Genomic DNA, 115,343 nt, shown 5'->3' on the forward strand with positions numbered 1-115,343 from the left:
GCAGGACGCCAGCCACGCAGCAACACCTGGCCGAGGAGGTCAAAACACCGGTAGAGCGCCTGTTGCAGCAGAGGCGTGAGGCAGGTCTGCCGCACACCGCCGCCGAAGAAAGTGTGACTGACAGTGAGAAGCAATCGTTGCTGACTCACTTGAAAAGCAGCCACAAGGCGAAAGTGGAAGAACCACGCAAGATTACGCTGCAGCGTAAAACCACCAGCACCCTGCGTGTTGCTGGCAGCAAAAGCATCAGCGTTGAAGTACGCAAGAAGAAAGTCTTCGTACAGCGCAGCCCGGAAGAAATCGAAGCCGAGCGCAAGCGTGAACTGGATGAACGTCGCGCAGTAGAAAATGCTGCACGTCAGAAGGCTGAAGAAGAAGCCAAGCGTCGCGCCGAAGAAGAAGCGCGTCGCCAGCCAGCTGCTGCGCCGACCGCCCCAGCCCAACCTGTTGCAGCGCCAGCTGCGGTGGCCGAGCCTGTGCGCGAAAGCGCGCCGGTCGTGGCAGCCGCTCCGGCACCTGCAGCCGATGCCCGCAAGCGCGACGAACAGCGTCGTCCGGACAAACCACGTGCCGACGATAACAATCGTCGCGGTGGCGGCGATGGCGAGCGCAAAAACGCTCCGCATCGTGCTTCGGTCAAGGAAAAGGCGCCTGCTCCACGCGTTGCCCCACGGACTACCGACGAAGAAAGCGATGGCTTCCGTCGTGGTGGTCGCGGCAAGGCCAAGCTGAAGAAGCGCAACGCCCACGGTTTCCAGAGCCCAACCGGCCCTGTCGTGCGCGAAGTGAAGATCGGCGAGACCATCACTGTGGGCGATCTGGCCCAGCAGATGTCGGTCAAGGCTGCTGAAATCATCAAGTTCATGTTCAAACTGGGTACTCCAGCGACCATCAACCAGGTACTGGATCAGGAAACTGCCCAGCTGGTTGCCGAAGAGCTGGGCCACAAAGTGACCCTGGTCAGCGACACCGCCCTGGAAGATTCCCTGGCCGAGTCCCTGAAGTTTGAAGGCGAGGCTGTTTCCCGTGCGCCGGTCGTGACCGTAATGGGCCACGTTGACCACGGTAAGACGTCCCTGCTCGACTACATCCGTCGTGCCAAGGTAGCTGCTGGCGAAGCCGGTGGTATCACCCAGCACATCGGTGCGTACCACGTTGAAACCGACCGTGGCATGGTGACGTTCCTCGACACCCCTGGTCACGCCGCGTTTACCGCGATGCGTGCCCGTGGTGCCAAGGCGACCGACATCGTGATCCTGGTGGTTGCAGCGGACGACGGCGTAATGCCGCAAACCATCGAAGCTGTTCAGCACGCGCAGGCTGCTGGCGTTCCGCTGGTTGTCGCTGTGAACAAGATCGACAAGCCAGGTGCTGACCTCGATCGCATCCGTAGCGAACTGTCGGTACACGGCGTGACGTCGGAAGAGTGGGGTGGTGACACTCCGTTCGTACCGGTTTCGGCGAAGATGGGTACTGGTGTCGACGAATTGCTCGAAGCGGTACTGCTGCAAGCCGAGGTTCTGGAACTGACTGCAACGCCATCGGCTCCTGGCCGTGGTGTCGTGGTTGAATCCCGCCTTGACAAGGGCCGCGGCCCGGTGGCTACCGTGCTGGTTCAAGACGGTACCCTGCGCCAGGGCGACATGGTCCTGGTCGGTTCGAACTATGGCCGCGTTCGTGCCATGCTCGACGAGAACGGCAAGCCAATCAAGGAAGCCGGTCCGGCCATCCCTGTCGAGATCCTCGGCCTGGACGGTACCCCGGACGCTGGCGACGAGATGAGCGTGGTTGCCGACGAGAAGAAAGCCCGTGAAGTGGCTCTGTTCCGTCAAGGCAAGTTCCGCGAAGTCAAACTGGCTCGCGCTCACGCCGGCAAGCTGGAAAACATCTTCGAAAACATGGGTCAGGAAGAGAAGAAGACGCTCAACATCGTCCTCAAATCCGACGTCCGTGGATCGCTGGAAGCGTTGAACGGTGCCCTGAACGGCCTGGGCAACGACGAAGTGCAAGTGCGCGTGGTCGGTGGCGGTGTCGGTGGTATCACCGAATCCGACGCCAACCTGGCACTGGCTTCCAACGCTGTACTGTTCGGCTTCAACGTGCGTGCCGATGCTGGCGCTCGCAAGATCGTCGAGCAGGAAGGTCTGGATATGCGTTACTACAACGTGATCTACGACATCATCGAAGACGTCAAGAAAGCCCTGACCGGTATGCTCGGCAGCGACGTTCGCGAGAACATCCTGGGTATCGCCGAAGTGCGTGACGTGTTCCGCTCGCCGAAGTTTGGCGCGATCGCCGGTTGCATGGTGATCGAAGGTGTTGTGCACCGTAACCGTCCAATCCGTGTACTGCGTGAAGACATCGTTATCTTCGAAGGCGAGCTGGAATCCCTGCGCCGCTTCAAGGATGACGCTTCCGAAGTACGTGCCGGCATGGAATGCGGTATCGGCGTGAAGAGCTACAACGACGTCAAGGTCGGTGACAAGATCGAAGTCTTCGAGAAGGTCCAGGTTGCTCGCAGCCTCTAACTCGCGCACTTCAAGAGCCGTGATGGCCAGCCGCATGCAATTGCGCGGCGCATCGCCCGGACTCTAAACGCAACGCCCGGTCTGGCTTTTGTCAGGCCGGGCGTTTGCCGCTTTCAGACCTCACGGGTTTCACCGTGGGGCAGTAACAGGTAACAAGACATGGCAAAAGAATACAGCCGTACCCAACGTATCGGCGATCAGATGCAGCGCGAGCTGGCACAACTGATCCGTCGTGAAGTCAAAGATCCACGCGTCGGCCTGGTCACCATTACCGCTGTGGAAGTCAGCCGTGACGTCGGTCACGCCAAGATTTTCATCACCGTGATGGGTCAGGACAGCCACGAAGACATCGCGCAAAGCATCAAGGTGCTCAACTCCGCCGCCGGTTTCCTGCGCATGCAGCTGGCTCGCGAGATGAAGCTGCGCAGCGTTCCGCAGTTACACTTCCACTACGATGAAAGCGTCGTGCGCGGTGCGCATCTGTCGGCCTTGATCGAGCGTGCAGTGGCTGAAGACAACCAGCACTCGGTTGCGGCACAAGCCGAAGACACCAAGGAGTAATCGGTGGCTCAGGTCAAACGTATCCGTCGTAACGTCAGCGGCATCATCCTGCTCGACAAGCCGCTGGGGTTCACCTCCAACGCCGCCTTGCAGAAGGTCCGCTGGTTGCTCAACGCCGAGAAGGCCGGACACACCGGCAGTCTCGATCCGCTGGCCACCGGCGTGTTGCCGCTGTGCTTCGGTGAGGCCACCAAGTTCTCGCAGTACCTGCTCGATTCCGACAAGGGTTACGAAACCCTGGCGCAACTGGGCAAGACCACCACCACGGCGGATGCCGAGGGTGAGGTTTTGCAGGAGCGCCCGGTGACCGTTGGTCGCGCCGATATCGAAGCTGTGTTGCCGCAATTTCGTGGGCAAATCAGTCAGATACCGCCGATGTACTCGGCTCTCAAGCGTGATGGGCAACCTCTGTACAAGCTGGCCCGTGCAGGTGAAGTAGTGGAGCGCGAACCGCGTTCTGTTACTATTACGCGCTTGGAATTGCTGGCCTTCGAAGGGGATACTGCGCGGCTTGCGGTGGATTGCACCAAAGGCACCTATATTCGCACCCTGGTGGAGGATATCGGTGAGCAACTCGGTTGTGGCGCTTACGTTGCAGAACTGCGACGTACCCAGGCCGGGCCTTTCACCCTGGCGCAGACCGTTACCCTCGAAGAACTGGAAGCGGTACATGCCGAAGGCGGTAACGAAGCGGTCGACCGCTTCCTGATGCCATCGGACAGCGGCCTGCTGGATTGGCCACTGTTGCAGTTCTCGGAAGCGAGCGCGTTCTACTGGCTCAATGGCCAGCCAGTGCGCGCCCCGGATGCCCCGAAGTTCGGCATGGTACGGGTACAGGATCACAATGGTCGCTTCATCGGTATCGGTGAAGTGAGCGAAGACGGGCGCATCGCGCCGCGTCGACTGATTCGGTCAGAATGACCGGACGAGTGTGGCTGTCAGCAGGCACGGTCACTACTCATTTTTAGATACAGGGATTTGTCCCTGGCCTGTTGAAACTGTTTTTGAAACAGTTTCCTGATAAAAGGATTGCCACATGGCTCTCGACGTTCAAGAAAAAGCTCAAATCGTAGCTGACTACCAGCAAGCTGTTGGTGACACTGGTTCGCCAGAAGTGCAAGTTGCACTGCTGACCGCCAACATCAACAAACTGCAAGGTCACTTCAAGGCCAACGGTAAAGACCACCACTCCCGTCGTGGTCTGATCCGCATGGTTAACCAGCGTCGTAAGCTGCTGGACTACCTGAAAGGCAAGGACGTGAGCCGTTACAGCGCTCTGATCGCTCGCCTGGGTCTGCGTCGCTAATAAGCGATTGCGCTAGAGGTTGGTTGTTTGTCGTGCATCAGCGGATTTGCGCCGGTGCATGGCAGGCTCCCAGCCTCAAGTTTTATCTGGATATCCGTTTTGCCTGTGTGAGACACCCAGGACAACCTGTCGGGCCGATTCCCGGCGTTGCCCAAGAATTTCGCAAGAACCCAGTTTCCCCAAGAGCCACAAAAGAAGGTAGGACACCGTGAACCCGGTAATCAAAAAATTCCAGTTCGGTCAGTCGACCGTTACCCTCGAGACTGGCCGTATCGCCCGTCAGGCCTCCGGCGCAGTATTGGTCACCGTTGACGACGACGTCAGCGTATTGGTGACCGTCGTTGGTGCCAAGCAAGCCGATCCAGGCAAGGGTTTCTTCCCTCTGTCCGTTCACTACCAGGAAAAAACTTACGCTGCCGGTAAGATCCCTGGCGGTTTCTTCAAGCGCGAAGGCCGTCCTTCCGAAAAAGAAACCCTGACTTCCCGACTGATCGACCGTCCGATCCGTCCGCTGTTCCCTGAAGGCTTCATGAACGAAGTGCAGGTTGTCTGCACCGTCGTGTCCACCAGCAAGAAGACCGATCCGGACATCGCTGCGATGATCGGTACCTCGGCTGCCCTGGCCATCTCCGGCATTCCTTTCGATGGCCCGATCGGCGCTGCCCGCGTTGCCTTCCACGAAAGCACCGGCTACCTGCTGAACCCGACTTACGAACAACTGAAAGCTTCGAGCCTGGACATGGTCGTTGCCGGTACTTCGGAAGCCGTTCTGATGGTTGAATCGGAAGCCAAAGAGCTGACCGAAGACCAGATGCTGGGCGCTGTACTGTTCGCCCACGACGAATTCCAGGCCGTGATCCAGGCCGTCAAGGAGCTGGCTGCCGAAGCTGCCAAGCCAACCTGGACCTGGGCTCCTCAAGCCGAAGCCACTGAACTGCTGGGTGCTATCCGTGCAGAGTTCGGCGAGGCGATCTCCCAGGCCTACACCATCACCATCAAGGCGGACCGTTACGCGCGCCTGGGTGAGCTGAAGGACCAGGTTGTTGCCAAGCTGTCCGGTGAAGAAGGCCAACCTTCCGCTGCTGAAGTCAAAGCGGCTTTCGGCGAAATCGAATACCGTACCGTTCGCGAAAACATCGTGAACGGCAAGCCACGTATCGACGGTCGCGACACTCGCACCGTACGTCCGCTGAACATCGAAGTCGGCGTTCTGCCGAAGACCCACGGTTCGGCACTGTTCACCCGTGGCGAAACCCAGGCTCTGGTAGTCGCGACTCTGGGCACCGCCCGTGACGCGCAGCTGCTGGACACCCTGGAAGGCGAGAAAAAAGACCCGTTCATGCTGCACTACAACTTCCCTCCGTTCTCGGTAGGCGAGTGTGGTCGCATGGGTGGCGCTGGTCGTCGTGAAATCGGTCATGGCCGTCTGGCCCGTCGTTCGGTTCAGGCCATGCTGCCAGCCGCCGACGTGTTCCCGTACACCATCCGCGTTGTTTCGGAAATCACCGAATCCAACGGTTCGAGCTCCATGGCTTCGGTCTGCGGCGCTTCCCTGGCCCTGATGGACGCTGGTGTGCCGATGAAGGCTCCGGTTGCCGGTATCGCCATGGGTCTGGTTAAAGAAGGCGAGAAATTCGCCGTCCTGACCGACATCCTGGGTGATGAAGACCACCTGGGCGACATGGACTTCAAGGTAGCCGGTACCGCCAAAGGTGTTACCGCGCTGCAGATGGACATCAAGATCAAGGGCATCACCGAAGAGATCATGGAAATCGCTCTGGGCCAAGCCCTGGAAGCGCGCCTGAACATCCTCGGCCAGATGAACCAGATCATTGGCCAGTCGCGTACCGAACTGTCGGAAAACGCTCCGACCATGATCGCGATGAAAATCGACACCGACAAAATCCGTGATGTCATCGGTAAAGGCGGCGCGACCATTCGTGCGATCTGTGAAGAGACCAAGGCTTCGATCGACATCGAAGACGACGGCTCGATCAAGATCTTCGGCGAAACCAAGGAAGCTGCAGAAGCTGCACGTCAGCGCGTTCTGGGTATCACCGCTGAAGCCGAAATCGGCAAGATCTACGTGGGTAAAGTTGAGCGCATCGTCGACTTCGGCGCATTCGTCAACATCCTGCCTGGCAAGGACGGCCTGGTTCACATCTCCATGCTGAGCGATGCTCGCGTCGAGAAAGTGACCGACATCCTGAAAGAAGGTCAGGAAGTGGAAGTGTTGGTACTGGACGTGGACAACCGCGGCCGTATCAAGCTGTCCATCAAGGACGTAGCAGCAGCCAAGGCCTCGGGCGTTTAATCACTCCCCGCGCCTGATCGATGCCCCGCCGTGAAAATGGCGGGGCATTTTTTTTGTGTACGCAAACGTCAAAAAATCGCAGGCCGTAATCTTTTGATTTTAACGGTGTTCGAAGTTGCCTGACCCCATGGTCAGTGCTAGGTTTAGCCCACTGCCCGTGTAGCTCAGTCGGTAGAGCAGCGCACTCGTAACGCGAAGGTCGCAGGTTCGATTCCTGTCTCGGGCACCAGCGACACGTTGTTTTCAGATGATCCCGAATGGTTCTGAAGGCCAGAAAAGCCGGGCTTCAAGCGGTTTTTTTGCGTCAGAGAGATCCTTGATGATCCAGATCCATCTTCCATTCCCCAGATCAACGAGAACGCCATGACCGTTAAAGAACTGTCTCAAGAAGCCAGACACGAAGAAGCCCTCAGGAAGTACGTGCTGGACGTGCCCCATTTGTTGGAAGAGATCAAGGACTTGCCACCCGATGATCAGAAGGACCAGATCCAGTGGGCGTTCGAGGATGAAGCGGAAGCCCAGGGTCTGCAGCCGTGGGAGCTGACGCTAAAGTACACCTCGACCCCGGAAGAATACGAGGCCGAGCGCCTGAAGCTGCATAAAGAAGCAGCCGAGGTGTTGGGTGTCGAGTGGGAAGAGTACTGCGAGATGAATAATCTGGTGGTCTGACACACACTTGTAGGAGCCCGGCTTGCCGGCGATAGCGTCCTTCAGATCGCCATCGCCGGCAAGCCGGGCTCCTACAGGTCTGCGTTGTTGGTCAGAGGCTCAAACGCATCGACAGATCGACAGCCTTCACATCCTTGGTCATCGCACCAATCGAAATGTAATCCACCCCGGTTTCGGCAATCGGCAGCAACGTGCTTTCGTTGATCCCGCCGCTGGCCTCCAGCTTTGCCTTGCCGTTGTTCAGGCGTACGGCTTCGCGCATGTCATCCAGGCTCAGTTCGTCCAGCATGATGATGTCCGCACCGGCCGCCAAGGCTTCCTTGAGTTCATCCAGGCTTTCCACTTCGATCTCTACCGGCTTGCCCGGCGCAATCTTGTGGGCGGCGGCGATGGCCTGTGGGATGCCGCCGCTGGCGGCGATATGGTTTTCCTTGATCAGGAAAGCGTCATACAGGCCGATGCGATGGTTGTGGCAACCGCCGCAAGTCACGGCGTACTTCTGCGCCAGGCGCAGCCCCGGCAGGGTCTTGCGGGTGTCGAGCAGTTTCACCTGGGTTTGTGCAACGAAGTCTGCCAGTTGCTGCGCGCGAGTGGCGACGCCGGAGAGCATTTGCAGGAAGTTCAGCGCGCTACGTTCGCCCGTCAGCAGCGAACGGGCCGGCCCTTCGAGGTGGAACAACACCTGGTTGGGCTTGACCCGCTCGCCATCGGCGACCTGCCAATGCACTGCAACCCGCGGGTCCAGCTGGCGAAACACGTTATCCACCCACGCTGTACCACAGATGACGGCAGCGTCGCGGGTGATGATGGTGGCTTTGGCCAGGCGTTCGGCCGGGATGAGCTGTGCGGTGATGTCGCCGCTGCCGATGTCTTCGCGCAACGCGCGGCGCACGTTGGCTTCGATTTCGGCGTTCAAGTCGGCGAGACGTAGATTCGGCATAAGGCACTCCACAAACAAAGTGCCTCGATTATAGGGCCATGGTACTGAGCAACCCAAGGCGTCAGCACAGATCCCAGTGTTCTGAAGCCTGCATTTGGTCGATTGCGTGTGTGATCGACATTCAGGAGTCGCCTCCTTTTCCAGCTAAGTGCGCACCGGGGTGGCGCAAGGACTGCCTTTTACAAGATAATCCGCCTTGGATTTGACGTCATGGCTTTGACGGCTGCTAATTTCAGGAGGCTGGATGCACAACGACGGGAATGCAGTGCCTTTGCGCCTGGTCGCTAGCGACCAGGCGACACAACCGCCACTCGCCCGCTTGCCTGTCATTGTGCTGCAGGTTCGCGACAAGGCTACGCAACAGCTCAGGCAGGGCTTGCAGGTGCTATTCGATAATGCCGACGATACCCTCTTCGAAATGGCCGACCGGGCCCTCGATGATGCCGAGCAGAACCTTTTTTTTGAAGCGATGCGCGACTTGCGCTTGAAGCGCAAAAGTATCGAACGGTTGTTTTTCGAGCAATTGCTCAAGGCGTTCATCAACCTCGGCCAATGCGACCTCGCTTACAGGGTCCTGCCTCGCTCATTGTCCGCCGATGCCAGCGCTGCGCCGCTGGATGACGGGCCCGGGCGCAACCTGGCCGTGCAAGCGATGGTCAACAAGGCGCTCTACCGCGACGGGTTCGCCCTTGACCAACTCACAGCGCGCCTCAGTATGTTGTTGGGCAGGACGCTGATCGAGCAACACAATCCGTTGGGGCCGACGGTGCTCTGCAAGTGCTTCCTTTCAGCCGCGCGCCACGTGGGCGTGGACATCAAGGTCAAGCTGATCATTCTCAAGCTGTTTGATCGCTATGTGCTCAGTGGCGCTGGCCAGCTATACGCCCAGGCGAACCAACTGTTGATCGCCACCGGTGTGCTGCCTGGCCTCGCGCCTGCCCCGACAAGCGACACGATGGATAACCACACCACTGCTGCGCTTGCCATGCCAGAAGGTGCGCAAGCTGATGCGCTCGCCTCTGACGAGCGCCGTCGCAGCAAACTGCTGGAGCAGCGGATTCGTGATGCCGAAGAAGGGCGCGCCCAGACCGCTATGGCCCGCGAGCAAGTCGAGCAGGCGTTGAATCAGGCACTGCTGGGCAAGACATTGCCCCACAGTGTGCTGGCGTTCGTGCACGAGGCTTGGAGCAACGTGTTGTTACTGACCTGCCTCAAGCACGGCCATCTGTCACCGCAGTGGCAGGCTGATGTGCAGACCATGGAGCAATTGATCTGGAGCGTCCAGCGTCATGACCCGCCCGATGCTCGTGAGCATCTGTTGACGATGGTTCCGGGGTTGCTCAAGTCATTGCGCGAGGGGCTGGGCAGTTCGGCGTTCGATCCATTTGCCACGAGCGCGTTTTTCAGCGAGCTGGAACGTTTGCACGTTCAATTGTTTGTTGGAACGAGCCCCTGGCGTCAGTGATCGGCAGATTGCAGCGTCTCAATCGCGTCAAGTGATCGCTCCCGATGGGCTATCGCGGCATACTGGGCGCCAACACAGTCGTCGTTGAAGGAACCTGTATGCAGCTGGACCCCGCGAGCGGTTGGTGCAAAGGCGTGCATTTATGCCCCTCGCCCAACTTCAATGCGCGCCCCGAGGGCGAAATTTCCCTGTTGGTGATCCACAACATCAGCCTGCCGCCAGCGCAGTTCAAGACGGGCAAGGTGCAGGAATTTTTCCAGAACCGCCTGGATGTCACCGAGCATCCCTACTTTGAAGGGATCGCCGACCTGCGGGTGTCTGCGCATTTTCTGATCGAGCGCGACGGCACCGTCACTCAGTTTGTCTCTTGCCTTGAGCGCGCCTGGCATGCGGGCGTTTCGAGTTTTGAAGGGCGGGAAACCTGTAACGATTTTTCCATAGGCATCGAACTCGAAGGCACGGATGATCTGCCATTCGACGATGCGCAATATCGGGCGTTGACGACCCTGACCCGACAGTTGCAATCGGCGTTTGCAGCCATCACCCCGCAACGCATCTGTGGGCACAGCGATATCGCCCCTGGACGCAAGACCGATCCGGGACCCGCGTTCGACTGGACACGCTTTCGCGCAGCCTTGGCACAAGAGGAAGGATAATGAGTTTTCTGGTGCTGCTGTTGGCAGTGTGGATAGAGAAATTTTCGGCCCTGCGCCACCGGGTTCAACACGACGGTGGCTGGGTTCGGGAACTGAACAAGCTTGAACTCAGCCCGCGTCTGGTGAAGCGTCCGTGGCTGGTCCTGGCTGTGCTGGTGTTGTTCCCAGTGGCAGTGCTGGGCTTGCTGCTGGTGGTGCTCGACCCTGTAGCCTACGGTCTATTGGCGCTGCCGGTGCATTTGCTGGTGGTCATCTACAGTCTGGGGCGCGGTGATCTGCTGGGCGCTCTCGGGCCCTTCCGCGATGCCTGGCGTCGTGAAGACCTGCAAGCGGCGGCTCATGTGGCCAAGCGTGATCTGGACATCTGCGCCGACAATGCCGAGCAACTGCTGGAGCGGGTCGAAGGGCATTTGCTGTGGGAGGCCTACCAGAGCTTTTTCGCGATCATTTTCTGGTACTTCCTGCTGGGGCCGGTCGCCGCGCTGAGTTATCGATTGCTGGCCCTGGCCGAAGAGCACGGGCAAAACCCGGCCGTGGTCGTGCGCGCCGCGCAACTGCGGCACGCATTCGACTGGGTGCCGGTGCGTCTATTGGCAGCGAGCTTTGCCCTGGTCGGCAATTTTGTCGCGGTCAGCCGGGTGATGTTGCACGAGCTGTTGAACTGGAACATCAGCGCTGCGCAATTGATCGAAAAGGTCGGACTGGTAGCCGGTGAAATTCCAGCCCCGGTGGTAGGGCCCGAAGGCATCCATAATCTCGATCGTATCTGGGAGTTGCTACTGCGGGCGGCAGTGCTCTGGTATGCGGGTTTTGCATTGTGGACCGTTTTGCCGTAGGAGCCAGCGGTGCGGCGATCCGACCTGCCGGCGAACCAGACGCCGCGGTGTATCTGCCGCACCGTGTCATCGTTCTTCGCGGGCAAGCCTCGCTCCTGCAGGCGAACCAGAGTAAGGGGGGTGGTGTCTGTCATGCCACCCTCCACAGATTGTGCATTCCGTTAACCTTAAGTTACAAAACACTCCCTTGATTTACGCTATACAGAGCTAGCGCCGAATACTGGCTATCTGCTGTCTCGCTGCGCTCGCCAATAAAAATAAGAAATCCAAGGGAGACTTCCAGTGAAGAGCTTGCTCTATCCCGCCGTCGCGCTGATGAACCGCCTGAGCTTCGGCATGAAGTTCAGCCTCATCAGCGTACTGTTCCTGGTGCCGATGCTGGTAACCAACTTCTACCTGGTACGTGATTCCTATCGCGAGTTCCAGGGCACCCGGGTCGAACTGCAGAGCCTGGATCTGCTGGGCAGCAGCCTCGCGTTAAGGCGTGATCTGGAAACCCTGAACAATCTTGTACAGATCAACGTCGCCCTGGGCCAATCCGGCAAGGCGGGGAATGTCGAGACGCAGATTAGTACCCTTGAACAAGGTGTCCTGGCACGCTTGCAGGGGTTGACGGCGATGGCCACCGAACCGGAGCAGATCGTGCTGTTCGAGGCCAAGCGCGATGAAATGATCAACGCGTTCAAGGCTCAGCAAACGGAAAAATCCCTGCAAAGCAAAAGTGCGCTGATCGGCAAACTGCTCGGCAATGCGCAGGTTTTCGGCCAGATCATCGCCAGCCAGGCCGGCCTGAGCCACGACAGCCAGAGTGACATGCGCCAGCTGAGCGAACTCGTCACCAACGTCACCCCGCGCATCACCCAGATGCTTGGCGAAGGCCGCGCATTGGGCGCCTCTTCCCTGGGCCAGGGTTTTCTCAATTCGTCGTCGAGCACGCGTTTCGATGAGTTGCTGGCACAGCTCGACAAGCTCCATGCCGAGTACGGCCTGAAGCTGCAGGACGCAACGGGCTCGAGCAACGCTGCGCGCGAAACCCTGGCTGCCCAGGCTGAAAGCAGCAAGGCCTCGTTGAAAAAGGCCAACGAGCTGTTCGAAGAGCAAGTGGTGATGGCCGACACGCTCGATGCACCGTGGCAGGCCTTTTACGATCAGGTCTCGGCGCTGATGGGCCAGACCTACCAACTCAATGAAGCCACCTTGAAATTTCTCGGCACGCAGTTGCAACAGCGCCTGGAACAGAATCGCACGCACATGATTTTGCAGGCCGTGGCACTGTCGGTGGTATTTGTGCTGATCTTTTACCTGTACGGCGGCTTCTACGCCTCGACCCGCACCACCCTCAAGCGTCTTGGCGAAGTCATGGATAAAGTGGCGGCCGGCGACATGACGGTCACTTTCAACGCCCACAGTCGCGATGAGCTGGGCGAGTTGGGCGAGGTGTTCAACGGCACCGTGAAACAGATCCATGACTTGATCGAGCGTGTCGGCCAGACCGTCGGCGAGGTCGAGCGCCAGGCCGGGCAAGTCGAGAGTGTCTCGGCGCAAAGCAACCAGGCCGTGGCCGGGCAGCGCTCGCAGATCGAGCAGGTCGCCACGGCGATGAACCAGATGTCGGCCACCTCCCTTGAGGTGGCGCGCAGCGCTGCCGCCGCCGTCAGCAGCGCCCACAGCGTCAACGACGAAACGGTGAGCGGTCGTGGGCTGGTGGAGTCGCAGCAGGGCAGCATCGCCGCCCTGGCCAGCGAAATCGATCAATCGGTGCAGGTGATCAACCAGCTGGCCAGCGACAGCCAGTCCATCAGCCGTGTGCTGGAAGTGATCAAGAGCATCGCCGAACAGACCAACTTGCTGGCACTCAATGCCGCCATCGAGGCCGCCAGGGCGGGTGAGCAGGGTCGCGGGTTTGCGGTGGTGGCGGATGAAGTCCGCACGCTGGCCAAGCGCACCCAGCAATCGACCGAAGAGATCGAACAGATGATCGCCAAGCTGCACGGCGGGGTCGGGGCCGCGGTCAAGGCGATGGGCGTCAGTCATGAGATGGCTAACGGAACGGTAGGGCAATCGGAAAAGGTCCAGAAGGCCCTGGATAACATCTTGGGGGCTGTCGGCATGATCGTCGACCAGAACCAGCAGATTGCTGCGGCTGTGGAGCAGCAGACCGCCGTGGCCCACGACATTGACCAGAACATTGTCGAGATCAATCGTGCCGGCGAACGCACGGCCGAAGGTGCGCACCAGACGGAGGATGCCAGTCGCGCGCTGTCGGCGCAGGTGGTGGAGCTCAAGCAGTTGATCAGCGCGTTCCGGGTCTGAAAACTCTGTAGTACCCCTTCCCAATGCCCGCAGGAAAGCTCCTGTTTTCCTGCGGGTTCTTGTTTTTCGCCTTCAATGAAGGATTATCCACGTCACTGACCGCATGGAGGAGGCACGGTTATGGCTGTTGCAACACTTGGTATCCAGGGGCGCTGTGTACATTGCCAGCGCACGCTATTGCTCAAGCCCTGGCAACTCAATGCCATTGCAATCAACGAAGCGTTCACCTGTACCCACTGTCAGAAAGCCCTTCAATTGTGCGACCCGAAACAGATCAGGCGCTTCAAGTCCCTGGACTCGTTGGCCATGTTGAAGGCCAGCCTGCTGATCATGATTTGCAGCACATTACTGGTGGCGTTGGTGTTGGAATGGATTGGAATGCTCAGCGTCGTGGAGCAACTGAATGTTTCGCTGGTGGCGATTTTCGTCTACTTCGTTGCCCTTCGATTCGCTCGCCAGCGTCAACGCATGACGCTGATTCTCGAGGCCGCCAAGGCCCACGTCGACTGATTACCAGTTGAACAATTCACGGGCATTGGCGCTGCTGGCGCTGGCCAGTTGTTCGGGGGCGAGCGACATGATTTGCGCCAGTGCCGTGCAGATCGCCGGCAAGTGCGCCGGGCTGTTGCGCTGGCCGGGGAACATCGCCGGCGCCATGTCCGGCGAGTCGGTTTCCAGCACCACCGATTCCAGCGGCAAGCGGGCGAGCACGCGGTGCATGCGCAGTGCCTGGGGCCAGGTCGCAGCTCCACCGAGGCCTAGTTTGAAACCGAGTTTGATGTATTCGCGCGCTTCTTCCTGGCTGCCCGCGAAGGCGTGGATGATTCCGGCACGTTTCCACTTGAAACGCTTGAGCGTGGCAATCACCGCCGCATGACTACGGCGTACATGGATCAGCGCAGGCAGGTTGAAATCCACCGCCAGTTGCAGCTGCGCGTCGAACAATGCTTGCTGGCGTTCACGGTCCAGAGTCTCGATAAAGTAATCCAGGCCGATCTCGCCCACCGCACACAGCTGGCGATGGCCGGCCAATCGCGTCAGCCAGTCGCCCAGTTCGGTGAGATGTTCGGGGCGATGATCCTCCAGATACACCGGGTGCAAACCGAACGCCGCATGCAGGTCGGGATCGCTTTGCACCAGTTCCCAGACGCGCTGCCAATTGCCCTGGTAAACCCCCAGCACCACCATCTGCCGCACTCCGAGCGCTCGGCTTTGAGTCATCAGCGCCTGACGATCCGCGTCGAAGTCGGGAAAGTCCAGGTGGGTGTGGGTGTCGATCAGGTCCATGGCTTAGTCCTGGCGAATACGTTGTTTGAACGTCCGCGCGATGGCCTGCACACCGGGTTGGTAATCGGATTGCTCGATGGCCGCCAGCGCGAGTGCCAGTGCCTTGTCGGCAATCAATTGGTGTTGCTGTGCCATGGCGTTTACCGGTAGCGGCAGGAAATCCAGCAACTGGGTGTCACCAAATGTGCCGAGTCGCAGCGGGCGAGTTTTCAGTGGGAAGTCGTGGAGTGCATCGAACACACCTTGAAGCAGTACATAGGACGTCGTCACCAGTGCCTCGGGCAAATGCCCGACGCGCTGGATCAGTTCTTCCATCAACTGTTTGCCACACTCACGGCTGAACGAATCAGCGTGTTCGATCAGCACCTCGCCGTCGTACCCGACCAGGGCCTCCTTGAAGCCGGCGGCACGTTCCTGGCTGATGCTCAACTCGGGACGGGCACCGATCAAGGCGATCTGTTTGGGCAACGGATCAAGCAGGCTTTGGGTCAGGTGCAGGCTGGCCTCGCGGTCGTCGCTGATCACCGAGCAGAAATATTCAGGCTCCATGACCCGGTCGATGGCGATGATCGGAATGCCTTTGGCTTGCAGATGGCGGTAGCTGTCGTCACCGGGCGGCAGGCAACTGGCGACGATCAGGGCATCGCAGCGGCGGGCGCGGAACAGTTGCAGCAGTTGCCGTTCACTGTCCGGTGCATCGTCGGAGCTGGCAATCAGCAGCTGGTAACCACGCGCCCGGGCGCCTTGTTCCAGGAGCTTGGCGATCCGCGCGTAACTGGGGTTTTCCAGATCCGGCAGAATGAAGCCCAGGGTCCGGGTGTGGCGACTGCGCAGGCCGGCCGCCTGGGGGTTGGGCGTAAATCCATGTTCTTCGACGACCGCGCGCACGCGCTCAACGGTGGCGCTGCTGATGCGTTGCTGTTCGGCCTTGCCATTGATGACGTAACTGGCGGTGGTGACGGACACACCGGCCAGCTGGGCTATATCACTGAGTTTCAACCCGCTATTCCTTGTTTTTTCGAGCTTGCCTCGACATTTTCACCAATCCTACCCGATTCAGGCAGGCGACCTGGGTCACAACGCATCCGACAAGTTGGGCTTCAACCATGCACCATTATCGAGTAACGTGCCAATCACTATAGATTAAACGATTCAGCAAGCGTATTTTCTACGTTAAAGGCTGCTTTGGCCGGTTCTGCCGAGAAACCACCGAAGATTGTTCAAAGACAAAGGCCTAAGCTGAATCAATCAAAAACAATACCTGGCGCCCCAGGGTGCCAACAGGAGAAAGCATGCTCGAGCTCACCATAGAGCAGATATCCATGGGCCAGTCGGCTGTGGATAAATCCGCCGCGCTGCAACTGCTGGCCAGGCACCTGGTCGACGATGGCCTGGTTGACGAGGGCTACCTCGCCGGCTTGCAGGCACGCGAAGCCCAGGGCTCGACTTTTCTTGGTCAAGGTATTGCCATCCCCCACGGTACGCCTGAAACCCGCGACCAGGTGTTTTCCACGGGCGTGCGCCTGATGCAATTCCCCGATGGCGTGGACTGGGGCGACGGACAGATCGTCTACCTGGCGATCGGGATTGCCGCCAAGTCCGATGAACACCTGCGCCTGCTGCAACTGCTGACCCGCGCCCTCGGCGAGACCGACCTGGGCCAGGCCTTGCGTCGTGCCAGTAGCGCCGAGGCCTTGCTGAAACTGCTGCAAGGCGCGCCGCAAGAACTGGCACTGGATGCGCAGATGATCGGCCTGGGCGTTGCTGCCGAAGATTTCGAAGAGCTGGTCTGGCGCGGCGCGCGTTTGCTGCGTCAGGCCGACTGCGTCAGCAACGGTTTTTCCGCCGTGTTGCAGCAAGTCGAAGCGCTGCCGCTGGGTGATGGCCTGTGGTGGCTGCACAGTGAACAAACGGTCAAGCGCCCGGGTCTGGCGTTCGTCACGCCGGACAAACCGCTGCGATACCTCGGTCAACCCCTGAGTGGCCTGTTTTGCCTGGCCAGCCTGGGCGAGGCCCATCAAGCGTTGCTCGAACGCCTGTGTGCATTGTTGATCGAAGGTCGCGGCCATGAGTTGGGCCGTGCCACCAGTTGCCGCGCGGTGCTTGAAGTGCTCGGCGGTGAATTGCCGGCGGACTGGCCAAGCGCACGCATTGCGCTGGCCAACGCCCACGGCCTGCACGCCCGTCCGGCGAAGATCCTCGCGCAACTGGCGAAGAGTTTCGAAGGCGAGATTCGTATTCGCATCGTCGATGGCCAGGACAGCGCGGTGTCGGTGAAAAGCTTGAGCAAGCTGCTCAGCCTCGGCGCCCGTCGCGGTCAGGTGCTGGAAATCATCGCCGAGCCGAGCATCGCTGCCGATGCCTTGCCCGCCCTGTTGGCCGCCATCGAAGAAGGCCTCGGTGAAGAAGTCGAGCCGTTGCCAGCGGTGAGCCAGCCGCGTGAAGAAATCGTCGAGGTGGCCCAAGTGCTGCTAGCCCCGGCGTCCGGCAGTCTGGTGCAGGCCATCGCCGCCGCCCCGGGAATCGCCATCGGCCCGGCGCATATCCAGGTATTGCAAACCATCGATTACCCGCTGCGCGGAGCGTCCGCCGCCATCGAGCGTGAGCGTCTCAAGGACGCGTTGACGCATGTGCGCCAGGACATCGGTGGCTTGATCGAGCGCAGCAAGGCCAAGGCCATCCGCGAGATTTTCATCACCCACCAGGAAATGCTCGACGACCCGGAATTGACCGATGAGGTCGACACCCGTCTCAAGCAGGGCGAAAGCGCGGAAGCGGCGTGGATGTCCGTGATCGAAGCCGCCGCCAGGCAACAGGAGTCCTTGCAGGACGCCTTGCTCGCCGAGCGCGCCGCCGATTTGCGCGACATCGGCCGTCGAGTGCTGGCGCAACTCAGTGGTGTCGAAACCCCGAATGAACCGGAGCAGCCATACATTCTGGTGATGGACGAAGTCGGCCCGTCCGATGTGGCGCGTCTCGATCCGACCCGTGTCGCCGGCATTCTCACCGCACGCGGTGGCGCCACCGCCCACAGCGCAATTGTTGCGCGGGCCTTGGGGATTCCAGCGCTGGTCGGCGCCGGGGCCGCGGTGTTGCTGCTGGCACCGGGTACGCCGCTGTTGATCGATGGCCAACGCGGTCGTTTGCATGTGGACGCCGACGCGGCGACCTTGCAGCGTGCCACCCAGGAACGCGACACCCGCGAGCAACGCCTCAAGGCCGCCGCCGAACAACGCCATCAGCCGGCGTTGACCACCGACGGTCATGCCGTCGAAGTGTTCGCCAATATCGGTGAAAGTGCCGGCGTCACCAGCGCGGTGGAGCAGGGTGCCGAGGGCATTGGTCTGCTGCGCACCGAGCTGATTTTCATGGCTCACCCACAAGCGCCGGACGAGGCGACCCAGGAAGCCGAATACCGCCGCGTACTCGATGGCCTGGCGGGTCGACCGCTGGTGGTGCGCACCCTCGATGTCGGTGGCGACAAACCGCTGCCGTATTGGCCGATCGCCAAGGAAGAAAACCCGTTCCTCGGGGTGCGCGGCATTCGCCTGACCCTGCAACGGCCGCACATCATGGAAGCTCAGTTGCGCGCTTTGCTGCGTGCGGCCGACAACCGCCCACTGCGGATCATGTTCCCGATGGTCGGCAGCGTCGACGAGTGGCGCCAGGCACGGGACATGACCGAACGCCTACGCCTGGAGATTCCGGTCGCGGACCTGCAATTGGGGATCATGATCGAAGTGCCATCGGCGGCCTTGCTGGCGCCGGTGCTCGCCAGGGAAGTCGACTTTTTCAGCGTCGGCACCAATGACCTGACGCAATACACCCTGGCCATCGACCGTGGGCATCCAACCTTGTCGGCCCAGGCCGATGGCTTGCATCCGGCGGTGCTGCAACTGATCGACATCACCGTGCGCGCAGCCCATGCCCATGGCAAGTGGGTCGGGGTGTGCGGCGAGCTGGCGGCCGACCCGCTGGCGGTGCCGGTGCTGGTCGGCCTGGGTGTGGATGAACTCAGTGTCGGCGGGCGCAGCATTGCCGAGGTCAAGGCGCGGGTTCGCGAACTCAGTCTTACCCAGGCTCAATCCCTTGCCCAACAGGCACTTGCCGTGGGCAGCGCGAATGAAGTGCGCGCACTCGTGGAGGCTTTGTAATGGCCAGGATACTAACCCTGACCCTCAACCCGGCGCTGGACCTCACCGTCCAGCTTGCGCACCTGGAGCCCGGTCAGGTCAACCGCAGCGACACCATGCACACCCACGCCGCCGGCAAAGGCGTGAACGTGGCGCAGGTGCTGGCGGACCTCGGGCATCAATTGACCGTCAGCGGTTTTCTCGGTGAAGACAATCTGCAAGCGTTCGAAACCCTGTTCGCCAAGCGCGGTTTTGTCGATGCGTTTATTCGTGTTCCTGGCGAGACGCGCAGCAACATCAAACTGGCGGAAAGCGATGGGCGCATCACCGACCTCAATGGTCCGGGACCGCTGGTCAGTGCGGCGGCGCAGCAGGCATTGCTCGAGCGTCTTGATCGGATTGCGCCGGGGCATGACGCGGTCGTGGTTGCTGGCAGCCTGCCACAGGGCATCAGTGCGCAGTGGTTGCAGGCATTGATCCTGCGCTTGAAGAGTCTTGGCCTGAGGGTCGCTCTCGATACCAGTGGCGAGGCGTTGGCGGCGGCGCTCAAGGCGGGTCCGTGGCTGATCAAGCCCAACACCGAAGAGCTGGCTGACGTGCTCGATGGCGAGGTGGTTTCCATCACGGCCCAGGCCGAAGCGGCGAGCCGCCTGCACGCGCAAGGCATCGAGCATGTGGTGATTTCCCACGGTGCCGAGGGTGTGAACTGGTTCAGCGTCGGCTCGGCGTTGCATGCTACGCCGCCGAAAGTCAGCGTCGCCAGTACGGTAGGCGCGGGCGACTCATTGCTGGCCGGCATGCTCCACGGGTTGCTCAGCGCCGATACGCCTGAACAAACCTTGCGCACCGCCACGGCGATTGCCGCGATGGCGGTCACCCAGATCGGTTTCGGTATCAGCGATGCGGCGCAATTGGCGCAGCTCGAACAGGGTGTGCGCGTGCGCCCCCTGACAGAACAATAAGAGGGTTGGTCATGAAGTTAGCCATTGTTACTGCCTGCCCGAATGGCATGGTCACCAGTGTGCTGTGCGCCCGCTTGCTCGATGCAGCGGCCCAGCGTCAGGGCTGGAGCACCAGCGTCGAGATCAGCGATGCGGCGCACCCCGAACGGCAACTGTCGGCAGCCACGATCGAGGCCGCTGAATGGGTGTTGCTGGTGGCCAGCGCGCCTGTGGATATGTCGCGTTTCGTCGGCAAGCGCTTGTTCCAGAGCACCCCGGCCCAGGCGCTGCAGGATGTCGAAGCGGTGTTGCGCCGTGGTGCCGAAGAGGCCCGGGTGTATGTCGCACCTGAAGCTGTGGTCGAGCCGGTTGCCGTCGTTCAAAAAGCGCCACGACTGGTTGCCGTGACGGCCTGTCCGACCGGTGTCGCCCACACCTTCATGGCCGCCGAAGCCTTGCAGCAAGCGGCCAAGCGCTTGGGCTATGACTTGCAGGTGGAAACCCAGGGCTCGGTGGGCGCACGCAATCCGCTGAGCAGCGAGGCGATTGCCGACGCCGATGTGGTGCTGCTGGCGGCGGACATCGAAGTCGCCACCGAGCGCTTTGCCGGCAAGAAAATCTACCGTTGCGGCACCGGCATTGCCCTCAAGCAGGCAGAAGCGACGCTGAACAAAGCGCTGGCGCAGGGCAAGCAGGAAACCGCCTCGACCGGTGCCAAGGGGCCGGCCAAACAAGAGAAGACCGGGGTCTATAAACACCTGTTGACCGGCGTGTCGTTCATGTTGCCGATGGTGGTGGCTGGCGGTCTGATGATCGCCTTGTCGTTCGTGTTCGGCATTAGCGCTTTCAAGGAAGAGGGGACGCTGGCGGCGGCGCTGATGCAGATCGGCGGCGACACCGCATTCAAACTCATGGTGCCGCTGCTGGCAGGCTACATCGCCTATTCGATTGCCGACCGTCCAGGCCTGGCGCCGGGGATGATCGGCGGCCTGCTGGCCAGCACCCTGGGCGCCGGTTTTATCGGCGGGATCATTGCCGGTTTCCTCGCCGGTTACGCCGCCCAGGCGATCAATCGTTATGCGAAGTTGCCGCAGAGTCTCGAGGCGCTGAAACCGATCCTGATCATCCCTTTGCTGGCCAGCCTGTTCACCGGACTGGTGATGATCTACGTGGTCGGCAAGCCGGTGGCGGGCATGCTCTCCGGGCTCACGCATTTCCTCGATAGCATGGGCACCACCAACGCGATTCTGCTCGGCGTGCTGCTGGGCGGCATGATGTGCGTCGACCTTGGCGGGCCGATCAACAAGGCCGCGTATGCGTTTTCGGTCGGGCTGCTGGCGTCCCAGAGTTATGCGCCGATGGCTGCGACCATGGCCGCCGGCATGGTGCCGCCGATCGGCCTGGGCATCGCCACGTTCATCGCCCGGCGCAAGTTCGCCCAGACTGAACGCGAGGCGGGTAAAGCGGCCTTGGTGCTGGGACTGTGTTTCATCTCCGAAGGCGCGATTCCGTTTGCCGCGAAAGACCCGCTGCGGGTGATCCCGGCGAGCATTGCCGGCGGTGCACTGACCGGTGCATTGTCGATGTATTTCGGCTGCAAGTTGATGGCGCCCCATGGCGGGTTGTTCGTGTTGGCGATTCCGAATGCGATCAACCATGCGCTGCTTTATTTGCTGGCGATTGTTGCGGGGAGTTTGTTGACGGCGGTGGTGTATGCGCTGGTCAAGCGGCCGGAGGTGGTGGAGTTGGCGGTGGAGCCGGTCAGCGCCTGACACCACAAGATCCGGCGTTAGGACGTTTATCCATGGTGCTGTTGAAATTTCCTATTCTTTGGTAGGGCCAGGAGGTGAGTCGGTCCAGGGAGAGCACCATGAGCGAATTCGACCTCGGCCGCCGGCGTATCATGCAAGCGCTGGGTGCCGGTTTTTTGATGCCGGCGCTGGCACCGGCGGTGATCGCGTCGGTCAAGGATCGACCGCAACTCACCGACGGCGTGCAGTCCGGCGACCTGCTGGGCGATAAAGCGATCGTCTGGAGCCGCTGTGACCGCCCCGCACGCATGGTGGTGGAATGGGACACCCGCAGCCTGTTTACCAATCCCCGGCGATTCGTTTCGGCTCTGGCCGACGCCCGCACCGACTTTACGGCGCGGGTCGAATTGACCGGGCTACCCGCCGACCAGGCGATTTTCTACCGTGTGCACTTTGAAGACGCCCAGAGCGGCGTCGCCAGCGAGCCGTGGTTCGGCCACCTGCGTAGCGTGCCCCAGACCCGGCGTGATATTCGTTTCGTCTGGAGCGGCGACACGGCCGGTCAAGGCTTCGGGATCAACCCGGACATCGGCGGCATGCGCATTTACGAAGCCATGCGCCTGCGCCTGCCGGACTTCTTTATCCACAGCGGCGACACCATCTACGCCGACGGCCCGATACCCGCGCAACTCGCCACCGAGAGCGGCCGGGTGTGGCGCAACATCACCAGCGAGGCGAAGACCAAAGTCGCCGAAACCCTCGACGACTACCGTGGCAATTATCGCTACAACCTGATGGACGAAAACGTCCGCCGCTTCAACGCCGAAGTCCCGCAGATCTGGCAATGGGATGACCACGAAGTCGTCAACAACTGGTCACCGGGCACAGTGCTGGATGAACGCTACACCGACAAAGATATCCACAGCCTGGTGAATCGTGGGCGCCGGGCATGGCTTGAATATGCGCCGATGCGCTGGCAGACCGCCGAGGCTGGCAAACGGATTTATCGTCAACTCCATTACGGGCCATTGCTCACGGTGTTCGTGCTCGACATGCGCAGTTATCGCGGGGCCAATGACGCCAATCTTGGAGATGCCAAGGCGTTTCTCGGACGTGAACAACTGGACTGGCTGAAGGCTTCGTTGAAAGCGTCCAATGCCCAATGGAAAGTCATCGCCGCCGACATGTCGATTGGCCTTGGCGCACCGGACGGCGAGGTCAGCACTGGCGTGACGCGCTGGGAAGCGGTGGCCAACGGTGACCCCGGACCGGCCCAGGGGCGGGAGCTGGAAATTGCCGAGTTACTGGGTTTTCTGCGGGCGCAGCAGGTACGCAATTTTGTCTGGCTGACGGCGGATGTGCACTACTGCGCGGCGCACCACTATCACCCGGACCGAGCGGCGTTCCAGGACTTTGAACCGTTCTGGGAGTTTGTCGCCGGGCCACTGAATGCGGGGAGCTTCGGCCCGGACACGCTGGACAAGACCTTCGGCCCTGAAGTGGTGTTCGAGAAGGCGCCACCTGCGCAAAACCTGTCGCCGTTTGCCGGATTTCAGTTTTTTGGCGAGGTGAACATCGATGGTCAGAGTGGGGCGTTGAGTGTGGTGTTGCGGGACCTGGATGGGGTGGCGGTGTTTGAGCAGACATTGCAGCCTGTCTAACGACACCGATCCCCTGTAGGAGCTGCCGCAGGCTGCGATCTTTTGATTGATCGTTCCCACGCTCTGCGTGGGAATGCAGCCCGGGACGCTCCGCGCCCCTTCCAGAGCCGAACGCGGAGCGTCCGTTGAGGCATTCCCACGCGGAGCATGGGAACGATTAAACAGGGGGATCAGTAGACGTCGCGTCGGTAGCGGCCTTGTTCGATCAGGCGCTCCACTTCGGTAGCACCGAGCACATCGTTGAGCACTTGATCGACCCCGGACGCCATACCCTGCAAGCTGCCGCAGATGTAGATTACCGCACCGTCCGCCAGCCATTTCTTCAGCTCTTCGGCCGATTCGCGCAAGCGATCTTGCACGTAAATCTTCTCGGCTTGATCGCGCGAGAATGCCAGGTCCAGGCGCTCCAGATCGCCGGCAATCAACCACTCTTGCAGTTCATCGCGACACAGGAAGTCATGCTCACGATTACGCTCGCCGAACAACAACCACTGGCGTTGCTGGCCATCGGCAATCCGCGCCTTGAGCAAACTGCGCAGCCCGGCCAACCCGGTGCCATTACCCAGCAGGATCATCGGCACCGGTTCATTGGGCAGGTGGAAACCGCTGTTGCGCCGCACGCGCAGGCTGATGCTGGCGCCCACGGGTGCGTGTTCGGTGAGCCAGCCGGAGCCGACCCCCAGGCTGCCATCGGGGTGCAGTTCCTGGCGTACGATCAATTCCAGGATGCCGTCGGCGGCTATCGAGGCGATGGAGTATTCGCGCATGGCCAGCGGCACAAGGGCATCCACCAATGCCTGCGCATGCAGGCCGACCAAATGGCTGCGGTTCGCGGGCAGCTGCCGGGCGGCGAGGGCTTGCTCCAGCGGTTGCGACAAACCATCGTGGGTAATCGTCGCGCGACCGTCGATCCCCAGTCCTTCAAGGAAATGCTCGATGGCCCAAGGGCAATTGCGCGGCAGCACCTCCACCAGGTCACCGGCCAGCCAGCTGCTGGTGGTGGGGGCGGCGAGGCCAAGCAGGTAGACCGGGGAACCGCTGCTGTCCGGGTTGAGCAGCTCACGACGGGTCAGGGTCCAGTTGTCGTAACGCGGTGCCTGCCAGGTGTCGGTTGGCGCCTGGCCGGTCAACAGGCCCAGTTGCTGCTGCCAGTGACGCAAGGCATAGGGGTCGCCGCTGTCGACTTCCACCGGCGCGAACAGAGTCTTGCCACCGTGCTCGCCCAGCCACTTGTGCAGGCGCTGGGCGAATCCGCAGAAGTGTTGATACTGCCGGTCGCCGAGTCCCAGCACGGCGTAGTTCAGGCGATCGAGGCTCAACGCCCGGCCCAGCACCTTGCGCTCGAAACCCCGAGCGCTGTCCGGCGCTTCGCCGTCACCGAAGGTGCTGACCACAAACAGCGCGTTGTTCGAAGCATGCAGGTCCTGCTCGCTGACATCCGCCAGCGGCTGCACCTTCACCGGCAGGCCCGCCGCCTGCAACTGACCGGCGGTCTGCCAGGCCAGTTGCTCGGCAAAGCCACTCTGGCTGGCGAAACCGATGAGCCAGGCCGGGGTGTCGCTGCCGGGTTGCGCCAGGCCTTTGCGGGCGTCCTTGATCTGGCGTTTCTTGCGTCGACGATCGAGGTACAGCAGCCAGCCGGTGATGAAGAACAGCGGCATGCTCAGGGCCGTGAGCGTCAGGATGATGCGACCGACGATGCCGAAGTAGCTGCCCACGTGCAGCGCATAGATGCTGGTCAGCAACTGCGCCTTGAGGCTCTTGTCGCTGTAGCGGTCATGCCGCTTGATCACACCGGTCACCGGGTCGAGGGTGATCTGGTTCAGCGCGCGGTCGTGGGGCGAGTTTTTCAACAGGTAAAAAACGGTTGCCGGTTGCCCGGCCACGGGCGGCATGCGGGTGTTGTAGAAACTCAGGTCGGGACCGGCAGCGCTGTAGATGCTGCTCCACATCGCCGAGTAATCGGCCACTGGAGCGGGGCCACTTGGCGCTGGGCCACGTCCGCCACGTACACGTTCGTTCTGCGGCGAATCGGAGAGCAGGCGAGTCAGGCCCTTGTTGTACCACTCGTAGGACCAGGACAAGCCGGTCAGCGCCGCCAGGAGGTAAAACACCAGGCACCAGGTGCCGGCAATCGAGTGCAGGTCCCAATTGAAGCTGCGACCTTTTTTCTTCCAGTCGAGGGTCAGCCAGGCGCGCCAGCTTTTCCACTGGCGAGGCCAGCGCAGGTACAGGCCGGACAAACAGAAGAACACCAGGATCAGGGTGCAGGCCCCCGTGATCTGCCGGCCGGTATCGCCCATGGCGAGGAAGCGGTGCAGTTGCAGCATCAGGCCGAAGAAGCCTTGGCCGGTGGCGTCGCCCAGGAGTTCGCCGGTGTACGGGTCGACGTAGCGCATGGGGCCGCGGCGCTCGCCTGCTGGCGGGGTGAAGAACACTTTTGCGGCAACGTCGCTGTCGATACCGACGGAGAGCATCGCGACTTTCATGTGCGTTGCCGCTTCGATCTTCTCCACCAGGTCGGCGGGTGGCAGCACGCCGGCGACCTGTTTCTGGACCTGCAACACGGAAGGGTTCAGCGCGTACAGGATTTCATCCTGAAACGAGACCGTTGCACCGGTGATGCCCATCAGGGCCAGGACGAGTCCTGCGCTGATGCCAAAAAACCAGTGCAACTGGAACAGGGTTTTCTTCAACACGTCGCTCGCCTTGTTCGTTCAAAAATAGTCATCACGGCGCGCATTATGCCGTGGGTTATCGAGGAACATTCCCTTTACACACAAAAGCCCCGTTCACCTGGATGAACGGGGCCTGGGTTTCACATTTCCATCAGAAGTGGAAGTTGGTGCTCAGCAAGGCAGTCCGGCCCGCCGCCTGGTTGGCGAAGTGGGTGGAGAACGCCTTGTCGTAGTAGGTGACGTCGGTCAGGTTCTGCACGTTCAGCTGCAGGTCGATGTTCTTGGTCAGCTTGTAGGCGGCCATGGCGTCGTAGCGCACATAGTCATTGACCATGGTGGTGTTGGCCACGCTGCCGAATACGTCGTCGACATAGAACGCACCGCCACCGATGGTCAGCTTCGGCGTGACCTGGTAGGTCGTCCACAGGCTGGCGCTGTTTTTCGGGGTGTTAGGCAGTTCGTTGCCGTCGTTGGCCTTGTTGGCCGGTAGCGGACCACCGTCGACCTGCTCGCTGTCCATGTAGGCGTAGCCGGCGAAGACTTGCCACTTGTCGGTGATCTTGCCGGTGGCCGACAGCTCGATGCCCTGAACACGGGTCTTGCCGGCGTTTTCGTACGAGGATGTATCGACCTGGATGCGGGCGTTTTCCTTCTCGGTACGGAAGATATCGGCAGTCAGCGACAAGCGATCGTTGAGCAGGTCCCACTTGGTACCGATTTCGTAGTTCTTGGTGGTTTCCGGTTCCATGTCGCTGCTCAGCAGGTTGCCGTTGCGATCCGGAGTGCCGCCCAGCGGGTTGCCTTCCTGCCCTTCACCAAGGGTGTTGCCCGGTGGTGTGGCGGAAGTCGCGTAGGACGCATAGATGCTGCCGTTTTCCGCCGGCTTGTAGACCACGCCGAACTGGCCGGTGACGAACTCGCTGACATCATCGCCCTTGGAGGTGGTGGTGCCGGCGGCGTTGTAGGTCTTGTAGTCAGTGTCGAAATGGTCGTAGCGCAGGCCCATGTTCACCAGCCACTGCTCGGACAACTCCAGGGTGTCGAACACATACAGTGCGTAGGTGTTGGCCTTGGTGTCGGTGCCAGCGTAGTTGCGGCTGATCGAACCGTTCCATGGATCGTTCGGGTTCGGGTTCGACAGCGAGGTGCAGTTGTAGCCACTTGGCGCGCCGATGATTGCCGGGTTGCAGGTGGTGGTGACTGGGGTGGTACCCGGCGTAGTGTCGGTGTTGACGGTGTACGAGGACTTCTTGCTTTCCTCGCGGCTCAACTCGATACCGGTCGAGAAGCTGTTCTTGAAGCCGGCGATGTAGACATCACCAAACAGGTCGGTCTGGTTGGTCGTCGTATCGGTGTTGCTGACGCGGGTGTTGGCCCGACGCCACACGGTACCGTTGTTGACGTTGCCCTTGCTGTCGTCCGGCTGGGTCAGGATGTAGTCCTGCATGCTGCTGCCGTGGCGCAAGGTGTTCTTGACGGTCAGTGCGTCGTTCAGGTCGTGCTCGATGGCGATGGTCGCGGTGTCGGTACGGCCCTTGCGGAAATCACGATCGGTCAGGCCGTAGAAGTTGCTGCTGTCGCCGCCGGCGTAGGGCTTGTCCGGGTTGGATTTGGTACGGGCAGCCGAGCCACCGGCCGGGATGGTGTAGGGAATACCCGAATCCGGCGTGTCGTTGCTTTCCAGGTGGTAGTAGTCAAGGTTGACGCGGGTGTCGGTGCCCAAGCCGAAGGCCAGCGATGGCGCGACGCCCCAGCGGTCGTAGTCGACGCTTTCGCGGCCGGCGACATTGCTTTCGTGGCTCATCAGGTTCAGACGACCGGCAACGGTGTCGGAGAACTGGTAGTTGCCGTCCATGGTGTAGCGCTGGGTCTGGTCCGAACCCCAGGTAAAGCCACCGTCGAAGGAATCGCCCAGGTGTGCTTTCTTGCTCACCAGGTTGATGCTGCCGCCGGCAGCGCCGCGACCGCCAATGGCCGAATTGGGGCCCTTGCTGACTTCGATCGATTCTACGGCGAAGATCTCGCGGCTCTGCGAACCGGTATCGCGCACGCCGTCCAGGTAGGTATCGCCCTGGGCATCGAAACCGCGGATGAACGGACGGTCGCCCTGGGGGTTGCCGCCTTCACCGGCACCGAAGGTGATGCCCGGCACGGTACGCAGCGCGTCCTGCATGTTCAGGGCGCCGGTGTCCTTGAGGACCTGTTGCGGGATGACGGTGATCGAGCGCGGCGTATCCACCAGTGGCGCGGTGTACTTGGGCGAGGAGGCTTTTTCGACGTTGTAGGAGGTCGCGTCCTGGGTTTCGCCGGTGATCGCGGTAGCGCCCAGGGAAATCGTGTTGCTCGGCGCTTTCTCGTCGGCTTTTTCAGCGGCGAAAACCATGTGGCCCGCAGAGCCGGCAGTGATGGCCACGCCAATTGCAGAAGCGAGCAGACGCGGTGAACTGACCGGTAATTGTGGGTGTTGACGTGACATTTTTATTCCCCTCCCCAAGGATTTGAGGCGGCGGAATATAGGGTAAACACGTATTTGTATCAATTGCGAAAAATTACTATTCGCACTGAATTTACATTCTTTACAATTTAACCTTACGGTTTTTACTGTTTCGTTCGTCTAGCGGGTTTTACACGGGCAATAAGAATCAATACCATTGGCATCCCTTTGCTTTCTGGTGCTTGCCCCATGCTGCTGCACATTCCCGGCTTGTTCGAAAAAGAAGAAGTGCAGCGCATTCGCGAGGCTCTGCAACAGGCCGATTGGGCCGATGGCAAGATCACCGCCGGCTATCAGTCGGCCAAGGTTAAGCACAATCTGCAGTTGCCGGAAGGTCATCCGCTGGCCAAGGAGATCGGTGCGGCCATGCTGGAGCGACTGTGGAAAAACCCGCAGTTCATGTCGGCGGCGTTACCGCACAAGGTGTTTCCTCCGTTGCTGAACTGTTACACGGCCGGCGGCAGTTTCGACTTTCACATCGACAACGCCGTGCGTCAGCCCAAGGGCAGCATCGAACGGGTGCGCACCGACCTCTCGGCCACGCTGTTCTTCAGCGAGCCCGAGGACTACGACGGCGGCGAGCTGGAAATCCAGGACACTTTCGGTACGCAACGGGTGAAATTACCGGCTGGCGACATGGTGCTGTACCCCGGTACCAGCCTGCACAAGGTCAACGCCGTCACCCGCGGTACGCGCTACGCCTCGTTTTTCTGGACCCAGAGCCTGGTGCGCGAAGACAGCCAGCGTGCGCTGTTGTTCGAAATGGACGGGGCGATCCGGCAGTTGACCCAGGACGTGCCCGATCACCCATCGCTGATTCGCCTGACCGGTACCTATCACAACCTGTTGCGCCGCTGGGTCGAGGTATGAGTTTTCAATTGCGCCGCGAGGAAGTGCTCGACGGTGAACGCCTCAAGGCCATGCTCGATGAAAGCCCGGCGCGTGCGGCACAGGCGATTCTGATGGCGGCCCGTGAAGGGGTTGTCGATGCCCAGGCGTTGCTCGGGCAGATCCTGCTGGACGGGCGAGGGATCGCCCAGGATCAACCGTTGGCGCTGCGCTGGTTCGACATCGCCGCCCGACAAGGGCATCTGATGGCGCGCAACATGTTGGGGCGGTGTCATGAGCATGGTTGGGGGTGTGTGGCCGATGCAGCGGCGGCTGCTCGGCATTATCGAATCGCCGTGCAAGCGGGGCTGGATTGGGCGATGTACAACTACGCCAATCTGCTGGCAACCGGGCGTGGGGTGACCGAGGATCAATCGTCGGCGTTGAACCTGTATCGCCGCGCTGCCGAGCTTGGCCACGCGAAATCGATGAACCTGCTGGGGCGCTATCTGGAAGAGGGGCGTGTTTGCCCGGCAGATCCCCAAGCGGCTCGGGACTGGTATCGGCGCTCGGCAGAGGGAGGGGATTTTCGTGGGCAGTTCAGTTTTGCGGCGGTATTGGCCGCAGAGGGGAGTATCGATACTGCATTGGGCTGGCTACGCAAGGCATTGGCCAATGGCAATCTGAACTTTCTTCGGGCGGCGAGCCAGGCGCTCATGGGCGCAACCGAGCCCCGGATTCGCGCAATGGCCGACGACTACGCCAAACGTTGCGCCGAACTGTAGGCACACCTGAAGACAGATCGTTCCCACGCTCTGCGTGGGAATGCCTCTTCGGACGCTCCGCGTTCGGCTTCTGATGGGACGCGGAGCGTCCCGGGCTGCATTCCCACGCAGAGCGTGGGAACGATTAGGCACAAAAAAGCCCATGACTCGTCATGGGCTTTTTGATTACCGCGTACAGCGTTTACACGTAGAAAGATTTCAACGGCGGGAAGCCATTGAACTCGACCGCGCTGTAGCTGGTGGTGTACGCACCAGTCGACAGCCAGTACAGGCGATCACCGATGGCCAGGTTCAGTGGCAGGCCGTACTTGTAGTTTTCGTACATGATGTCGGCGCTGTCGCAGGTTGGGCCGGCGATCACGACTTCTTCCATCTCGCCTTTCTTTTCGGTCCAGATCGGGAACTTGATGGCTTCGTCCATGGTTTCGATCAGGCCGGAGAACTTGCCCACGTCCGTATACACCCAACGCTCGACGGCGGTACGGGATTTACGGGCGACCAACACGACTTCACTGACCAGGATGCCGGCGTTGGCGATCAGCGAACGGCCCGGCTCCAGGATGATTTCCGGCAGGTCGTCACCGAAGTCTTCCTTGAGGAAACGGATGATTTCTTCAGCGTAGGTTTCCAGGCTGTTGGTGCGGGTGATGTAGTTGGCCGGGAAGCCACCGCCCATGTTGATCAGCTTCAACACGATGCCGTCTTCTTCCTTCAGGCGTTCGAAGATCACCTTGACCTTGGCGATCGCGGCGTCCCAGACGCTGATGTCGCGCTGCTGCGAGCCTACGTGGAAGGAGATGCCGTATGGCACCAGGCCCAGGTCACGGGCGAGGATCAGCAAGTCCATGGCCATGTCGGTCTGGCAGCCGAACTTGCGCGACAGAGGCCAGTCGGCGGTGGTTGAACCTTCGGTCAGGATGCGCACGTAGACTTTCGCGCCCGGTGCGGCCTTGGCAATGTTGCGCAGGTCGGCTTCGGAGTCAGTGGCATACAGGCGCACGCCCTTCTCGTAGAAGTAGCGGATGTCCTTGGATTTCTTGATGGTGTTGCCGTAGCTGATCTGATCGGCGCTGACGCCGCGGCTCAGCACTTTGTCCAGCTCGTAGATCGAGGCGATGTCGAAGCTCGAGCCTTTCTCTTTGAGCAGGTCGATGATTTCCACGGCCGGGTTGGCCTTGACGGCGTAGTAGACCTTGGCGAATTCGAAACCGGCGCGCAGGTCATCATAGGCCTGGCTGATCATCGCGGTGTCGATCACCACGAACGGGGTTTCTTGCTTGTCGGCGAACGCCTTCATTTTCTGAAAGGTATCGCGCGCGAAATAGTCTTCGACCTGGATCGACATGCTGGGAACTCCTACTGGCAAACTGAAATTATCAATGGGTGCAAATGAACGTCCTCCGTATCCCCACTTTGGTTCGCCTACTTCCCAAGGCATGTCGCCGAAAGCAAAAAGGCCATGGGAAGCGCTGCTTTCCCTTGGCCTTGCTGTCTCGTCGTCAGTACTTGAGCCGGATGGATCGTTTCCAGCATGGACGTTCGGCGCGAACTTTAGGGCGTGAGGGGCTTGAGATCAACAAAAAATGTCGCGTTTTTGCACGCATCCGTCGTGCGGTCCCTTACAACTACTGATGTAACCGACCTGTGTGACGGTGTGATGTTCCCCTGAATGATCGTTCCCACGCTCCGCCGGGAATGCATCAAGAGACGCTCCGCGTCTCAAAGGGCGGACGCAGAGGGTCCTGGGAGGCATTCCCACGCGGAGCGTGGGAACGATCAGTGAGGAGGGATCAGGCCAGCGCAGATTCTGCTGGCGAAACGATGCTGGTCCTGCCCCCACGGGACTTGCCGGAACTCAGATACTCGGCAATCGACTCCTGCGTCACTTCCCCAAGGAACACCCGCTCGGCATCCATCACCGGCAGCCACGAGCGATTGAACTCGTACATCCGCGACAACAGGATGCGCAAATGCTCGTCATACGCCGCCGTGGCGTTGAACTCGCGCAAGTATTGCCCGCAAGTGCCGGCCTGACGGTGCAGGTCGCGACGGCGCACATAACCCAGGGCCTTGTTCTCGGCGCAGGTGACCACCACGTATCGCCGGTCATGCTCATCCATCAATTCCAGCGCTTCGACCACCGGCGTTTGCGGGCTGACCGATGGCGCGTTGTCCGCGGCGTCTTCGGCCTTGACCAGCAGCAGGCGCTTGAGGGTGCTGTCCTGGCCGACGAAGTTGCTGACGAAGTCGTCCGCCGGGTGGGCCAGCAGGGTATCCGGGTGGTCGATCTGCAGCAGTTTGCCGGCGCGGAAAATCGCGATCTTGTCGCCGAGCTTGATGGCTTCGTCGATGTCATGGCTGACCATGATCACGGTCTTGTTCAGCGCCCGCTGCATCTCGAAGAACTCGTTCTGGATCATCTCGCGGTTGATCGGGTCGACCGCGCCGAACGGTTCGTCCATCAGCAACAGCGGTGCATCGGCGGCCAGCGCGCGAATCACGCCGATACGCTGTTGCTGGCCGCCGGACAGTTCCCGAGGGTAGCGATGCAGGTATTGCTTGGGTTCGAGCTTGATCATGCTCATCAACTCGCGGGCGCGATCGTGGCATTTCTGTTTGTCCCAGCCCAGCAGCTTGGGTACCACCACGATGTTCTCTTCAATGGTCATGTTGGGGAACAGGCCGATCTGCTGGATCACATAACCGATGTTACGGCGCAGGGTCACTGCGTCGAGACCGGTGGTGTCCTCGCCATTGATCAGGATCTTGCCCGAGGTCGGTTTGATCAGGCGATTGATCATCTTCAGCGTGGTGCTTTTGCCGCAGCCCGAAGGCCCGAGGAACACGCAAATCTCGCCTTCATTGACGGTCAGGCTTACCGAGTCCACGGCTTTCACATCTTTGCCGTTGCTTTGGAAGGTCTTGCTGAGGTTTTGAAGTTCGATCATTTGAGCAGTCCTTTTGGAGTCAGCGAGCGTTGCAGCCATTGCAGAAGCAGGTCGGCGAAGATGGCCAGCAGGCTGACCAGCAGGGCGCCGACGATCAGCATCGACATGTCGCTGCGGCTGATGGAAGCGAGGATGAGTACACCGAGGCCACCGGCGCCAATGGTGGCGGCAATCGTCATGACACCGATGTTCATGACCACGGCGGTGCGCACGCCGGCGAGGATCACCGGCACGGCGATGGGCAATTCGACCATGTGCAGGCGCTGGCCGAAGGTCATGCCGATACCGCGAGCGGCTTCGCGGATGCCAGGCTCGACATTGGTCAGGGCCAGGTAGGTGTTACGCATGATCGGCAACAGCGAGTAGAGAAAAACCGCGGTGATCGCCGGCATCGGCCCCAGGCCCTGGCCGAATTTCGAGTAGAACGGCAGCAGCAGGCCAAACAGCGCAATCGACGGCACGGTCAGCAGCACCGTGGCGCTGGCTTGCAGGGGGCCGGCGAGACTGGGGAAGCGCGTCATCAGCACCCCCAGCGGCACGCCAACCACAATCGCCAGGGTCACGGCGATGCCGACCAGGGTGATGTGTTGCCCGGTCAGCTGGAGCACCTGCTGCCAGTCGAGATGGGAAAAGGCGTTGAAGAGTTCCATGAGTCTTCCTTCTTCAGTTCAATGGGTGTTGGCGCAGGAAATCCGCGGCAACGGCTGAAGGACTCTGGTGATCGACATCCACCCGCGCGTTGAGCTCGCGCATGGTGTTGTCGTCGAACAGTTCAGCCAGTGGCTTGAGCTGTTCGGCCAGTTGCGGATGCGCATCGAGGTAGGCCTGGCGAACCACGGGCGCTGCGGTGTAGTCGGGGAAGTAATGCCTGTCGTCTTCCAGCAATTTGAGCTTGAAGGCGTTCAAGCGACCGTCGGTGGTGTAGACCAGGCCGGCAAACACCTGGCCGTTGCGCAGGGCGGTGTAGACCAGGCCTGCGTCCATCTGCCGGATGTTCTTGCGGGTCAGGTTCATGTCGTACAGCTGCACCATGCCGTCGAGCCCGTCCGAGCGATTGGCGAACTCGGTGTCGAGCGCTACCAGATTGTTGGTCCCGGCTTCCTGGCGCAGCACTTCGTTCAGCTCGCTGATGGTGTTGATCTGCGGGTACTGGTCGGCGACGTTTTTGGGCAAGGCCAAGGCATAGGTGTTGCTGAATTTCGACGGAGTCAGCCAGACCAGGCCTTTTTTCCCGTCGAGTTCTTTCACTCGGGCGTAGGACTGTTGGCTGTCGAGTTTTTCGCTGACATGGTTGTAGGCCACCAGCGACACGCCGGTGTATTCCCAGAGCATGTCCAATTGCCCGCTTTCGTGGGCGCTGCGGGCCAGATTGCTGCCCAGACCGCCGGTTACTTGTACGTCATAACCCTTGGTGCGCAGGTACTGGGAAGTGATTTCCGCCAGCAGCGTCTGTTCGGTGAACACCCGGGCGCCGATGCGGATCAGCGGTTTATCCGCGGCTTGGGCAAATCCTGCGAACAGCAGGACGCAGCCTAGTAAAAAGCTTGATGTCTTCATGATAATTCCTTTGCCGAGGCTTAAGACGGGCGCAAACCGCGTTCTAGCCAGAGACGGCTGGCGAGTGTCACCAGAGCGTCGAGCAACAAGGCCAGCAGGGCGGTGCAGGCCGCGCCCAGCAGCAGTTGCGGCTGGTTGTTCAGGGCGATGCCAGGGAAAATCAGGCTGCCCAGGCTGTTGGCGCCGATCAGGAACGCCAGGGGTGCCGTGCCGACGTTGATCGCCAATGCCACGCGCACACCGCCGACGATGATCGGCATGGCGTTTGGCAGTTCGACCCGCCACAGCACTTGAGACGGGGTCATGCCGATGCCGACGGCCGCTTCCTTGAGCGAACCCTGGACGTTTTTCAGGCCTTCGTAGGTGTTGCGCACGATCGGCAACAATGAAGCGAGGAAGAGGGCGAAGATCGCGGGGCCGCTGCCGATGCCGAGGACGCCCAGGGCAATGGCCAGTACGGCGAGAGGTGGCACGGTGTTGCCGATGTTGAAGAGCTGCATGAAGCGCTCAGCGCGGCCCACCATGGTCGGGCGGCTGAGGAAGATGCCGGCGGGGATGCCCACAACGAGGGCGGCCAGCATGGAAGCGAGGACGAGAATCAGATGAGCTTGCAGGTAAAACAACAAATCGTCGCGGTAGTGTTCGATCGTGTTGATGCCGATCCAGTGGACCAGCAGGGCCAGAAGGGCGATTACCAGCGCGCCTCCTGTCAGCCCTTTGCCATAGCGAATAGCCACAGGCGGACTCCTTTTTTTTCCGTCGGCGAACGCAATTCCGTGTGGCATGCCATGCCTGGCTGCCGGAAAACGTTCGCGAGAAGCAGCTCGTCAGATGCTGGTAAAACAGCATGCAAACGAACCATGAGCACAGCCTCGTCAGGCTGAATGGCGGGTGTTTCAGGCCCCCGACGAGTGGTCGTTACGGGGGAGTGGACGTCTCCGTGCTTTAAAAGGTTCCCATCTAAGGCAGCATTTGGCCACCCCTGATGTGCTCAACGGTTCGGTTATTGACTCAACTTGGGCTATAATCTGCGCCCTTTTTTGAATCACCTGCCAGGCGATTTCCCATGACCAAACAGGCCGCCGAAGTCGCGAAACGCCGCACTTTCGCCATTATTTCCCACCCCGATGCCGGTAAGACCACCATCACCGAGAAGCTCCTGCTGATGGGCAAGGCGATTGCGGTAGCCGGTACGGTGAAATCTCGTAAATCCGACCGCCATGCCACCTCCGACTGGATGGAAATGGAAAAACAACGGGGTATTTCCATTACCACGTCGGTCATGCAGTTCCCGTATCGCGAGCACATGATCAACCTGCTCGACACCCCGGGCCACGAAGACTTCTCCGAAGACACCTACCGCACCCTGACGGCAGTGGACTCGGCGTTGATGGTCCTCGACGGCGGTAAGGGCGTTGAGCCACGGACCATCGCCCTGATGGACGTCTGCCGTCTGCGCGATACGCCGATCGTCAGCTTCATCAACAAACTCGACCGTGACATCCGCGACCCGATCGAACTGCTCGACGAAATCGAAGCGGTCCTCAAGATCAAGGCCGCGCCGATCACCTGGCCGATCGGGTGCTACCGCGACTTCAAGGGTGTGTACCACCTGGCCGACGACTACATCATCGTCTACACCGCCGGTCACGGCCACGAGCGCACCGAAACCAAGATCATCGAGAAGCTCGATTCCGCTGAAGCCCGTGCCCACCTGGGTGACGAGTACGAGCGTTTCATCGAGCAGCTGGAACTGGTGCAGGGTGCCTGCCACGAGTTCAACCAGCAGGAATTCCTAGACGGCCAGCTGACCCCGGTGTTCTTCGGTACCGCCCTGGGTAACTTCGGTGTTGACCACGTCCTCGACGCCGTCGTTGATTGGGCGCCGCGCCCGCTGGCACGGGTGGCCAACGAGCGCACCGTGGAACCGGTGGAAGAGAAGTTCTCAGGCTTCATCTTCAAGATCCAGGCGAACATGGACCCCAAGCACCGCGACCGTATCGCCTTCATGCGGATCTGCTCCGGCAAGTACGAAAAAGGCATGAAGATGCGCCACGTGCGCACCGGCAAGGACGTGCGGATCGGCGATGCGCTGACCTTCTTCTCCTCCGAGCGTGAGCAACTGGAAGAAGCGTTCGCCGGTGACATCATCGGCCTGCACAACCACGGCACCATCCAGATCGGCGACACCTTCACCGAAGGCGAAGTCCTGGGCTTCACCGGTATCCCGCACTTCGCCCCGGAACTGTTCCGCCGCGTACGCCTGCGTGACCCGTTGAAATCCAAGCAACTGCGCCAGGGCCTGCAACAATTGGCCGAAGAAGGCGCGACCCAGGTGTTCTTCCCCGAGCGCAGCAACGACATCATCCTCGGCGCCGTCGGTGTGCTGCAGTTCGACGTGGTCGCCAGCCGCCTGAAAGAGGAATACAAGGTCGAGTGCTCCTACGAGCCAATCACCGTGTACTCCGCGCGCTGGATCGAATGCAGCGACAAGAAGAAGCTTGAGGAATTCTCCAACAAGGCCGTGGAAAACCTGGCACTGGACGGCGGCGGTCACCTGACCTACCTCGCGCCGACCCGGGTCAACCTGGCACTGATGGAAGAACGCTGGCCGGACGTGAAATTCCGTGCGACGCGTGAGCATCACTAAGCGTTAACTTAATCCAGAAACCCCGACGCGAAAGCTTCGGGGTTTTTTTTGGCCAGCGATGGGCCCTGTGGGAGCGAGCTTGCTCGCGATGACGGTCTGTCATTCAACAGTGATGCTGACAGTTAGTCCGCTATCGCGAGCAAGCTCGCTCCCACAGGGGGCATTGTTGTTAGTGGGTTTGGGTATAACCCTTATTCAAATCCAGTCTCTACATTCATGGCATTTCCGCCCAGTCGTTAGCGTCCTATCTGGAGAATCGGGCTGATCGCAACTAGATTTAATCAGCGCCAAGACAGGCACTCTACGAAAGGATGGATTCGGCTATGAACAGGTTGCTACGCATTGTGTTGCTGTTGAAGGTTTTGGTCATGCTGGCCCTCGGCAGTTCGGCGGTCTGGGCCGAGTGCGAGGATCACGAAAGCCAGGCGTCCAGCGGGCAGGGAACCCATGGTGATCTGATGATCGCCAAGTCCGAATCGGAACCGGGCGACAAGGGGCAGGGCGGTAGTGCGGGTGACGATGACTCGACCACCGATGAGCCGGACTCCGATGACGCCGACGAGGGTGATAGCCAGACGTAAATTGCAGGAAAAATAAACCCCTTTTACCAGCTCAGTGTGCAGGCCTTAGGAAGCGGTAAGGAGATCCTCTGTGGGAGCGAGCCTGCTCGCGAAAGCAGTCCTTCAGTCACCAGCTATTTTGACTGAGAAGACGTCTTCGCGAGCAGGCTCGCTCCCACATTATTTAAGCTGCGCCGTCGAGGAATGGGCAAACTACATGGGGCGGGCGCTCGTTGATAAGTAGGCGTACCGTTTATCTGAACTGTCATTTTTAACAGCTAGGTTTTCATTATCGGGTCTGGTCTATTTGGTTTGTAACGAACCAACAGATGTCCATCACTGACCGAGAAGGCCCTAATCATGGCAGATGAAATTATCACGCAGGATAATGACGAACCTCAGAATCCGTTATGGGATGCCCCGACTATCAAAGCGCCCAAGCCCAATTCAACCGTTTCTCCTGGATTTCAAATTATCGCCGGCGAGTATCTTTCAGCAAAAACTGATTGGCGAATACATATCATGCAAGGCGATAAGCTGGTCAGGGAATTTAAGGCTTTTGGAGTTAGTGTTTATCTTGATGTGCCATATGATGTCATCCCCCAAGGAGAAGCGTTCTACTTTAAAGTTGATTACTATAAATGGCCCTCCTGGAGCAATTGGGCTTATTCGGGCGATTTGTTAATGGCTGAACTCGGCGATCCGACAATTCTAAAACCTGTCGACAATGAAGTTGTAACAATAAAAAATCCAGAGGTGTCAGGGATCGGTGTGGCCGGCGCCAACATTGTCGTGAAAACCGCAGATCATTCAATGGTGGTTTGTCAGACTACCGTGAATTCAGACGGTACCTGGCGCGATACGCTTTCAGAATATGTGTCCTCCTTCCCAGTAGCTATAACTGCAAGGCAAACTTTTCGACAACTAGTCTCCGGTTGGTCGAACATTGTTAATATTAATTACCTCTACTCCGACTTGAAAGCGCCTGTCATTCTAAAGCCGTTGCCGAATGCTTATGTTAAAAGGACTGAAGTAGTAGTGTCTGGTAATAACTGTGCTCCGGGCGCCAAGGTCAATTTATATAAGGCAGGCTCTGGTGTTGATCTTCATGGCACAGGAACGGTGCAGCCAGATGGAACATGGACAATAAACGCTAAACCCGAACTGCTCTTCATTGGGCCGTTCCAGTTAACTGTTCAACAGGTTCTTGACGGCAAGCCTTCCGGGTACTCGGACACTGTGAAAATTATTCTTACCATATAGTTAACCTGGTTCGGCGATGCTGCCGATGACTCCGCTTTTGTCACCGGCATGTCGGTAACAAGGCGATTGCCGCTATTAAATCGCAAACAAAAGAAAACCCCCTCCACCGGACTGATGCGCAGTCCTGAGGAAGGGGGCCTGTATCACTTGTGGGAGCAGGTTCGCTCCCACATTCCGTTACGCCGCGCCGTCGAGAAACTGCTCGGCGTAGTGGCAAGCCACCTGCCGGTTATCGAGAGGGCGCAGGGCTGGCTCTTCGGTTTTGCAGCGCTCGGTCGCATACGGGCAACGCTTGTGGAAAGCGCAGCCCGGTGGCGGGTTCAGCGGGTTGGGCAACTCGCCGACGATCTTGATTTTCGGCTTGTTGGGGTCCGGGTGAATGGTCGGGGTGGCCGACAGGAGCGCCTGGGTGTACGGGTGCAGGGGGCGCTCGTAGATATCGTTCTTCGGACCGATTTCCACCGGGCGGCCGAGGTACATCACCATCACGTCATCGGCGACATGTTGCACCACCGCCAGGTTGTGGGAGATGAACACGTAGGCGGTGTTGAACTCTTGCTGCAGGTCCATGAACAGGTTCAGCACCTGCGCCTGGATCGACACGTCCAGCGCCGAGGTCGGTTCGTCCGCCACCAGCACTTTCGGTTGCAGCATCATCGCGCGAGCCAGGGCGATCCGCTGGCGCTGGCCGCCGGAGAACATGTGCGGATAGCGCTGGTAGTGCTCAGGACGCAAGCCCACCTGCTTCATCATCGCCTGGACTTTCTCGCGACGTTCGGTGGCCGACAGGTTGGTGTTGATCAACAGCGGTTCGGCCAGCTGATCACCGATTTTCTGCCGTGGGTTCAGCGACGCGTACGGGCTCTGGAACACCATCTGCACGTCTTTGCGCAGTTGCTTGCGCTGGGCCTTGTCGGCACCGGCGACTTCCTGGCCGGCGATTTTCAGGGAGCCGGAGGACGGTTCTTCGATCAGGGTCAGGGCACGGGCCAGGGTGGATTTGCCGCAGCCCGACTCACCCACCACGGCGAGGGTCTTGCCGGCTTCCAGTTCGAACGACACACCGTTGAGGGCACGTACGGTGGCATGCCCCTTGAACAGGCCACGGGACACTTCGTAATGACGGGTCAGGTCGCGGGCGGTAAGAACGACGGCCATTACGCCACCTCCTGGTTCAGCGGGTAGAAGCAGCGGGCGAGGCTGTTGCTTTTCGGATCAAGGGCTGGACGCTGCACGCGGCAGTTGTCCTGCACGTATGGGCAGCGCGGCGACAACAGGCAGCCCTGCGGACGGTCGTAGCGACCGGGGACAATGCCCGGCAGGGTCGACAGGCGCGAGGCACCCAGGCTGTGTTCCGGAATCGCCTTGAGCAGCGCTTCGCTGTACGGGTGGGCCGGGATGTCGAACAGTTGCGGCACCTGGCCAACTTCGACCGCCTGGCCGGCGTACATCACGCACACGCGCTGGGCAGTTTCGGCCACCACCGCGAGGTCGTGGGTGATCAGCACCAGGCCCATGTTCTGCTCTTTCTGCAACGCCAGCAGCAGGTCCATGATCTGTGCCTGGATAGTCACGTCGAGTGCTGTGGTCGGTTCGTCGGCGATCAGCAGTTTCGGTTCGCCGGCAATCGCCATGGCGATCGCAACACGCTGGCTCATGCCGCCGGACAGTTGATGCGGGTAGGCGTCCATACGGCTGGCGGCGCCCGGGATTTCCACTTTTTCCAACAGTTCGATGGCGCGTTTACGTGCTTGCTTGCCAGACATTTTCAGGTGCAGGCGCAGCACTTCCTCGATCTGGAAACCAACGGTGTAGCTCGGGTTCAGCGCGGTCATCGGATCCTGGAAGACCATGGACAGGTCTTTACCGACGATCTGCCGACGCTGGCGATTGTTGAGCTTGAGCATGTCCTTGCCGTCAAAGCTGAGCGAGTCGGCGGTGACGATGCCTGGATGTTCGATCAGGCCCATCAGCGCCATCATGGTCACGGATTTACCCGAACCCGACTCGCCAACGATGGCCAGCACTTCGCCCTTGTCGACTTTCAGGTCGAGGCCATCGACCACAGGCGTTGCGTTCTTGTCGCCAAAGCGAACGTTGAGATTCTTGATTTCTAGCAGTGACATTGGAATCTCCTCAGGCGGCGTTCTTGAGTTTCGGGTCCAGCGCATCGCGCAGGCCGTCACCCATCAAGTTGATTGCCAGCACGCTGAGCAAAATGGTCAGGCCAGGCAGGCTGACGACCCACCAGGCGCGTTCGATGTAGTCGCGGGCCGAGGCCAGCATGGTGCCCCACTCGGGGGTTGGCGGTTGTACGCCAAGGCCGAGGAAGCCCAGGGCGGCGGCATCGAGAATCGCAGACGAAAAACTCAAGGTTGCCTGGACGATCAGCGGCGCCATGCAGTTGGGCAGTACGGTCACGAACATCAGGCGTGGCAGGCCGGCACCGGCCAGGCGCGCGGCGGTCACGTAGTCGCGGTTCAGCTCGCCCATGACCGCGGCGCGGGTCAGGCGAACATAGGACGGCAGGGACACCACGGCGATGGCGATCACGGTGTTGATCAGGCCAGGGCCGAGGATGGCGACGATCGCCACGGCCAGCAGCAGGGACGGCAGGGCCAGCATGATGTCCATCAGGCGCATGATGGTCGGGCCGACCGCTTTGGGGAAGAAGCCGGCGAACAGGCCCAGCAGAATCCCCGGGATCAGCGACATCACCACCGATGACAAACCGATCAGCAGCGACAGGCGCGAACCCTGGATCAGGCGCGACAGCAGGTCGCGGCCCAGTTCATCGGTACCCAGCAAGAACTGGATCTGCCCACCTTCCAGCCAGGCTGGCGGGGTCAGCAGGAAGTCGCGGTACTGCTCGCTTGGGTCATGGGGTGCAACCCAGGGGGCGAAGATGGCGCAGAAAATCACCAGCAGCATGAACATCAGGCCGGCAACGGCACCTTTGTTCTTGGAAAACGCTTGCCAGAATTCTTTGTACGGCGATGGGTACAGCAGGCTTTGATCCACGGCGGAGGTGGCGGTGGCTACTGAGGATGTTGGAGTGCTCATGGGTTTTGACCTCAGCGCTGATGACGGATGCGTGGGTTGGCAAAGCCGTAGAGGATGTCCACTACGAAGTTGACCAGAATCACCAGGCAGGCGATTAACAGGATGCCGTTTTGTACGACCGGGTAGTCACGGGCGCCGATGGCTTCGATCAGCCATTTGCCGATGCCCGGCCAGGAGAAGATGGTTTCGGTCAGGACCGCACCGGCCAGCAGGGTGCCGACTTGCAGGCCGACCACGGTCAGCACCGGGATCAGCGCGTTACGCAGGCCGTGCACGAACACCACGCGCGACGGCGACAGGCCCTTGGCCTTGGCGGTACGGATGTAGTCTTCACGCAGCACTTCAAGCATCGACGAACGGGTCATCCGCGCGATCACCGCCAGCGGGATGGTGCCGAGCACGATGGCCGGCAGGATCAGGTGGTGCAGGGCATCGACGAACGCGCCGACGTCATCGGCCAGCAGCGTGTCGATCAGCATGAAGCCGGTGCGCGGCTCGATGTCATAGAGCAGGTCGATCCGCCCGGACACCGGAGTCCAGCCCAGGGAGACCGAGAAGAACATGATCAGGATCAGGCCCCACCAGAAGATCGGCATCGAGTATCCCGCCAGGGAGACACCCATCACCCCATGGTCGAACAGGGACCCTCGCTTGAGTGCCGCGATCACCCCGGCCAGCAGGCCCAGGATACCGGCGAACAACAGGGCGGCCATGGACAGTTCCAGGGTCGCGGGGAATAGGGAGGTGAACTCGTTCCAGACACTTTCACGGGTACGCAGGGATTCCCCGAGATCGCCGTGGGCCAGTTTGCCGATGTAATCCAGGTACTGGGCATACAGGGGTTTGTTCAGACCTAGGCGTTCCATTGCCTGAGCGTGCATTTCCGGGTCGACTCTGCGTTCGCCCATCATGACTTCCACGGGGTCGCCAGGGATCATGCGAATCAATGCGAAAGTCAGCAAGGTGATGCCGAAGAACGTGGGGATCAGTAACCCCAGTCGGCGGGCAATAAAACTAAACATCGTAAGGTGTACCTCATCAGCCGGTTAGGCGTGCCCGGCATGCCTGGGTCAGGAATGCCGGGAGTTTCTTATCTACTTCACCTGGGTGGTGGCGAAGTTATTGGTGGTGAGCGGGCTAATTTGGTAGCCCTCTACGTTGTTACGCATTGCAGTGAACATTCTTGTGTGCGCCAGGCTGATCCATGGCTGGTCCTGGTTAAAGATAACCTGTGCCTGTTCGTACAGTGCTGCACGCTCGGCCGGGTCGGTTTTTTCCCGGGCCTGGTCAAGCAGGGCCTGGAATTTATCATTGCACCAGCGAGCGTAGTTTTCGCCGTTCTTCGCCGCCTCGCAACTGAGCATAGGCGTCAGGAAGTTATCCGGGTCGCCGTTATCACCCGCCCATCCGGCGGAAACCATATCGTGCTCGCCATTTTTCGCGCGTTTGAGCATTTCGCCCCATTCCATCACGCGGATGTCGATCTTGATCCCCACCTTGGCCAGGTCGGCCTGCATCATCTGTGCGCCGAGCATCGGGTTGGGGTTGGTCGCGCCACCGCCGTTGCGGGTGAACAGGGTGAACACGGTACCTTCCGGTACGCCGGCTTCCTTGAGCAGGGCGCGGGCCTTGTCCAGGTCGCGGGGCGGGTTCTTCAGGTCGTGGTTGTAGCCCAGCAGGGTGTCCGGGAACGGGTTGACCGCCGCGGTCGCATTGCCTTTGCCGAACAGCGCGTTGACGGCCGCTTCCTTGTCGAAGGCGATGTCGATGGCTTTACGTACGCGCACGTCACTCAGGTATTTGTGCTGGGTGTTGATGGCGATGTACGCGACGGTCATCGCGTTCAGTTCATCGACCTTCAGCTTGGTGTCTTTCTTGATGCTCGGGATGTCGTCCGGTTTCGGGTACAGCGCGACCTGGCATTCGTTGGCCTTGAGCTTCTGCAGGCGCACGTTGTTGTCGGTGGCGATGGCCAGGATCAGCGAATCAGCCGGCGGCTTGCCACGGAAATAGTCCGGGTTGGCCTTGAAGCGGACCTGAGCGTCCTTGTTGTAACGCTGGAAGACAAACGGACCGGTGCCGATCGGCTTGCTGTTCAGGTCGCCGGTCTTGTTGGCCTTGAGCAGCTGGTCGGCGTATTCGGCAGGGTAGATCGAGGAGAACGCCATGGCGATGTCAGCCAAAAACGGCGCTTCGCGGCGGGTCAGGGTGAACTTGACCGTGTTGTCGTCGACTTTTTCGACGTTTTTCAGCAGTTCCTTGAAGCCCATGCTTTCAAAGTACGGGAAGCCCACGCTCGACAGTTTGTGCCATGGGTGGTTCGGGTCCAGCTGCCGCTGGAAGCTCCAGACCACGTCGTCGGCATTCATGTCGCGGGTAGGCTTGAAGTATTCAGTGGTGTGAAACTTGACGCCTTTGCGCAGGTGGAAGGTGTAGGTCAGGCCGTCCTCACTGATGTCCCAGGATTCGGCCAGTGCCGGAATCACATCAGTGGTCCCGGGCTTGAAGTCCGCCAGGCGATTGAAGATGGTTTCGGCCACCGCGTCGGCTGTGACTGCAGTCGTGTACTGGACCATGTCGAAGCCTTCGGGGCTGGCTTCGGTGCAGACCACCAGCGGCTTGGCCGATACACCCAACGCGACACTCAGCAAGGCGGCCGCGATGGCCGCACGTAGGGGAAGCATTTTCATCAAGAACCCTCTGCAATCGGTTGAAAGACAAAAGCCGAACGACTGATTCGTTGTTGAATCAGCCGTGCGGCCGGTGCATTACAGGATGTTGAACGGAACAGTGGTCACGAGACGGAACTCGTTGATGCTGCCGTCAGCCTGGAATTCGCTGGCGCGGTGAGCGGTATAGGTTGCGCGAACAGTGGTGGCCTTGAACGGGCCGCTCTGTACGGCGTAGGTAGCACCGATACCATATTCGTAATGGTGTTCGCCGTCCTGTTCCTGAATGCCGTCGTAGCCCTTGCCGGCTACACCTTTGTTGCCGGTGTAGTGAGTGCCGTCGATACCCCAGCCGCGCGCCTGGTAGATGTTGAACTTCAGGCCTGGTACGCCGTATTCGGCCATGTTCAGGCCGTAGGCAACCTGGAACGACTTCTCGTTCGGGCCGTTGAAGTCCGACAGCAGGGAGTTGGCCAGGTAGATGCCGTTGGTTTCGTGCAGGTAGTCGAAGTACTCGTTACCGTTCACTTCCTGGTACGAGAAAGTCAGGCTGTGGGCCTGGTGGGTCAGGCCGAACGACAGGGAGTAGGTGTCGTTGTCGATGTCGCCGATCAGCGCTTTGCCTTCTTCCTGGGTTTTGTAGTAGTTCAGGCCGGTGGTCAGGCTCAGTACCTGGCTGTCGCCCAGTACGTGGGTGGCGCCGAAGTAGTACTGGTTCCAGATGTCCTCGGCCTGGGTGGCCCAGAGGCTGGTAGTCAGGCTGGCGAACGGGGTGTAGGTGATACCGCCGGTGTAGACGTGATCGGATTCAACGATGCCGTTGGCGTATTCGGTGCGGAATTTGCGTTGGCTTTGTTCGGTACGCGGCGAGTTGCGATCGAAGGTGGCCAGGTCGAACGCCAGGTTGTTCAGCTCTTCGCTGTGGATTGCCACACCCTGGAAGCTCGAAGGCAGCGCACGGTTACCGATGACGTCGACCATCGGGCTGCTGAAGTTCTGACGACCGGCGGTCAGGGTGGTGTTGGAGATACGCGCCTTGACGTTGGCCAGGCCCAGCTTGCTCCACTGGCCAACGGCGTCGCCGCCTTCTTCGGTCAGGGTACGGTTGTTGCCAGCGCCTGGGCGAGTGCCCGGTGCGCCGCCGTTGTTGGACGCCAGGTCCTTGCGGTCCTGGTCCAGGGCGATGGCGTTGTAGGCCGCCACTTCCGTGCTGAAACCGACATTACCTTCGGTGAAGCCCGAGTTGTACTTGACGATCGTGCCCTGAACCCAGTTGATGCGACGGTCAGTCGGGGTCGATACGCCATCTTTCTTGTAGGAGAAATTGGCGCCACGCTTGAGTTGTTCGTTGGCGTACCAGTTACGGGTCGTGCCGCTGATCGACTGGCCTTCGAGGAAACCGGTGGCTTCGCTCTGGGCGCTTTTTTCATTTACGGTAACCGGGGTGTACGCCTGGCTCTGAGTTTCAGCGTACGCCGTGGCGGTGATACTGCTGATGGCCAAGGCCAGTATCGCGGTGCTGCTCAGTTTCATGGGTGAAGCTCCTTACTTTCTATTATTAATGCCGGCCTTTTTTGGTGGTTCGGCTATTTGTTTTGGAACTCTTTCACGCATAGCAAACGTTTGCTGGAGGCCGGATTGGCGAATTACGGCAATACGCTTGCGTGAGGGCGCAATGCGCCCCCAGCGTTTTCAGCTACACGGTTTTATTTTTCGATGCTGACACCCGAGAAAACGTTGCGACCGAAAGGGCTGACCTTGAACCCTTCGATTTTGGCGCTCAACGGCTGGTTGACCGTTGAGTGGGCGACCGGCGTGATCGGTACCTGCTGCTTGAGGTACTGCTGCGCCTGTTTGTAGAGCAGGGTGCGCTGGTCGCGGTCGGTCACGACCTTGGCCTGCTTGATCAGCTTGTCGTAAGCCGGATCACACCACATGGAGTAGTTGTTGCCACCGATGGCATCGCAGCTGTACAGCGTGCCGAGCCAGTTGTCCGGGTCACCGTTGTCACCGGTCCAGCCGATCAGGCTGATGTCGTGCTCGCCATTCTTGGTGCGCTTGATGTACTCGCCCCATTCGTAGCTGACGATCTTGACCTTGAGGCCGATCTTCGCCCAGTCAGCCTGGAGCATTTCGGCCATCAACTTGGCGTTGGGGTTGTAGGGACGCTGTACGGGCATGGCCCACAGGGTGATTTCGGTGCCTTCCTTCACGCCGGCAGCCTTGAGCAGTTCCTTGGCTTTTTCCGGGTTGTAGGCGGCGTCCTTGATAGTGTCATCGTAGGACCATTGGGTCGGCGGCATGGCGTTGACCGCCAGTTGCCCTGCGCCCTGGTAAACGGCGTTGAGAATGCCTTGCTTGTTCACCGCCATGTCCAGCGCCTGGCGCACTTCGAGCTGGTCGAATGGCTTGTGACGCACGTTATAGGCGATGTAGCCCAGGTTGAAACCGGGCTTTTCGATCAACTGCAGCGCAGGATCGTTCTTCAGCGCGGTCACGTCGGCGGGGCGCGGGTGCAAGGTGATCTGGCACTCATTGGCCTTGAGCTTCTGCACGCGCACCGAGGCGTCGGTGTTGATGGCGAAAATCAGGTTGTCGAGCTTGACCCGGCTCGGGTCCCAGTAGTGCTTGTTGCCGGTGTAACGGATGTTCGAGTCTTTCTGGTAGCTCTTGAACACGAACGGCCCGGTGCCGATGGGCTTCTGGTTGATGTCGCTCGGCTTGCCTTCGGCCAGCAGCTTGTCGGCGTACTCGGCAGAGAGGATCGCGGCGAAGCTCATGGCGATGTTCTGGATGAACGCGGCGTCGACGCTGTTGAGTGTCATGACCACGGTCAGCGGCCCGGTCTTTTCGACCTTGGCGATGTTCTTGTTCAGGCTCATCCCGTTGAAATACGGGAACTCGGTCGGGTAAGCCTTACGAAAGGGTTGTTGCGGGTCGAGCATGCGATTGAACGTGAACAGCACGTCATCGGCGTTGAAGTCGCGAGTCGGTGTGAAGTACTTGGTTGTATGAAACTTCACTCCCGGGCGCAGGTGAAAGGTGTATGTGAGGCCGTCCTCGGAAATATCCCAGCTGGTGGCCAGGCCAGGTACGACATTGGTCGAGCCTTTTTCAAACTCTGCCAGGCGGTTGTACAGCGGTTCGGCAGCGTCGTTATCGGTCGCGGTGGTGTACTGCGCGGTGTCGAAGCCGGCGGGGCTGCCTTCGGAGCAGAACACCAGGCTGTTGGGGGCGGCCTGGCTCATGGACGTGGCGGCCAAGAGGCCAGTGCCCAGCAATGCGGATAAAACCAAGGTATGGCGCATGACGCTCTCTCTTGTTCAGTGTTGTGACAATGAGCCTTCGTCCCGTGCGCAGACGGGGAGGCTTCACTGGTTTCCAGCCATGGCGTGCAGCAAAAAAAAAACCGAGGACCCACGCATTAGCTGGTCAGATCCCGACGGTATGTACCGTGGGTCCGGCAGTAAATACGAAAAGTCCGAAAGACTTGTGGGAAAAGACGACGCGTCCTAGCGCTCTGCTGTAGTTAGCGGGCGATTTGGATGTAGGTAATTTCCTGCTTTCTCGGTAGGCAGAGTAACGGCGACGTCATGAACGTCGCCGTTACCAAACCTTATTTGCTGACGCTGACGCCGTAGAAGGAGTTCAAGCCAAACGGGCTGATCTTGAAGTCCTGCACATTGGCGCGCATGGGTTGGAACACCGTCGAGTGAGCGATAGGTGTCATTGGCGTCTGATCTTTAAGGATGTGTTGCGCCTGTTTGTACAGCTCGGTGCGCTTGCCTTGATCCGAAGTGCGCTTGGCTTGCTTGACGATGTCGTCAAACGGCTTGTAGCACCATTTCGAGAAGTTGTTGCCTTCCAGCGAGTCGCAACCGAACAGCACGTTCAGCCAGTTGTCGGGATCACCATTGTCGCCGCTCCAGCCAATCAGCATCGCCTGGTTCTCGCCGCCTTTGGAGCGCTTGATGTACTCGCCCCACTCGTAGCTCTGGATCTTGACCTTGAGACCGACTTTCGCCCAGTCGGACTGCAGCATTTCGGCCATCAGCTTGGCGTTCGGGTTATACGGACGCTGTACCGGCATGGCCCAGAGAACGATTTCGGTGCCCTCTTTGACGCCGGCTTCCTTGAGCAGCTCCTTGGCTTTCTCAGGGTTGTACGGCGCATCCTTGATGGTGGTGTCGTAGGACCACTGGGTCGGCGGCATGGCGTTGACGGCCAGTTGGCCAGCGCCCTGGTACACCGAGTCGATGATCTGTTGCTTGTTGACCGCCATGTCCAGTGCCTGACGCACTTTCAGTTGGGCCAGCGGGTTTGGCTCGTTGCTGCCCTTGACCTTGTCCATCACGTTGTAGGCGATGTAGCCCAGGTTGAAACCCGCCTGGTCAGGCAGCTTCAGGGTCTTGTCTTCGCGCAGCGCTTTCAGGTCGGCCGGACGAGGGAACAGGGTGACCTGGCACTCGTTCTTCTTCAGCTTCTGGATACGTACCGATGGGTCGGTGGTGATGGCGAAGATCAGGTTGTCGATCTTGACGTCGTCCGGCTTCCAGTAGTCCTTGTTCCCGGTGTAGCGGATGTTGGAGTCTTTCTGGTAGCTCTTGAACACGAACGGACCGGTGCCGACCGGCTTCTGGTTAATGTCGGCGGCCTTGCCTTCTTTCAGCAACTGGGCTGCGTATTCGGCGGACTGGATCGAGGCGAAGCTCATGGCCATGTTCTGGATGAACGCGGCATCAACGTCTTTGAGGCTGAACTTGACGGTTTTGTCGTCGACTTTATCGATCTTGGTGATGTTGGTGTCCATCCCCATGTCGGTGAAGTACGGGAATTCGGTCGGGTACGCTTTGCGGAACGGGTCATCCTTGTTAATCATGCGATTGAAGGTGAACAGAACGTCGTCGGCGTTGAACTCACGAGTCGGCTTGAAATACGGGGTGGTGTGGAACTTGACGCCTTCGCGCAGGTGGAAGGTGTAGGTCAGGCCGTCATCGGAGACGTCCCAGCTGGTCGCCAGCCCAGGAATGACGGCGGTACCGCCGCGCTCGAACTGGGTCAGGCGGTTGAACATGGTTTCGGCAGAGGCGTCGAAGTCGGTTCCGGTGGTGTATTGACCTGGATCGAAACCGGCCGGGCTCCCTTCGGAGCAGAACACCAGGTTAGTCGCAGCTTGAGCGAACGGTGCACTAGCCAACAGGCTGGCGCCGACTAAAAACGGAATGACCGCGTGTTTAAGCATGGTGGCCTCATGATTTGTTGTCATTTTTTGATTTTGAGGACGACCTCGTGAGTCGTGCCTGCGGATACTTATGCAGGGGCCATACCCAATGCAAGATCCAGAGCGACTACAAGCGTTAAACAGTGGCACGAACGTACCTTAATGTCGCATTTGTATAAAAGTTGACGCATTTGACCGTTTGCGCGGCATTTTTGTAGTGCAACTGTTGCACTTTTATGGTGCGTTGAAGCATTGGGTTGCCCGTGAGTGGGGCGGGGTGTTACCTATTTATACCCCGTCCTTGAGGGGTGTGTACGTGGTTAATGGGAGTGGTTATCGTTGCACTGGTATTGGTCGCGGGTTGCGAGTAGTACAAGGTGCAACTTTTCGTTTCGTTTTGTAGGTTGTCTCTGTAGGAGTTGTAGGAGGCTGCGATTTTTTCGGTAGCACTCAAATGTCCCTGAGAGCATAGATCAGGATTAAAAGATCGCCGTCTGCGGCAGTTCTGCGGGAACAAAAAAACGGCGATCATTTTGGTGATCGCCGTTTTTGTTCAGGGGTTATCGAATCAAGGCATCAGCACTTCAATCGATCCATCGGCCGTCATGCTGACCTGGCTGGTGCCGGCTTCCACTTCCGGCGTCACCGCAGCGGCGTCCATGCTGGCGGCTTTCATCATCATCGGCCCGCGCATGTACGGTTGCGGGTAACCGATACTGTTGAAGTTCAGATTGACGATTTTGTAACCCTTGCCGCCCAGGGCATCGGTAGCCAATTGCGCGCGGGCCTTGAAGGCAGTCACGGCCTCTTTGAGCAGGGCGTCTTCGCTGGCCTTGCGGGTTGGCGTGGCGATGGCGAAATCCATGCCGCCCATTTTCAGGTCGGTGAGCAGTTCGCCGGTCAGCTTCGACAGGGCCGCGAAGTCCGGGCTTTCCAGGCGCAGTTCGGCACGCTCACGCCAGCCGGTGATTTTCTGGCCTTTGGCGTCGTAGATCGGGTAGCTGTTGCGACTGCCTTGGCGCAGGCTGATGTCCTTGACCTGTTTGGCCTGGGCCAGTGCCTTGTTCATGGTGGTGCTGACGTCCGCGGCGAGTTTGGCCGGATCGGTATTCTGTTCTTCGGTGTAGAGGGTCACGATCATCAAGTCGCGAGCCACTTCCTGGCTGACTTCGGCGCGCAGGGAAATCTGGTTGTAATGAAGCTCGTCGGCGGCCAGGGCCGGGAGGGCGGCGAGGGTGCCAGCACTCAGGGCAAGGAGGGCGGCGCTGCGGCGGAATATGTGCATGAAGGCTCCTAAGTGGGTGGCGCAGGTTGATGGTCCGGGCCTGCGTGAAACCATCAGACTCTAGCTTTGATGATCCGGTTCGCACAGTTACAACTTCTATACAGATGTATGGCAGATGCCCGCGATGACAATCTGACAGGCGCCGAAAAGTCCCGGGCCATGTGGCCGTTTGCCGCACTTTCGCCTGCCAGCGCCCGCGCTTGGTTATACTCCCGTCGATCCGCCTGGAGCGCTCATCAGGAGAGCTCATGCTCGCCCCCGTTCAAATCACTTCCGCCACGCGCCAGAATCTCTGGCGGTTGACGTTCATCCGCACCTTGGTCCTGGCCGCCCAAGCCGGTTCCGTAGGCCTGGCCTACTGGCTCGAACTGTTGCCGTTGCCCTGGTTCCAGCTGGCCGCGACCCTCGGCTGCTCGATGCTGCTGTGTGCCTTCACGGCCATTCGGCTGCGCACCAGCTGGCCGGTCACCGAGCTTGAATACGCGGTGCAACTGGCCTGCGACCTGTTTATCCACAGTGCATTACTGTATTTCTCGGGGGGGTCGACCAACCCCTTCGTCTCTTACTACCTGGTGCCGCTGACCATCGCGGCAGTGACCTTGCCATGGCGTTACTCGGTGATTCTGTCGGGCATCGCCCTGGCCATGTATACCTTGCTGCTGGCGCGCTTCTACCCGCTGCAAACCTTCCCGATCGCCCGGGAAAACCTGCAGGTGTACGGGATGTGGTTGAGTTTCGCCCTGGCGGCGGCGGTGATCACGTTCTTCGCCGCGCGCATGGCCGAGGAGCTGCGTCGTCAGGAAGAGCTGCGGGCCATTCGCCGGGAAGAAGGCCTGCGCGACCAGCAACTGCTGGCCGTCGCCACCCAGGCGGCGGGCGCCGCCCATGAGCTGGGCACACCGCTGGCAACCATGAGTGTGTTGCTCAAGGAGATGCAGCAGGATCATCCTGACCCGATGCTGCAGGATGACCTGAAGGTGCTGCAGGACCAGGTCAAGCTGTGCAAAGAGACCTTGCAGCAGCTCGTTCGGGCGGCGGAGGCCAATCGCCGGCTGGCGGTGCAGATGCAGGACGTCACCGACTGGCTCGACGAAGCGCTCAATCGCTGGCACCTGATGCGCCCGGAGGCCAGTTATCGCTTCCAGCGCCTCGGCCAGGGCACGGTACCGCGCATGGCGCCACCGCCGGACCTGACCCAGGCGCTGCTCAATTTGCTCAACAACGCGGCGGATGCCTGCCCTGAAGGGCTGCAAGTCACCTTGGACTGGAATGCCGAGGACTTGACCATCAGCATCCGCGACCACGGTGCCGGTGTGCCGCTGGCCATCGCCGAGCAGATCGGCAAGCCATTTTTTACCACCAAGGGCAAAGGTTTCGGCCTGGGCCTGTTTTTGAGCAAGGCCAGCGTGACACGCGCCGGCGGCTCAGTGAAACTCTATAGTCATGAGGAAGGCGGCACGCTCACTGAGCTGCGCCTGCCCCACGGCGCCCGAGGAGACCAACATGAGTGACGAAATCCAAGTCGAAGGCGAAGAACTGCCGCATTTGCTGCTGGTCGACGATGACGCGACCTTTACCCGGGTGATGGCCCGCGCCATGGCCCGTCGCGGCTTTCGCGTCAGCACCGCCGGTTCCGCCGAAGAGGGGCTGACAATCGCCCAGGCCGACCTGCCGGACTATGCCGCGCTGGACCTGAAAATGGATGGCGATTCGGGCCTGGTGTTGCTGCCCAAGTTGCTGGAAATGGACCCGGAAATGCGCGTGGTGATCCTCACCGGTTATTCGAGCATTGCCACCGCCGTGGAGGCGATCAAGCGCGGTGCCTGCAACTACCTGTGCAAGCCGGCCGACGCCGACGACGTGCTGGCCGCGCTGTTGTCCGAACACGCTGACCTCGACAGCCTGGTACCGGAAAACCCGATGTCCGTGGACCGCCTGCAGTGGGAACACATCCAGCGCGTGTTGACCGAGCACGAAGGCAACATCTCCGCCACTGCCCGCGCCCTGGGCATGCACCGCCGCACGCTGCAGCGCAAACTGCAGAAGCGTCCCGTTCGCCGCTGAACCTGCACTGAACGAATGCGGGCCGCTCCTCGCGACAATCCGAACCGATCATCTATGATCGGTTCGTGCGTGTATTTTTTCTTATCGAGCCTTATCCATGAATCAGAACGCTGAATATTCCGCGGTCAACGATGCTGTGCGCGGGCAGTTTTTTCGCAGAGTCTGGGCGATGGTCACGCCTTACTGGCGCAGTGAGGAGAAGGGCAAGGCCTGGACACTGCTGATCGCGGTGATCGCGCTGTCACTGATCAGCGTCGGCATCTCGGTGTGGTTCAACACCTGGTACAAGGATTTCTACAACGCCCTGCAACAGAAGGATGAAGCGGCGTTCTGGCGCCTGATCCTGTACTTCTGCGCCATTGCGGCGGTGGCGATCGTCGGCGCGGTGTACCGGCTCTACCTGACCCAGATGCTGACGATCCGTTGGCGGGCGTGGCTCACCGAAAAGCATTTCTCCCGCTGGCTCGCGGACAAGAACTACTACCAGCTGGAGCAGGGCGGTTACACCGATAACCCGGACCAGCGGATTTCCGAAGACCTCAATAACTTCACCAACGACACCTTGAGCCTGGGTATCGGCCTGCTGCGCAATGTGGTCAGCCTGGTGTCGTTCTCGATCATCCTCTGGGGCGTGTCGGGCAGCATCGAAGTGTTCGGCATCACCGTTCCCGGCTACATGTTCTGGTGCGTGCTGGTGTACGCAGTGGTGGGCAGTTGGCTGACGCATCTGATCGGTCGTCGCCTGATCGGCCTGAACAATCGCCAACAACGCTTCGAAGCCGACCTGCGTTTCTCCATGGTACGGGTTCGCGAGAATGCCGAAAGCATCGCGCTGTACAACGGCGAGCCCAATGAAAACCGCCGCTTGACCCAGCGTTTCTCGATGGTCTGGCACAACTTCTGGGACATCATGAAGGTGTCCAAGCGCCTGACCTTCTTCACCTCCGGTTACGAGCAGGCGGCGGTGATTTTCCCGTTCATGGTGGCGGCACCGCGATACCTGGCCGGCAAGATCGAACTGGGCGAACTGATGCAGATCAGCTCGGCGTTCGGCAATGTCCAGGACAGCTTCAGTTGGTTTATCACCGCGTACCAGAACCTCGCTTCCTGGCGCGCCACCTGTGATCGTCTGCTGAGCTTCCGTCAGGCCATGACCGACAACGAACAGCGCGCACCGGCCATCGACGTGCAGAACCAGGGTGAGGCGTTGAAGGTGCATAACCTTGGCCTGGACCTGGCCGACGGTCGCCACTTGCTGACCAACGCCGACATGACCGTGCAGAAGGGCGAGCGGGTCATGCTCAGTGGACGGTCCGGCAGCGGCAAATCGACTCTGTTGCGGGCGATGGGGCACCTGTGGCCGGCGGGGCATGGCAGCATTCGTCTGCCAGCGGCGCGTTATCTGTTCCTGCCGCAGAAACCGTATTTGCCGATTGGTACCCTGCGTGAAGCGTTGAGTTATCCACAGGCCGGCCATACCTATCCGAACGAGCGCTACGTGCACGTTCTGGAAACCTGCCGTTTGCCGCATCTGGTGGCGCGCCTCGACGAAGCCAATCACTGGCAGCGCATGTTGTCGCCGGGTGAACAGCAGCGCCTGGCCTTTGCCCGTGCACTGCTTTATGCCCCGCAATGGCTGTACATGGACGAAGCGACTTCGGCGATGGATGAAGAAGACGAGGCGTCGCTGTATCAGGCACTGATCGATGAGTTGCCGGACCTGAGTATCGTCAGCGTCGGCCATCGCAGCAGCCTCAAGCGCTTCCATCCGCGGCACATTCGTATCGAGAACGGCCATTTGGTGGACCAGACCGTGACCGCCTGAACGCCACCGCCCGGGGGTTGTGGGTGATCGTACAACCGCGTTGAGCTATGATGCGTTTTCAGCCGATTTTTTCGAGACAGATGTTCACCATGGAAAACCCGAACGACGCACCACGCCTCCCTCGCAAGCGCCGCAGCCTCGCTCAGGAACTGGTGACGGTGCTGTCCGAGCAGATCCGCGACGGTCACCTCAAGCGTGGCGACAAGTTGCCCACCGAGTCGGCGATCATGGATGCCCATGGCGTCAGCCGCACAGTGGTACGCGAGGCGATTTCCCGTTTGCAGGCCGCCGGCCAGGTGGAGACGCGCCACGGTATCGGCACCTTCGTGCTCGACACCCCGAGCCCGAGCGGTTTTCGCATCGACCCGGCTACCGTGGTCACCTTGCGTGACGTGCTGGCCATCCTCGAACTGCGCATCAGCCTTGAAGTGGAGTCCGCCGGCCTGGCCGCGCAACGTCGCAGCCCCGAGCAGTTGGCGCTGATGCGCGCGGCGCTGGATGCCCTCAATGAAAGTGTTTCCCACGCCAGCGATGCCGTGGCCTCGGACTTCCAGTTCCACCTGCAGATTGCCTTGGCCACCGGCAACCGCTACTTCACCGACATCATGACTCACCTGGGCACCAGCATCATCCCGCGCACCCGTCTCAACTCCGCGCGGCTGGCCCATGACGATCAGCAACACTACATGAACCGCCTGAGCCGCGAGCACGAAGAAATCTACGACGCCATCGCCCGCCAGGATTCCGATGCAGCCCGCGCGGCCATGCGTTTGCACCTGACCAACAGCCGTGAGCGGTTGCGTCATGCCCATGAAGAGGCTGAGGCGCAGCGGGGCTAAGTTTTCGGGTCGGGTTATCCATTACCTGTCAGACCGCCTTCGCGAGCAGGCTCGCTCCCACAGTTGATTGTGGCGGTTCACAATATGTGTGGCCGCAGATGAGCCATTGTGGGAGCGAACCTGCTCGCGAAGGGGCCTGTAGTCATTGCACGCATCCTTCAGGCGCTCCGCCGATCGTCGTTGAATCCTCCGACAACGTATCTCTGTCGAACCTTTGATCGCGTAGCCCGGTCTCATCCTCCGATCATGTAAGTCCCAGCAAACACGGGCTATCACTCCTTCTTGTCCAACAATTTTCACCCCTGACGATGAAATGCAGTTGACGGTTGTATTTTAAGTTGTACGATGACCTACAACTTCAGCGCAGGCTGAACGGTTTTCTCACACAACGTCGCTACCCAGGGTGTTCGAATAATGAATCCACAAGAACTGAAGTCCATCCTCTCTTCCGGTCTGCTGTCTTTCCCGGTCACCGATTTCAATGCCCAGGGCGATTTCAACCGCGCTGGCTACATCAAGCGTCTGGAATGGCTGGCCCCGTACGGCGCCTCGGCTTTGTTCGCCGCGGGCGGCACCGGTGAGTTCTTCTCCCTGGCGGCCAGCGAATACTCGGAAATCATCAAGACGGCCGTCGACACTTGCGCCACCAGCGTGCCAATTCTCGCCGGTGTTGGTGGTTCTACCCGCCAGGCCATCGAATACGCACAGGAAGCCGAGCGTCTGGGCGCCAAAGGCCTGTTGCTGCTGCCGCACTACCTGACCGAAGCCAGCCAGGACGGCGTTGCCGCCCACGTTGAAGCCGTGTGCAAATCGGTCAACATCGGCGTGGTGGTCTACAACCGTAACGTCTGCCGCCTGAACGCGCCGCTGCTGGAACGTCTGGCCGAGCGCTGCCCGAACCTGATCGGCTACAAGGATGGCCTGGGTGATATCGAGTTGATGGTGTCGATCCGCCGTCGTCTCGGTGATCGCTTCAGCTACCTGGGTGGCCTGCCAACCGCCGAAGTCTACGCCGCGGCCTACAAGGCCCTGGGCGTGCCGGTCTATTCCTCGGCGGTGTTCAACTTCATCCCGAAAACCGCGATGGATTTCTACCACGCCATCGCCCGCGAAGATCACGCCACCGTCGGCAAGATCATCGACGACTTCTTCCTGCCGTACCTGGACATCCGTAATCGCAAAGCCGGCTACGCGGTGAGCATCGTCAAGGCCGGGGCAAAAATCGCCGGTTATGACGCGGGCCCTGTGCGTGCACCGCTGACCGACCTGACCGGCGAAGAGTACGAAATGCTCGCCGCGCTGATCGACAAGCAGGGTGCGCAATAACAACGATCAAACCGGAGCCGCTGAGCGATCAGCGGCTTTTTGCGTGAGGAGAACGACTCGTGACAAAGCGCTACGACAACTACATCAACGGTGAATGGGTCGCCGGTGCCGATTACTCGGTCAACATCAACCCGTCCGAGCTGAGCGACGCCATTGGCGATTACGCCAAGGCTGACCTGGCTCAGGTCCACGCCGCCATCGACGCCGCCCGTGCCGCATTCCCGGCGTGGTCGGTTTCGGGCATTCAGGCCCGTCACGATTCCCTGGATAAAGTCGGTACCGAGATCCTCGCCCGTCGTGAAGAACTTGGCACCCTGCTGGCCCGGGAAGAGGGCAAGACCCTGCCCGAAGCCATCGGCGAAGTGACCCGCGCCGGCAACATCTTCAAGTTCTTCGCCGGTGAATGCCTGCGCCTGTCCGGCGACTACCTGCCGTCGGTGCGCCCGGGCGTCAATGTTGAAGTCACTCGCGAAGCCCTGGGTGTGGTCGGTCTGATTACCCCATGGAACTTCCCGATCGCGATCCCTGCCTGGAAAATCGCTCCGGCCCTGGCCTACGGTAACTGCGTGGTGCTCAAGCCCGCCGATCTGGTACCGGGCTGCGCCTGGGCACTGGCGGAAATCATCTCCCGCGCTGGCTTCCCGGCCGGTGTGTTCAACCTGGTGATGGGCAGTGGTCGTGTGGTTGGTGATGCACTGGTCAACAGCCCCAAAGTCGACGGCATCAGCTTCACCGGTTCCGTGGGCGTCGGTCGCCAGATCGCTGTCAGTTGCGTGTCGCGCCAGGCCAAGGTGCAGTTGGAAATGGGCGGCAAGAACCCGCAGGTCATTCTCGACGACGCCGACCTCAAGCAAGCGGTCGAGCTGTCGGTGCAGAGCGCGTTCTACTCCACCGGCCAGCGTTGCACGGCATCGAGCCGCTTCATCGTCACCGCCGGCATTCACGACAAGTTCGTCGACGCCATGGCCGAGCGCATGAAGTCGATCAAGGTCGGTCACGCATTGAAGTCCGGCACCGACATCGGTCCGGTGGTCTCGCAAGCTCAGCTTGAACAGGACATGAAGTACATCGATATCGGCCAGTCCGAAGGTGCGCGCCTGGTCAGCGGCGGTGGCCTGGTGACCTGTGACACCGAGGGCTACTTCCTCGCGCCAACCCTGTTTGCCGACAGCGAAGCCTCAATGCGCATCAGCCGCGAAGAGATCTTCGGCCCGGTGGCCAACATCGTGCGCGTGGCCGATTACGAAGCTGCGCTGGCCATGGCCAACGACACCGAGTTCGGTCTGTCGGCGGGCATCGCCACCACTTCGTTGAAGTATGCCAACCACTTCAAGCGCCACTCCCAGGCCGGGATGGTGATGGTCAACCTGCCGACCGCCGGCGTGGATTACCACGTTCCTTTCGGTGGGCGTAAAGGTTCATCCTATGGATCACGTGAGCAAGGTCGCTATGCGCAAGAGTTCTACACGGTCGTGAAGACCAGCTACATCGGCTCCTGATCCACGCAATACCTGTGGGAGCTGGCTTGCCAGCGATGGCATCACCGCGGTGCGACTGAACGACCGAGGTGCCCGCATCGCTGGCAAGCCAGCTCCCACAAAAGACCAAAAAAGATTCACCCGCGCATAAAAATAATCAGTGGGAGTACATCTACATGCAATCGACCAAGAAGCCGACTCACGTCCGCTATTTGATCCTGCTCATGCTGTTTCTGGTGACCACGATCAACTACGCCGACCGCGCCACTATCGCCATCGCCGGTTCCAGCCTGCAAAAAGACCTCGGCATTGACGCGGTTACCCTTGGCTACATCTTCTCTGCATTCGGTTGGGCCTACGTGGCCGGGCAAATTCCCGGTGGCTGGCTGCTGGACCGTTTCGGTTCGAAAAAAATCTATGCACTGAGCATCTTCACCTGGTCGCTGTTCACCGTGTTGCAGGGTTATGTCGGCGAGTTCGGCATGTCCACGGCGGTGGTTGCGCTGTTCATGCTGCGCTTTTTGGTGGGTCTGGCCGAAGCGCCGTCCTTCCCCGGCAATGCACGCATCGTCGCAGCCTGGTTCCCGACCGCTGAACGTGGCACCGCCTCGGCGATCTTCAACTCGGCACAATACTTTGCCACCGTGTTGTTCGCACCGCTGATGGGCTGGATCGTCTACAGCTTCGGCTGGCAGCACGTGTTCATCGTCATGGGCGTGATCGGCATCATCTTCTCGGGCATCTGGCTGAAAGTGATCTACAGCCCGCGCGAACACCCGATGATCAACGACGCCGAGTTCAAGCACATCGCCGATAACGGTGGCATGGTCGACATGGACCAGACCAAGGGCAAAGGTGCAAAAGGCGACGGTCCGAAGTGGGACTACATCCGTCAGTTGCTGACCAACCGCATGATGTTGGGCGTGTACCTCGGCCAATACTGCATCAACGGTATCACCTACTTCTTCCTGACCTGGTTCCCGGTGTACCTGGTTCAAGAGCGCGGCATGACCATCCTCAAGGCCGGTTTCATCGCCTCGTTGCCGGCGATCTGCGGCTTCATCGGTGGCGTGCTCGGCGGGGTGATTTCCGATTACCTGCTGCGCAAGGGCCATTCCCTGACTTTTGCCCGCAAGGCGCCGATCATCGCCGGCCTGCTGGTGTCCAGCAGCATCGTGGCCTGCAACTACGTGGACGTCGAATGGATGGTCGTGGGCTTCATGGCCCTGGCGTTCTTCGGCAAAGGCGTGGGTGCATTGGGTTGGGCGGTGGTGTCCGATACTTCGCCAAAACAGATCGCCGGTCTCAGCGGTGGGCTGTTCAATACCTTCGGCAACCTGGCGTCGATCACCACGCCGATCGTCATCGGTTACATCATCAATTCCACCGGTTCGTTCAAATGGGCATTGGTGTTTGTCGGTTGCAACGCACTGGTCGCGGTGTTCAGCTATCTGGTGATCGTCGGTCCGATCAAGCGTGTGGTGCTCAAGGAGCCGCCGGTAAACGGTCCTGAAGCATCCGGTAAATTGTCTCAAGCGCATTCCTGAGGAGCGGCGTCATGCAGTTGATTGAACATTCCGACTCGCCGCGCTACATCCGCCTGCACGAGCGGGACAACGTGGTGGTCGTGGTCAATGACCAGGGGGTGCCGGCCGGCACCGAGTTTTCCGATGGTCTGGTCACCGTCGACTTCGTGCCACAGAGCCACAAGGTCACCCTGCAAGACATTCCCGCGGGTGGACAGGTGATTCGTTACGGGCAGGTCATCGGCTATGCCCTGCAGCCAATTCCCCGTGGCAGTTGGGTCAAGGAAGATCAACTGCGCATGCCGACCGCGCCGCCGCTGGACAGCTTGCCGCTGTCCACCGAAGTGCCGGCCGCGCAGGCACCGCTGCAAGGCTATACCTTCGAGGGTTATCGCAACGCCGATGGGACGGTCGGTACGCGCAACATTCTAGGGATCACCACCACCGTGCAATGCGTGACGGGTGTGCTGGACCATGCGGTCAAGCGCATCAAGGACGAGCTGCTGCCCAAGTACCCGCACGTCGATGACGTGGTGGCACTGACCCACAGCTACGGCTGTGGCGTGGCGATCACCGCCACCGACGCCTACATCCCGATTCGCACGGTGCGCAACCTGGCGCGCAACCCGAACCTGGGTGGTGAAGCACTGGTGATCAGCCTGGGCTGCGAGAAATTGCAGGCCGGGCAGGTGATGCACGAAGGCGATGCCTCGGTGGATCTGAGTGAGCCGTGGCTGTATCGCCTGCAGGATTCCAGCCACGGTTTTACCGAGATGATCGAGCAGATCATGGAACTGGCTGAAACCCGTTTGAAGAAGCTCGATCAACGCCGTCGGGAAACCGTACCGGCGTCCGAGCTGATCCTGGGCATGCAATGTGGTGGCAGCGATGCATTTTCCGGGATCACCGCCAACCCGGCGCTGGGCTATGCCTCGGACCTGTTGTTGCGTGCGGGGGCGACGGTGATGTTCTCCGAAGTCACCGAAGTGCGCGATGCGATCTACCTGCTGACCTCCCGCGCGCAAACCAAAGAAGTCGCGCAGGAACTGGTGCGGGAAATGGACTGGTACGACCGCTACCTCGCCAAGGGTGAGGCGGATCGCAGCGCCAACACCACGCCGGGCAACAAGAAAGGCGGTTTGTCGAACATCGTCGAGAAGTCCCTGGGTTCGATCGTCAAGTCCGGTAGCAGCGCCATCACCGGCGTGCTCGGCCCTGGCGAGCGGTTCAAGGAAAAAGGCCTGATCTTCTGCGCGACCCCGGCCAGTGACTTTGTCTGCGGCACGCTGCAGTTGGCGGCGGGGATGAACCTGCACGTGTTCACCACCGGCCGCGGAACGCCTTACGGGCTGGCCATGGCGCCGGTGGTGAAGGTGTCGACCCGGACCGAACTGGCGCAGCGCTGGCCGGACCTGATCGACATCGACGCCGGGCGCATCGCTACCGGGCGGGCGTCCATCGAGGAGCTGGGCTGGGAGTTGTTCCACTACTACCTGGATGTGGCCAGCGGCAAGCAGCAGACCTGGGCTGAAAAGCACAAGCTGCATAATGACATCACCTTGTTCAACCCGGCGCCGATTACCTGAGGCTGTGATGATCGTTCCCACGCAGAGCGAGGGAACGATCCGGGTGAAAGTGGCTTATCATTAGCCCCCTAACGACGCCCACCTCAAGGTCCTCCCCGGCATGCTGGCAATTTTCCTCGAAACCCTGAACATCACCGCGCCGGTGTTCGCCATGCTGTTTCTGGGGGTGTTGCTCAAGCGCATCGACTGGATCAACGACAACTTCATCCACACCGCCTCGTCCCTGGTGTTCAACGTCACCATGCCGGCGCTGCTGTTTCTGGGCATCCTGCATGCCGACTTGCACGCCGCGTTGCAACCGGCCCTGCTGATCTACTTCTCCCTGGCGACCCTGGTGTGCTTTGCCATTGCCTGGGGCTGGGCGATCTTGCGGTGTCCGCGCGAAGACCGGGGGATCTACACCCAGGGTGCGTTTCGCGGTAACAACGGCGTGATCGGCCTGGCGCTGGCCGCGAGCATGTACGGCGATTACGGGATCTCCCTCGGGGCGATTCTGGCGGCGCTGGTGATCCTGTTCTACAACACGCTCTCGACCATTGTGCTGGCGGTGTACAGCCCGGTGATCAAGTCCGATCCGTGGAGCATTTGCAAAAGCGTGTTCAGCAACCCGCTGATCATCAGCGTGATTGCGGCGGCGCCCTTTGCTTATTTCAACATCGGCTTGCCGGGATGGCTGGAGACGTCTGGCCAGTACCTGGCGCAAACCACCTTGCCGTTGGCGTTGATCTGCATCGGCGGCACGCTGTCGCTGGCGGCGATGCGAAAAAGTGGCTCGATGGCGCTCAGTTCAAGCCTGGTGAAAATGCTCGGTCTGCCCATTCTGGCGACCCTGGGTGCGTGGCTCTGGGGCTTTCGCGGTGCGGAGTTGGGGATTCTGTTCCTGTACTTCGGCAGCCCGACCGCCGCCGCCAGCTTCGTCATGGCCCGGGCAGCGGATGGCAATCATGAACTGGCGGCGGCGATCATCGTGATCACCACGTTGATGGCGGCGGTGACCACCAACATCGGGATCTTTTTGTTGCAGTGGGGTGGGTGGATCTAGCGCCAGGATTTGCGGTGAGTCGAAGACGGTGGAACTAACATTGGAACTTTCGGATAGTTACTCAGGCTTCTGGTAACTATCGATCACTTCCTGAGCCGCGCGAAACGCATCGATCGCCGCCGGTACCCCGGCGTACACCGCGCAATGCAGCAGCGCTTCACGGATCTCTTCCACGGTGCAGCCGTTGTTCAGCGCGCCGCGCACGTGGCCTTTCAATTCCTGCGGACATTTGAGCGCCGTCAGCGCTGCGAGCGTGATCAGGCTGCGGGTTTTCAACGGCAGGCCTTCGCGATTCCAGACCCCGCCCCAGGCATGTTCGTTGACGAAGTCCTGCAGCGGCTGGGTGAACTCGGTAGCGTTGCCCAGTGCGCGGTCGACGAAGCTGTCGCCCATCACCTGGCGACGTACTTCAACGCCGGTTTTCTTGTTCTCGCTCATGGCAATTCCCTCTTGTGGTGTTGGCGACGCCAGGCGCGCAATGACGTGAACAACAGGAACGCCACTAGCGCTGGCAGGACGAAAAACAGCATCAGGTGTTCAAGCTTGCCCGCCAGCGGCATGCCGGTGGTGAACGACACCACGTGCAGCCCGTAAGCCAGGTACAAGCCCAGGAACAGCAGGCCTTCGGCGCGGGTCACGCGGTAACCGGAATAGAACACCGGCAGGCACAGCGCCGCGACGCCAAGCATCACCGGTAAGTCGAAATCCAGGGCGTTAGGCGATACCGACAGCGGCGCTGGCGCGACCATTGCGGTCAAGCCCAGCACACCCAGGAGGTTGAACAGGTTGCTGCCGATCACGTTGCCCACGGCGATCTCGCGTTCACCACGCAGGGCAGCGATCAGCGAGGTGGCGAGTTCCGGAAGGGACGTGCTGACGGCGACGATGGTCAGGCCGATGATGCGCTCCGACAGACCCAAATCGGTGGCGACCGATACCGCTGCACCCAGCAGTAAATGTCCGGCGTACACCAGCATTGCCAGGCCGGTGACGATCATCAGCAGGCTGCTGATCCATGGAGCTTGCCCTGTGAGATCATGAATCGATACCGGACGCACCGAATGCCGCGATTGGCGTAGCAACAAAGCCAGGTACAGCAGCAGTGCCGTCAGCAATATCACGCCGTCGACACGGGTCAGATCCTTATTCCAGGCCAGTACGAACACCAGCAGGCTGGCACCGATCATCAGGGGAATATCCAGGCGCACCAGTTGCCGTGACACCCGCAGCGGGATGATCAGCGCCGACAATCCGAGCGTGACGAGGATGTTGAAAATGCTGCTGCCGATCACGCTGCCGACGGCAATGTCGGCGTTGTGCGCCAGGGTGGCTTGCAGGCTGACTGCCATCTGCGGGGCGCTGCTGCCGAGGGCGACGATGGTCAGGCCGATGATCAGTGGGCGTACATGCAGGCGGGCTGCCAGGCGCACGGCGGCGCGCACCATCAGTTCGGCGCCGGCAATCAGCAGCACCAGCCCGCTGAGCAATTCGATCACACTGATCAGGGGTAAATCGGCTAGTCCGAAAATGGTCGGGGCTCCGTCGGTCAGTCGAGGGCTTGCACGCGAACCCGCGCGGTTCCGCTCTTGAGCATGCCCAGCCGTTCGGCGGCTTCATGGGACAGGTCGATCAGGCGGCCACGGGTGTGCGGTCCACGATCATTGATGCGCACTACGCAGGATCTGTCGTTGTTCAGGTTGGTGACCTTCACCCGTGTACCGAAGGGTAGCTGGCGATGGGCGGCGGTCATGGAATTCTTGTTGAAGCGCTCACCACTGGCGGTGCGTTTGCCTTGGTGTTTGGCGCCGTAGTAGGAGGCAACGCCGGTTTTGTCGTAGCCGTGCGGGTCGACGGTGTCGGTGCTGGCGCAGCCGGCGAGCAGGGAGAGCAGGGCGAAGGCACTGAGTAGACGCTTCATTAGGTGACCCCAAGATCGTTCCCACGCTCCGCGTGGGAATGCAGCCCGTGACGCTCTGCGTCACAAAAAGCGGACGCAGAGCGTCCAGTGAGGCGTTCCCACGCGCGAGCGTGGGAACGATCACTGTGGTTAGCCTTCGAGCTTGCTTTTCAGCAGTTCGTTGACCTGTTGCGGGTTGGCCTTGCCTTTGGAGGCTTTCATGGCCTGGCCGACGAAGAAGCCGAACATCTTGCCGCGCTTGGCTTCGTCTGCCGCGCGGTATTGCTCGACCTGCTCGGCATTGGCCGCGAGCATTTCATCCAGCACCGCCGAGATTGCGCCGGTGTCGGTCACTTGCTTGAGGCCACGCTTTTCGATGATCTCGTCTGCGCTGCCTTCGCCGTTGGCCATGGCTTCGAACACCACCTTGGCGATCTTGCCGGAGATGGTGTTGTCCTTGATGCGCAACAGCATACCGCCCAGTAGCTCGGCGGAAACCGGCGACTGTTCGATGTCCAGCCCTTGCTTGTTGAGCAGGCTGCCCAACTCGACCATCACCCAGTTGGCCGCCAGCTTGGCGTCGCCGCCGATGCTCGCGACTTTCTCGAAGTAATCGGCCTGCTCGCGGCTGGTGGCCAGCACGCTGGCGTCATAGACCGACAGACCGAACTGCTCCTGGAAACGCTCGCGTTTCTGCGGTGGCAATTCCGGCAGGGTGGCGCGCACGTCGTCGAGGAACGAGTTTTCGATCACGACAGGCAGCAGGTCCGGATCGGGGAAGTAACGGTAGTCGTTGGCTTCCTCCTTGCTGCGCATCGGACGGGTTTCATCCTTGTTCGGATCGTACAGGCGGGTTTGCTGGATTACCTTGCCGCCGTCTTCGATCAGCTCGATCTGGCGCTGGATTTCGCTGTTGATCGCCTTCTCGATGAAGCGGAACGAGTTGACGTTCTTGATCTCGCAGCGGGTGCCGAACTCGACCTGGCCCTTTGGACGGATCGACACGTTGCAGTCGCAACGCAGCGAGCCTTCGGCCATGTTGCCGTCGCAGATACCCAGGTAGCGCACCAGGGCGTGGATCGCCTTGACGTAGGCCACGGCTTCCTTGGCGCTGCGCATGTCCGGCTCGGAAACGATTTCCAGCAACGGCGTGCCGGCACGGTTCAGGTCGATGCCGCTGGCGCCGCTGAATTCTTCGTGCAGGCTCTTGCCGGCGTCTTCTTCCAGGTGCGCGCGGGTGATGCCGACGCGCTTGACCGTGCCGTCTTCCAGGGCGATGTCCAGGTGACCCTTGCCGACGATCGGCAATTCCATCTGGCTGATCTGGTAGCCCTTGGGCAGGTCCGGATAGAAATAGTTTTTACGGGCGAACACGTTGTGCTGGCCGATCTCGGCGTCAATCGCCAGGCCGAACATCACCGCCATGCGCACCGCTTCCTGGTTCAGCACTGGCAGTACGCCGGGCATGCCCAGGTCTATCAGGCTGGCCTGGGTGTTCGGTTCGGAACCGAAGGTGGTGGAACTACCGGAAAAGATTTTCGACCGGGTGGTGAGCTGGGTATGAATCTCCAGCCCGATCACGACTTCCCATTGCATGTGTGTCTCCTCAGAAGCCGGTTGGGGTGCGGGTGTGCCAGTCAGTGTGTAACTGATACTGGTGGGCAACGTTCAACAGGCGACCTTCCTGGAAATACGGAGCGAGCAACTGCACGCCCACAGGCAGACCATCGACAAAACCGGCCGGCATCGACAGGCCTGGCAGGCCCGCGAGGTTGGCAGTGATGGTGTAGACGTCTTCCAGGTAGGCGGCGACCGGGTCGCTGTTCTTGGCGCCGAGCTTCCAGGCCGGGTTTGGCGTGGTTGGGCCGAGGATGATGTCGACCTCATTGAAGGCGGCCATGAAGTCGTTCTTGATCAGGCGACGAATCTTCTGTGCCTTCAGGTAGTAGGCGTCGTAGTAACCGGCGGACAGGGCATAGGCGCCGACCATGATCCGGCGCTGCACCTCGGTCCCGAAACCTTCGCCACGGGAGCGCTTGTACAGGTCCTCGAGGTTTTTCGGGTCTTCGCAGCGATAGCCGAAACGCACGCCGTCGAAACGCGACAGGTTGGAAGAGGCTTCCGCCGGGGCGATCACGTAGTACGCAGGAATTGCGTGCTGCATGTTCGGCAGGCTGATTTCCTTGATCACGGCACCGAGTTTCTTCAGCTCTTCGACGCTGGACATGACCAGGTCGGCGATGCGCGGGTCGAGACCGGCGCTGAAGTACTCTTTAGGCACGCCGATGCGCAGGCCCTGCAACGAACCGCTGAGGCTGGCGCTGTAGTCCGGCACGGGCTCATCGATGCTGGTCGAGTCGTTCGGGTCGAAGCCAGCCATACCTTGCAGCAATATTGCGCAGTCTTCGGCAGTACGCGCCAACGGGCCGCCCTGATCGAGACTGGAGGCGTAGGCGATCATGCCCCAGCGCGAAACGCGACCGTACGTCGGTTTCAGGCCGGTGAGGTTGGTCAGCGCCGCTGGCTGGCGGATCGAACCGCCAGTGTCGGTACCGGTGGCGGCTGGCAGCAGGCGTGCGGCTACCGCGGCAGCGGAACCACCGGACGAACCGCCCGGCACGTGTTCCAGATTCCACGGGTTTTTCACCGCGCCGTAGTAGCTCGACTCGTTGGCCGAGCCCATGGCGAATTCGTCCATGTTGGTCTTGCCCAGGGTCACGGCCCCGGCAGCGGCCAGCTTGGCGACGACGGTGGCGTCGTACGGCGCTTTGAAGTTGTCGAGCATCTTCGAGCCGCAGCTGGTGCGGATGCCCTGGGTACAGAACAGGTCCTTGTGGGCGATCGGCGCACCCAGTAGCGCGCCGTTCTCACCATTGGCCCGACGGGCGTCAGCGGCTTTCGCCTGCGTGAGCGCCAGCTCTTCGGTGAGGCTGATGAAACTGTTGAGCTGCGGGTCGAGCTGGGCGATACGCGCCAGCAGGACTTTGGTCAGCTCTTCGGAAGAAAACTTTTTATCGGCGAGTCCGCGGGCGATCTCGGCCAGAGTCAATTGATGCATTGCAGGCTCTTTCCCTTTAGTCGATGACTTTCGGAACCAGGTACAGGCCGTTTTCGACCGCTGGTGCGATGGACTGGTAGGCCTCGCGATTGTTGCTCTCGGTCACGACGTCTGCACGCAGGCGCTGGCTGGCTTCCAGTGGGTGGGCGAGCGGCTCGATACCATCGGTATTGACCGCCTGCATTTCGTCGACCAGCCCGAGAATGCTGTTGAGGGCCGAAGTAATGTGTGGAAGATCGGCATCATTGAGGCCAAGGCAGGCCAGATGAGCGATTTTTTCCACGTCGGAGCGTTCAAGCGCCATTGGGATTCTCCAGTGGAAAACAAGACGGACGGCGTCCGTGTGTTAGATTGTCGGAACACTACCGCACTTCTACGGTCATATGGCCGCGATTGTGGGGCTTGGTGCACAGAAAAGCGGCCAATTTAACATATTGGCGCCTTGCCCAAAATCCCTGTCGTTGTTAGAGTTTGCCGCACTTTTTTACCCACGCGTTGCCTAGGGTCCCTTTCCCATGTTCAAGAAACTGCGTGGCATGTTTTCCAGCGATCTTTCCATCGACCTGGGCACTGCCAACACCCTTATTTACGTGCGTGAGCGCGGTATCGTCCTGAATGAGCCATCGGTTGTGGCCATTCGGACGCACGGTAACCAGAAAAGTGTCGTTGCTGTCGGCACCGAAGCGAAGCGCATGTTGGGCCGTACGCCGGGCAACATTGCTGCCATTCGTCCGATGAAAGACGGCGTGATCGCCGACTTCAGCGTCTGCGAAAAGATGCTGCAGTATTTTATCAACAAGGTTCATGAAAACAGCTTCCTGCAGCCTAGCCCTCGCGTGTTGATCTGCGTTCCGTGCAAATCCACCCAGGTTGAGCGTCGCGCCATCCGTGAATCGGCCCTCGGTGCCGGTGCCCGTGAAGTATTCCTGATCGAAGAACCGATGGCTGCTGCGATCGGTGCCGGCCTGCCGGTTGAAGAAGCCCGCGGTTCGATGGTGGTGGACATCGGTGGCGGTACCACCGAAATCGCGCTGATCTCCCTGAACGGTGTGGTCTACGCCGAATCCGTTCGGGTGGGTGGCGACCGTTTCGACGAAGCGATCATCACTTATGTGCGTCGCAACTACGGCAGCCTGATCGGTGAGTCCACTGCCGAGCGCATCAAGCAGGAAATCGGTACCGCCTATCCGGGCGGCGAAGTTCGCGAAGTCGACGTTCGTGGCCGCAACCTGGCCGAAGGCGTTCCACGCGCATTCACCCTGAACTCCAACGAGGTGCTCGAAGCGCTGCAAGAGTCGCTGGCGACCATCGTTCAGGCCGTGAAGAGCGCACTGGAGCAGTCGCCGCCGGAACTGGCTTCCGATATCGCCGAGCGTGGCCTGGTGTTGACCGGTGGTGGCGCCTTGCTGCGTGACCTCGACAAGTTGCTGGCCCAGGAAACCGGCTTGCCGGTGATCGTCGCCGAAGACCCGTTGACCTGCGTTGCTCGCGGCGGTGGCCGTGCATTGGAAATGATGGATAAACACACCATGGACCTGCTCTCCAGCGAATAAGTCGCCGGATCGCCTCCATGCTGTTGAGCGCGCAGGCGGCACTTTGCAGTGCTGCCTGTTCGCGTTTATCTTCTGTCGTCTGCATCCAGGCCGGTTTGATGCCGTATGAATAAAGAGAACATTTGCCTGGGAGGAGCGGCTTATTAAACCGCTTTTCACCAAGGGTCCCTCACTGGGCGTGCGCTTGTTGGTGCTGGTCGTGCTATCGGTCGCGCTGATGGTGGTCGATGCCCGCTTCACACTGCTCAAGCCAGTGCGTAGCCAGATGTCGCTGGCGCTGATGCAGTCTTACTGGATCACCGACCTGCCGCAGCGGCTATGGCAGGGTGTGGCCAGCCAGTTTGGCAGCCGCACCGAACTGGTCGCCGAAAACGAAAAGCTCAAGAGCGAAAACCTGCTGTTGCAGGGGCGTATGCAAAAGCTTGCCTCCCTCACCGAACAGAACGTTCGGCTGCGCGAGTTGCTCAACTCGTCGGCGCTGGTCAACGAAAAGGTCGAGGTGGCCGAATTGATCGGCATGGACCCCAACCCGTTCACCCATCGCATCATCATCAACAAGGGTGAGCGCGACGGCGTGGTGCTTGGTCAGCCGGTACTCGATGCCCGTGGCCTGATGGGCCAGGTGGTCGAGTTGATGCCCTACACCTCCCGGGTCCTGCTGCTGACCGATTCCACCCATAGCATTCCGGTGCAGGTCAACCGCAACGGCCTGCGCGCCATTGCCAGCGGCACCGGCAACCCGGAGCGCCTTGAACTGCGCCACGTGGCCGATACCGCCGATATCAAGGAAGGCGACCTGTTGGTCAGTTCCGGCCTCGGCCAGCGCTTCCCGGCGGGTTACCCGGTGGCGACGGTCAAGGAAGTGATCCACGATTCCGGTCAGCCGTTCGCCATTGTTCGCGCCGTTCCGACAGCCGCCTTGAACCGCAGCCGATACCTGCTGCTGGTGTTCAGCGACACCCGCACGGCCGAAGAGCGCGCCAACGATGCGGCTCAGGCTCAGGAAAGCCTGGATGCGCAGGGCGGTGGGCCGATCATTCCGGCAACCGTGCCGAGGCCGGCAGTTGTACCGGCGGCTGTTGCGGCTCCCGCTGCTCCGGCGACTCCAACAGCGGCCGCGCCGGCTGCCACGACCCCGGCCAAGCCTGCCGCCAAACCTACCGCGACGGCACCCGCCAAGCCACCGGCGGCGCAACCCGCTGTCGTCAAGCCTGCTGCCAAACCGCCAGTCTCCGCGCCGGCTACCACTGGGGGACGAGAATAATGGTCGGTGTTACAGCTTCCCGAAACGGCTGGATCGTCTGGCTGACTTTCGCCGTCGGCATGTTGCTCAGCGTATCGCCGCTGCCGCAATTCATGGAAATCCTGCGCCCGCTTTGGCTGGCCTTGCTGCTGGCGTTCTGGGCGCTGGCACTGCCGCAGAAAGTCGGGATGGTCACCGCCTGGTGCCTGGGCCTGGCCGAGGACGTGCTGTACGGCACGCTGCTGGGGCAGAATGCATTGATCTTGACGCTCATCACCTACCTGGTGCTGGCGCTGCAGCAACGCCTGCGAATGTTCCCGATGTGGCAGCAGAGCCTGGTGATCCTGGTGATCTTCGGCCTCGCCCAGCTGGTACAGCTCTGGCTCAGTGCCCTGACCGGCAATCGTCAGCCAACCCTGGCGCTGGTATTGCCGGCACTGGTCAGCGCGTTGCTCTGGCCTTGGGTCAGCTTCGGTTTGCGCGGATTGCGTCGACGCTACAAAATCAATTAATTCGCTCAGGCATTAGACAGGGAGAGGTCTTGATGAAACGGTTGTACCTCGCCTCTGGCTCTCCGCGTCGGCGTGAACTGCTCACGCAGATCGGCGTGCCGTTCACCGCCATCAGTGCGGATATCGATGAAACCCCTTTGATGCATGAATCCTCTTCGGCCTATGTCGAGCGCCTGGCGCGCGGCAAAGCCGAGGCCGGACGCGGCGCCGTCTCGTCTGAAGCAGCCTGCTGCGTGCTCGGTGCAGATACCGCCGTGGTGCTCGACGGAAAAATTCTTGGCAAACCGGTTGATGAAGACGATGCGTGCGCCATGCTGAAGATGTTGTCGGGGCGTGAGCATCAGGTTCTGACCGCGATTGCGCTGCTTGACGGTGAGCGTTGCGAATCTTTGGTGGTCACCAGTCACGTACGTTTTCGTGAAATCAGCCCTGAAGAAGCGGCGGCCTACTGGGCCAGCGGCGAACCCCGGGACAAGGCCGGTGGCTATGGCATTCAAGGATTGGGCGCGGTGTTTGTCGCCGGGCTCACTGGAAGTTACTCGGCGGTGGTTGGACTGCCGCTGTGCGAAACCGCGCAACTGCTCGGCCATTTCGGCATACCCTGTTGGCAACCCAATAACGCGCACTAAGCGTCGTAACCGGCCATTATCGTGAACATGCCTGAACGAGACCCTGCCATGAGTGAAGAGATCCTGATCAACATCACGCCGATGGAATCGCGCGTGGCGGTGGTCGAAAACGGTGTCCTGCAAGAAGTTCATGTCGAGCGCACGCAAAAGCGCGGGATCGTCGGCAATATCTACAAAGGCAAGGTCGTGCGGGTACTGCCCGGCATGCAGGCGGCGTTCGTCGATATCGGCCTGGACCGCGCCGCGTTCATTCATGCGTCGGAAATCTCCTTGCGTGAAGGTCCGGCGGTCGAGAGCATCAGTGCGCTGGTGCACGAAGGCCAGAGCCTGGTGGTGCAAGTCACCAAGGACCCGATCGGCTCCAAAGGTGCGCGCCTGACGACGCAGCTGTCGATCCCTTCGCGTTACCTGGTGTACATGCCACGCACCGCTCACGTCGGTATTTCGTTGAAAATCGAAGACGAAGCCGAGCGCGAACGCCTCAAGCAAGTGGTCACCGATTGCGTGGCCAAAGAAGGCATCAAGGAAGCGGGCGGGTTCATCCTGCGCACGGCGGCCGAAGGCGCCGGGGCCGATGAAATCCTTATGGACATCCGCTATCTGCGCAGGCTATGGGACCAGATCAGCGAGCAGATCAAAACCATCAGCGCGCCGAGTGTGATCTATGAAGATCTCGGCCTGGCGTTGCGCACGCTACGGGATCTGGTGAGCCCGAAGATCGAGAAAATCCGCATCGACTCCCGGGAAACCTTCCAGAAAACCACGCAGTTCGTCGCCGAATTGATGCCGGAGATCGCCGATCGTCTGGAACATTATCCGGGCGAGCGACCGATTTTCGACCTGTACGGTGTCGAGGATGAAATCCAGAAGGCGCTCGAGCGCAAGGTCCCGTTGAAGTCCGGCGGTTACCTGGTGGTCGACCCGGCGGAAGCCATGAGCACCATTGACGTCAATACCGGTGCGTTCGTCGGGCATCGCAACCTTGAAGAAACCATCTTCAAGACCAACCTCGAAGCCGCCACCGCCATTGCCCGTCAGCTGAGGCTGCGCAACCTGGGCGGGATCATCATCATCGACTTCATCGACATGGAAGACGAAGAACACCAGCGCCAGGTACTTCGCACGCTCGAGAAGCAACTGGAGCGCGACCACGCCAAGACCAACATCATCGGTATCACCGAGTTGGGTCTGGTGCAGATGACCCGCAAGCGCACCCGAGAAAGCCTCGAACAGGTCCTGTGCGAGCCGTGCACCAGTTGCCAGGGGCGTGGCAAGCTGAAGACTCCCGAAACCATTTGCTACGAAATCTTCCGCGAAATCCTGCGTGAGGCTCGCGCCTATCAAGCGGAAGGCTATCGTGTATTGGCGAACCAGCGAGTCGTCGACCGCCTGCTCGATGAAGAGTCGGGTAACGTCGCTGAACTTGAAGGGTTTATCGGGCGCACCATCAGGTTCCAGGTCGAAACCATGTATTCCCAGGAACAATACGACGTCGTGCTGCTCTGAACTGCTACGTCCTGAATTTTCCTGAACGGCTGGCCTCAGCTTTCTGCAGAACTTTTGCCATGGGAGCCAACTGACATGGAGCGTCTGACACGCATATTGGCCGCACTGACCCGCTGGGGTCTGGGCCTGTGCGCGTTGGTTTTGGTGGTGATGGCGTTGTACGTCAGCCTTGGCCGGGAACTGGCGCCGTTGGTGGCTGAGTACCGTGCCGAAGTCGAAACCAAGGCCAGCGAAGCCTTGGGCATGCCCCTGCAAATCGGCGAGTTGAAAGGCAGCTGGAGTGGCTTCGCGCCCATCTTGTCGGCTCACGACGTGACCGTGGGCGAGGGGGCTAACGCTCTGCACCTGGAAAACGTACGGGCTGTCCCGGACGTGTGGGCCAGTCTGTTGGCTCGTGACGTACGTATCGCCAATCTGGAACTCAATGGCCTGAAGATCAGCCTCAAGCAAGGCGATGACGGCGCGTGGGCGCTGGAAGGTTTGCCGGTCAAGGACGATCAGCCCCTCGACCCGGAGCAGTTGCTCAATCGCATGCAAATGATCCAGCAGCTGTCGGTACTCGACAGCCAGGTCACTTTGCAGCCCTGGGGAGAATCGCCGCTGACCCTGACATACGTCGGCGCGACGCTGAACACCGGTCCATCCCGCCAGCGATTCGATGCCCGCTTGACCCTGCCCGATGGCCAGCCATTGGCCTTGAGTGTGCGTACCCGTATTCGTGCCAGCCAGTGGAAGGACGGCGAAGCGCAAGTCTATGTGAGCTTGCCGCAAAGCGACTGGTCGAAATGGTTGCCCGAAACCCTGACCCAGCAATGGAATTTCTCCGAGTTCAAGGCCGGTGGCGAGCTGTGGGCAACCTGGGGCAAGGGTGCCTTGCAAAGTGCCGCCGTGCGTTTGAATGCCCCGCAATTGAAGGGGGCTTATGCCGAGCGCAAGCCGGTCCAGATCAACAACCTGGCGCTGAACGGTTATTTCCAGCGCAGCGCCGAGGGCATGCTGGTAACGGTTGACTCCCTGGCCATGAACTTTGGCGAGACCCGTTGGGAGTCGCGTCTGCAATTCAAGCAGACCGAGGCTTCGGACCGCACGCAGAATCTCTGGCATCTGCAAGCCGACCGTCTCGACCTGACACCACTCACGCCCTTGCTCAATGCCCTGGCGCCATTGCCGGACGGCGTCGCCACGGTGGTCGAGCGGCTCAAGGTCACCGGGGGACTGCGCAACGTACTGATCGACGTGAAGCCCAATGCCACCGACGACAGCCGGTTCAGCTTCGCGGCCAACCTTGATCGCGTGGGCTTTGACGCGTATCACGGTGCACCCGCGGCGCGCAATGTCACGGGCAGTATCAGCGGGGACCTTGGCCGTGGCGAGTTGCGCATGGACAGTAAGGATTTCATGTTGCACCTGGACCCGATTTTCGCCAAACCATGGCAATACATCCAGGCCAACGCGACCTTGACCTGGAAGCTCGACAAGGAAAGTTTCACCTTGATCGCACCGTACCTGAAGGTACTGGGCGAGGAAGGCAAGATTGCCGGCGACTTCCTTATCCGCCTGTTTTTCGATGAGACACAGGAAGACTACATGGACTTGCGGGTCGGTCTGGTGGACGGCGACGGTCGCTACACCGCCAAATACCTGCCGACCGTCCTCAGCCCGGCGCTGGACGAATGGCTGCGCACGGCGATTCTCAAAGGTGCGGTGGATCAGGGGTTTTTCCAGTACCAAGGCTCCTTGAACCATGGCGCGCAGGAAACAGCCCGCAGCATCAGCCTGTTTTTCAAGGTCCACGATGCCGAGCTGGCGTTTCAGCCTGGCTGGCCGCATGTCAGCAAGGTCACGGGTGACGTGTTCGTCGAAGACAGTGGCGTGCGGATCCTGGCCAGCAAGGGGCAATTGCTCGACACCCAGGTCCGCGACATCTACGTCAATATTCCCCACGTGCCTGCCGGGCACAACAGTCACCTGTTTCTCGATGGCGCGTTCGCCGGCGGATTGGGCGACGGTCTGAAAATTCTCAAGGAAGCGCCGATCGGCACAGCCGAGACTTTCGCTGGCTGGGAAGGCGAGGGCGATCTGCAAGGCAAGCTGAAGCTTGATATCCCGCTGGCCAAGGGCGAACAGCCGAAGATCCTGGTTGATTTCAAGGCGGCAAAGGCCCGCCTGAAACTGCCCGAGCCCCCCCTCGAGCTGACTCAGCTCAAGGGTGACTTCCGTTTCGACAGCAGCAAAGGGTTGAGCGGGCAGAACATCAGTGCACGCGCCTTCGATAAACTTGTGACTGCGCAGATTTTCGCCGATGGTCGCGAGGGTAAGCTCAATACCCGGGTCACCGCTTCCGGGCAGGTCGAAGTCAAGAAACTCACGGACTGGCTGAGCGTGACCCAGCCGTTGCCGGTGAGCGGCGTGATCCCGTATCAACTGCAACTGACCCTGGATGGCGCCGATAGCCAATTGATGGTCAATTCCAATCTCAAGGGCGTAACGGTTGATTTGCCGGCGCCCTTCGGGAAGGCTGCCGACGCGGGGCGCGATACGACGTTCCGCATGACCTTGCAGGGTCCGGAGCGGCGCTACTGGGTGAACTACGGTGAATTGGCGAACTTCACGTTTGCCGCGCCGACCGGCAATTTTGCCAACGGCCGCGGCGAATTGTTCCTCGGCAATGGCAATGCCGTGCTGCCCGGGGCCAAGGGCCTGCGCATTCGCGGCGTGCTGTCGGAACTGGATGTCGGCCCCTGGCAGGATCTGGTGAACAAGTATGCCGGCCAAGACCCCGGCGGCAATGCCAAGCAGTTGCTCAGTGGTGCGGACATCAAGGTCGGCAAGCTCAGCGCCTTCGGCACCACGCTTGACCAGGCAGCGGTGCAGTTGACGCGCAAACCGTCCGCATGGGCCTTGCAACTCGACAGCCAGCAGGTCAAGGGCACTGCCAGCATCCCCGATGCCAAGGCCGCGCCGATGGTGATCAACCTGCAAACCGTGCGGCTGCCGGCACCTGACCCAAAGGTCCTGGCCGACGAAAACTCGCCGGATCCACTGGCCTCGGTAGACCCGAAAAATATCCCAGCGCTGGATATCACTATCAATCAGTTGTACCAGGGCAACGATCTGGTCGGCGCCTGGTCGTTGAAGGTGCGTCCGACCGCCAAGGGCATTGCGCTCAACTCGCTGGACCTGGGCCTCAAGGGCATCCTGTTACAAGGCAGCGGCGGTTGGGAAGGGGCGCCCGGCGCCAGCACCAGCTGGTACAAGGGACGGATCAGCGGCAAGAACCTGGCGGATGTACTCAAGGGCTGGGGCTTTGCGCCGAGCGTCACCAGCCAGGCGTTTCACATGGATGTCGACGGCCGCTGGCCCGGCTCGCCTGCATGGCTGGCGACCAAGCGTTTCTCCGGCACCCTCGATGCGTCGCTCAAGGAAGGCCAGTTTGTCGAGGTTGAAGGCAGTGCCCAGGCGTTGCGGGTGTTCGGCCTGCTCAACTTCAACTCCATTGGCCGCCGCTTGCGCCTGGACTTCTCCGATCTGTTCGGCAAAGGCATGAGCTATGACCGGGTCAAGGGCCTGCTGGTGGCGACCAACGGCGTGTACGTGACCCGCGAGCCAATCCGCCTGACTGGCCCGTCTAGCACCATCGAGCTCGATGGCACCCTGAACATGGTGGCCGATCAGATTGATGCGAAACTGCTGGTGACCTTGCCGGTGACCAACAACCTGCCCATTGCCGCGCTGATTGTCGGTGCACCGGCGATCGGCGGGGCGCTGTTCCTGATCGACAAGTTGATCGGTGACCGTGTGTCACGCTTTGCCAGCGTGAAGTACAACGTCAAGGGGCCGTGGAAAGAACCGAAAATCACCTTCGACAAGGCTTTTTGACGCCATCCTCCAAACCTATGGAGTAGCATGGCGCTAGGTGCTCCAACGCTTATCTCTGTAGGAGCCAGCGGTGCGGCGGTCCGACTTGCCGGCGAACCAGGCGCCGCGGTGTATCAGCACGACCGCGTCATCGTTTTTCGCGGGAAAGCCACGCTCCTACAGGTGTGTGTTGAATTCCAGACTAAGGAAAGGCCATGTCTGTAGCGGTAATTCAAATGGTCAGCCAGAGCGATGTGCTGGCAAATCTGGGCCGGGCGCGTCAGTTGCTCGAACAAGCCGCCGCGGGCGGTGCGAAATTGGCCGTGCTGCCGGAAAACTTCGCCGCCATGGGCCGGCGCGACATCGCCGACATCGGCCGCGCCGAGGCACTGGGCGAAGGCCCGATCCTGCCCTGGTTGAAACAGGCGGCCCGCGACCTCAAGTTATGGATAGTGGCCGGCACCTTGCCGTTGCCGCCGGTGGATCAACCGACGGCCAAGGTGCACGCCTGTTCGTTGCTGGTCGATGATCAGGGCGAAACGGTCGCTCGCTACGACAAGCTGCACTTGTTTGACGTGGACGTGGCGGACAATCGCGGCCGTTATCGCGAATCCGATGACTATGCTTATGGCAGTGGCGTGGTGGTCGCGGACACACCGGTCGGGCGAGTCGGCCTGACGGTCTGCTACGACCTGCGCTTCCCGGAGCTCTACAGTGAGTTACGTGCTGCCGGCGCGGAACTGATTACCTCACCGTCGGCTTTTACCGCTGTGACCGGCGCCGCCCACTGGGACGTGCTGATTCGTGCACGAGCCATCGAAACCCAGTGTTATGTGCTCGCGGCCGCCCAGGGTGGAACGCATCCAGGGCCACGGGAAACCTGGGGCCATGCGGCAATTGTCGACCCATGGGGGCGGGTGTTGGCGCAACAGGATCAAGGCGAGGCCGTGCTGCTGGCCGAACGCGATAGCAGCGAACAGGCGTCCATCCGGGCGCGGATGCCGGTGTCCAGTCACCGGCGCTTTTTCTCGCAGGGCGCCCAGCGGCCTGCCTCAGAACGATGAATTTAAGGCGTAAAGCATATGAGCGAGTTGTTGTCCTCAGTCAGTGAACACCTCCTGGCACCCGGTGGCGTAACGATCGAAAGCCTGCAAGGTGTGCTTGGCGACTTGGCCGGCCCCGGTATCGATGCCGCCGACCTGTATTTCCAGGGGCAGATTTCCGAGTCCTGGGCGCTGGAAGACGGCATCGTCAAGGAAGGCAGCTTCAATCTCGACCAAGGGGTTGGCGTTCGCGCGCAATCCGGTGAGAAGACCGGGTTTGCCTACAGCAATGCCATCACCCTGGAAGCCTTGGGCGCGGCGGCACGGGCCGCCCGTTCGATCTCCCGGGCCGGGCAGAATGGCACCGTGCAAGCATTCACCACCCAGGATGTGGCGCAGTTGTACGGGCCGGATAACCCTCTGGAAGTGCTGACCCGCGCCGAGAAAGTCGATCTGCTCAAGCGCATCGATGCCGCCACGCGCGCCCTCGACCCGCGTATCCAGCAAGTCACCGTGAGCATGGCCGGTGTCTGGGAGCGGATTCTGGTGGCGTCCACCGATGGTGGCCTGGCGGCGGATGTACGGCCATTGGTGCGCTTCAACGTCAGTGTGATTGTCGAGCAGAACGGCCGTCGCGAGCGCGGCGGCCACGGCGGTGGCGGGCGTACCGATTACCGTTATTTCCTTGCGCAAGACCGCGCCATGGACTATGCCCGTGAAGCGTTGCGCCAGGCACTGGTCAATCTGGAAGCCATTGCGGCGCCGGCCGGTACCTTGCCGGTAGTACTGGGTTCCGGCTGGTCGGGCGTGCTGCTGCACGAAGCGGTAGGCCACGGCTTGGAAGGCGACTTCAACCGCAAAGGCAGCTCGGCTTACAGCGGGCGCATGGGTGAGATGGTCGCGTCCAAGCTGTGCACCATCGTCGATGACGGTACCCTGGCCGGTCGCCGTGGCTCCTTGAGCGTCGATGACGAAGGTACGCCGACCGAGTGCACCACGCTGATCGAAAACGGCGTACTCAAAGGCTACATGCAGGACAAGCTCAACGCCCGCCTGATGGGTGTGGCCCGCACCGGTAACGGCCGTCGCGAATCCTACGCGCACCTGCCGATGCCGCGCATGACCAATACCTACATGCTCGCCGGCGAAAGCGACCCGGCGGAAATCATCGCGTCAGTGAAGCGTGGCATCTACTGCGCCAACCTCGGCGGCGGTCAGGTGGACATCACCAGCGGCAAGTTCGTGTTCTCCACCAGCGAGGCGTACCTGATCGAAGACGGCAAGATCACCGCCCCGGTCAAAGGCGCGACGTTGATCGGCAACGGCCCGGAGGCCATGAGCAAGGTGTCGATGGTCGGCAACGACCTGGCACTGGACAGCGGCGTGGGGACGTGTGGCAAGGACGGGCAGTCGGTGCCGGTGGGTGTCGGCCAGCCAACGCTGAAGATTGATGCGATCACCGTGGGTGGCACGGGCGCATAAGATGACAGATGCAGGAGCTGCCGCAGGCTGCGATCTTTTGATCTTGAAAGATCTCAGCCTGCGGCAGCACCTACAGGGGATGGACGTTACTTAACGCAGACCGCGTTGAGTCTCGTCCAGTTCACGGATGTACTTGAAGATTTTACGGCTCGAAGCAGGAGGCTTGTTTTGCGCAACCTCGTGCTGGGCCTGACGGATCAGGGAGCGCAATTGCTGGCGGTCCGCGTCCGGGTAGTCGACGACGAACTTTTCCAGTACGGCATCGTCGCCGGCGATCAGGCGATCGCGCCAACGTTCCAGGTTATGGAAGCGTTCGTTGTACTGGCGAGTGGAGGCATCGAGTTGATCGAGCAAGACCAGAATGGCGTCAGTGTCCTGATCGCGCATCAGTTTGCCGATGAACTGAAGGTGCCGTTTACGCGCGATGTTCGCGGTGTGCTTGGGCGCATCGGCCAGGGCCCGGCGCAAGGCGTCGGTCAACGGCAGTTTTGCCAGCAAGTCAGGCTTGAGTGTTGTAAGGCGCTCGCCAAGGTCAACCAGAGCATGCAGCTCGCGTTTGACCTGGGATTTGCTTTTTTCTCCCGTATCGAGGGAGTCGTCGTAAGAATCAACCATGGTGGCCGTCCGCAAAGAAACGCCGCCATGATAACCAGTCGGGGGCCGCTTGTCCGGCCCGGTCGCTCGATGACCGTTACCGAAAGCAGAATTTGAGTGGAGAACAGCATGAGTGCAGTTGAAAGCGTCGGCCCACAAGCGTTGCCGGCACTGCAGGAACAGGTCGAGCAGATCATCGCTGAAGCCAAGCGACAGGGCGCCAGTGCCTGTGAAGTAGCGGTGTCCCTGGAGCAAGGCCTGTCGACCACGGTTCGCCAGCGTGAAGTCGAAACCGTCGAATTCAACCGCGACCAGGGTTTTGGCATCACCTTGTACGTCGGTCAGCGCAAGGGCTCGGCCAGCACCTCGGCCAGTGGGCCGGAGGCGATTCGTGAAACCGTTGCCGCTGCCTTGGCTATCGCCAAGCACACTTCGGAAGACGAAGCCTCGGGCCTGGCAGATGCCGCGCTGATGGCCAGCGATGTGCAGGACTTCGACCTGTTCCACCAATGGGACATCTCCCCGGAGCAAGCGATCGAGCAGGCGCTGGCCTGTGAGGCCGCGGCGTTTGCCGCCGACAGCCGGATCAAGAACGCCGATGGCACCACCCTGAGCACGCATCAGGGCTGCCGCGTCTACGGCAACAGCCACGGGTTTGTTGGCGGTTATGCGTCGACCCGGCACAGCTTGAGTTGCGTGATGATCGCCGAGGCCGATGGCCAGATGCAGCGCGATTACTGGTACGACGTGAACCGCCAGGGCAATCTGCTGGCTGACCCGGTGAGCATCGGCCAACGTGCTGCGCAACGGGCAGCGAGCCGCCTGGGCGCGCGTCCGGTGCCGACCTGCGAAGTGCCGGTGCTGTTTTCCGCGGAACTGGCCGGCGGCTTGTTCGGAAGCTTCCTGTCGGCGATTTCCGGTGGCAGCTTGTACCGTAAATCCTCCTTCCTCGAAGGCACGCTGGGTCAGAAGTTGTTCCCGCAATGGCTGACCATCGACGAACGTCCGCACCTGATGCGAGCCCTGGGCAGCGCGGCGTTCGATGGCGATGGCCTGGCCACGTACGCCAAACCGTTCGTCGAAAAAGGCGAGCTGGTGTCCTACATTCTCGGCACCTACTCAGGTCGCAAGCTTGGCATGCCTAGCACCGCCAATGCGGGTGGTGTGCACAACCTGTTCGTCACCCATGGCGATGAGGACCAGGCTGCCTTGCTGCGTCGCATGGGGCGCGGTCTGCTGGTCACCGAATTGATGGGCCAGGGCCTGAACATGGTCACCGGTGATTACTCCCGTGGCGCGGCGGGTTACTGGGTCGAGAACGGTGAAATCCAGTTCGCGGTTCAGGAAGTGACCATCGCCGGCAACATGCGTGACATGTTCAAGCAGATCGTAGCTGTGGGTAACGACCTGGAATTGCGCAGCAACATTCGCACGGGCTCGGTGTTGATTGAGCGGATGACGGTGGCGGGTAGCTAAGCCTCGCCGTTACACCCAAAGGCGCGCCACCCATTGGGTGGCGCGCCTTTTTTTTAGATCAAAAGATCGCAGCCTTCGCCAGCCCCCACATGGATCACCTGTAGGCGCTGGCGAAGGTTGCGATCTTTTGAGCTTGTTTTGGTTATCATTATCATTTAATAATAAATCTCATTACCGAATGAGCCCCGGATCATGAGTTCTGCCTTGCACGAGCAGCCCTACCTCGAAAGCTGGCGCTGGATGAGTCGCCAGATCCGTTGCGCGATGGATCCCGACGAGCCGCGCCTGATCGATCATTACCTGGCCGAAGGCCGGTATCTGGCCTGTTGCACGGCGACCTCGCCCTGGACCGTCGCTGAAACTTCCTTCCGTCTGTTGCTCGACACCGCCGCCGATGTCGCGCTGCCCTGGCACTGGCGCACTTACTGCCTGGACCAGGCCTGGCGCCCGCTGCGCGAACTCGAGCGCCTCTCTCTGTGCAAATGTCGCCTCAAACGCTGGCAGAGCTACACCTGGCAACTGGCGACCTGCGAGTTGCAGCCTTCGATTCCCTTAACTGAACTGGTGCAAGGATATTCAGATGACCAAGACACGTATTGAGCGCGACAGCATGGGCGAGCTTCAGGTCCCGCAAGACGCCCTCTACGGCGCACAGACCCAACGAGCGGTGGATAATTTCCCGATCAGCGGCAAGCCGATGCCGGTGCAGTTCATCCGCGCGCTGATCCTGGCCAAGGCTGCCGCTGCCCGGGCCAACATTGAGCTCAAGCAGATCAGCGAGTCCCAGGGCAACGCGATCGCCCTGGCGGCGCAAGGCCTGCTCGAAGGCGATTTCATGCAGCATTTCCCGGTGGATGTTTTCCAGACCGGTTCCGGCACCAGTTCCAACATGAATGCCAATGAAGTGATCGCCACCCTGGCCAGCCGCCTGCTCGGCGAGCCCGTGAATCCCAACGATCACGTCAACTGCGGCCAAAGCAGCAACGACATCATCCCGACCACTATCCATGTCAGTGCCGCGCTGGCCTTGCACGAGCAGTTGTTGCCGGCCCTGACCGAGCTGGTACAGGTGATCGAGAGCAAGGCGCAAGAGGTGCAACACCACGTCAAGACCGGTCGCACCCACCTGATGGATGCCATGCCGGTGCGCATGAGCCAGGTACTTAATGGTTGGGCGCAACAGCTCAAGGCCAACATCGGCCATTTGCAGAATCTGCTGCCAAGCCTGCAATCCCTGGCCCAGGGCGGCACGGCAGTGGGCACTGGCGTCAATGCGCATCCCGAATTCGCTGAGCGCTTCAGCCAACAGCTGAGCAAGCTGACCCAGGTGCAATTCACCCCGGGGGTGGATCTGTTTGCCTTGATCGGGTCCCAGGACACTGCCGTTGCCGTATCCGGCCAGCTCAAGGCCACCGCGGTTTCGCTGATGAAAATTGCCAACGACCTGCGCTGGATGAACTCCGGCCCCTTGGCCGGCCTGGGCGAGATAGAGCTCGAAGCCTTGCAACCGGGGTCTTCGATCATGCCCGGCAAGGTCAACCCGGTGATCCCGGAGGCCACCGCCATGGTCGCCGCCCAGGTGATCGGCAACGACACGGTGATCACCATCGCCGGTCAGTCGGGCAATTTCGAGCTCAACGTGATGCTGCCAATCGTCGCCCAGAACCTGCTGAGCAGTATCGAATTGCTGGCCAACTCCAGCCGGCTGCTGGGTGAAAAGGCAATTGCCAGTTTCAGGGTCAATGAAGACCGGATCAAACAAGCGCTGTCGCGCAACCCGATCCTGGTGACCGCACTCAACCCGATCATTGGCTACCAGAAGGCCGCTGAAATCGCCAAGAAGGCCTATCAGCAGGGCCGCCCGGTGATCGATGTCGCGCTGGAGCACACGGACCTGTCGCGTAGTCAGCTGGAAGAGTTGCTCAACCCGGAAAAACTCACCGCTGGCGGCGTGTAAACACTACCACCGCTTTGGAGGCTCACCATGGATCACTGGAAACGCACGATCGAAAGGGCAAATCGCTGTTTCATGTTGGGCGAGCTGGTCGATGCTCGCGAGGCTTACTTGCAGGCATTGGCACTGGCCCAGGTGCTGTTCGAGCGCTGGGGAAATGCCGATGAAGCGGTGGCGGCCTGCGTGATTTCCCATCACAACCTGGCGGACCTGCATCTGCGCCTGAATCAGCCGGAGGAGAGCGCCGAGTACCTGTGCGCCATCCACCAGCGCCTGTTGCAAGCCATGCAGGACCCGCGACTGAGCCCAGCCCTGCGCGAAGCCGCACTGCGCCAGAGCAACAAGACCTACGTCGAGCTGCTGAATTTCATCAGCGAACACGGTGAATACCCACGCACCCATCGTTTGCTGCACATCGATGCGGCCTCACCCTCGCAACGCCCTGTGCCTCACCCTCATGGAGTCCACTGAACATGGCTTTTACCCTGCCTGCCTTGCCGTATGCCTACGACGCCCTGGAACCGCACATCGATGCGCAGACCATGGAGATTCACTACACCAAGCACCACCAGACCTATATCAACAACCTGAACGCTGCTGTCGAGGGCACCGAGTTCGCCGAGTGGCCAGTGGAAAGGCTGGTGGCCGCCGTACAGCAACTGCCTGACAAGCTCCGTGCGGCAGTGATCAATCAGGGTGGCGGCCACGCCAACCATTCACTGTTCTGGGAGGTCATGGCGCCCCACGGCGGCGGCAAGCCCGAAGGCACGCTGGCCCGGGCCATCGACGAGCAACTGGGTGGCTTCGACAGTTTCAAGGAGGCTTTCACCAAGGCTGCCCTGAGCCGTTTCGGCAGTGGCTGGGCCTGGCTGAGCGTTACACCGCAGAAGTCCCTGGTCGTGGAAAGCAGTGGCAACCAGGACAGTCCGTTGATGAATGGCAATACGCCGATCCTCGGCCTGGATGTGTGGGAGCACGCTTACTACCTGCGCTATCAGAACCGCCGTCCGGAATACATCGGCGCGTTCTACAACGTGATCAATTGGCCAGAAGTTGCTGCGCGCTATCAAGCTGCACTGGCCTGAGTGTTCAATAAAAACAACCCAAGGCTGATTATGGGCACTGAAACACTGGCGATCGGAAGTGGACGAATGTTTCGTTACGCTTTTGGATCGCTGCTACTGCTGGCGGGCACGAGCTTGCTGGTTGCACACGGGCTGGCGTGGCTGGATCTGGAGCCGCGGCTATCGCGGGCGTTGCAGGGCGGTGCGATCTGCGCCCTGGGTACCGCGCTCGGGGCCGTACCGGTGCTGGTGATCCGGCGTATGCCCCAGGCACTCAGCGATACCCTGCTGGGCTTTGGTGCTGGCGTGATGCTCGCGGCGACAGCGTTTTCGCTGATCGTGCCGGGCATTGCGGCGGCAGAAAACCTCGACATGACGCCGTGGGCAGCCAGCAGCTTGATCTGTTTCGGCATCATGCTCGGCGCGCTCGCTTTGTTCCTGGTGGATCGCAAGGTCGCGCAAGCTTCACCACAAATGCTCATCGGCTCCGTGGAGCATCCGGTGATCCCGCCACGGATCTGGCTGTTCGTGTTTGCAATCATTGCCCATAACATCCCTGAAGGCATGGCGGTCGGCGTGTCGGCCGGTGGTGGTATGCCTGATGCCGACAGCCTGGCAATGGGCATTGCCTTGCAGGATGTGCCGGAAGGGTTGGTGATCGCGTTGGTCCTGGCCGGGGCAGGGATGTCGCGTTTCAAGGCTTTTTTGATGGGTGCAGCGTCAGGTTTGGTTGAGCCGGTGTTCGCGCTGTTGTGCGCGTGGCTGGTGAGCCTGGCTGAACTGTTGTTGCCTTTGGGTTTGGCGCTGGCGGCGGGGGCGATGCTGTTGGTGGTCACCCACGAAGTCATTCCCGAGTCGCGGCGGCATGGTCACGACAAGCTGGCCAGCCTTGGGTTGCTGATCGGGTTTTGTTTGATGATGGTGATGGATACGGCGTTGGGTTGAGAAAAAGATCGTCCGAATGCGGCCCGAGCCTGCGGACGATCTTTTGACCTTTACTCGCCTTCGTCGAAGTAGTTGTTGATCAACGCTACCAGCGCATCCAGCGCTTGCTGTTCCTGCTCGCCTTGCGTGCTCAGATAAATCCTGGTGCCCTTGCCGGCGGCCAGCATCATCATCGCCATGATGCTTTTACCATCGACGGTGGTTTCTGGCGTGCGTCCTACCCTGATCGTGCATTCCTTGAATTGACCGGCGACCCCAACGAATTTTGCCGAAGCGCGGGCATGCAGGCCCAGCTTGTTGATGATTTCGATTTCCAGAGCAGGCATCGCGATGTGAATCCTTTAGCTGAGGTCGCGGTGGCGAACCTGGACATTCTTCAGGGATTGCTGCAGGACCTGGCCAAGACGTTCAGTCAGGTAGACGGAGCGGTGATGGCCGCCGGTGCAGCCAATGGCAATGGTGACATAGGCACGGTTGCTGGCGGCAAAGCGTGGCAGCCATTTGAGCAAGTAAGTAGAAATGTCCTGGAACATTTCCTCCACATCGGGTTGCGCCGCCAGGTATTCGGCCACCGGTTGGTCGAGCCCGGACTGCTCGCGCAGTTCCGGCTTCCAGTAAGGATTGGGCAGGCAGCGCACATCGAATACCAGGTCGGCGTCGACCGGCATGCCGCGCTTGAACCCGAACGATTCCACGAGGAACGCCGTACCGGGTTCCGGCTGGTTCAGCAGGCGCAGCTTGATGGTATCGCGCAGTTGATACAAGTTCAGGCTGGTGGTGTTGAGCTTGAGATCGGCAAGGTCGGCAATCGGCCCGAGCAGGGTGGTCTCGTCGTTGATCGCTTCGGCCAGTGAGCGGTTGGCATTGCTCAGCGGGTGGCGCCGACGGGTTTCCGAGAAACGTTTGAGCAGGGTTTCCTCGTCGGCATCCAGGTACAGGACATCACACTGGATGTGGCGACTGCGCACTTCGGCCAGCAACTCGGGGAACCGCGACAGGTGGCTTGGCAGGTTGCGTGCATCGATGGATACGGCAACCAGCGGTTGTGCCAGCTCGGTGTGGATCAGCGCTCGCTCGGCCAGTTCGGGCAGCAACCCCGCCGGCAGGTTGTCTATGCAGTAGTAGCCGTTGTCCTCGAGGACGTCGAGGGCGGTACTTTTACCCGAGCCGGAGCGGCCGCTGACGATGATCAAGCGCATGATTACTGCCCGTTTTGCTCGCTCAGGACAACCTGATACAAGGCTTCATTGCTCGGGGCGCTGCGCAGTTTGTCGCGCACGTCCTTGCGGTCGAGCATGCTGGCAATCTGGCGCAACAACTCCAGGTGCGCATCGGTGGCGGCTTCCGGGACCAGCAGCACAAACAGCAGGTCAACCGGGGCGCCGTCGATGGCGTCGAAATCGATGGGGGCATCCAAGTGCATCAAGGCGCTGATGGGTGCGTTGCAGCCCTTCAGGCGACAGTGGGGAATGGCGATGCCGTTGCCAAAACCGGTCGAGCCCAGTTTTTCACGGGCAATCAAAGCCTCGAAGACATCTTGCATCTCCAGATCCGGCACTTCGCGATGGATAAGGTTGGCAATTTGCTCGAGGGCTTTCTTTTTACTGCCGCCCGGCACGTTCACCAGGGAACGGCCGGGGGTCAGGATGCTTTCAAGTCGGATCATGGGTTGGGAGTGTTAACGACCCGTAGCGCCCTGGAGGAGGCTCTGGGTCTTTTCCTTATGCTTTTTGAGTTGTTTATCCAGCTTGTCGGTCAATGCGTCGATCGCCGCGTACATGTCGGTATGTTCCGCGTTGGCGACCACTTCATTGCCGGGAATATGCAGCGTGGCTTCGATTTTCTGCTTCAGCTTTTCGACCGTCATCGTGACCTGCACGTTAGTGATCTTGTCGAAATGTCGCTCCAATCGTTCGAGTTTTTCGCCGATGTAGGAGCGAAGAGGTTCGGTCACTTCCAGTTGGTGTCCACTGATGTTGACTTGCATACAGCTTCTCCTTCGTTGCCAGTGCATAAAGCGGCAGATCCAGATGATCTGCCACTGGAACGCTGTGGCGTGGCCCTACATCAACCGCTTGCGTTCGCTCGAAGGCGCGATCCCCAGGGATTCGCGGTACTTGGCGACGGTGCGGCGGGCCACCTGAATGCCTTGTGCCTCCAGTAAACCAGCGATCTTGCTGTCACTCAACGGCTTTTTCTGATTTTCCGCAGCTACCAGTTTTTTGATGATCGCGCGAATCGCCGTGGACGAGCATTCTCCGCCTTCGGAGGTGCTGACGTGGCTGGAGAAAAAGTATTTCAGTTCATAGATTCCCCGAGGGGTATGCATGAATTTCTGCGTGGTGACCCGTGAAATCGTCGACTCGTGCATGCCGACTGCTTCGGCGATGTCATGCAGGACCAATGGTTTCATCGCCTCGTCGCCGTACTCCAGGAAGCCGCGCTGATGCTCGACGATCTGCGTGGCCACTTTCATCAGGGTTTCGTTGCGGCTTTGCAGGCTCTTGATGAACCAGCGGGCTTCCTGCAGCTGATTGCGCATGAAGGTGTTGTCGGCGCTGGTGTCGGCACGGCGAACGAACCCTGCATACTGGGCGTTGACCCGCAGGCGAGGCACCGACTCCTGGTTGAGCTCCACCAGCCAGCGTTCGTTGTCCTTGCGCACGATCACGTCGGGAACCACGTATTCGGCTTCGGTCGACTCGATTTGCGAGCCCGGGCGCGGGTTGAGGCTCTGGACCAGTTCGATGACCTGGCGCAGTTCATCTTCCTTGAGCTTCATGCGGCGCATCAGCTGGCTGTAGTCGCGGCTACCGAGCAAGTCGATGTAGTCGGTGACCAGGCGCTTGGCTTCGGCCAGCCAAGGTGTCTTGGCGGTTAGCTGGCGCAATTGCAGCAGCAGGCATTCGCCCAGGTTGCGCGCACCGATACCGGCGGGTTCGAATTGCTGGATGCGGTGCAGGACGGCTTCGATTTCGTCCAGTTCGATGTCCAGTTCCGGATCGAAGGCTTCGAGGATTTCCTCCAGCGTCTCGTCCAGATAACCCTGGTTGTTGATGCAGTCGATCAGGGTCACGGCGATCAGGCGATCGGTGTCGGACATCGGTGCCAGGTTCAATTGCCACAACAGGTGGCTTTGCAGGCTCTCGCCGGCCGATGTGCGGGTGGTGAAATCCCACTCGTCGTCATCGTTGCTCGGCAGGCTGCTGGCACTGGTCTGGTAGACGTCTTCCCAGGCGGTGTCGACAGGCAGTTCATTGGGGATGCGCTCGTTCCAGTCGCCTTCCTCGATGTTATCGACGGTCGGGGCGCTTTCCTGGTATGAGGGTTCCTGGGTGTCGGTACTGGGCTGGTGTTCGGCGTTGTCGGCCAGTGGGTCGGAATTATCGAAGTCGTCGCCTTCTTCCTGGCGCTCGAGCATCGGATTGGACTCCAGGGCCTCCTGGATTTCCTGTTGCAGGTCCAGGGTCGACAATTGGAGCAGGCGGATGGCCTGTTGCAGCTGCGGTGTCATCGTCAGCTGCTGGCCCATTCTCAAGACTAGCGATGGTTTCATGGCAGGGGCTTAACACCTTATTCGCCGGCGCACATGCGCCATCCACTACAGGGCGCCGGAGCGCCAAACTTAAGCAAATTATATGCCCGAAACTGCGGCGTTTGCCTAGAGCGCTGTAACAATAAAAAAAGATTGATTTTTTATTGCGGCAAGCGCTCGGCCGACCCGCCGGACACCGCGATGCTTACAGGCGGAATTCATGCCCCAGGTACACTTCCTTCACCAGGTCATTGGCCAGGATGGTTTCAGCGTCGCCTTCGGCGATCAGTTGGCCATCGTTGACAATATAGGCGGTTTCGCAGATATCCAGGGTTTCACGGACGTTGTGGTCGGTGATCAGCACGCCGATCCCCTTCGCCTTGAGGTGGTGGATGATCTGCTTGATGTCGCCTACCGAGATCGGGTCCACGCCGGCGAATGGTTCGTCGAGCAGGATGAATTTCGGGTTGGTGGCCAGTGCCCGGGCGATTTCCACGCGGCGGCGCTCGCCACCTGACAGGCTCATGCCGAGGCTGTCGCGGATGTGGCTGATGTGGAACTCCTGCAGCAGGCTTTCCAGTTCCTTGCGGCGACCGGCCTTGTCGAGTTCCTTGCGGGTCTCGAGGATGGCCATGATGTTGTCGGCCACCGACAGTTTGCGGAAGATCGATGCTTCCTGCGGCAGATAACCGATACCCGCCTTGGCGCGACCGTGCATCGGCTGGTGACTGACGTCGAGGTCATCGATCAGCACGCGGCCCTGATCGGCCTGTACCAGGCCGACGATCATGTAGAAGCAGGTGGTCTTGCCGGCGCCGTTGGGGCCGAGCAGGCCGACGATCTGGCCGCTGTCGATGGACAGGCTGACGTCACGCACGACCTGGCGGCTCTTGTAGCTCTTGGCCAGATGCTGAGCTTTCAGAGTTGCCATTACTGCGCCTTTTGCTCGTCGGTTTTCTTTTTCGGCTGGATCACCATGTCTATGCGCGGACGCGACTCGGTCACCTTGCTGCCCGTGGCGCGACCGGCGCTGGCCAGTTTTTTCTCGGTGTCATAGACGATCTTCTCGCCCTGGGTGGTGTTGTTGTCCTTGTCGACGACCTTGGCCTTGTCGATCAGCACGACGCGGTTTTGCGTGGCGTGGTACTGGATGGTTACGCCCCAGCCTTGCACAGGCTTGGCGTCGCCTGCCGTTTGCAGTTGCTCGAAATAGGCCAGGTTGCCCACCGAGGTCACTACGTCGATGTCGCCATTGGGGGCGCGGGTCATGGTCACCTTGTTGCCGGTCACCTTCATCGAGCCCTGGGTGATGATCACATCGCCCGTATAGGTGGCTACGCCGTTCTTGTCGTCCAGTTGGGCATCGTCGGCCTGAATGCGGATTGGCTGCTGCTGATCGTCCGGCAGAGCCCAGGCGCTCACGCTTCCCAGTGCTGCGCCCAGACTGAGCAAAATAGGGAGGGTTTTAACGAGCCTCATACTGTCCTCTTACGTTCGATAGCAGGTGTATCCTGCTTTCTTTCAAATACGCCTTCATGCCCTTGCCGGTCGATACACCGCCAGCGCCGTCGATTCTAACGTCTTGCTCGGTCTGCGCATATTGCTGCTGCGGAAACACGGTCATGCGGGTGGTGGTGATCAGCGTCCTGCGGTTTTTCTCGTCGAAACGGGTAATGCGCACCGAATCGATCAGTTCGACCTGTGTGCCGTCCGGATTGACTTCGCCTTTTTCGCTCTGCACGTGCCACGGGAACTCGGTGCCGCGGAACATGTTCAGGTCGGGATTGGTCAGCAGCGTCACTTCGGTGGCTTTGAGGTGCTCGACCTTGTCCGACGTCATCTCGTATTGCAGCCTGCCGTCCGGCAGGAACTGCACGCTGTGGGCGTTGGTGGCGTAATAGTCGATCGCGCTCTCATCGACGTGCACTACCGGCTTGTCGAGAAAGCGTTCCGGGCTGATGTTCCAGTAGCCGACCGCGGCGAAAATCGCCGTGATGCTACCGAACAGCATAATGTTGCGAATCTTTTTACTTGGCATGATCTGGCTCACAGGTACGCGGCGTTGGCCTCATCGAGGCGGCCTTGGGCGCGCAGGATCAATTCGCAGAATTCACGTGCGGCACCTTCGCCACCGCGGGCTTGGGTGGTGCCGTGGGCGTGCTCGCGCACGAAACTGGCGGCGTTGGCCACCGCCATGCCCAGACCGACGCGGCGGATCACCGGCAGGTCCGGCAAATCGTCACCGAGATAGGCAACCTGCTCATAGCTTAGGCCGAGTTGCGCAAGAAGCTCGTCGAGTACCACCAGTTTGTCTTCGCGCCCCTGATACAGGTGGGGAATGCCGAGGTTCTTCGCGCGTCGTTCGACCACCGGGGTTTTGCGGCCGCTGATGATGGCGGTTTGCACGCCGGCCGCCATCAGCATCTTGATGCCCTGGCCGTCGAGGGTGTTGAACGTCTTGAATTCGCTGCCGTCTTCGAGGAAGTACAGACGCCCGTCGGTCAGGACGCCGTCGACATCGAACACCGCCAGTTTGATCTGTTGGCCGCGTTGCAGCAGGTCCGTGCTCATTACATTACTCCCGCACGCAGCAAGTCGTGCATGTTCAGGGCACCGACCGGGCGATCTTCGCTGTCGACCACGACCAGCGCGTTGATTTTGTGATCTTCCATTATTTTCAGGGCCTCGGCGGCGAGCATTTCGGCGCGGGCGGTCTTGCCATGGGTGGTCATGACCTGGTCGATAGTGGCGCTGTGGATATCGATGCTGCGGTCCAGCGCGCGACGCAAGTCACCGTCGGTGAAGATCCCGGCCAGCTTGCCGTCGACCTCGAGTACCACGGTCATGCCCAGGCCCTTGCGGGTCATTTCCATCAGCGCATCCTTGAGCAGGGTGCCGCGCTGTACTTGCGGCAGCTCTTGCCCGGCGTGCATGACGTTTTCCACTTTCAGCAGCAGGCGTCGGCCCAGTGCGCCGCCCGGGTGGGAAAAGGCGAAATCCTCGGCGGTAAAACCGCGAGCTTCCAGCAACGCGACGGCCAACGCATCGCCCATGACCAGCGCGGCGGTCGTCGACGAGGTGGGCGCCAGGTTCAGCGGGCAGGCCTCATGCTCGACCTGCACATTCAGGTTGACCTCGGCCGCCTTGGCGAGTGGCGAGTCGGGCTTGCCGGTCATGCTGATCAGCTGGATGCCCAGGCGCTTGATCAGCGGCAGCAGGGTGACGATTTCATTGGTTGAGCCGGAGTTCGACAGCGCCAGGATGATGTCGTCGCGGGTGATCATGCCCATGTCGCCATGGCTGGCTTCGGCAGGGTGCACGAAAAAGGCCGTGGTGCCGGTACTGGCCAGGGTGGCGGCGATCTTGTTGCCGATGTGCCCCGATTTGCCCATGCCGACCACGACCACGCGGCCTTTGCTGGCCAGAATCATTTCGCAGGCGCGCACGAAATCGGCGTCGATACGGGGCAGCAAGCTTTTTACGGCTTCCAGTTCGAGGCGGATGGTGCGCTGTGCTGACTTGATCAGGTCGCTGGATTGGCTCATTTCGAAAATATATAGCCTGGTGAAAAGGCGGCGATTATAGCCGGTATGGTTGAAACCCTCACGCAAGTTCGTTGCCCATTGTCATTCCTTGTAACCGAATCCCCTCTAGATGGAGCTTCCTGGCTGTCATGCTGCTGAACATGGCCCGGCATTGGCCTTGGGCGCGTGACGCTTGCAGTGATATAGTTCGCCGCCAGTTCGGCCCGCCCGGGAAGTATGTGCTTTTGTCAGGAAGCCAGGCGTCCGAGTGTGAGGCTGCATCGCAAGGAGTTTAGATGAGTGCCGATAACGCCTACGCGGTCGAGCTGAAGGGACTGACCTTCAAGCGCGGTACGCGCAGCATTTTCAATAACATTGATATCCGTATCCCGCGCGGCAAGGTCACCGGCATCATGGGACCTTCCGGGTGTGGCAAGACCACGCTGTTGCGCTTGATGGGCGCGCAGTTGCGGCCTGCCAGTGGCGAAGTCTGGGTCAATGGTCAGAACCTGCCGACGTTGTCGCGCAGTGATCTGTTCGATGCACGCAAGCACATGGGTGTGCTGTTTCAGAGTGGCGCACTGTTTACCGACCTCGATGTCTTCGAGAACGTCGCCTTTCCGTTGCGCGTTCATACCGGGCTGCCCGAAGAAATGATCCGCGACATCGTCCTGCTCAAATTGCAGGCCGTGGGGTTGCGGGGCGCCATCGACCTGATGCCCGACGAACTGTCCGGCGGCATGAAGCGTCGCGTCGCGCTGGCGCGGGCGATTGCGCTCGATCCGCAAATTCTCATGTACGACGAGCCCTTTGTCGGCCAGGACCCCATCGCCATGGGGGTGCTGGTGCGCCTGATCCGCTTGCTCAACGATGCGCTGGGCATTACCAGTATCGTGGTTTCCCATGACCTGGCCGAAACCGCCAGTATTGCCGACTACATCTATGTGGTGGGCGACGGGCAGGTGTTGGGGCAGGGCACACCGGACGAACTGATGAATTCGGACGAGCCGCGTATCCGTCAATTCATGACAGGCGACCCCGATGGTCCGGTCGCCTATCACTTTCCAGCGACGGATTACCGCGCAGATCTTCTGGGGAAGCGTTGATGCGCAAGATTTCACTGTTGGAAAGGGTGCGCCGGTTCGGCCACGCAGGCATCGACGTGCTGGCGGTGTTCGGGCGCTCTTCGATTTTTCTGTTTCACGCTCTGCTGGGGCGCGGTGGTATCGGTGGCGGGTTTGGCTTGCTGATCAAGCAACTGCATTCGGTGGGTGTGATGTCCCTGGTGATCATCGTGGTCTCCGGGATATTCATCGGCATGGTGCTGGCGCTCCAGGGCTTCAATATCCTGTCCAGCTACGGTTCGGAGCAGGCGGTGGGGCAGATGGTGGCGCTGACGCTGCTGCGTGAGTTGGGGCCGGTGGTCACGGCATTGCTGTTCGCCGGGCGTGCCGGGTCGGCATTGACGGCGGAAATCGGCAACATGAAGTCCACCGAACAGCTCTCCAGCCTGGAAATGATCGGGGTGGACCCGCTCAAGTACATCATTGCCCCGCGCCTGTGGGCCGGCTTCATTTCCTTACCGGTGCTGGCAATGATTTTCAGCGTGGTGGGTATCTGGGGCGGCTCCTGGGTGGCCGTCGACTGGCTGGGTGTGTATGAAGGTTCCTACTGGTCGAACATGCAGAACAGCGTGACCTTTGCCGACGATGTGCTCAACGGCATCATCAAAAGCCTGGTCTTCGCCTTCGTCGTGACCTGGATCGCCGTATTCCAAGGCTATGACTGCGAGCCCACTTCAGAGGGGATCAGTCGTGCCACTACCAAGACCGTGGTGTATGCCTCTTTGGCTGTGCTCGGCCTGGACTTTATTCTGACCGCCTTGATGTTTGGAGATTTCTGATGCAAAACCGCACCCTGGAAATCGGTGTCGGCCTTTTCTTGCTGGCTGGCATCCTGGCTTTGCTGTTGCTGGCGTTGCGGGTCAGTGGACTGTCCCCGAGCCCGAGCACCGAAACCTATAAACTTTATGCGTATTTCGACAATATCGCCGGTTTGACTGTCAGAGCTAAAGTGACCATGGCCGGTGTGACCATCGGCAAGGTCACGGCAATCGATCTGGACCGCGACAGTTTCACCGGTCGGGTGACCATGCAGCTGGAAAAGCGCGTAGATAATCTACCGGCAGACTCCACTGCATCTATCCTGACCGCTGGCCTGTTGGGCGAGAAGTACATCGGTATCAGTGTGGGTGGGGAAGAAGCCCTGCTCAAGGATGGCGGGACCATCCACGACACCCAGTCGTCGCTGGTGCTCGAGGACCTGATCGGTAAATTCCTGCTCAATACCGTTAGCAAAGACGCCAAATGAGGAGCTTTTGAATGATCTCTACCTTGCGACGTGGCCTGTTGGTTGTGCTCGCGGCCTTGCCGTTGGTGGCCAACGCCGTGGCGGCGCCTACCGCGCACGAGCTGGTTCAGGACACCACCAACCGCTTGCTGGCCGACCTGGCCGCCAATAAAGAGAAGTACAAACAGGATCCGCAGGACTTCTATGCGGCGCTCAACAGCATTGTTGGGCCTGTGGTGGATGCCGAAGGTATTTCCAAAAGCATCATGACGGTCAAGTACTCGCGCAAGGCTACCCCTGCGCAAATGAAGACCTTTGAAGAAAACTTCAAGAAGGGCCTGTTCCAGTTCTATGGCAATGCCTTGCTCGAATACAATAACCAGGGCATCACCGTTGATCCTGCCAAGGACGAGTCGGGCGAGCGTACGAGCGTCGGCATGACGGTCAAGGGCAGCAATGGCGCGATCTATCCTGTGTCCTACACACTGGAGAAGATCGGCGGCGAGTGGAAACTGCGTAACGTCATCATCAACGGCATCAACATTGGCAAGTTGTTCCGTGATCAGTTCGCTGATGCGATGCAGCGCAATGGCAACGACCTGGACAAAACCATCAATGGTTGGGCCGGGGAAGTCGCCAAGGCCAAGGAATCCACCGAGAAACAGACCCAATGAGTGAGGCGGCGGTCAGCATGGACGAAGCCGGCGAGCTGCGGCTAAGCGGTGTGCTGGATTATCGCACCGGCCCTGAGCTGCGCCAGCAGGGCAAGGCACTGATCAGCGCCAGCAAGGCCGCGGCCGTGGTGGTCGATTGTTCGGCGGTGGAGAAATCCAGCAGCGTCGGTCTGTCGTTGCTGTTGTGTTTCATGCGTGATGCCCAGGCGGCCGGCAAGGCGCTGAGCATCCGCGGGATGCCAGAAGACATGCGCGAAATCGCTCAGGTCAGTGAACTGACCGAGCTGTTGGCGCATCCCTAACCCGCATCTATGAACAAGCCCCCCGTCAGAGTCCTGCTTCGCGGGGTTCGCAGGCGCGGGGCTTTTTTGTATGATGTCCGACCCGCGCGCACAGGGCGCCGATTGAGGTTGAGCATGCAGGCCGTAGAAGTGAAGAGCTTCCTAGAAGGAAAGCTGCCCGGAACGAAGGTGGAAGTCGAGGGCGAAGGCTGCAATTTCCAGCTGAACGTGATTAGCGATGAACTGGCGGCGTTGAGCCCGGTGAAGCGTCAGCAGCAGATCTATGCCCATTTGAACCCATGGATCACCGATGGCAGCATCCATGCTGTCACTATGAAATTTTTCAGCAGCGCGGCCTGGGCCGAGCGCACCTGAGCCCAAGGGCGTCGAGATTCTTATGGATAAATTGATTATTACTGGCGGTGCTCGTCTTGACGGCGAGATCCGCATCTCCGGGGCAAAGAACTCCGCCCTGCCGATCCTGGCGGCCACCCTGCTGTGCGATGGTCCGGTGACCGTTGCCAACCTGCCACACCTGCACGACATCACCACCATGATCGAGCTGTTCGGTCGCATGGGGATCGAGCCGGTGATCGACGAGAAGCTGGCCGTCGAAATTGATCCGCGCACCATCAAGACCCTGATCGCTCCGTACGAACTGGTTAAAACCATGCGTGCGTCGATCCTGGTTCTGGGCCCGATGGTTGCCCGTTTCGGTGAAGCCGAAGTCGCGTTGCCTGGCGGTTGCGCCATTGGTTCGCGTCCGGTTGACCTGCACATCCGTGGCCTGGAGGCCATGGGCGCGGTCATTGACGTCGAAGGCGGCTACATCAAGGCCAAGGCGCCTGAAGGCGGCCTGCGCGGTGCGCACTTCTTCTTCGATACCGTCAGCGTGACCGGTACCGAAAACATCATGATGGCCGCTGCCCTGGCCAAGGGCCGCAGCGTCCTGGCAAACGCCGCGCGCGAGCCTGAAGTCGTCGACCTGGCGAACTTCCTGAACGCCATGGGTGCCAAGGTTTCGGGCGCTGGCACCGACACCATCACCATCGATGGCGTCGAGCGCCTGCACACCACCACCTACAAGGTGATGCCGGACCGTATCGAAACCGGCACCTACCTGGTGGCCGCGGCCGTGACCGGCGGTCGTGTGAAGGTCAAGGACACCGATCCGACCATCCTCGAAGCCGTGCTGGAGAAACTCCGCGAAGCAGGCGCCGAAATCAATACCGGTGAAGACTGGATCGAGCTGAACATGCACGGCAAGCGGCCTAAAGCCGTGAACGTGCGTACCGCTCCGTACCCGGCGTTCCCGACCGACATGCAGGCGCAGTTCATCTCCCTCAACGCCATTGCCGAAGGCACCGGTGCCGTGATCGAGACGATCTTCGAAAACCGTTTCATGCACGTTTATGAGCTGCACCGCATGGGCGCGCACATCCAGGTCGAAGGCAACACCGCCATCGTCACTGGCATCGAAAAGCTCAAGGGCGCGCCAGTGATGGCCACCGACCTGCGTGCTTCGGCCAGCCTGGTAATTTCGGCGTTGATCGCTGAAGGCGATACCCTGATCGACCGCATCTACCACATCGACCGTGGTTATGAGTGCATCGAGGAGAAACTGCAGATGCTGGGCGCCAAGATCCGCCGCGTTCCGGGCTAGTTGTTGCAGATGGGGCACAGGGATGTGCCCAATGTTTTTCAAGTCGAGCCGGTTTCCGGCTCGATGCGTGTCCGGCGCCGATTGCGACCGGGCATAAGATTCCTGATTAAGGGCTGACGTTTCCCATGCTGACCATCGCACTGTCCAAGGGCCGCATCCTTGACGACACCCTGCCGCTTCTGGCTGAAGCGGGCATCGTGCCGACCGAGAATCCGGACAAGAGCCGCAAGCTGATCATTCCCACGACCCAGGAAGACGTACGCCTGTTGATCGTGCGCGCCACCGACGTGCCGACGTATGTCGAGCATGGTGCCGCCGACCTCGGTGTCGCAGGTAAAGACGTGCTGATGGAATATGGTGGCCAGGGCCTGTACGAGCCGCTGGACCTGCAGATTGCCCAGTGCAAGTTGATGACCGCCGGCAAGGTCGGCGCGGTCGAGCCCAAGGGTCGCCTGCGTATCGCCACCAAGTTCGTCAACGTTGCCAAGCGTTACTACGCCGAGCAGGGCCGTCAGGTCGACATCATCAAGCTCTACGGCTCGATGGAGCTGGCGCCGCTGATCGGCCTGGCTGACAAGATCATTGACGTGGTCGACACCGGTAACACGCTGCGGGCCAATGGCCTGGAGCCACAGGATTTCATCGCGGCCATCAGCTCCCGGCTGATCGTCAACAAAGCGTCGATGAAAATGCAGCACGCCCGTATCCAGGCGTTGATCGACACCCTGCGCAAGGCAGTGGAGTCTCGACACCGCGGCTGATTCACTTGCGCGACTTTGAGTCGCGCCGTCTATCCGCCTCATAGCCAGAATTCTCAGGTGCCCAAGCGGATCGAATGTTAGTTTCGGGCGCCTGAGTTTTTTGCCAATCCTATGAGGCTCTCGCTATGACCGCACCGACTGCAATTCGCCGACTCAACGCTGCTGACCCGGATTTCGCGCATCATCTGGATCATCTGCTGAGCTGGGAAAGTGTGTCTGACGACTCGGTCAATCAGCGGGTGCTGGACATCATCAAGGCCGTGCGCGAGCGTGGCGATGCTGCGTTGGTGGAATTCACCCGCCAGTTCGACGGGCTGGACGTCGCGTCCATGGCGGACCTGATCCTGCCACGCGAACGCCTGGAGCTGGCACTTACCCGCATTACCGTGCCGCAGCGCGAAGCCCTGGAAAAAGCCGCGGCCCGCGTACGCAGCTACCACGAAAAGCAGAAACAGGACTCCTGGAGCTACACCGAGGCCGACGGCACCGTGCTGGGCCAGAAAGTCACGCCGCTCGATCGCGCCGGTCTGTACGTACCGGGCGGCAAGGCGTCGTACCCCTCTTCAGTGTTGATGAACGCGATTCCGGCCAAGGTTGCCGGTGTGACCGAAGTGGTCATGGTGGTGCCGACCCCGCGCGGTGAAATCAACGAGCTTGTGCTGGCGGCTGCCTGCATCGCCGGCGTTGACCGTGTGTTCACCATTGGTGGCGCACAAGCGGTTGCCGCGCTGGCTTATGGCACCGAAAGCGTGCCGCAGGTCGACAAAGTGGTTGGCCCGGGCAACATCTATGTCGCCACCGCCAAGCGTCACGTGTTTGGCCAGGTCGGTATCGACATGATCGCCGGTCCGTCCGAGATCCTCGTGGTATGTGACGGCCAGACCGATCCTGACTGGATCGCCATGGACCTGTTCTCCCAAGCCGAGCATGACGAAGATGCCCAGGCGATTCTGGTCAGCCCGGATGCGGCCTTCCTCGATCAGGTCGCCGCGAGCATCGCCAAACTGATGCCGACCATGGAGCGCGCCGAGATCATCGAAACCTCGATCAACGGCCGTGGTGCGCTGATCCAGGTGCGTGACATGGAGCAAGCCATCGAAGTGGCCAACCGCATTGCGCCGGAGCACCTGGAGCTGTCGGTCGCCGATCCGCACGCCTGGCTCCCGCAGATCCGCCATGCCGGTGCCATCTTCATGGGCCGTCACACCAGCGAAGCGCTGGGCGACTACTGCGCAGGCCCGAACCACGTATTGCCGACTTCCGGCACGGCGCGGTTCTCGTCGCCGCTGGGCGTATACGACTTCCAGAAACGTTCGTCGATCATTTTTTGCTCGGAGCAGGGCGCGTCAGACCTGGGCAAAACCGCTTCCGTGCTGGCCCGTGGCGAGTCGCTGACCGCCCACGCCCGCAGTGCCGAATACCGCATCATCGACGATAAGCAGGGGAACTGAGATGAGTAAATTCTGGAGCCCGTTCGTCAAGAATCTGGTGCCCTACGTGCCGGGCGAACAGCCAAAGCTGGCAAAACTGGTGAAGCTCAACACCAACGAAAACCCGTACGGTCCATCGCCCAAGGCCCTGGCTGCGATGCAGACCGAGCTGAGCGACAACCTGCGCCTCTACCCGGACCCGAACAGCGATCTGCTGAAAAATGCCGTGGCCAAGTACTACGGCGTGCAGAGCAACCAGGTGTTCCTCGGCAACGGTTCCGACGAAGTCCTGGCGCACATCTTCCACGGGTTGCTGCAACACGATCAGCCGCTGCTGTTCCCGGACATCAGCTACAGCTTCTATCCGGTCTACTGCGGTTTGTACGGCATCAAGTTCGACGCGGTGCCGCTGGACGAGCAATTCCAGATCAACCCCGCGGACTATGCAAAACCGAACGGCGGGATCATCTTTCCCAACCCGAACGCACCGACCGGTTGTCTGTTGGCACTGGAGGCGGTCGAGCAAATCCTCAAGGCCAGCCCGGAATCGGTGGTCGTGGTGGATGAGGCTTACATCGACTTCGGTGGCGAGACGGCAATCACCTTGGTGGACCGTTATCCGAACCTGCTGGTGACCCAGACCCTGTCCAAATCCCGTTCCCTGGCCGGCCTGCGGGTTGGCCTGGCGGTGGGGCATCCGGACCTGATCGAGGCGCTGGAGCGGATCAAGAACAGCTTCAACTCCTATCCGATCGATCGCATCGCCAATGTCGGTGCGGCGGCGGCGTTCGAGGATCGCGAGTATTTCGACAAGACCTGCCGTCTGGTGATCGAGAGCCGCGAAAAGGTCGTTGCGCAATTGCAGGCCAAGGGCTTTGAAGTGCTGCCGTCGGCGGCGAACTTCATTTTTGCCCGTCACCCGCAGCATGATGCGGCGGGACTGGCAGCGAAGTTGCGTGAGCAGGGCGTTATTGTCCGGCACTTCAAGCAGGAGCGGATTGCCCAGTTCCTGCGGATCTCGATTGGCACGCCTGAGCAGAATCAGGCACTGATCGACGGCCTCGGCGACCTATAATTCACAACTAATCCTGTGGGCGCGTGGCTTGCCCGCGATGAACGATAACGCGGTGTACCTGACGCACCGCGGTGTTCCTATCGCGGGCAAGCCACGCTCCCACAGTGATCTGGGTTGCTTAGTTTTCTTCTTTGTCTTTCACCGGTGCAGGTGGCGGACGTAGACCAATCTCAGCCGTGAGCTTGAGTTCCTTGCCGTTGCGCATCACCTGAATCGCGACTTTGTCGGTTGGCTTGATCCGCGCGACCTGGTTCATCGAGCGCCGACCATCGCCCGCCGGCTCGCCATCGATGCTGAGGATCACGTCGCCCAATTGCAGGCCGGCCTTTTGTGCCGGACCGTCGCGGAAAATCCCCGCCACCACGATGCCCGGACGCCCCGACAGGCCAAACGATTCCGCCAGTTCCTGGGACAATGGCTGCACTTCGATACCGAGCCAGCCGCGGATCACCTGGCCGTGTTCGATGATCGACTTCATCACTTCCATGGCCAGCTTCACCGGAATCGCGAAACCGATGCCTTGCGAGCCGCCGGACTTGGAGAAGATCGCCGTGTTGATGCCGGTCAGGTTGCCATTGGCGTCCACCAGCGCACCGCCGGAGTTGCCGGGGTTGATCGCGGCGTCTGTCTGGATGAAGTCTTCGTAGTTGTTCAGGCCCAGCTGATTGCGCCCGGTGGCACTGATGATGCCCATGGTCACCGTCTGGCCAACGCCGAACGGGTTGCCGATGGCGAGGGCCACGTCGCCGATGCGGATGTTGTCGGAGCGGCCGACGGTGATCGAAGGCAGTTTCTTCAGGTCGATCTTGAGGACCGCGAGGTCGGTTTCCGGGTCGCTGCCGATCACCCGTGCCAGGGTTTCACGGCCATCCTTGAGCGCCACCACGATCTGGTCGGCACCGCTGGTCACGTGGTTGTTGGTCAGGATGTAACCTTCCGGGCTCATGATCACGCCGGAGCCGAGGCTTGACTCCATGCGTTTCTGCTTGGGCGAGTTGTCGCCGAAGAAGCGGCGGAACTGCGGGTCCTCGAACAGCGGATGATTGGGTTTGTTGATGACTTTGGTGGTGTACAGGTTCACCACCGACGGCGCGGCGGTGGTCACCGCGTCGGCATAGGACACCGGGCCTTGCTGCATGCTGGTGGTTTGCGGGGCTTGTTGCAGGTTCACGTCGAGGCTTGGAAGCCCGACCCACTGCGGGTAACGCTGGATGATTAACAGAGCGACAAGCACGCCGGCCAACAGCGGCCAGCCGGAAAAACGCAGCGCCTTGAGCATTAAACACGTCCTGAGAGAGTTGCAGGCGGTATGAGACCGCTCATAATGACGCGCATTATACGAGGCCGCGCGTGCCTCTGAACGGGATATTTAGGAGTCTTTTATGGCCGTCGCCCTGAGCACCCTGGTCGAAGAAGCCGACCGTTACCTCGGCAGTTCGAAAATTGCCGATTACTGTCCCAACGGCCTGCAGGTCGAGGGCCGGCCGCAGGTGATGCGCATTGTCAGTGGCGTCACCGCCAGCCAGGCCTTGCTCGATGCCGCGGTGCAGGCCAACGCCGACCTGGTGCTGGTGCATCACGGCTACTTCTGGAAAGGCGAGAACCCGTGCATCACCGGCATGAAGCAGCGCCGCCTGAAAACGTTGCTCAAGCACGACATCAGCCTGCTGTCCTATCACCTGCCGCTGGACCTGCACCCTGAGGTTGGCAACAACGTGCAGTTGGCGCGGCAGCTGGACATCACCGTCGAAGGTCCGCTCGATCCCGACAACCTGAAGATCGTCGGTCTGGTCGGCTCGTTGAACGAGCCCGTGACGGCCCGGGATTTTGCTCGCCGGGTGCAGGAAGTCATGGGTCGCGAGCCGTTGCTGATCGAAGGCAGCGCAATGATTCGCCGCGTTGGCTGGTGCACCGGTGGCGGTCAGGGCTACATTGATCAGGCGGTGTTGGCGGGTGCCGATCTGTACCTGAGCGGCGAAGCCTCGGAGCAAACCTTCCACAGCGCCCGGGAAAACGACATCAGCTTCATTGCTGCCGGGCACCATGCCACCGAGCGCTATGGCGTGCAGGCGCTGGGTGATTACCTGGCGAAGCGGTTTGCCCTTGAGCACATCTTTATCGATTGCCCCAACCCGATCTGACGACGAGATGACCTGCAGGGGGCTGCGAAGCCCAAACGGCTGGGCATATTCATATGCTCTTTCGATCTAGTTGGCGTCCTGATTAGAAGGGGGCGCTGTGCTAGGATTCCCCGCTCGAACACGGCCCGCTGGCCGTTCATAAGAATGTTTTCGTGAGTAGCCATGGTCGACAAACTGACGCATCTGAAACAGCTGGAGGCGGAAAGCATCCACATCATCCGCGAGGTGGCCGCCGAGTTCGATAACCCGGTGATGCTGTACTCCATCGGTAAAGACTCCGCCGTGATGCTGCACCTGGCACGCAAGGCGTTCTTCCCCGGCAAGCTGCCGTTCCCGGTGATGCACGTCGACACCCAGTGGAAGTTCCAGGAGATGTACAGCTTCCGCGACAAGATGGTTGCCGAGCTGGGCCTGGACCTGATCACCCATGTGAACCCTGAAGGTGTGGCGCAAGGCATCAACCCGTTCACCCACGGCAGTGCCAAGCACACCGACATCATGAAGACCGAGGGCCTGAAGCAGGCACTGGACAAGCATGGTTTCGATGCCGCCTTCGGTGGCGCGCGCCGCGATGAAGAGAAATCCCGCGCCAAAGAGCGCGTGTACTCGTTCCGCGATAGCAAGCACCGCTGGGACCCGAAAAACCAGCGCCCGGAGCTGTGGAACGTCTACAACGGCAAGGTCAACAAGGGCGAATCCATTCGCGTATTCCCATTGTCGAACTGGACCGAGCTGGACATCTGGCAATACATCTATCTTGAAGGCATCCCGATCGTCCCGTTGTACTTCGCCGCCGAGCGTGAAGTCATCGAGAAGAACGGCACCCTGATCATGATCGACGACGAGCGCATCCTCGAACACCTGAGCGATGAAGACAAAGCTCGCATCGTCAAAAAGAAAGTGCGTTTCCGTACCCTGGGCTGCTACCCGTTGACGGGCGCGGTGGAGTCCGAGGCCGAAAGCCTCACGGACATCATTCAGGAAATGCTCCTGACGCGAACTTCCGAGCGCCAGGGCCGTGTCATCGACCACGATGGCGCAGGCTCGATGGAAGACAAAAAACGTCAGGGTTATTTCTAAGGGGTTGTCATGTCGCACGCATCTGATTTGATCAGCGAGGACATCCTCGCCTACCTGGGCCAGCACGAACGTAAAGAACTGCTGCGCTTTTTGACCTGCGGTAACGTCGACGACGGCAAGAGCACCCTGATCGGGCGCCTGCTGCACGACTCCAAGATGATCTACGAGGATCACCTGGAAGCGATTACCCGCGACTCGAAAAAAGTCGGCACCACCGGTGAAGACATCGACCTGGCACTGCTGGTCGATGGCCTGCAGGCCGAGCGTGAACAAGGCATCACCATCGATGTTGCGTACCGCTACTTCTCCACCGCCAAGCGCAAATTCATCATCGCCGACACCCCCGGCCATGAGCAGTACACCCGCAACATGGCCACCGGTGCGTCCACCTGTGACCTGGCGATCATCCTGGTCGACGCCCGCTACGGCGTGCAGACCCAGACCCGTCGCCACAGCTTCATCGCCTCGTTGCTGGGCATCAAGCACATCGTCGTCGCCATCAACAAGATGGACCTCAAGGACTTCGACCAAGGCGTGTTCGAGTCGATCAAGGCCGACTACCTTCAGTTCGCCGAAGGCCTGAAGATGAAGCCCACCAGCATGCACTTCGTGCCGATGTCGGCACTGAAGGGCGACAATGTGGTGAACAAGTCCGAGCGCTCGCCGTGGTACACCGGCCAGTCGCTGATGGAAATCCTCGAGACCGTGGAAGTGGCGGGCGATCGCAACTTCACCGACCTGCGTTTCCCGGTGCAGTACGTCAACCGTCCGAACCTGAACTTCCGTGGCTTCGCCGGTACGCTGGCCAGCGGCATCGTCAAGAAAGGCGACGAAGTCGTGGTGCTGCCGTCGGGCAAGAGCAGCCGCGTGAAGTCCATCGTCACCTTCGAAGGTGAACTGGAACACGCAGGTCCAGGTCAGGCAGTCACTCTGACCATGGAAGACGAAATCGACATCTCCCGTGGCGACCTGTTGGTTCACGCCGACAACGTGCCGCCGGTGACCGACAGCTTCGAAGCCATGCTGGTGTGGATGGCTGAAGAGCCGATGCTGCCGGGCAAGAAATACGACATCAAGCGCGCCACCAGTTACGTGCCGGGCTCCATCGCCAGCATCGTCAACAAAGTCGACGTGAACACCCTGGAAGAAGGTCCGGCCAGCGCGTTGCAGTTGAACGAAATCGGCAAGGTCAAGATCGCGCTCGACGCGCCGATTGCCCTCGACGGTTACGAAAGCAACCGCACCACCGGTGCATTCATCATCATCGACCGCCTGACCAACGGCACCGTTGGCGCCGGCATGATCGTCGCGCAGCCGGTGGCGCATGGCACCAGCACGCACCACGGCAAACTGGCTCACGTCGCTACCGAAGAGCGCGCCCAGCGCTTCGGCCAGCAACCGGCCACCGTGTTGTTCAGCGGCTTGTCGGGCGCGGGCAAAAGCACCTTGGCGTATGCGGTTGAACGCAAGCTGTTCGACCTGGGTCGTGCGGTGTACGTGCTCGATGGCCAGAACCTGCGTCACGACCTGAACAAAGGTCTGCCACAGGATCGCGCCGGGCGTACCGAGAACTGGCGTCGTGCCGCTCACGTGGCGCGTCAGTTCAACGAAGCCGGCCTGCTGACCCTGGCGGCGTTCGTTGCGCCGAGTGCCGAAGGTCGTGAGCAGGCCAGGGAGCTGATCGGCAAAGAGCGTCTGGTGACGGTCTACGTCCAGGCCTCGCCGACGGTCTGTGCCGAGCGTGACCCACAAGGCCTGTACGCGGCAGCCGGGGACAACATCCCAGGCGAATCCTTCCCGTACGACGTGCCGCTGGATGCCGATCTGGTGATCGATACCCAGTCCGTGTCGCTGGAAGAAGGCGTCAAGCAAGTGCTGGATCTGCTGCGTAAGCGCGGCGCGATCTAAGCGCTGGCCGCAAATAAAAAAACCGCCGATGAGTGATCATCGGCGGGTTTTTTTATGTCTTGTCGGACGCCATCGCTGGCAAGCCAGCTCCCACAGTTTTTGTGAGCGCCGCCCATCATTGTGGGAGCTGGCTTGCCAGCGAAGAGGCCATGACAGACACCTGATTACTTGGCTGGATATTCGCGATGCATCTGTCCCAGCAACGCATCCTTGTCCTCCCACAGCTGATTGATCCAGCCCTGGAACTGCAATCGATACTCGCCATCCTGGTCATAGTTCTTGCCAACGAACTGCGGCGGAACTTTCAGCTCTTCAAAGTGCACCACCACATCCGCGACATTCCCGCACAACAAATCCCAAAAACCGGGGCGCCCGGCCGGGTAGTGGATGGTCACATTGACGATCGACTCCAACTGTTCACCCATGGCATCCAGCACAAAGGCAATGCCGCCCGCCTTGGGTTTGAGCAGGTACCTGAACGGTGATTTCTGCTGGGCATGCTTGCCTTCGGTAAAGCGCGTGCCTTCAACGAAATTGAAAATGCCCACCGGGGTATCACGAAACTTCGCACAGGTCTTGCGCGTGGTTTCCAGGTCCTTGCCTTTCTTCTCCGGGTGCTTTTCCAGATAGGCCTTGGAGTAGCGCTTCATGAACGGAAAACCGAGCGCCCACCACGCCAGTCCAATCACCGGCACCCAGATCAACTCCTGCTTGAGAAAGAACTTCAATGGCTGGATACGCCGATTGAGCACGTATTGCAGCACCAGGATGTCGACCCAGCTCTGATGGTTACTGGTGACCAGGTACGAGTGCTGGTAGTCGAGGCCTTGCAGGCCGCTGACGTGCCAGCGAGTGCGACGGACCAGGTTCATCCAGCCTTTGTTGGTGCTGATCCAGGCTTCGTGGGTATGGCTCATCAACCAGTGTGCGATGCGTTGGGTGAGCGCGAACGGCAGTACCTTGAACAGCGCCACACAGAACAGGAAGGAGCACAGCAAAATCGTGTTCAGCGCCAGCAGCAGCGCAGCAATCACTCCGCGCAAAAACGCGGGTAGGAAATCCAGCATTTACACATCCATAGGTCGGTTGGCAGCTTGAATCGCGGTCAAGGCGATGGTGTAGACGATGTCGTCGACCTGCGCGCCGCGCGGCAAATCGTTTACCGGTTTGCGCAGGCCCTGGAGCATCGGCCCGAGGCTGACGCAGTCTGCACTGCGCTGCACGGCTTTGTGCGTGGTGTTGCCGGTGTTCAGGTCGGGGAACACGAACACCGTGGCGCGACCGGCCACCTGGCTGTTCGGCGCCAGTTGCCGGGCCACGGTTTCGTTGGCGGCGGCGTCATACTGCAACGGACCGTCGATCAGCAGCGAGTTTTGCTGTTCATGGGCGAGCAATGTCGCTTCGCGGACCTTCTCGACTTCCTCTCCGCTGGCCGACTCACCGCTGGAATAGCTGATCATCGCTACACGTGGGGTGATGCCGAATGCCGCCGCCGAGTCGGCGCTTTGCAGGGCGATCTCAGCCAGTTCTACGGCGCTCGGGTGCGGGTTCATCACGCAGTCGCCGTAGACCAGCACTTCTTCGGGAAACAGCATGAAGAACACCGACGACACCAGGGTGCAGCCCGGCGCGGTCTTGATCAGTTGCAGGGCTGGGCGAATGGTATTGGCAGTGGAGTGAATGACGCCCGATACGAGGCCGTCGACTTCATCCAGCGCCAGCATCATGGTGCCGATCACCACAGTGTCTTCCAGTTGCTGCTCGGCCATCGGTGCATTGAGGCTTTTGCTTTTGCGCAGGGCCACCATCGGCTCGACGTAACGCTCGCGAATCAGGTCAGGGTCGAGAATTTCCAGCCCGGGCGGCAGTTCGATGCCTTGCGCACGGGCCACGGCTTCGACATCTGCAGGCTTGGCCAGCAACACGCAACGGGCAATGCCACGGGCCTGGCAGATGGCAGCGGCTTGTACGGTCAAAGGTTCGCTGCCTTCCGGCAGGACGATGCGCTTGTTGGCGGACTGGGCGCGCTGGATCAATTGATAACGGAACACCGCTGGCGACAGGCGCATTTCCCGCGGGGTACCGCAGCGCTGGTGCAGCCAGTTGGCGTCCAGGTGGCTGGCGACGAAATCGGTGATGATCTCCGCACGCTCGCGGTCGTCGATCGGGATTTCCTTGTTCAGGCCGTTCAACTGGTTGGCGGTGTCGTAGGAACCCGTGCTCACCGACAGTACCGGCAGTCCGGCCTGCAAGGCGCCTCGGCAGAGGTCCATGATGCGCGGGTCGGGCAGGGTGTCGCTGGTCAGCAACAGGCCGGCCAGCGGCACGCCGTTGATGGCCGCGAGGCTGACGGCGAGGATGATGTCATCGCGATCGCCGGGGGTCACCACCAGCACGCCGGGCTTGAGCAGCTCCACGGTGTTGCGCATGGTGCGCGCGCAAATGATGATGTTGGTCATGCGCCGGGTTTCATAGTCGCCGGCGTTGAGCACTTGCGCGCCCATCAGGTCGGCCACGTCGCGCGTGCGCGGGGCGTTCAGTTCCGGGCGGAACGGAATGCAGCCCAGCAGGCGGAAATCGCCACTGCGCAATAGTGGTGAATGTTCCTTCAGGCGCGCGGCAAAGGCCTCCATGCTTTCGTCTGTCTTGACCTTGTTAAGGATCACGCCGAGGACTTTCGGGTCTTTCGGGCCGCCAAACAACTGCGCCTGCAGTTCCACGCGACCGGATAATTCGGTCAGCACTTCGTTTTCCGGCGCCGACACCAGGATCACCTCGGCATCAAGACTCTTGGCCAGATGCAGATTGACCCGCGCGGCATAGCTGGCACTGCGGGTTGGCACCATGCCCTCCACGACCAGCACGTCCTTGCCAATGGCGGCTTGCTGGTAGAGGGTGATGATTTCTTCGAGCAGTTCATCGAGCTGGCCGTCACCGAGCATGCGCTCGACATGGGCCAGACCCAGCGGCTGTGGTGGTTTCAGGCCGTGGGTGCGGGCTACCAGTTCGGTAGAGCGCTCAGGGCCGGTATCACCTGGATGGGGCTGGGCAATCGGCTTGAAAAAGCCGACTTTCAGGCCGGCGCGCTCGAGGGTACGTACCAGCCCGAGGCTGATGGAGGTCAGACCCACGCCAAAATCGGTGGGCGCGATAAAAAAAGTTTGCATGCGGATTCTCTAAAGGTGCATGGCAATGGTGACGGCCTATGACTGGCCAGCTACCGAAATTCAGTCGCCAAGGTTATCGCTAACCGAGCCTTGTGCGCACCAACCGCAATCAAAGGGCTGGCCTATTTTTTCCTGGCGCTGCAACGGGTCCAGGACCCAGGCCCGGGATTGCCAGGGCGGCTGGTGGCGCAGGTGCTGCGTGTGGCCGCAGGAAAGCTCCACCACCCAATGGCCGTCTTCGTCCTGATGGAAGCCTGTGATCGTCGAATCCCGTCTGTCCGGGTTGTGTTCGCTTTCGGGCGATTGCTTCGCTAAACTGGGTCTTTCAATATTCTTATGCAAAAGGTCTCGCCCCATGCTGATCGCCGCCAATAAGGCTGTCTCCATCGACTATACCCTGACCAACGACGCTGGTGAGGTCATCGACAGCTCCGCCGGCGGCGCGCCGCTGGTCTACCTGCAAGGCGCAGGCAACATCATTCCGGGCCTGGAAAAGGCGCTGGAAGGCAAAGCAGTCGGCGACGAGCTGACCGTGGCCGTTGAACCGGAAGATGCCTATGGCGAGTACGCTGCCGAACTGGTCAGCACCCTGAGCCGCAGCATGTTCGAAGGTGTCGACGAGCTGGAAGTGGGCATGCAATTCCACGCTTCCGCTCCAGACGGCCAAATGCAGATCGTGACCATCCGTGATCTGGACGGCGACGACGTCACCGTTGACGGCAACCACCCGTTGGCTGGTCAGCGCCTGAATTTCCAGGTCAAGATCATCGCCATCCGTGATGCCAGCCAGGAAGAAATCGCCCATGGCCACGTCCATGGCGAAGGTGGCCATCACCACTGATTTCTGCGCTAAGCTCAGATAGCTGGAGAGGCGCCCCGAGGGCGCCTTTTTAGTCTGCGGCTGTTCCAGGCGACACCACCAAGTGGCTGTTTTAGAGAAGTACACGGGAATCTGGAGTACGTCATGAGTGCTTTTCACGAACTTAATTTGACAGCCCTGGATGGTCAGGCGCTACCTCTGGCGCCTTTCAAAGGGCAGGTCGTGCTGGTGGTCAACGTGGCCTCCAAATGCGGCTTGACGCCACAGTACGCGGCGCTGGAAAACCTCTACCAGCAGTTCAAGGGTAAAGGCTTCAGCGTGCTGGGCCTGCCGTGCAACCAGTTTGCCGGTCAGGAACCAGGTACCGAGCAAGAAATAAAGGACTTCTGCAGCCTCAACTATGGCGTGACCTTTCCGTTGTCCAGCAAGCTGGAAGTCAACGGTCACGATCGTCATCAGCTGTACAAGTTGCTGGCGGGCGAAGGCGCTGAGTTTCCCGGTGATATCACCTGGAATTTCGAGAAGTTCCTGTTGGGTAAAGATGGGCGTGTGCTGGCGCGGTTCTCGCCACGTACGGCTCCGGACGATCCGAGCGTGGTTCAGGCGATCGAGAAAGCCCTGGCCTGATCGATCAAGATCAAAAAGATCGCAGCCTTCGACAGCTCCTACATTGGAATGCGTTTCCTGTAGGAGCTGCCGAAGGCTGCGATCTTTTTGCTTCTGTCTTTTGACACTCAATCACCAAAATCAATAATGCTGTTCAAGGCACTTCACTCTCAATATTATCGTCGTCATAAAGTCATTCTTCGTGGAGCGTCCCCATGCCCGTCAAAGCCTTGTTCAAACCGTTCCACCTCGGCACCCTTGAATTGCCGACCCGCGTCGTCATGGCGCCGATGACTCGCTCGTTTTCACCGGGCGGCGTCCCCAATTCCAAAGTGATTGAATATTACCGTCGTCGCGCAGCGGCCGGCGTTGGCTTGATCATCACTGAAGGCACCACTGTTGGGCACAAGGCTTCCAACGGCTACCCGAACGTACCGCATTTCTATGGTGAAGCCGCGCTGGCTGGCTGGAAAAAAGTCGTCGACGCGGTACACGCCGAAGGCGGCAAGATCGTTCCGCAACTGTGGCATGTCGGCAGTGTTCGCCGTATTGGCACCGAGCCGGACGCCAGCGTGCCGGGTTTTGGCCCGTCGGAAAAAGTGAAAGATGGCAATGTCGTGGTTCACGGCATGAGCAAGCAGGATATTCAGGATGTAATCGCCGCATTCGCCCAAGCGGCCAAGGATGCGCAGAGCATCGGCATGGACGGCGTGGAAATCCACGGTGCCCACGGCTACCTGATCGACCAGTTCTTCTGGGAAGGCAGCAACCAGCGCACCGACGAGTATGGCGGCAGCCTGGCCAACCGTTCGCGTTTCGCCATCGAATTGATTCAGGCGGTACGTGCGGCGGTCGGTGAAGGATTCCCGATCATCTTCCGTTTCTCCCAGTGGAAGCAGCAGGACTACACCGCGCGTCTGGTGCAAACCCCTGAGGCGTTGGGCGAGTTCCTCAAACCCTTGGCCGACGCTGGCGTGGATATTTTCCATTGCTCGACACGCCGCTTCTGGGAGCCGGAGTTCGACGGTTCCGAACTGAACCTGGCGGGCTGGACCCGCAAGCTCACTGGCAAGCCGACCATCACCGTGGGCAGCGTTGGTCTGGACGGCGAGTTCCTGCAGTTCATGGTCAACACCGACAAGGTGGCGCAGCCGGCTAGCCTGGAAAAACTGCTGGAGCGTTTGAACAACGACGAGTTCGACCTGGTGGCGGTTGGTCGTGCGCTTCTGGTGGATCCGGACTGGGCGCAGAAAGTGCGTGACGGCCGTGAGGAAGACATCCTGCCGTTCAGTCGTGAGGCGTTGATGACGCTGGTTTAAGCAGCTTCCAGAAGGGCCTCTTCGCTGGCAAGCCAGCTCCTACAGATCGCCGCTGAATTTGTAGGCGCTGGCTTGCCAGCGAAGCTTTCAAGGCAGCAACGCAGCACCGGGCAATGCCTGCCCCTGCACACAAGCCCCCCGCAACTGCCCCTCGAACTGCTCGATGATCGCCGCCCAACCTTGCCGACTGGCATGCTGACGCGCATTGAGCCGTACGCAGCGCAAGGTTTCACGCTTCTCCAGCAGCCACGTCGCGGCATCACAAAATGCCTCTTCATCCCCCGGCATCGCCAGCACGCCGTTGTAGCCATGACGAATATGCTGCGCCGCTGCCGCCTGGTCGTAAGCCACCACCCCCAGTCCAGAGGCCAATGCCTCAAGCACCACATTGCCGAAGGTCTCGGTCAGGCTTGGGAACAGAAACACATCCCCGGACGCATAGTGACTGGCCAGGGCTTCACCGCGTTGCGTCCCGCAGAAAATCGCCTCGGGTAACTCGCTTTCCATCAGCTGCCTTTGCGGGCCATCGCCCACCACGATCAGTTTAAGAATGCGCTGTGGATAAGTGGCCTTGAGCGTATCGAAACAGCGTTTGAGCAAACCGAGGTTTTTCTCCGGTGCCAAACGGCCTACATGGATAACGGCAATGTCCTTCTCGCCCAGTCCCCATTGCTCGCGCAGCGCATTCAAGCGTTTGCTTGGGTGAAACAACTGGCTGTCGACGCCGCGGGACAGCAACGCCAGGCGCTCGAAATGCCGGCGTTCCAGCTCCATGCGCTGGCTGACACTGGGCACCAGGGTCAGGTTCGAGCGATTGTGGAACCAGCGCAAATAGTGGGTCAGCAACCGAGTCAGCAAGCCGAACCCATACTGGCTGGAGTACTGCTGGAAGTTGGTGTGAAATCCGCTCACCACTGAAATACCCAGGCGTCGTGCAGCGCGCAATGCCGACAACCCCAAAGGCCCCTCGGTGGCGATATACAGCACATCCGGGCGATGGCGCTGCCAGCGTCGCAGCAGCTTGTGCATCGACGACTGCCCCCATTGCAACCCGGGATAACCCGGCAGCGGCCAGCCCCGGCACAGCAACAACCCATCGTCACTGCTCGCCGATTGATCGCAACCCTGGCGTGGTCGCACCAATTCCACTTGATGCCCGCGCGCGCGCAAACCGTCGCACAGGCGCCCAAGGGTATTGGCAACGCCGTTGATTTCCGGAGGGAAGGTTTCGGTGATCAAGGTGATATGCAGGGCTGTCGTCATGGCCTCAGTGTGGGCTGAGGCCATGTCGGCGTTGTGACGGTGAGATGATGGATTTGTGACCGACTAGCGTTGGGTCACCAGATTTTCCGCTCCCCGCTCACGCACCCAGAACAAGGTCGCCCCGGCCACGGCCGCCGGCATCATCAGGATATTCACCACCGGAATCAGCAACACCAGATAAACACTGCCGCCGAAACTCATGCTCTGCCAGCGCTTCTCGCGCAGCCAGGCGAGCATCTCGTTCCAGCCGAGCTTGTGGTTATCCGCCGGGTAGTCGATGTATTGGATCGCCATCATCCACACCCCGAACAGCAGCCACAGCGGCGCCGCGATGATGTTCACCACCGGGATGAACGAAAGGACGAACAGCCCGAGTGCCCGGGGCAGGAAATAACCGAGCTTGCGCATTTCCCGGGCGAAGGTACGCGGGATCATGGCGATCAGCTCCCCCCAGCTGAAGGCCGGGAAGTCGTCCGTGCCGCGTACCACCACTTCGACTTTTTCCGCCAGGAAACCGTTGAACGGCGCAGCGATGATATTGGCCAGCATGGTGAAGGTGAAGAACACCATCAACACCACCAGCACCACGAACAACGGCCACAGCACATAGTTGAGAAAACCCAGCCACTCGGGCAGGGATGGCATCAGCGTATCGACCCACAGGCTGAACTGATGGCCGGCCAGGTAGATCAATCCGACGAACAGCACCAGGTTGATGGCCAGCGGTAACAATACGAACAAACGCAAACCGGGGCTCAGGACCAGCTTGAGGCCTTCGCGCAGGTATTGCGGGCCGGACAGAACGGGGGCGGGCATAACGGGCTCCGGACAATGGGAAACGCGCCGACCTTACCGGCTTTGCCTGGCAGGCGAAAGCGCGACATCGACATCGACATTAACTGTAACAAAGGCGTCCTGATTATCGCTCAGTGGAGATAGAGACCACCTATGAGCTGGATTGTTAAACCGTATTTCCTTAATCTTCGCCCCCTCGATACGCTGCACCCAATCTTTTACAGGACGATCGAGTTCAAGCCTTCCCCAAGTGCTTTCAATCGTTCTTTTTTATTCCCGCCGGTCAGCCGGCGTTCCGCGCCAGGTATTCCGGGCCGGTCAACAGGAGCAGGTCATGTCTGAAGTCCGTCATTCGCGAGTGATTATTCTCGGTTCCGGCCCTGCCGGTTACAGCGCCGCGGTCTATGCCGCCCGTGCCAACCTCAAGCCACTGCTGATCACCGGCATGCAGGCCGGCGGTCAACTGACCACCACCACCGAAGTCGACAACTGGCCGGGCGACGTCCACGGCCTGACCGGCCCGGCGTTGATGGAGCGGATGCGTGAGCACGCCGAGCGCTTTGAAACCGAGATCGTTTTCGATCACATCAATGCCGTGGACTTCGCCGCCAAGCCTTACACCCTGACCGGCGACAGCGCGACCTACACCTGCGACGCCCTGATCATCGCCACCGGCGCCAGCGCTCGTTACCTGGGCCTGCCATCGGAAGAGGCGTTCATGGGCAAAGGCGTTTCGGCCTGCGCGACGTGCGACGGTTTCTTCTACCGCAACAAGCCTGTGGCTGTGGTCGGTGGCGGCAACACCGCTGTCGAAGAGGCCCTGTACCTGGCCAACATCGCCAGCACCGTGACCCTGATCCACCGTCGCGAAACCTTCCGCGCCGAGAAGATCCTGATCGACAAGCTCAATGCCCGCGTGGCCGAAGGCAAGATCATCCTGAAGCTGAACGCGACCCTGGACGAAGTCCTGGGCGACAACATGGGCGTGACCGGTGCCCGTCTGAAAAACAACGACGGCAGCTTCGACGAAGTGAAAGTCGACGGCGTGTTCATCGCCATCGGCCACACTCCGAACACCTCGTTGTTCGAA

General features: G+C 60.4%; 101 protein-coding genes, 1 tRNA gene and 1 pseudogene (1 of these 103 running past the window's edge). 61 read left to right on the forward strand and 42 right to left on the reverse strand.

Translation table 11 applies throughout. The annotated features are described in order from the left end of the window. Window positions 1-26 precede the first annotated feature (26 nt). The 7 genes from infB (at window position 27) to ACIO0C_RS15750 (ending at window position 7,378) form a co-directional block, all read left to right on the forward strand. A complete protein-coding gene (gene infB / locus ACIO0C_RS15720) occupies window positions 27-2,528 on the forward strand; it encodes a translation initiation factor IF-2 (protein ID WP_401313787.1) in 2,502 nt (833 codons plus the stop codon). A 159-nt stretch (window positions 2,529-2,687) separates the two neighbouring features. Then, window positions 2,688-3,089, forward strand: a complete 402-nt coding sequence (gene rbfA / locus ACIO0C_RS15725) for a 30S ribosome-binding factor RbfA (protein WP_008057429.1) — start codon at window positions 2,688-2,690, stop codon at window positions 3,087-3,089. Between the two features lie 3 nt (window positions 3,090-3,092). Further along, window positions 3,093-4,010: a tRNA pseudouridine(55) synthase TruB gene (truB, locus tag ACIO0C_RS15730; protein ID WP_020796537.1), complete on the forward strand. Its 918-nt coding sequence runs from the start codon at window positions 3,093-3,095 to the stop codon at window positions 4,008-4,010. Between the two features lie 115 nt (window positions 4,011-4,125). Next, the gene (rpsO, locus tag ACIO0C_RS15735; protein ID WP_011332409.1) at window positions 4,126-4,395 is read left to right on the forward strand and encodes a 30S ribosomal protein S15; all 270 of its coding nucleotides are present in this window, start codon (window positions 4,126-4,128) and stop codon (window positions 4,393-4,395) included. A gap of 208 nt (window positions 4,396-4,603) precedes the next feature. Then, window positions 4,604-6,709 carry a polyribonucleotide nucleotidyltransferase gene (gene pnp, locus ACIO0C_RS15740; RefSeq protein ID WP_020796539.1) on the forward strand — a complete coding sequence of 702 codons (2,106 nt, stop codon included), beginning with the start codon at window positions 4,604-4,606 and terminating at the stop codon, window positions 6,707-6,709. 153 nt (window positions 6,710-6,862) lie between these two features. Continuing rightward, window positions 6,863-6,938, forward strand: a tRNA-Thr gene (locus ACIO0C_RS15745). A 134-nt stretch (window positions 6,939-7,072) separates the two neighbouring features. Continuing rightward, window positions 7,073-7,378 carry a DUF6388 family protein gene (locus ACIO0C_RS15750; RefSeq protein WP_401313574.1) on the forward strand — a complete coding sequence of 102 codons (306 nt, stop codon included), beginning with the start codon at window positions 7,073-7,075 and terminating at the stop codon, window positions 7,376-7,378. A 91-nt stretch (window positions 7,379-7,469) separates the two neighbouring features. Here the strand turns inward: ACIO0C_RS15750 and nadC are convergent, their stop codons facing one another. Then, on the reverse strand, window positions 7,470-8,318 hold the full coding sequence (gene nadC / locus ACIO0C_RS15755) for a carboxylating nicotinate-nucleotide diphosphorylase (RefSeq protein ID WP_401313576.1): 849 nt from the start codon (window positions 8,316-8,318) through the stop codon (window positions 7,470-7,472). 244 nt (window positions 8,319-8,562) lie between these two features. On the opposite strand from nadC, the pseudogene ACIO0C_RS15760 reads away from it, so the two are divergent. The 5 genes and pseudogenes from ACIO0C_RS15760 to ACIO0C_RS15780 all read left to right on the forward strand — a co-directional run. After that, window positions 8,563-9,756: pseudogene (locus ACIO0C_RS15760) on the forward strand (DUF1631 family protein); the annotation flags it as partial. Window positions 9,757-9,881: 125 nt separating this feature from the next. Continuing rightward, window positions 9,882-10,439, forward strand: a complete 558-nt coding sequence (ampD, locus tag ACIO0C_RS15765) for a 1,6-anhydro-N-acetylmuramyl-L-alanine amidase AmpD (protein WP_401313789.1) — start codon at window positions 9,882-9,884, stop codon at window positions 10,437-10,439. Beyond that, window positions 10,439-11,275 (forward strand): regulatory signaling modulator protein AmpE, encoded by an 837-nt coding sequence (gene ampE, locus ACIO0C_RS15770; RefSeq protein ID WP_272604592.1) that lies wholly within the window; start codon window positions 10,439-10,441, stop codon window positions 11,273-11,275. The genes ampD and ampE overlap by 1 nt, the downstream gene beginning before the upstream one ends. A gap of 1,608 nt (window positions 11,276-12,883) precedes the next feature. Beyond that, window positions 12,884-13,588: a methyl-accepting chemotaxis protein gene (locus tag ACIO0C_RS15775; protein ID WP_401313791.1), complete on the forward strand. Its 705-nt coding sequence runs from the start codon at window positions 12,884-12,886 to the stop codon at window positions 13,586-13,588. A 120-nt stretch (window positions 13,589-13,708) separates the two neighbouring features. Beyond that, entirely contained in the window at window positions 13,709-14,098 is a 390-nt protein-coding gene (locus tag ACIO0C_RS15780; protein ID WP_401313578.1) for a hypothetical protein, read from the forward strand. Here the strand turns inward: ACIO0C_RS15780 and ACIO0C_RS15785 are convergent, their stop codons facing one another. Then, a complete protein-coding gene (locus ACIO0C_RS15785) occupies window positions 14,099-14,875 on the reverse strand; it encodes a TatD family hydrolase (RefSeq protein ID WP_401313580.1) in 777 nt (258 codons plus the stop codon). A 3-nt stretch (window positions 14,876-14,878) separates the two neighbouring features. After that, on the reverse strand, window positions 14,879-15,874 hold the full coding sequence (gene cra, locus ACIO0C_RS15790; protein ID WP_401313581.1) for a catabolite repressor/activator: 996 nt from the start codon (window positions 15,872-15,874) through the stop codon (window positions 14,879-14,881). A gap of 293 nt (window positions 15,875-16,167) precedes the next feature. Here cra and ptsP point away from each other — a divergent pair, with 293 nt between their 5' ends. From ptsP to ACIO0C_RS15810, 4 genes are all read left to right on the forward strand, one after another. Continuing rightward, the gene (gene ptsP, locus ACIO0C_RS15795) at window positions 16,168-19,029 is read left to right on the forward strand and encodes a phosphoenolpyruvate--protein phosphotransferase (RefSeq protein WP_401313583.1); all 2,862 of its coding nucleotides are present in this window, start codon (window positions 16,168-16,170) and stop codon (window positions 19,027-19,029) included. Then, a complete protein-coding gene (gene pfkB / locus ACIO0C_RS15800; RefSeq protein WP_401313585.1) occupies window positions 19,029-19,970 on the forward strand; it encodes a 1-phosphofructokinase in 942 nt (313 codons plus the stop codon). Before ptsP ends, pfkB begins: the two co-directional genes overlap by 1 nt. 11 nt (window positions 19,971-19,981) lie before the next feature. After that, complete coding sequence (locus ACIO0C_RS15805; protein ID WP_401313587.1) at window positions 19,982-21,721, forward strand: PTS fructose-like transporter subunit IIB; 1,740 nt, start codon at window positions 19,982-19,984, stop codon at window positions 21,719-21,721. Window positions 21,722-21,819: 98 nt separating this feature from the next. Next, window positions 21,820-23,361, forward strand: a complete 1,542-nt coding sequence (locus ACIO0C_RS15810) for an alkaline phosphatase D family protein (RefSeq protein WP_401313589.1) — start codon at window positions 21,820-21,822, stop codon at window positions 23,359-23,361. Between the two features lie 170 nt (window positions 23,362-23,531). On the opposite strand, the gene ACIO0C_RS15815 is transcribed toward ACIO0C_RS15810, so the two are convergent. Both ACIO0C_RS15815 and ACIO0C_RS15820 read right to left on the reverse strand, forming a co-directional pair. Next, window positions 23,532-26,060, reverse strand: a complete 2,529-nt coding sequence (locus tag ACIO0C_RS15815) for a PepSY domain-containing protein (protein WP_401313591.1) — start codon at window positions 26,058-26,060, stop codon at window positions 23,532-23,534. Between the two features lie 130 nt (window positions 26,061-26,190). Continuing rightward, window positions 26,191-28,515: a TonB-dependent receptor gene (locus tag ACIO0C_RS15820; protein WP_401313593.1), complete on the reverse strand. Its 2,325-nt coding sequence runs from the start codon at window positions 28,513-28,515 to the stop codon at window positions 26,191-26,193. Between the two features lie 207 nt (window positions 28,516-28,722). On the opposite strand from ACIO0C_RS15820, the gene ACIO0C_RS15825 reads away from it, so the two are divergent. Together ACIO0C_RS15825 and ACIO0C_RS15830 are read left to right on the forward strand one after the other, a co-directional pair. Further along, a complete protein-coding gene (locus ACIO0C_RS15825; protein ID WP_401313595.1) occupies window positions 28,723-29,403 on the forward strand; it encodes a Fe2+-dependent dioxygenase in 681 nt (226 codons plus the stop codon). After that, a complete protein-coding gene (locus ACIO0C_RS15830) occupies window positions 29,400-30,146 on the forward strand; it encodes a tetratricopeptide repeat protein (RefSeq protein WP_401313597.1) in 747 nt (248 codons plus the stop codon). The genes ACIO0C_RS15825 and ACIO0C_RS15830 overlap by 4 nt, the downstream gene beginning before the upstream one ends. 181 nt (window positions 30,147-30,327) lie before the next feature. Here ACIO0C_RS15830 and ACIO0C_RS15835 read toward each other — a convergent pair whose 3' ends face one another. The 5 genes from ACIO0C_RS15835 to ACIO0C_RS15855 all read right to left on the reverse strand — a co-directional run bounded on the left by ACIO0C_RS15835 (window position 30,328) and on the right by ACIO0C_RS15855 (window position 35,388). After that, window positions 30,328-31,491, reverse strand: a complete 1,164-nt coding sequence (locus ACIO0C_RS15835; protein WP_401313599.1) for a type III PLP-dependent enzyme — start codon at window positions 31,489-31,491, stop codon at window positions 30,328-30,330. Window positions 31,492-31,936: 445 nt separating this feature from the next. Beyond that, a complete protein-coding gene (locus ACIO0C_RS15840) occupies window positions 31,937-33,094 on the reverse strand; it encodes a betaine/proline/choline family ABC transporter ATP-binding protein (RefSeq protein ID WP_401313600.1) in 1,158 nt (385 codons plus the stop codon). Further along, window positions 33,091-33,744, reverse strand: coding sequence for an ABC transporter permease (locus ACIO0C_RS15845; RefSeq protein WP_401313602.1), 654 nt, complete (start codon window positions 33,742-33,744; stop codon window positions 33,091-33,093). The genes ACIO0C_RS15840 and ACIO0C_RS15845 overlap by 4 nt, the downstream gene beginning before the upstream one ends. A 13-nt stretch (window positions 33,745-33,757) precedes the next feature. Next, a complete protein-coding gene (locus ACIO0C_RS15850) occupies window positions 33,758-34,651 on the reverse strand; it encodes a glycine betaine ABC transporter substrate-binding protein (RefSeq protein WP_401313604.1) in 894 nt (297 codons plus the stop codon). A gap of 20 nt (window positions 34,652-34,671) precedes the next feature. Further along, on the reverse strand, window positions 34,672-35,388 hold the full coding sequence (locus ACIO0C_RS15855; RefSeq protein WP_401313606.1) for an ABC transporter permease: 717 nt from the start codon (window positions 35,386-35,388) through the stop codon (window positions 34,672-34,674). Window positions 35,389-35,717: 329 nt separating this feature from the next. On the opposite strand from ACIO0C_RS15855, the gene ACIO0C_RS15860 reads away from it, so the two are divergent. The 3 genes from ACIO0C_RS15860 (at window position 35,718) to ACIO0C_RS15870 (ending at window position 39,124) form a co-directional block, all read left to right on the forward strand. Further along, window positions 35,718-37,301 carry a peptide chain release factor 3 gene (locus ACIO0C_RS15860; protein ID WP_110746776.1) on the forward strand — a complete coding sequence of 528 codons (1,584 nt, stop codon included), beginning with the start codon at window positions 35,718-35,720 and terminating at the stop codon, window positions 37,299-37,301. 323 nt (window positions 37,302-37,624) lie between these two features. Next, on the forward strand, window positions 37,625-37,882 hold the full coding sequence (locus ACIO0C_RS15865) for a hypothetical protein (RefSeq protein ID WP_401313609.1): 258 nt from the start codon (window positions 37,625-37,627) through the stop codon (window positions 37,880-37,882). A 339-nt stretch (window positions 37,883-38,221) separates the two neighbouring features. Then, window positions 38,222-39,124 carry a hypothetical protein gene (locus ACIO0C_RS15870; protein WP_401313611.1) on the forward strand — a complete coding sequence of 301 codons (903 nt, stop codon included), beginning with the start codon at window positions 38,222-38,224 and terminating at the stop codon, window positions 39,122-39,124. A 177-nt stretch (window positions 39,125-39,301) separates the two neighbouring features. Here the strand turns inward: ACIO0C_RS15870 and ACIO0C_RS15875 are convergent, their stop codons facing one another. The 9 genes from ACIO0C_RS15875 to ACIO0C_RS15915 all read right to left on the reverse strand — a co-directional run bounded on the left by ACIO0C_RS15875 (window position 39,302) and on the right by ACIO0C_RS15915 (window position 51,362). After that, window positions 39,302-40,282: a peptide ABC transporter ATP-binding protein gene (locus tag ACIO0C_RS15875; RefSeq protein ID WP_008057467.1), complete on the reverse strand. Its 981-nt coding sequence runs from the start codon at window positions 40,280-40,282 to the stop codon at window positions 39,302-39,304. Continuing rightward, window positions 40,282-41,250, reverse strand: coding sequence for an ABC transporter ATP-binding protein (locus tag ACIO0C_RS15880; protein ID WP_020796604.1), 969 nt, complete (start codon window positions 41,248-41,250; stop codon window positions 40,282-40,284). The genes ACIO0C_RS15875 and ACIO0C_RS15880 overlap by 1 nt, the downstream gene beginning before the upstream one ends. A 10-nt stretch (window positions 41,251-41,260) precedes the next feature. After that, complete coding sequence (locus ACIO0C_RS15885; protein WP_046820587.1) at window positions 41,261-42,187, reverse strand: ABC transporter permease subunit; 927 nt, start codon at window positions 42,185-42,187, stop codon at window positions 41,261-41,263. An 11-nt stretch (window positions 42,188-42,198) separates the two neighbouring features. Further along, window positions 42,199-43,209 (reverse strand): ABC transporter permease subunit, encoded by a 1,011-nt coding sequence (locus ACIO0C_RS15890; RefSeq protein ID WP_104450921.1) that lies wholly within the window; start codon window positions 43,207-43,209, stop codon window positions 42,199-42,201. 72 nt (window positions 43,210-43,281) lie between these two features. Next, complete coding sequence (locus tag ACIO0C_RS15895; protein WP_401313614.1) at window positions 43,282-44,877, reverse strand: ABC transporter substrate-binding protein; 1,596 nt, start codon at window positions 44,875-44,877, stop codon at window positions 43,282-43,284. Window positions 44,878-44,955: 78 nt separating this feature from the next. After that, window positions 44,956-46,389, reverse strand: coding sequence for an OprD family porin (locus ACIO0C_RS15900; protein ID WP_401313616.1), 1,434 nt, complete (start codon window positions 46,387-46,389; stop codon window positions 44,956-44,958). Between the two features lie 173 nt (window positions 46,390-46,562). Next, on the reverse strand, window positions 46,563-48,164 hold the full coding sequence (locus ACIO0C_RS15905; RefSeq protein ID WP_401313618.1) for an ABC transporter substrate-binding protein: 1,602 nt from the start codon (window positions 48,162-48,164) through the stop codon (window positions 46,563-46,565). Between the two features lie 308 nt (window positions 48,165-48,472). After that, a complete protein-coding gene (locus tag ACIO0C_RS15910) occupies window positions 48,473-50,098 on the reverse strand; it encodes an ABC transporter substrate-binding protein (RefSeq protein WP_401313620.1) in 1,626 nt (541 codons plus the stop codon). Window positions 50,099-50,645: 547 nt separating this feature from the next. Further along, window positions 50,646-51,362: an SIMPL domain-containing protein gene (locus ACIO0C_RS15915; RefSeq protein ID WP_401313621.1), complete on the reverse strand. Its 717-nt coding sequence runs from the start codon at window positions 51,360-51,362 to the stop codon at window positions 50,646-50,648. 248 nt (window positions 51,363-51,610) lie between these two features. Between ACIO0C_RS15915 and ACIO0C_RS15920 the strand changes: the two genes are divergently transcribed. The 9 genes from ACIO0C_RS15920 (at window position 51,611) to ACIO0C_RS15960 (ending at window position 63,048) form a co-directional block, all read left to right on the forward strand. Further along, on the forward strand, window positions 51,611-52,873 hold the full coding sequence (locus ACIO0C_RS15920) for an ATP-binding protein (RefSeq protein WP_008057482.1): 1,263 nt from the start codon (window positions 51,611-51,613) through the stop codon (window positions 52,871-52,873). Then, on the forward strand, window positions 52,866-53,426 hold the full coding sequence (locus ACIO0C_RS15925; RefSeq protein ID WP_008057484.1) for a response regulator transcription factor: 561 nt from the start codon (window positions 52,866-52,868) through the stop codon (window positions 53,424-53,426). Before ACIO0C_RS15920 ends, ACIO0C_RS15925 begins: the two co-directional genes overlap by 8 nt. Before the next feature lie 97 nt (window positions 53,427-53,523). Next, the gene (locus ACIO0C_RS15930) at window positions 53,524-55,251 is read left to right on the forward strand and encodes an ABC transporter ATP-binding protein/permease (protein WP_401313624.1); all 1,728 of its coding nucleotides are present in this window, start codon (window positions 53,524-53,526) and stop codon (window positions 55,249-55,251) included. Window positions 55,252-55,340: 89 nt separating this feature from the next. Then, on the forward strand, window positions 55,341-56,090 hold the full coding sequence (locus ACIO0C_RS15935) for a FadR/GntR family transcriptional regulator (protein WP_175391458.1): 750 nt from the start codon (window positions 55,341-55,343) through the stop codon (window positions 56,088-56,090). Window positions 56,091-56,504: 414 nt separating this feature from the next. Then, window positions 56,505-57,416, forward strand: a complete 912-nt coding sequence (kdgD, locus tag ACIO0C_RS15940; protein ID WP_020796617.1) for a 5-dehydro-4-deoxyglucarate dehydratase — start codon at window positions 56,505-56,507, stop codon at window positions 57,414-57,416. 59 nt (window positions 57,417-57,475) lie between these two features. Further along, a complete protein-coding gene (locus ACIO0C_RS15945; protein WP_401313626.1) occupies window positions 57,476-58,915 on the forward strand; it encodes an aldehyde dehydrogenase family protein in 1,440 nt (479 codons plus the stop codon). 80 nt (window positions 58,916-58,995) lie between these two features. Next, window positions 58,996-60,441, forward strand: coding sequence for an MFS transporter (locus ACIO0C_RS15950; protein WP_401313793.1), 1,446 nt, complete (start codon window positions 58,996-58,998; stop codon window positions 60,439-60,441). 11 nt (window positions 60,442-60,452) lie between these two features. Continuing rightward, a complete protein-coding gene (gene garD, locus ACIO0C_RS15955) occupies window positions 60,453-62,006 on the forward strand; it encodes a galactarate dehydratase (protein ID WP_401313628.1) in 1,554 nt (517 codons plus the stop codon). 100 nt (window positions 62,007-62,106) lie between these two features. After that, window positions 62,107-63,048, forward strand: a complete 942-nt coding sequence (locus ACIO0C_RS15960) for an AEC family transporter (protein WP_401313630.1) — start codon at window positions 62,107-62,109, stop codon at window positions 63,046-63,048. 57 nt (window positions 63,049-63,105) lie between these two features. Here ACIO0C_RS15960 and ACIO0C_RS15965 read toward each other — a convergent pair whose 3' ends face one another. The 6 genes from ACIO0C_RS15965 to gatC all read right to left on the reverse strand — a co-directional run bounded on the left by ACIO0C_RS15965 (window position 63,106) and on the right by gatC (window position 68,307). Continuing rightward, window positions 63,106-63,486, reverse strand: coding sequence for a carboxymuconolactone decarboxylase family protein (locus ACIO0C_RS15965; protein WP_401313632.1), 381 nt, complete (start codon window positions 63,484-63,486; stop codon window positions 63,106-63,108). After that, window positions 63,483-64,544 carry a calcium/sodium antiporter gene (locus ACIO0C_RS15970; protein ID WP_401313634.1) on the reverse strand — a complete coding sequence of 354 codons (1,062 nt, stop codon included), beginning with the start codon at window positions 64,542-64,544 and terminating at the stop codon, window positions 63,483-63,485. The genes ACIO0C_RS15965 and ACIO0C_RS15970 overlap by 4 nt, the downstream gene beginning before the upstream one ends. A gap of 50 nt (window positions 64,545-64,594) precedes the next feature. Next, a complete protein-coding gene (locus ACIO0C_RS15975) occupies window positions 64,595-64,966 on the reverse strand; it encodes a septal ring lytic transglycosylase RlpA family protein (protein WP_401313636.1) in 372 nt (123 codons plus the stop codon). Between the two features lie 129 nt (window positions 64,967-65,095). Continuing rightward, window positions 65,096-66,541 carry an Asp-tRNA(Asn)/Glu-tRNA(Gln) amidotransferase subunit GatB gene (gatB, locus tag ACIO0C_RS15980; protein ID WP_401313638.1) on the reverse strand — a complete coding sequence of 482 codons (1,446 nt, stop codon included), beginning with the start codon at window positions 66,539-66,541 and terminating at the stop codon, window positions 65,096-65,098. A gap of 10 nt (window positions 66,542-66,551) precedes the next feature. Next, window positions 66,552-68,003, reverse strand: a complete 1,452-nt coding sequence (gene gatA / locus ACIO0C_RS15985; protein WP_401313639.1) for an Asp-tRNA(Asn)/Glu-tRNA(Gln) amidotransferase subunit GatA — start codon at window positions 68,001-68,003, stop codon at window positions 66,552-66,554. 16 nt (window positions 68,004-68,019) lie between these two features. After that, window positions 68,020-68,307, reverse strand: a complete 288-nt coding sequence (gatC, locus tag ACIO0C_RS15990) for an Asp-tRNA(Asn)/Glu-tRNA(Gln) amidotransferase subunit GatC (RefSeq protein WP_008054345.1) — start codon at window positions 68,305-68,307, stop codon at window positions 68,020-68,022. 211 nt (window positions 68,308-68,518) lie between these two features. On the opposite strand from gatC, the gene mreB reads away from it, so the two are divergent. The 8 genes from mreB (at window position 68,519) to tldD (ending at window position 79,829) form a co-directional block, all read left to right on the forward strand. Further along, on the forward strand, window positions 68,519-69,556 hold the full coding sequence (gene mreB, locus ACIO0C_RS15995) for a rod shape-determining protein MreB (RefSeq protein WP_002555108.1): 1,038 nt from the start codon (window positions 68,519-68,521) through the stop codon (window positions 69,554-69,556). A gap of 142 nt (window positions 69,557-69,698) precedes the next feature. Then, the gene (gene mreC / locus ACIO0C_RS16000) at window positions 69,699-70,820 is read left to right on the forward strand and encodes a rod shape-determining protein MreC (protein WP_401313795.1); all 1,122 of its coding nucleotides are present in this window, start codon (window positions 69,699-69,701) and stop codon (window positions 70,818-70,820) included. Further along, window positions 70,820-71,311 (forward strand): rod shape-determining protein MreD, encoded by a 492-nt coding sequence (mreD, locus tag ACIO0C_RS16005; RefSeq protein WP_008054347.1) that lies wholly within the window; start codon window positions 70,820-70,822, stop codon window positions 71,309-71,311. The genes mreC and mreD overlap by 1 nt, the downstream gene beginning before the upstream one ends. 32 nt (window positions 71,312-71,343) lie before the next feature. Then, window positions 71,344-71,940, forward strand: coding sequence for a Maf family protein (locus tag ACIO0C_RS16010; RefSeq protein ID WP_401313642.1), 597 nt, complete (start codon window positions 71,344-71,346; stop codon window positions 71,938-71,940). A 48-nt stretch (window positions 71,941-71,988) separates the two neighbouring features. Beyond that, complete coding sequence (rng, locus tag ACIO0C_RS16015) at window positions 71,989-73,446, forward strand: ribonuclease G (RefSeq protein WP_272604624.1); 1,458 nt, start codon at window positions 71,989-71,991, stop codon at window positions 73,444-73,446. A gap of 75 nt (window positions 73,447-73,521) precedes the next feature. Further along, window positions 73,522-77,325, forward strand: a complete 3,804-nt coding sequence (locus tag ACIO0C_RS16020; RefSeq protein WP_401313644.1) for a YhdP family protein — start codon at window positions 73,522-73,524, stop codon at window positions 77,323-77,325. Window positions 77,326-77,519: 194 nt separating this feature from the next. Next, entirely contained in the window at window positions 77,520-78,368 is an 849-nt protein-coding gene (locus ACIO0C_RS16025; protein ID WP_401313646.1) for a carbon-nitrogen hydrolase family protein, read from the forward strand. An 18-nt stretch (window positions 78,369-78,386) separates the two neighbouring features. Beyond that, window positions 78,387-79,829, forward strand: a complete 1,443-nt coding sequence (tldD, locus tag ACIO0C_RS16030; protein WP_401313648.1) for a metalloprotease TldD — start codon at window positions 78,387-78,389, stop codon at window positions 79,827-79,829. A gap of 90 nt (window positions 79,830-79,919) precedes the next feature. On the opposite strand, the gene yjgA is transcribed toward tldD, so the two are convergent. Next, window positions 79,920-80,444, reverse strand: a complete 525-nt coding sequence (yjgA, locus tag ACIO0C_RS16035; RefSeq protein ID WP_008054354.1) for a ribosome biogenesis factor YjgA — start codon at window positions 80,442-80,444, stop codon at window positions 79,920-79,922. Between the two features lie 108 nt (window positions 80,445-80,552). On the opposite strand from yjgA, the gene pmbA reads away from it, so the two are divergent. From pmbA to ACIO0C_RS16065, 6 genes are all read left to right on the forward strand, one after another. Further along, window positions 80,553-81,899, forward strand: coding sequence for a metalloprotease PmbA (gene pmbA / locus ACIO0C_RS16040; protein ID WP_401313650.1), 1,347 nt, complete (start codon window positions 80,553-80,555; stop codon window positions 81,897-81,899). Window positions 81,900-82,091: 192 nt separating this feature from the next. Next, a complete protein-coding gene (locus tag ACIO0C_RS16045) occupies window positions 82,092-82,499 on the forward strand; it encodes a FagA protein (RefSeq protein ID WP_401313652.1) in 408 nt (135 codons plus the stop codon). Further along, entirely contained in the window at window positions 82,480-83,856 is a 1,377-nt protein-coding gene (locus ACIO0C_RS16050) for a class II fumarate hydratase (RefSeq protein ID WP_401313654.1), read from the forward strand. Before ACIO0C_RS16045 ends, ACIO0C_RS16050 begins: the two co-directional genes overlap by 20 nt. A 27-nt stretch (window positions 83,857-83,883) precedes the next feature. Continuing rightward, entirely contained in the window at window positions 83,884-84,324 is a 441-nt protein-coding gene (locus ACIO0C_RS16055) for a hypothetical protein (RefSeq protein WP_401313656.1), read from the forward strand. Window positions 84,325-84,326: 2 nt separating this feature from the next. Next, window positions 84,327-84,938 (forward strand): superoxide dismutase, encoded by a 612-nt coding sequence (locus tag ACIO0C_RS16060; RefSeq protein ID WP_401313657.1) that lies wholly within the window; start codon window positions 84,327-84,329, stop codon window positions 84,936-84,938. Between the two features lie 30 nt (window positions 84,939-84,968). Further along, window positions 84,969-85,862 (forward strand): ZIP family metal transporter, encoded by an 894-nt coding sequence (locus ACIO0C_RS16065; protein ID WP_401313659.1) that lies wholly within the window; start codon window positions 84,969-84,971, stop codon window positions 85,860-85,862. Between the two features lie 50 nt (window positions 85,863-85,912). On the opposite strand, the gene ACIO0C_RS16070 is transcribed toward ACIO0C_RS16065, so the two are convergent. The 10 genes from ACIO0C_RS16070 to ACIO0C_RS16115 form a co-directional block, all read right to left on the reverse strand. Further along, window positions 85,913-86,188: an HPr family phosphocarrier protein gene (locus tag ACIO0C_RS16070; RefSeq protein ID WP_401313661.1), complete on the reverse strand. Its 276-nt coding sequence runs from the start codon at window positions 86,186-86,188 to the stop codon at window positions 85,913-85,915. A gap of 15 nt (window positions 86,189-86,203) precedes the next feature. Beyond that, on the reverse strand, window positions 86,204-87,061 hold the full coding sequence (gene rapZ / locus ACIO0C_RS16075; protein ID WP_020796638.1) for an RNase adapter RapZ: 858 nt from the start codon (window positions 87,059-87,061) through the stop codon (window positions 86,204-86,206). Window positions 87,062-87,063: 2 nt separating this feature from the next. Further along, on the reverse strand, window positions 87,064-87,528 hold the full coding sequence (gene ptsN, locus ACIO0C_RS16080) for a PTS IIA-like nitrogen regulatory protein PtsN (protein ID WP_401313663.1): 465 nt from the start codon (window positions 87,526-87,528) through the stop codon (window positions 87,064-87,066). Between the two features lie 12 nt (window positions 87,529-87,540). Beyond that, on the reverse strand, window positions 87,541-87,849 hold the full coding sequence (gene hpf, locus ACIO0C_RS16085) for a ribosome hibernation-promoting factor, HPF/YfiA family (protein WP_008018717.1): 309 nt from the start codon (window positions 87,847-87,849) through the stop codon (window positions 87,541-87,543). Between the two features lie 75 nt (window positions 87,850-87,924). Continuing rightward, window positions 87,925-89,418: an RNA polymerase factor sigma-54 gene (locus tag ACIO0C_RS16090; protein ID WP_401313665.1), complete on the reverse strand. Its 1,494-nt coding sequence runs from the start codon at window positions 89,416-89,418 to the stop codon at window positions 87,925-87,927. Between the two features lie 184 nt (window positions 89,419-89,602). Beyond that, window positions 89,603-90,328: an LPS export ABC transporter ATP-binding protein gene (gene lptB, locus ACIO0C_RS16095; protein WP_090316106.1), complete on the reverse strand. Its 726-nt coding sequence runs from the start codon at window positions 90,326-90,328 to the stop codon at window positions 89,603-89,605. Beyond that, window positions 90,328-90,876 (reverse strand): lipopolysaccharide transport periplasmic protein LptA, encoded by a 549-nt coding sequence (lptA, locus tag ACIO0C_RS16100; protein WP_401313667.1) that lies wholly within the window; start codon window positions 90,874-90,876, stop codon window positions 90,328-90,330. Before lptA ends, lptB begins: the two co-directional genes overlap by 1 nt. Then, a complete protein-coding gene (gene lptC / locus ACIO0C_RS16105) occupies window positions 90,863-91,435 on the reverse strand; it encodes an LPS export ABC transporter periplasmic protein LptC (RefSeq protein ID WP_401313797.1) in 573 nt (190 codons plus the stop codon). The genes lptA and lptC overlap by 14 nt, the downstream gene beginning before the upstream one ends. An 8-nt stretch (window positions 91,436-91,443) precedes the next feature. Continuing rightward, the gene (locus ACIO0C_RS16110; RefSeq protein WP_401313669.1) at window positions 91,444-91,968 is read right to left on the reverse strand and encodes a KdsC family phosphatase; all 525 of its coding nucleotides are present in this window, start codon (window positions 91,966-91,968) and stop codon (window positions 91,444-91,446) included. Continuing rightward, a complete protein-coding gene (locus tag ACIO0C_RS16115) occupies window positions 91,968-92,942 on the reverse strand; it encodes a KpsF/GutQ family sugar-phosphate isomerase (protein ID WP_401313670.1) in 975 nt (324 codons plus the stop codon). The genes ACIO0C_RS16110 and ACIO0C_RS16115 overlap by 1 nt, the downstream gene beginning before the upstream one ends. Before the next feature lie 275 nt (window positions 92,943-93,217). Between ACIO0C_RS16115 and ACIO0C_RS16120 the strand changes: the two genes are divergently transcribed. From ACIO0C_RS16120 to hisC, 10 genes are all read left to right on the forward strand, one after another. Continuing rightward, complete coding sequence (locus ACIO0C_RS16120; protein ID WP_401313672.1) at window positions 93,218-94,027, forward strand: ATP-binding cassette domain-containing protein; 810 nt, start codon at window positions 93,218-93,220, stop codon at window positions 94,025-94,027. Continuing rightward, window positions 94,027-94,824 carry a lipid asymmetry maintenance ABC transporter permease subunit MlaE gene (gene mlaE, locus ACIO0C_RS16125; protein WP_401313674.1) on the forward strand — a complete coding sequence of 266 codons (798 nt, stop codon included), beginning with the start codon at window positions 94,027-94,029 and terminating at the stop codon, window positions 94,822-94,824. Before ACIO0C_RS16120 ends, mlaE begins: the two co-directional genes overlap by 1 nt. Next, window positions 94,824-95,291 carry an outer membrane lipid asymmetry maintenance protein MlaD gene (gene mlaD / locus ACIO0C_RS16130; protein ID WP_008054374.1) on the forward strand — a complete coding sequence of 156 codons (468 nt, stop codon included), beginning with the start codon at window positions 94,824-94,826 and terminating at the stop codon, window positions 95,289-95,291. The genes mlaE and mlaD overlap by 1 nt, the downstream gene beginning before the upstream one ends. Before the next feature lie 11 nt (window positions 95,292-95,302). Continuing rightward, window positions 95,303-95,944, forward strand: coding sequence for a phospholipid-binding protein MlaC (locus ACIO0C_RS16135; protein WP_401313676.1), 642 nt, complete (start codon window positions 95,303-95,305; stop codon window positions 95,942-95,944). Continuing rightward, complete coding sequence (locus ACIO0C_RS16140) at window positions 95,941-96,246, forward strand: lipid asymmetry maintenance protein MlaB (RefSeq protein WP_401313678.1); 306 nt, start codon at window positions 95,941-95,943, stop codon at window positions 96,244-96,246. Before ACIO0C_RS16135 ends, ACIO0C_RS16140 begins: the two co-directional genes overlap by 4 nt. A gap of 114 nt (window positions 96,247-96,360) precedes the next feature. Further along, entirely contained in the window at window positions 96,361-96,600 is a 240-nt protein-coding gene (locus ACIO0C_RS16145; protein ID WP_008054378.1) for a BolA family protein, read from the forward strand. Window positions 96,601-96,622: 22 nt separating this feature from the next. After that, on the forward strand, window positions 96,623-97,888 hold the full coding sequence (gene murA, locus ACIO0C_RS16150; protein ID WP_401313679.1) for a UDP-N-acetylglucosamine 1-carboxyvinyltransferase: 1,266 nt from the start codon (window positions 96,623-96,625) through the stop codon (window positions 97,886-97,888). 125 nt (window positions 97,889-98,013) lie between these two features. Further along, window positions 98,014-98,649, forward strand: coding sequence for an ATP phosphoribosyltransferase (hisG, locus tag ACIO0C_RS16155; RefSeq protein ID WP_008018703.1), 636 nt, complete (start codon window positions 98,014-98,016; stop codon window positions 98,647-98,649). 125 nt (window positions 98,650-98,774) lie between these two features. Continuing rightward, window positions 98,775-100,100, forward strand: coding sequence for a histidinol dehydrogenase (gene hisD, locus ACIO0C_RS16160; protein WP_272604641.1), 1,326 nt, complete (start codon window positions 98,775-98,777; stop codon window positions 100,098-100,100). 1 nt (window position 100,101) lies between these two features. Further along, window positions 100,102-101,154: a histidinol-phosphate transaminase gene (hisC, locus tag ACIO0C_RS16165; protein ID WP_401313682.1), complete on the forward strand. Its 1,053-nt coding sequence runs from the start codon at window positions 100,102-100,104 to the stop codon at window positions 101,152-101,154. 118 nt (window positions 101,155-101,272) lie between these two features. Here hisC and algW read toward each other — a convergent pair whose 3' ends face one another. Next, window positions 101,273-102,433, reverse strand: a complete 1,161-nt coding sequence (gene algW, locus ACIO0C_RS16170) for a Do family serine endopeptidase AlgW (protein WP_401313684.1) — start codon at window positions 102,431-102,433, stop codon at window positions 101,273-101,275. Window positions 102,434-102,536: 103 nt separating this feature from the next. Between algW and ACIO0C_RS16175 the strand changes: the two genes are divergently transcribed. The 3 genes from ACIO0C_RS16175 to cysN all read left to right on the forward strand — a co-directional run bounded on the left by ACIO0C_RS16175 (window position 102,537) and on the right by cysN (window position 106,283). Then, window positions 102,537-103,295, forward strand: coding sequence for a Nif3-like dinuclear metal center hexameric protein (locus tag ACIO0C_RS16175; RefSeq protein WP_401313686.1), 759 nt, complete (start codon window positions 102,537-102,539; stop codon window positions 103,293-103,295). A 162-nt stretch (window positions 103,296-103,457) separates the two neighbouring features. Further along, entirely contained in the window at window positions 103,458-104,375 is a 918-nt protein-coding gene (gene cysD, locus ACIO0C_RS16180; RefSeq protein WP_008054388.1) for a sulfate adenylyltransferase subunit CysD, read from the forward strand. 9 nt (window positions 104,376-104,384) lie between these two features. Beyond that, complete coding sequence (gene cysN, locus ACIO0C_RS16185) at window positions 104,385-106,283, forward strand: sulfate adenylyltransferase subunit CysN (RefSeq protein ID WP_401313688.1); 1,899 nt, start codon at window positions 104,385-104,387, stop codon at window positions 106,281-106,283. Between the two features lie 164 nt (window positions 106,284-106,447). Here cysN and ACIO0C_RS16190 read toward each other — a convergent pair whose 3' ends face one another. From ACIO0C_RS16190 to ACIO0C_RS16200, 3 genes are read right to left on the reverse strand one after another with little or no spacing between them, the layout of a single operon-like run. Further along, window positions 106,448-107,350, reverse strand: a complete 903-nt coding sequence (locus ACIO0C_RS16190) for an acyltransferase (protein WP_401313690.1) — start codon at window positions 107,348-107,350, stop codon at window positions 106,448-106,450. Next, window positions 107,351-109,450, reverse strand: a complete 2,100-nt coding sequence (gene pta / locus ACIO0C_RS16195) for a phosphate acetyltransferase (RefSeq protein ID WP_401313692.1) — start codon at window positions 109,448-109,450, stop codon at window positions 107,351-107,353. A 60-nt stretch (window positions 109,451-109,510) separates the two neighbouring features. Beyond that, window positions 109,511-109,837, reverse strand: a complete 327-nt coding sequence (locus tag ACIO0C_RS16200) for a DUF3565 domain-containing protein (protein WP_401313694.1) — start codon at window positions 109,835-109,837, stop codon at window positions 109,511-109,513. On the opposite strand from ACIO0C_RS16200, the gene ACIO0C_RS16205 reads away from it, so the two are divergent. The 3 genes from ACIO0C_RS16205 (at window position 109,806) to ACIO0C_RS16215 (ending at window position 112,195) form a co-directional block, all read left to right on the forward strand. Next, window positions 109,806-110,291: a peptidylprolyl isomerase gene (locus ACIO0C_RS16205; protein ID WP_008026954.1), complete on the forward strand. Its 486-nt coding sequence runs from the start codon at window positions 109,806-109,808 to the stop codon at window positions 110,289-110,291. The two genes, ACIO0C_RS16200 and ACIO0C_RS16205, sit on opposite strands and share 32 nt — an antisense overlap. Window positions 110,292-110,414: 123 nt before the next feature. Continuing rightward, complete coding sequence (locus ACIO0C_RS16210; RefSeq protein WP_180205722.1) at window positions 110,415-110,897, forward strand: glutathione peroxidase; 483 nt, start codon at window positions 110,415-110,417, stop codon at window positions 110,895-110,897. Between the two features lie 194 nt (window positions 110,898-111,091). Beyond that, window positions 111,092-112,195 carry an NADH:flavin oxidoreductase gene (locus ACIO0C_RS16215; protein WP_401313697.1) on the forward strand — a complete coding sequence of 368 codons (1,104 nt, stop codon included), beginning with the start codon at window positions 111,092-111,094 and terminating at the stop codon, window positions 112,193-112,195. Window positions 112,196-112,282: 87 nt separating this feature from the next. Here the strand turns inward: ACIO0C_RS16215 and ACIO0C_RS16220 are convergent, their stop codons facing one another. Both ACIO0C_RS16220 and cysZ read right to left on the reverse strand, forming a co-directional pair. Further along, complete coding sequence (locus ACIO0C_RS16220) at window positions 112,283-113,482, reverse strand: glycosyltransferase family 4 protein (RefSeq protein WP_401313699.1); 1,200 nt, start codon at window positions 113,480-113,482, stop codon at window positions 112,283-112,285. Between the two features lie 39 nt (window positions 113,483-113,521). Next, entirely contained in the window at window positions 113,522-114,274 is a 753-nt protein-coding gene (cysZ, locus tag ACIO0C_RS16225; RefSeq protein ID WP_401313700.1) for a sulfate transporter CysZ, read from the reverse strand. A gap of 313 nt (window positions 114,275-114,587) precedes the next feature. Between cysZ and trxB the strand changes: the two genes are divergently transcribed. After that, window positions 114,588-115,343: the 5' portion of a thioredoxin-disulfide reductase gene (gene trxB, locus ACIO0C_RS16230; protein ID WP_033042914.1), read on the forward strand. 201 nt of this gene lie beyond the right edge of the window; only the first 756 of its 957 coding nucleotides appear in the window; the start codon lies at window positions 114,588-114,590; the stop codon falls past the right edge of the window.

It is taken from the genome of Pseudomonas sp. NPDC087336 (assembly GCF_044744285.1).
Taxonomy (GTDB): Bacteria; Pseudomonadota; Gammaproteobacteria; order Pseudomonadales; family Pseudomonadaceae; genus Aquipseudomonas.

Coding starts and splice junctions, on each gene's coding strand:
- ACIO0C_RS16145 (WP_008054378.1), top strand. CDS start 96,361: ATGCAGGCCGTAGAAGTGAAGAGCTTCCTAGAAGGAAAGCTGCCCGGA.
- rng (WP_272604624.1), top strand. CDS start 71,989: ATGAGTGAAGAGATCCTGATCAACATCACGCCGATGGAATCGCGCGTG.
- ACIO0C_RS15910 (WP_401313620.1), bottom strand. CDS start 50,098: ATGCTTAAACACGCGGTCATTCCGTTTTTAGTCGGCGCCAGCCTGTTG.
- ACIO0C_RS16065 (WP_401313659.1), top strand. CDS start 84,969: ATGGGCACTGAAACACTGGCGATCGGAAGTGGACGAATGTTTCGTTAC.
- ACIO0C_RS15875 (WP_008057467.1), bottom strand. CDS start 40,282: ATGGCCGTCGTTCTTACCGCCCGCGACCTGACCCGTCATTACGAAGTG.
- mlaD (WP_008054374.1), top strand. CDS start 94,824: ATGCAAAACCGCACCCTGGAAATCGGTGTCGGCCTTTTCTTGCTGGCT.
- ACIO0C_RS16190 (WP_401313690.1), bottom strand. CDS start 107,350: ATGCTGGATTTCCTACCCGCGTTTTTGCGCGGAGTGATTGCTGCGCTG.
- ACIO0C_RS15825 (WP_401313595.1), top strand. CDS start 28,723: ATGCTGCTGCACATTCCCGGCTTGTTCGAAAAAGAAGAAGTGCAGCGC.
- gatB (WP_401313638.1), bottom strand. CDS start 66,541: ATGCAATGGGAAGTCGTGATCGGGCTGGAGATTCATACCCAGCTCACC.
- ampE (WP_272604592.1), top strand. CDS start 10,439: ATGAGTTTTCTGGTGCTGCTGTTGGCAGTGTGGATAGAGAAATTTTCG.
- mreD (WP_008054347.1), top strand. CDS start 70,820: ATGGTCGGTGTTACAGCTTCCCGAAACGGCTGGATCGTCTGGCTGACT.
- ACIO0C_RS16055 (WP_401313656.1), top strand. CDS start 83,884: ATGGATCACTGGAAACGCACGATCGAAAGGGCAAATCGCTGTTTCATG.
- rapZ (WP_020796638.1), bottom strand. CDS start 87,061: ATGCGCTTGATCATCGTCAGCGGCCGCTCCGGCTCGGGTAAAAGTACC.
- ACIO0C_RS15935 (WP_175391458.1), top strand. CDS start 55,341: ATGGAAAACCCGAACGACGCACCACGCCTCCCTCGCAAGCGCCGCAGC.
- mlaE (WP_401313674.1), top strand. CDS start 94,027: ATGCGCAAGATTTCACTGTTGGAAAGGGTGCGCCGGTTCGGCCACGCA.
- ACIO0C_RS16110 (WP_401313669.1), bottom strand. CDS start 91,968: ATGAGCACGGACCTGCTGCAACGCGGCCAACAGATCAAACTGGCGGTG.
- kdgD (WP_020796617.1), top strand. CDS start 56,505: ATGAATCCACAAGAACTGAAGTCCATCCTCTCTTCCGGTCTGCTGTCT.
- ACIO0C_RS15890 (WP_104450921.1), bottom strand. CDS start 43,209: ATGTTTAGTTTTATTGCCCGCCGACTGGGGTTACTGATCCCCACGTTC.
- lptC (WP_401313797.1), bottom strand. CDS start 91,435: ATGCCAAGTAAAAAGATTCGCAACATTATGCTGTTCGGTAGCATCACG.
- ACIO0C_RS15830 (WP_401313597.1), top strand. CDS start 29,400: ATGAGTTTTCAATTGCGCCGCGAGGAAGTGCTCGACGGTGAACGCCTC.
- ACIO0C_RS15835 (WP_401313599.1), bottom strand. CDS start 31,491: ATGTCGATCCAGGTCGAAGACTATTTCGCGCGCGATACCTTTCAGAAA.
- rbfA (WP_008057429.1), top strand. CDS start 2,688: ATGGCAAAAGAATACAGCCGTACCCAACGTATCGGCGATCAGATGCAG.
- hisG (WP_008018703.1), top strand. CDS start 98,014: ATGCTGACCATCGCACTGTCCAAGGGCCGCATCCTTGACGACACCCTG.
- ACIO0C_RS16175 (WP_401313686.1), top strand. CDS start 102,537: ATGGCCGTCGCCCTGAGCACCCTGGTCGAAGAAGCCGACCGTTACCTC.
- ACIO0C_RS16215 (WP_401313697.1), top strand. CDS start 111,092: ATGCCCGTCAAAGCCTTGTTCAAACCGTTCCACCTCGGCACCCTTGAA.
- ACIO0C_RS16070 (WP_401313661.1), bottom strand. CDS start 86,188: ATGCCTGCTCTGGAAATCGAAATCATCAACAAGCTGGGCCTGCATGCC.
- ACIO0C_RS15870 (WP_401313611.1), top strand. CDS start 38,222: ATGGCAGATGAAATTATCACGCAGGATAATGACGAACCTCAGAATCCG.
- ACIO0C_RS15780 (WP_401313578.1), top strand. CDS start 13,709: ATGGCTGTTGCAACACTTGGTATCCAGGGGCGCTGTGTACATTGCCAG.
- algW (WP_401313684.1), bottom strand. CDS start 102,433: ATGCTCAAGGCGCTGCGTTTTTCCGGCTGGCCGCTGTTGGCCGGCGTG.
- ACIO0C_RS15845 (WP_401313602.1), bottom strand. CDS start 33,744: ATGGAACTCTTCAACGCCTTTTCCCATCTCGACTGGCAGCAGGTGCTC.
- ACIO0C_RS15820 (WP_401313593.1), bottom strand. CDS start 28,515: ATGTCACGTCAACACCCACAATTACCGGTCAGTTCACCGCGTCTGCTC.
- ACIO0C_RS16060 (WP_401313657.1), top strand. CDS start 84,327: ATGGCTTTTACCCTGCCTGCCTTGCCGTATGCCTACGACGCCCTGGAA.
- ACIO0C_RS15775 (WP_401313791.1), top strand. CDS start 12,884: ATGTCGGCCACCTCCCTTGAGGTGGCGCGCAGCGCTGCCGCCGCCGTC.
- ACIO0C_RS16205 (WP_008026954.1), top strand. CDS start 109,806: ATGCTGATCGCCGCCAATAAGGCTGTCTCCATCGACTATACCCTGACC.
- ACIO0C_RS15900 (WP_401313616.1), bottom strand. CDS start 46,389: ATGAAACTGAGCAGCACCGCGATACTGGCCTTGGCCATCAGCAGTATC.
- ACIO0C_RS16115 (WP_401313670.1), bottom strand. CDS start 92,942: ATGAGCCAATCCAGCGACCTGATCAAGTCAGCACAGCGCACCATCCGC.
- lptA (WP_401313667.1), bottom strand. CDS start 90,876: ATGAGGCTCGTTAAAACCCTCCCTATTTTGCTCAGTCTGGGCGCAGCA.
- ACIO0C_RS16010 (WP_401313642.1), top strand. CDS start 71,344: ATGAAACGGTTGTACCTCGCCTCTGGCTCTCCGCGTCGGCGTGAACTG.
- nadC (WP_401313576.1), bottom strand. CDS start 8,318: ATGCCGAATCTACGTCTCGCCGACTTGAACGCCGAAATCGAAGCCAAC.
- ACIO0C_RS15915 (WP_401313621.1), bottom strand. CDS start 51,362: ATGCACATATTCCGCCGCAGCGCCGCCCTCCTTGCCCTGAGTGCTGGC.
- hisD (WP_272604641.1), top strand. CDS start 98,775: ATGACCGCACCGACTGCAATTCGCCGACTCAACGCTGCTGACCCGGAT.
- ACIO0C_RS15880 (WP_020796604.1), bottom strand. CDS start 41,250: ATGTCACTGCTAGAAATCAAGAATCTCAACGTTCGCTTTGGCGACAAG.
- ACIO0C_RS15850 (WP_401313604.1), bottom strand. CDS start 34,651: ATGAAGACATCAAGCTTTTTACTAGGCTGCGTCCTGCTGTTCGCAGGA.
- ACIO0C_RS15965 (WP_401313632.1), bottom strand. CDS start 63,486: ATGAGCGAGAACAAGAAAACCGGCGTTGAAGTACGTCGCCAGGTGATG.
- ACIO0C_RS16050 (WP_401313654.1), top strand. CDS start 82,480: ATGACCAAGACACGTATTGAGCGCGACAGCATGGGCGAGCTTCAGGTC.
- gatC (WP_008054345.1), bottom strand. CDS start 68,307: ATGGCGCTTGAACGCTCCGACGTGGAAAAAATCGCTCATCTGGCCTGC.
- ACIO0C_RS16140 (WP_401313678.1), top strand. CDS start 95,941: ATGAGTGAGGCGGCGGTCAGCATGGACGAAGCCGGCGAGCTGCGGCTA.
- garD (WP_401313628.1), top strand. CDS start 60,453: ATGCAGTTGATTGAACATTCCGACTCGCCGCGCTACATCCGCCTGCAC.
- cysD (WP_008054388.1), top strand. CDS start 103,458: ATGGTCGACAAACTGACGCATCTGAAACAGCTGGAGGCGGAAAGCATC.
- ampD (WP_401313789.1), top strand. CDS start 9,882: ATGCAGCTGGACCCCGCGAGCGGTTGGTGCAAAGGCGTGCATTTATGC.
- lptB (WP_090316106.1), bottom strand. CDS start 90,328: ATGGCAACTCTGAAAGCTCAGCATCTGGCCAAGAGCTACAAGAGCCGC.
- pta (WP_401313692.1), bottom strand. CDS start 109,450: ATGCAAACTTTTTTTATCGCGCCCACCGATTTTGGCGTGGGTCTGACC.
- ACIO0C_RS15960 (WP_401313630.1), top strand. CDS start 62,107: ATGCTGGCAATTTTCCTCGAAACCCTGAACATCACCGCGCCGGTGTTC.
- pfkB (WP_401313585.1), top strand. CDS start 19,029: ATGGCCAGGATACTAACCCTGACCCTCAACCCGGCGCTGGACCTCACC.
- ACIO0C_RS15905 (WP_401313618.1), bottom strand. CDS start 48,164: ATGCGCCATACCTTGGTTTTATCCGCATTGCTGGGCACTGGCCTCTTG.
- ACIO0C_RS15975 (WP_401313636.1), bottom strand. CDS start 64,966: ATGAAGCGTCTACTCAGTGCCTTCGCCCTGCTCTCCCTGCTCGCCGGC.
- pmbA (WP_401313650.1), top strand. CDS start 80,553: ATGAGTGCAGTTGAAAGCGTCGGCCCACAAGCGTTGCCGGCACTGCAG.
- gatA (WP_401313639.1), bottom strand. CDS start 68,003: ATGCATCAATTGACTCTGGCCGAGATCGCCCGCGGACTCGCCGATAAA.
- ACIO0C_RS15805 (WP_401313587.1), top strand. CDS start 19,982: ATGAAGTTAGCCATTGTTACTGCCTGCCCGAATGGCATGGTCACCAGT.
- ACIO0C_RS15785 (WP_401313580.1), bottom strand. CDS start 14,875: ATGGACCTGATCGACACCCACACCCACCTGGACTTTCCCGACTTCGAC.
- ACIO0C_RS15920 (WP_008057482.1), top strand. CDS start 51,611: ATGCTCGCCCCCGTTCAAATCACTTCCGCCACGCGCCAGAATCTCTGG.
- hisC (WP_401313682.1), top strand. CDS start 100,102: ATGAGTAAATTCTGGAGCCCGTTCGTCAAGAATCTGGTGCCCTACGTG.
- ACIO0C_RS15840 (WP_401313600.1), bottom strand. CDS start 33,094: ATGATCGAACTTCAAAACCTCAGCAAGACCTTCCAAAGCAACGGCAAA.
- ACIO0C_RS15930 (WP_401313624.1), top strand. CDS start 53,524: ATGAATCAGAACGCTGAATATTCCGCGGTCAACGATGCTGTGCGCGGG.
- ACIO0C_RS15885 (WP_046820587.1), bottom strand. CDS start 42,187: ATGAGCACTCCAACATCCTCAGTAGCCACCGCCACCTCCGCCGTGGAT.
- mreB (WP_002555108.1), top strand. CDS start 68,519: ATGTTCAAGAAACTGCGTGGCATGTTTTCCAGCGATCTTTCCATCGAC.
- ptsN (WP_401313663.1), bottom strand. CDS start 87,528: ATGATCCGACTTGAAAGCATCCTGACCCCCGGCCGTTCCCTGGTGAAC.
- yjgA (WP_008054354.1), bottom strand. CDS start 80,444: ATGGTTGATTCTTACGACGACTCCCTCGATACGGGAGAAAAAAGCAAA.
- cysZ (WP_401313700.1), bottom strand. CDS start 114,274: ATGCCCGCCCCCGTTCTGTCCGGCCCGCAATACCTGCGCGAAGGCCTC.
- ptsP (WP_401313583.1), top strand. CDS start 16,168: ATGCTCGAGCTCACCATAGAGCAGATATCCATGGGCCAGTCGGCTGTG.
- ACIO0C_RS15860 (WP_110746776.1), top strand. CDS start 35,718: ATGACCAAACAGGCCGCCGAAGTCGCGAAACGCCGCACTTTCGCCATT.
- rpsO (WP_011332409.1), top strand. CDS start 4,126: ATGGCTCTCGACGTTCAAGAAAAAGCTCAAATCGTAGCTGACTACCAG.
- ACIO0C_RS16020 (WP_401313644.1), top strand. CDS start 73,522: ATGGAGCGTCTGACACGCATATTGGCCGCACTGACCCGCTGGGGTCTG.
- ACIO0C_RS15925 (WP_008057484.1), top strand. CDS start 52,866: ATGAGTGACGAAATCCAAGTCGAAGGCGAAGAACTGCCGCATTTGCTG.
- ACIO0C_RS16220 (WP_401313699.1), bottom strand. CDS start 113,482: ATGGCCTCAGCCCACACTGAGGCCATGACGACAGCCCTGCATATCACC.
- ACIO0C_RS15810 (WP_401313589.1), top strand. CDS start 21,820: ATGAGCGAATTCGACCTCGGCCGCCGGCGTATCATGCAAGCGCTGGGT.
- ACIO0C_RS16025 (WP_401313646.1), top strand. CDS start 77,520: ATGTCTGTAGCGGTAATTCAAATGGTCAGCCAGAGCGATGTGCTGGCA.
- ACIO0C_RS16200 (WP_401313694.1), bottom strand. CDS start 109,837: ATGGAGACAGCCTTATTGGCGGCGATCAGCATGGGGCGAGACCTTTTG.
- ACIO0C_RS15750 (WP_401313574.1), top strand. CDS start 7,073: ATGACCGTTAAAGAACTGTCTCAAGAAGCCAGACACGAAGAAGCCCTC.
- ACIO0C_RS16090 (WP_401313665.1), bottom strand. CDS start 89,418: ATGAAACCATCGCTAGTCTTGAGAATGGGCCAGCAGCTGACGATGACA.
- ACIO0C_RS16120 (WP_401313672.1), top strand. CDS start 93,218: ATGAGTGCCGATAACGCCTACGCGGTCGAGCTGAAGGGACTGACCTTC.
- murA (WP_401313679.1), top strand. CDS start 96,623: ATGGATAAATTGATTATTACTGGCGGTGCTCGTCTTGACGGCGAGATC.
- ACIO0C_RS15895 (WP_401313614.1), bottom strand. CDS start 44,877: ATGAAAATGCTTCCCCTACGTGCGGCCATCGCGGCCGCCTTGCTGAGT.
- cysN (WP_401313688.1), top strand. CDS start 104,385: ATGTCGCACGCATCTGATTTGATCAGCGAGGACATCCTCGCCTACCTG.
- tldD (WP_401313648.1), top strand. CDS start 78,387: ATGAGCGAGTTGTTGTCCTCAGTCAGTGAACACCTCCTGGCACCCGGT.
- ACIO0C_RS16210 (WP_180205722.1), top strand. CDS start 110,415: ATGAGTGCTTTTCACGAACTTAATTTGACAGCCCTGGATGGTCAGGCG.
- ACIO0C_RS16135 (WP_401313676.1), top strand. CDS start 95,303: ATGATCTCTACCTTGCGACGTGGCCTGTTGGTTGTGCTCGCGGCCTTG.
- hpf (WP_008018717.1), bottom strand. CDS start 87,849: ATGCAAGTCAACATCAGTGGACACCAACTGGAAGTGACCGAACCTCTT.
- ACIO0C_RS16045 (WP_401313652.1), top strand. CDS start 82,092: ATGAGTTCTGCCTTGCACGAGCAGCCCTACCTCGAAAGCTGGCGCTGG.
- ACIO0C_RS15865 (WP_401313609.1), top strand. CDS start 37,625: ATGAACAGGTTGCTACGCATTGTGTTGCTGTTGAAGGTTTTGGTCATG.